A 115,343-nucleotide genomic window follows, 5' to 3' on the forward strand; every position below is an offset into this window, starting at 1 on the left:
TCGAAGACAACAGCCTCGTTCCCCTGGATATGGATCGCTTGCGCACCGTTGTCTGCGAAGCTTGTGAAGGCCTGAAAGACGTCAACGCCGAAGCCATCCTCAGCGAGGCTTTGAAGAACCTGTACGACGGCGTTTCCGAAAACGATATCAACACCGCGCTGGTAATTACCGCACGCACTCTGGTTGAGAAAGAGCCAAACTACACCTTCGCCACTGCCAGCCTGCTGCTGGACAAGCTGCGCTCCGAAGCTCTGCGTTTCCTCGACATCGCCGAGCGCGCAACCCAGCACGAGATGGAAAATCTCTACGCCTCCACCCTGCCCGCTTACGTGGAAAAAGGTATTGAGCTTGAGCTGCTGGACCCGACCCTGGCCACCTTCGACCTGGAAAAACTCGGTCAGGCCTTAAAAGGCGAACGCGATCACCAGTTCACCTACCTGGGTCTGCAGACCCTGTACGACCGCTATTTCCTGCACAGCAACGATATTCGTTTCGAGCTGCCGCAGATCTTCTTTATGCGCGTCGCTATGGGCCTCAGCATTAACGAAGAAAACAAAAACGAGCGCGCGGTAGAGTTCTACAACCTGTTGAGCTCTTTCGACTACATGAGCTCCACCCCAACGCTGTTCAACGCCGGCACCCTGCGCCCGCAGCTATCCTCCTGCTACCTGACCACGGTACCGGACGACCTGCACGGTATTTACGGCGCCATCCGTGACAACGCCATGCTGTCCAAGTGGGCCGGCGGTCTCGGCAACGACTGGACGCCGGTGCGCTCCCTGGGTTCCTACATCAAGGGCACCAACGGCAAGTCCCAGGGTGTTGTACCCTTCCTGAAAGTGGCTAACGACACCGCCGTAGCGGTAAACCAGGGCGGCAAGCGCAAGGGCGCTGTGTGTGCCTACCTGGAAACCTGGCACTTGGATATCGAGGAATTCCTCGAGCTGCGCAAGAACACCGGTGACGACCGTCGCCGCACCCACGATATGAACACCGCCAACTGGGTCCCCGACCTGTTTATGAAGCGCGTGTTCGAAGACAAAGAGTGGACCCTCTTCTCCCCGGCGGATTGCCCGGACCTGCACGACCTGTTCGGCAGTGCATTCGAAGAGCGCTACAACCACTACGAGCAACTGGCTGCCGAAGGCAAGCTGCGACTGTTCAAAAAGATCCGCGCCCTCGACCTGTGGCGCAAGATGCTGGGTATGCTGTTCGAAACCGGCCACCCCTGGATCACCTTTAAAGACAGCTGCAACCTGCGCAGCCCGCAGCAGCACGCCGGTGTGGTACACAGCTCCAACCTGTGCACCGAAATTACCCTTAACACCAAGGCAGACGACGAGATTGCCGTATGTAACTTGGGCTCCGTCAACCTGGCCCAGCACATCGGTGAAAACGGTGAGCTCGACCGCGCCAAGCTGGCAAGCACCGTAAAAACTGCTGTACGTATGCTCGATAACGTTATCGACATCAACTACTACGCGGTTGAAAGTGCACGCCAGTCCAACATGCGTCACCGCCCGGTGGGCATGGGCCTGATGGGCTTCCAGGACGCGCTGTACAAAGCCGGTATTGCCTACGCCAGCGACGAAGCTGTGGCCTTTGCCGATAACACGATGGAAGCCATCAGCTTCGAAGCCATCTCTGCTTCCAGCGACCTGGCAGCCGAACGCGGCAAGTACCAGACCTACGAAGGCTCACTGTGGAGCAAGGGTGTTCTGCCACTGGATTCCATCCAGATCCTGGCTGAGCAGCGCGGGCAACAATTTATCGAACAGGACACCAGCTCCACTCTGGACTGGGACGGCCTGCGCGAGAAAGTAAAAAACCAAGGTATGCGCAACTCCAACGTGATGGCGATCGCTCCCACCGCGACCATTGCCAATATCACCGGAGTTTCCCAGTCGATCGAACCGACTTACCAAAACCTGTATGTGAAATCGAACCTGTCCGGCGAATTCACCGTAGTAAACCCCTACCTGGTACACGACCTGAAAGATCGCGGCCTGTGGGATCAGGTCATGGTTAACGACCTGAAATACTACGAAGGTTCCGTACAGAAAATCGATCGCGTACCGGAAGACCTGAAAGCGAAATACCGCACCGCGTTTGAAGTGGAACCGCGCTGGATTGTGGACGCCGCCAGCCGTCGCCAGAAGTGGATCGACCAGGCCCAGTCCCTGAACCTGTATATCGCCGGCGCCGATGGTAAGAAACTGGACCTGACCTATCGCATGGCCTGGTTCCGCGGCCTGAAGACCACTTACTACCTGCGCGCCCTGGCTGCCACTACCACAGAGAAATCCACTGTGAACAGCGGCACCCTGAACGCGGTAAGCGCACACGGCGCAAGCAACGGTATGGCTGCGGCAGCGCCCGCAGAACAGGCTGCACCGGCTCCTGCAGCAGTGCCCCAGGCCTGCTCCCTGGACGATCCAGACTGCGAAGCCTGTCAGTAAAAATTTGGCCCCGTCAGGGGCCTGTACCCACTCTCGGGGGAGAGCGTCGTAACCGCACGTGCGGGCATGACCATGCGCAACGACCCCGGCTCGCCTGGCTGCCAAAAGCCGGGAAGAATTTTCGGGCCGGGGATCGTCTGCGTCTTTTTCCCAAGTGCGTTTTTAAGTAACTCGCACAGATATGTGCTGAGCACAGAGACAACGCAAAAAAAACTTTGCCATAAACCTCACCAACGTGCGGAGAAAACCCGAAATAATATTTGGGAAAAAAGCAAAGTAATAATTGATCTGGCACAAAAATTTTGTGCCCCCGCGGGTTGAAAATACCTGCAGTGAATGACCACTGCCGGAGAATTCCGGATACCATCCCTGGCCTTGCTCTGCGAACAAAGCGCCAGGAAGAATACAGAAATGATTATCGAATTTTCGATAGCGAGACCGATTAAAAGGGCCAACTATGCTGAGCTGGGACGATTTCGAAACTAAGCCCCAACAATCCGAAAAAGCTACGGAAGCGCAGGTAGCGCCGAAAACCCAGGCGAAATCCGTGCAAGAACCCAGCGCTTCCTACACTGCCGAAGCCGCAGCTCCGGCAGCCAGCGCTGCGCCCCGCAATGGCTCCGCTGCCGTTGAAGCCGCCCGCGCAGCCGTTGCCAGCCTGGACCCGGCGCCCGGACTGGAAGAGCTGGAAATGGGCGCGGCCCGTATCCAGGTAGATGAAAAACGCATTATCAATTGCCGCGCCGACCTCAACCAGTTGGTGCCCTTTAAATACGACTGGGCCTGGCAAAAATACCTGGACGGCTGCGCCAACCACTGGATGCCCCAGGAAATCAACATGAACAAAGACGTGTCCATGTGGAAAGATCCCAATGGTCTGACCGAAGACGAGCGTCGTATCGTGGAATACTCCCTGGGTTATTTCTCCACCGCGGATTCCCTGGTTGCCAACAACCTGGTATTAGCCATCTACCGCCATATCACCAACCCGGAGTGCCGCCAGTACCTGCTGCGCCAATCCTTTGAAGAAGCGATCCACACCCACGCCTACCAGTACTGTGTAGAATCCCTGGGTATGGATGAAGGCGAAGTCTTCAATATGTACCGCGAAGTGCCCGCCGTTGCCAAAAAGGCGGCCTGGAGCCTGTCCCACACCCAGGCGATCGGTGACCCCAACTTCAAAACCGGCACTGTAGAATCCGACCAGGAATTGCTGCGCAACCTGATCGCCTTCTATGCCGTTACCGAGGGTATCTTCTTCTACTGTGGTTTCAGCCAGATCCTATCCATGGGCCGCCGCAATAAAATGACCGGTGTTGCCGAGCAGTTCCAGTACATCCTGCGCGACGAGTCCATGCACCTGAACTTCGGCATCGACGTGATCAACCAGATCAAACTGGAAAACCCGCACCTGTGGACGGCGGAATTCCAGCAGGAAGTGACCCAGATGATTCTCGAAGGTATGGAACTCGAAGTAGCCTACGCCCGCGATACCATGCCCCGCGGCGTACTCGGCATGAACGCGAAAATGATGGAAGAATACCTCCAATTCATCGCCAACCGTCGCCTCAGCCAGCTGGGCCTGAAAGAGCAGTTCCCAGGCGCACAGAACCCATTCCCGTGGATGTCTGAGATTATGGACCTGCGCAAAGAGAAAAACTTCTTTGAAACCCGCGTTATCGAATATCAGACCGGCGGCGCGCTGCAGTGGTAAGTGGCTTCCGGCTAGTGAATTACTACAAAAGGAAAAAGTAGTTGCTCACAGGAAGAGAAGTATTGAAAACGGGCTTTTAGCCCGTTTTTTTTATTGGGAGCACCTCGATTTATTCTTTATGCCAATCATAGATTTAAGTTCCAAAGAATCTCTCTCGGCTCTCTGAGATGCGAAGCATTACATTAAACCATTTGGACAGCACCTTGTATTCGCGGATAATACCTCGCCTTGAGCGGGGGAACTATTACACTCCCTATTAGAGCAGGCCTTCGAATATCCACCTGCCCACTAACCAGCTACTGTGAAACTATATGACGACTCCCGACCTGAATGAAATAATTAACCTAAGCTGTGAAGACCGCTATGAGTATTTCCTGAGCACGACCGGTGAGGAGCGGGAAATCTGGATATTAGTCGATAACCAAGACTGCTTTCTCAAAATCCATACAGATGAAGACGGCGGCTTTGAATATTTACCGGTATGGCCCAGTCCCGAATTTGCTAATACCTATGCCGAGAGTGAAGCCGGACTTACTCCCAAAAGTATTCCTCTACCGCAGTTTTTAAAGAAATGGCTTCCCGGATTGAGAAAAGATAATATTGAAATCGGCGTATTTCCTGCGCCAGATAAAAGTGTATGGATCACCGGCACAGAGGAGCTGGAAAGCGATCTGCGTGATGAGCTGGATAACTTCTAATCTCACCGACAAAATTCTATGATTCTACAACAACCTGCTTGCACAAAATAAAGAGAACATTAATAGCATCAAAATTAAATGTTTACTCGCAATAAAAATTTCACATCAGGGTGGGATTTTTGTTGCGTACTTCTAGCGACATTTACCCTCAGCATAGCCTCTTTAGTAGGTTCCCCGAATTGGATAGTTATTTTCTGGATTGCGAATAAATTCGATCCCCATCAACAGGGTCTGCAAATCTGGCCTTGCGAAAGGCGCATTGGAGATATCTACAATCTGCAGTCTGCCAGCTTCATTGATCACAAAAATTCCCGGCTCCGCGAAAGGCTTGTCAGTTTCCTGGGGTGATCTGGGGTTGGAAATATAGAGCCCCAATTGTTGCATTTGCGAAATAGACAAGTTAACCCCAATTGGAAAATCCGGATTGATCTCTCTCATATGTTGTAAAGCTTTATCTGCACTATCTGCGGATACGGCAACCACAAATACCCCTTCCTCATGATATCTCAGTAATAGCGCATTCAATGCCCGCAAATATTTCGTACATAAAGGGCAGTGCTTTCCCCTATAGACCACCACCATTTGCCAGGGAAAACCACCTGCAGGCTTGCCCAATTGCATTTGCCCTCCTCCCAGTTTTGCTACATCCAGAACCGGGAAATCACCACCCGCTGCCAGTTTGAAATTGCCCATAGTGCCGCCCCTTGAGACTATAGCTTGAATCTACAAGAAGTAATGTGACCGCCAAGACTTAAACGTTCGTACCATAAGTATAGGGGAGCCAATGAAATCATTTATCAGCACTTTATTCTTTTTCATATTGCTAGCTAGTCTGACTGGATGTTATTCCGACTTTCATAAGAGTGAACCTAGTATTAGGCGCGCCCTATAAAAACAAAGCCCGCTACTAAGAGCGGGCTTCATCCTGTGAGTATGTATCAGGGAGAGGCTTAGCGCTTTTCCCGGATACATTTTTAATGGCTTAAAAGACCTAGAGAGCTTACTGTGTGCAGGCAGCGATACGGCCAGCACTATTCTTACCAGGACCACAGTTCAGGCCATTGGGAATACCAGTATAATCTGGAGACATAATGCCGCCATTGCGCTCTGCATCGTGGTCAGTATAGATACTCGCCAGATTATAGGAACGCGCAGTACCCTTGTGATCGTTGTCGCAGGAGAAGATGGCACTACCGTAAGCAATACCTAGGAAGGTTTTATATTCCTTCAGGTTCGAGTAGAGATTACGCTTGCCTGAGCCCGAGCAATTCATCTGTGAAGCCAGGTTGATGTAGCCATCATCTTCACCGCCCAGTAGCAAAGAGCTTGCACTTTCAATACCGGGGAAGCCCGCATAGCCGCCAATGGTATAAACCGGGGCTGCCAGATTGGTACCCACATAGTTACGCACGGCGTAAACATCGTTGGTTTGCAGGTAGCGCACAGCGGCACACTCTCGACCGAGAAACAAGTCATTGATCAAGCTTTCAATCCAACTACCGTTACACAGGCGATCGACTCCCTCTGTACCAGTAATCGCGCCCCCTGTAGTGAAAATTGCGGCAATACCTGTGATGGCCTTATCGAAGTCCACATTTACCGCATAGCGGTCATCCAGTCCGGCAACGTTGCGTGTCTTGGTCTCGGTTTTGCACTTTTTCCAAAACCACTTACCAGTGCAAACCTGATTGCTCTCGGTAATGGTATTACTGTCGAATTGATTGTAGGCGCGATTGTAGTAGGGAGATCCGGGTACAGCGTTGCCGGCCAGATACATCATCTGAGTTGCACCCTGGCTGTGGGCAATTACCCAAAAAGTATCATCGGCTTTACATTGATTTTCGTGTTGATAGCCGTCGCCCTTGCCGCTGCGAATCTCAATCATCTGCCGGGCAATTTCCCCAGCAGTACCATCATGCCAGTAGGGCATTTCGCCCTCATCGGTGGAGTTATAACCGACCACTCCGTAGTTACCGCCATTGATACGTAACTGATTGATAAAGTCACTGCCGCGATACTTATCGAAGTAGGCCTCGCTCCAGTAGTCCAATGCCGGCTGTTCCAGCTGCCCCTTGGAATTAGTGCGCTGTTTAACATGCCCTTCTGTACCGTGACCATGAACCAGGATGTAACAGTTATCTGCCGCTGCCGAAACGGAAGCAAACAGTCCGGCCAGTACAAGTGAAAGACTTGCACCCAATCGTTTACAAAGAGTCATCGTTGTTTCCTTATATTTATTTCCCAGCTCTAGATCACATTTTCTGAAAAATTATTTTTATTGGCTGGAGTCATTTTTGGACAGAGAAAGTTATCCGGGGATGCTCAATGGATATAGGACTTAGGGCGCCAAACGGGAACCGGGAGCGACAGGCTTGCAGACTTGCTAGTCATATTAAATGTATCAAACAAACTAATCGTTTCACTCGAAACCATTTTGCTCTAACGGGATGGCTAATTCTTGAACCCAGTACAAAGAACATTAACTTAATAAAGCGACTTTTTAAGAGTTATTCATCTTTGCTGATCAAACAGCACATAAATCATTGGCGATTACTTTCGGGTGAAACAGGAGAAAAAGTAGATTGAGGCCATCTTAGATAGGCGAGTCAGTTAATACCATAAAGTCCAATAAGAATAGTCTCTAGTTGCCGCCCACAATTCCTCTACCTCCGGTGCCTAGTTAACAAGGAAAGTCTTGGCAAAGTTAAGCGGAACGCTACCACCCTTGGAGTCCCTTCAGCGAATAAGCGAGGTATAAATAAGCCACTCAGGGATTTTTATAAAACGCTATCTACATCAGAATTACGATGGATTCACCAGTGGCTGATACCTTAAACAGGACAGGGGGGGAAGAAAAAAATACTCTATTTAAATACCAGTTTAAGCCATGAAGTTAAATGACAAAAAATACAGAAGAAAGCTCTTACTTCATAGACCAATAAAAAGCCCAGCAATAATGCTGGGCTTATATTTACAATTACTTTCAGTTAGAGGCTTAATTGGCACTCTTAGAATGATAAATCATCGCCTGCCAAACATTCTGCTGTCCCCCACCATAATTTTCGAAAGTAGGATTCTTGATATAACTCCAGGCCACCTTGCCACTACCTAGATACATTGGCTCATCCAGGCCTCCCCAGCCATGATTAGGCAGCTGAATTGGTCCTTCAAGGATATTGAGATTCGCATCAATTTCCATCACGTAGAAAGCTTTAGGGACCAGCATACGCATTGAGCCCCGGCTGGCGTATATACGCTGATAACTAAGGTTATCGGAAATGCACTGGAACTTGGCATAACCCAGTAAATAACGTCCATTTCTCAGATCAACCAATTGTGGATCACTGATCTGACAATCGGGATCTTCAACCAACCATTTAAAACTCTGTCCACTAATGCTGCCGTTGCCATCAACTTTGGCAATTCCAATGCGTGTAAGGGAAGAAGTATCCAAAGCATCGCCTGAATATAAACCCTGGCGGGAAATCGATGGATATTTATCACTGTCGGAATTCCAGGAATTATAACCCATGTAGGAGAAGAAGCAGTTTGTAGCATCGTAGTCTGCACAGTCTTCATCAAACGGACCGGTGCCATTAGGATCTACTCCGACCTCATCCCAGAGAAACCGCTCCATATCGGCATCTTCAATGTACTTGGGAGCAACAATAACTGATAAATTTGTTTTGTCGTCTATGGGGACAACAGTATGCCCGCCCCCATTGGAAACCATCGCTGATGTAGAGGGAACAAAATGGTTAAAATAACCTTCAAAGGAATCATTCCACTCCATTTTAATAGCTATGGTACCTAACTGGCCGTGGGTACTTTTAATTGAGTTATTCCAATCACTGGTACAGAGGGCTCCAAAACTTTCATTTTCTGGATTGTAAAAAGCACGGATGTTGACCACATGTCCGTTTCCACAAGCCCAGTCCCATCCGCGATTATCTGAACCACTCATGTTCAGAGACCAGTCATTTCTATTGATCACTGTAAGGCCTGCTGAATAATGAGACCCACCTCCCCCATCAAATACACGGCCAGAAGCAGAAAAGGCATAACTGGAGCGCCCTTGGCTATCGCTATCTACATAAATCAGCTCTTCAGAACCAACATGGGAACCACCGTGGATTTTACTTACCACATAAGTATCTGGCGTTTCATGTAGAAGCTTGCTGTCCCACTCCATCAGCCATATCTGATCATTATATTTCTTTTCTTTATCGGTACCCTCCACCTTATCGAGGTTATCCTCCATTTTCATAAAGGTTGTACCGTATTTTTCTACAAGATCATCCTGAACATCGTAGTTTTCATGTGCTCTGTATCCAGTGTTACACAAGACAGCTACTCGGGAGCAATCCCTACTTGTGGCGATACCATGGGATTCATAGCACTGTTTTAATAGGGTTGCATTTCCAGTCTGATCGAAGCTGGCAGTTTGCGGGTTGTATTTCAATTCGTAGACGGAGCCGTAGGTTGTGTCATTGGTATCAGTACCCTCAGCAAGGGTAGTAGAAACAAACATCCGCGGAGTCTCGGTATCTGTTGCACAGGTTGCGACATAACTGCGGATAGGAATATCAATATCTTCCTTATTGCCCTCACCATCGGTACGAGCAATATAGTGAGCCATTTGATAAACCTCTCTGGCATTATTCAAAGCCTCAGGCAGAGTCACATCCACAGAGGACAGGGTGGCAAAGCCCAATTCCGTGACTTCAACATCCCCCACCATAACGGAAGTCCCCACGTTACCAGAGATCGGGGTATTACCCTGCCCTGTATCCTGGCCACTGCCTTGACCACTACCAGTATCTCCCGAAGATTCCTCGCCATCCGAAGATGAGCCTCCCCCACCACTACAAGAAGCCAAAATCACCGTCAAAGAAAGTGCCAAGAGCTTTTTATTAAAAATTATTGCCATGAAACCTACTCACTCAATAAGTCGCTTTAAGATAAATACAATTGAAGAGTTTTACTGCAATTGAGCTATCCCAGATAAGAACAGCGGCGACCTTATTAGTTCTGCAATCGATTGTCTGTGAACTAACCGAAACAGAAACTATGAACTACATCAAGAAAAGCCATTTGAGACACAGGAAGGATCACACTAATAAACAATACAAGTACAAAAATACGTTACCTATTCGCTAAAAATGACATAAAAAATCAACAAAACACCCATCGGCAAAAAATAATAAGTACAAAGCCGAGATTAAACAAAATATGAAATAAAAAATATAAAGAATGAAAATATATTTCCCTTGCCGGCTTAGAATTAAGTCATATAATTCGTTAAGGTTAGAAAACATCCAATAACAGCAATTTTTAACAAAAATTGTCACCCTTTAATCAATTAGAGCCTAAAAGCAAAGTATGCATATATAATAAAGCGTCTATCCATCATATAAGTAGTGCCTTTACCAATAACCCTCAACAAAAGGATACTGTAAAATGAAGTGGTTTTTCCTGTTCTTTTCATTGCTATTATCTAGCCTTTGTCTGGCAGCTCCGGAAATCAGGGGAACTCCCCAGGATTTGCGAGGACTGCTCCACCCAGCGGAGAATATCGTTACCATCCATGGCAGCGCGGAAGAAACTGCATATTCAGATAGGGCAATTGTCAGCTTGATTGTGACAACAGAAGAAGAGCTACTTTCAGATGCGATTTCCGCTAACCACAAGCTTCGCTCCAAATTACATCAGAGCCTGACAGAGGCTGGTATCAAGGGGAAAAATATTAAAAGCTCAAAGTTCTCATCCTCACCTCAATATGGCTGGATGGGCAAGAAGCCCAAGGGTTATAAAGTTGTTAACCGAATAACCATTTCAATCAACGAGGAAAGTCAACTTCATAGCATTGCGCAGCTCTCAGACCAGAATAAAGAGGTCGAAATAGCAAACACCGCATTTGAACATTCAGAAAAGCGTTTATTTAACAAAAAGGTTAAATCCAAGGCGTTGCAAGATATTCTGGAACAGAAGGCGGATTATGAAAAGGCTCTTGGTGTCGAACTCACACCGATTGGTATTCGTGGTGAGAACATACACTACCGAGCTACTGAGGGCGCCATGGCAGTAGAGGAGGTAGTGGTCACCGCTGCACGTATCTCCAGCGTTAGCGTTGAGACCGATTTTTATGATTCTACCCAGGATAAATCATTTGATGAAGTCGTCTATGAGGCGGAACTCTCCGTAGACTTTCGTGTTCGCCCTCAGCAGTAGTTAATCTTAGCTCCAGCATTATTGCTTTTCTGATTTTCGGAGCCCATTCTTTAAGCTACTTAAGCAGTGGGCTCCATCTACCTGACCTAACTGGCTAGCCGACAGACAAGGATAATATCTGGCTGATCTCGTTTAAGCTGCGATTCGATTGCCCCTGCCAGGTTTCAATGGCGGCTTGCAGTGCCGCCCAGTCTTTTTTTGAAGAGGGGGACTTATCTACCACCCCCTCTCTTACTAGAGCACGGATAGTATCGCTGGCAAAAACTAGTGTATCCACTCCCATTCGACGTAGAAAAACCTGGGCTGTTTTGCCTCCCAGCCGATCACCACCCTTGCGTAAATATTGGAGATTCTCTACATAGTTACCCGTATTCCAGCCCGCAAAATACTCTCCCAAACTTCCATTTTCATTGGATAAATGCCAGAAGAAATCTGCGTTCCGCGGGATTGAGCGGGTTTTGGGCCAATGCTTAATCATGCCTTCCTGGCGCATCAAATCATCCAGAGCTTCCTCAGAGAGATATCGACAAAAGGACAGGTCGAAGTCATAAAAAAAATGCTCGATACCAGGCCATTTTTTCTCTACCACTTTCCAGCTAAAACCCGCCTGAAATACAGCCCGAGAAGCCGCTGACAGCCATTGATTGTTGGGTATTGCTGAGATTTCTTTAGCAGGTTTAGGCTTTGTGAGTCTGGCAGCAAGACCTTTCTTGCCACCAAAACGGTCAATGACGGGGGCCTCAATATCGAGAAAATTTCGCATTTATGCTATATATCCATTAATAGATAGAGAATACCGCATGAGTGTAAACCTTACGGTGAACACTCTTGATGGAATCACAGCGCGCCAGGCTATCAAAGGAAACGATTCATAACCTCCACTCATTCCTTAAATGGCCGTTAATCAGAAAGGAGGTTCTGGCATTCGGTTTGATCTGCGCAAGGATAAAAGTGATCCCCCAACATCCGTAAATAACAATCTCAAAATCAACAATCTCAGGTAAGTCCATCTAGTATGTGCATCGTATCCTGAGCACCGAGGGATTGCTTTCTGATAGATTCACCTTCAGATGACGTTAGAGCCTTGCTCTGAGAACGGCCAGAGGGCTTGACAACATTCACCACTCGCGCCATCGCTTGGTAGAGGTAACCCGCATTAAAAGCCAAGCCATCAATAGATTTCCAGTTCTCATTCAGCAGCTGGATAACTTTCTTCTCCAGGCGGAAAAATCCAGACTCCCCGACGGCAACTTTATATTCTACTTTTCTCACATCTACCTCTTGTACTACATCGTTATCCGACCACGCCGTTCGTAATGTGTAACCGTTAATAGCCCTATCAGACTCAAAGGGGCGAAGTTTAAAACACATACCACCCACTCTAAATCAATGAGCAATGGCCACGGATCAACCTGTGAACTCAACCCGGTAATATCAACCAGCTCATGCCGGCAATAATTAGTGATGCCACGACACTGAGTACCGCTCCCTCCCGAACCATATCTTGCATCCGTACTTTTCCAGTTCCATAGGCAATGGCATTCGGGGCTGTAGCAACAGGAAGCATAAAGGCACAACTGGCGCTCATCGCAGCGGGTATCATCAGTACCATAGGTTCAAAGCCCGCTGAGGTCGCCGCAACGGCGAGAATAGGCATCAGTAAAGTCGCCGTAGCTGTGTTGCTGGTGATTTCTGTAAGAAAAGTGACTCCCAGGCATAAAATCACCAACATTAGCCATAGTGGCATGGCTGTGAGGAAGGATAATCCATTGCCAAGCATGTCACTCAAACCGGAAGTTGAAAACCCTTTGGCCAGGGCTATACCGCCGGCAAATAACAACAACATGCCCCAGGGAATGGTTTCCGCTGTCTGCCAGTCCAGCAACCGCCCCCCCTTGCCGTTGGGTACAAGAAACATTGCCACCACTGCAGCGAGGGCTACCGTACTGTCTCCCGCCGCTCCTATGCCGAGCCAATCACTCCAGCCACCAAACGGTGCGTTGCGGGTTACCCAGAAGAAAATAGCAATGGCGAACACCAGCAAAGTACGTTTTTCCTCTGCTCGCCACTCCCCCACTTGGGGCGGTTCAATTTTATTCTTCAAGTGAACATTGCGGGTAAGCCAAAAGGCCATTATCGGCAGGGTCACCAAGGCAACCGGTACCCCGATTTTCATCCATCCTAGAAAGCTAAACTCCCTACCGGTTACTTCTTCATATATCCCTATAAAAATAACATTGGGCGGTGTTCCGAGAGGCGTCCCTACCCCCCCAAGGCTCGCGCCATAAGCAATTCCCAACACTAAGGCAACGGTGAGTCTCTGATTATCGATTCGAGAGAGAATTGCCAAGGCAATGGGCAACATCATCAGGGTTGTGGCGGTATTGGAAATCCACATGCTGAGGAAGCCAGCGGCCAGCATAAAACCGAGAACCAAACGCCTACCGCTGGATGCCCCAAATATGCGCAGCATATACAAGGCCAGACGTTCGTGAGCGCCACTCTTTTCGAGGGCTTTCGACAGGATAAAAGCGCCCATCAAAAGCAGAATTACATGGCTGCCCAGGGACGCCGCAACGGTCTTGTGATCCGCTACACCAAACAACGGTAGAAGTACAAATGGCACCAGGGAGGTAGCGGGAATAGGAAGAGCCTCTGTTATCCACCAGGTCACAGTGAGCAGTGTGATCGCAGCAGTTACAGCGGGAAGATATTGCATCCCGGTTAAGGTCAGAAAAATGTAAAACGCTACAGCCAATAATGGCCCCAAAACGATAAATTGTTGTCGCGCAATCGACATACCAGCCCCCAATCTCCCCCCTAACCAGAGGGGGTTAACGTTCTTATTGATTTATTCCCCAGGCAAATTTGATTGGCAGAGGTACCACTCAGTATCTGGGATCTGCACAAAATACAAGAAATCGAAAGGCTTTCGCAGCCTTGAGCTGAAAAAAAGAGTCAGCACAGAGGGAACGTTTTTACTCTAGTTGGCTTAGCAGGCATCGCTAAGTGATGAAACGGTTGTCACCAAAAGATTAAGTTTTCTTTTTTGCAGTAAGGATAAACGAGCCCGCTCCCATCGAGAGAGAAACCTTCTTCCCGCCCAATTGGTACATATGTACAATGTGCGTCAATCACGACTTTACAACATATAGCGCCCGGTATTACCCAAGCGCATGTCACCTGATTTAATTGAGGTACCCCTTGAAGCCAATCGCTCTCACCGCCCTAATCGCATTAGTAAGTACCGGCGTTTACGCAGAAGAAAAGCCCTTTTACCTAAAAGCCTCACTGGGCTATATGAAATTTGATAGCGAAGACTCCACTGCGGTAAAAGAGGATCTCAACTCAACCGGCTACGCGTTTACTTTTGGTTATCGAGTGAACGACTATCTTGCCTTTGAAGGTGGCATGGCGAACCTCGGTGACATCCGCAAAGAGCATGAACTGAGCGTTCGCGGCCTCGAGTGGTACTATAGCGATGATGAAATCCTTGTAGAAAACTTCGATTACCAAAGCAAGCGAGAAACTAAATACAAATCCTATAGCCTGGGATTAGCCCTTTCCACACAAGTCCAACAGAACCTGAATGCCGGCATTCGTTTTGGCGTCCACCAATGGTGTGCAAATGACAGTGGCCGAGAGGAGCATTTCGGTAGCCGCAACTGGTATAACCAAGATGGAGAACTCTTGAATACAGAGCCCTACGATAATTCTTATAGCTGGAGTAATAACAAGGGCAGCGGCAGCAACCCATACTACGGTGCTGAAGTAAACTGGACGAGCGGTGACTGGGGTATCAATCTTGAGCACACCATCTACGAGATTCAAGACGAGAAGGCCAACCTGTCTTCAGTGGGTGTGACTTATAGTTTCTAGTGAATTCCTAGTAGGCTTCTGATTGAAGCCTTTAAGCTCAGGCCTTGTGCGGCGGGCACTCACTAACCGCCTGCACTAGGCCCGCCAAAACCTCCGCATAAAAATTAATCACCCCAATCACAATCTCCCCTGCTCCACCCTGTACATCTCATTTATATCCGGCAAACTATCGGCCTCAAAAATAACACTAAAGGGCAGAAGGGATTCATGAGCACGATACCGAATACCGTAGCAGTACTGGACAAACTGCGTTGGAATGCCCATCTATGCAAGCACAGCCACTTCCGTGCCTCTATGAAAGGGCGCAACATGCACGTACTCTGCGGTGTGCCGATCGTAGTGGTGAACCTATTTCTCGGCTCTCTGTTCTTTTCCCTCATCAATGCCGAACTCCCCGACTGGACCAAATGGAGCGGCGCCGCCCTCGCACTATTGGCCGCTTTGCTCGGGGGTGTACAAACTTTCTTCAACTTCAAGAAAAATTATGAAGGGCACCGCCAGGTGGGCAATGAATACCTGGCCATTGCCAGGGAATGTGAGCGGCTGATCGCCCTCTACTTCGACCGTATTCTCGACTTGGAGCACCTCTCCAATAAAATCTCCGAGCTGAATACCCGCTACAGCGAGATCAATCAGCGTGCTGAAGAATTTATTGTCTCCGACAAGGTCTACCGCCAGGCCATGCAGACACAAAGTCAAAAGGCCCGCAAGGAACCCTCTTTAGTGGAGCTTATGCGAAATTCACACAATACCTCTCTCGAGGAAGCTAAAATAAGCTCACAGGCAACAACGGTAGGGATTAACCAATAGCCTCTCAAAAGTTAGTAGTCATTTTCAGCAGCGGTAATCATGCAGAAAGAGCACAGCGATCATCTCCCAAGTAAACACAGTTTTTCCCTTTGCTACCTGACCACCGATATTCGCACCCCTAGCAATATCGGTGGACTCTTCCGCATTGCTGATGCTCTGGGAGTAGAGAAAATTTACCTCGCTGGAACCAGCTTGTTACCCCCAAACTCCAAAATCCGTAAGGTATCGCGCTCAACAGAGCAGCATGTTCCCTATCAATACGAAAGAAATGCCCTAGAAATCGTCCTGAATTTGAAGAAGGAGGGATACCGGATAATCTGTCTGGAGATCACATCTAACAGCGTTGAGCTAAGCCAGGTTCCCATCGTTGAAGGCGATAAAGTCTGCTTGGTTCTAGGCTCAGAGAAAGATGGAATTGCCCCGGATCTGCTAAAGGTCGCCGATGCAATCGTGCATATTGCTATGCAGGGGGTTAACTCTTCAATGAATGTCGTCTCCGCCTGTGCCATTGCCACTTATGAGCTCACAAAGAAAATTAGTTTAAGCCAAGCGGAATAAATAGTAGAGCCGGTAGAGACTGCTCGAACCGAAAGGTCAAAATTTTATTCAGATCATAATTTTGGATAGTAAAATCAATCGGGTACTTTCACCGTCATATTCTTTTTATGCACATAATCCGGGTCTCCACCAAGCCGCTTATTACAGTTCAAGTTGTTAATCGCCTGAATATCTGCGTGGCTTAAATTGAAATCATTCAATAAAAAATAGCTGCGGATTTCATCGAGCGTTTCCGCAATGGGTAAGACAATACGATGTTGTTGAATATTCCAACGCAGAATCACCTGGGCAGGCGTTACAGAATATTTCTCTGCAATTTGTAAAATAACCGGGTCTTGCATCGGTTTTTCACTTTCAACAACACTATTCCAAATAAAACCGGAGCCCAAAGGGGAGTAACAACAGATAGCGATCCTGTGAAATTGGCAATAATCCACCAATGGCTGCTGGGTGAAATAAGGGTGTAACTCTATTTGATTACAAACCGGGTGAATCTCGGCGAAGGACGCAATCTGCTCAATGTCTGACTTGCGAAAATTTGATAGCCCCAAAGCCCGAACCTTTTTCTGCTGGTACAACGCCTCCATCGCCTCCCAGGTTTCCCGCGTATAGGCCGGGGCCGGCCAATGAATCAGATATAAATCCAAGTGCTCGAGTTGTAAACGCTCCAGACTTCGGGCAAAGGCATCGTGAGTTTTCTTGCCTCCTTGCTCGGTATCCCAGACCTTACTGGTAATAAACAATTCCTCTCTGGGGATACCCGACTCCTTAATAGCCCTCCCGAGAGCACGCTCATTGCCATAGACTGAGGCGGTATCGAAGTGTCTATAGCCAATGGCCATAGCTTTTAGGAGAACGTCTGTGACATATCCATCGTCCTGTTGCCAACTACCTATCGCAGCCATCCCCATTCCGATCTGGGGAATCTCCACGCCATTGTCTAATTCGATAAAGTACATAATCGATCCCTTGCCAAATACCGCAACTGTCAATCACAGTAATGAACAGTGGCTTCTGCTCTAGTACCACCCGGCGTTGAATGTAGGCGATACAGGTTTAGTCACGAAGAATATTTTCAATAGGATAGGAAATTACAAAAAATTCTTAGAAAAAGAATACACCGTACCCGAGTTACCATGTTGTGTACGCGTCGATTGAGATCATACAGAGATTTATGCACGGCGATTCTCAAGAGTAGAGTATTCTTTGATTCCAATCCTGTAGTAAAAGCTGAGCATACTTTCGCTAAAAATGTAGGGAATCCCAGCCATTATTTTTTCTCAGGTATTTAATTTTTGTGCTATTTGGGCGGTAGAGACCCGGCGAATTCCACTCCCCGATTTACCCACTGATCAAGGTCCTGCTCCACCGCGTCCTCTTCCACATAGACCATACCTTTCAGGGGCCGCCCGGTGAAATCCATGGGTCGGGTATAACGCTCTGCTAGAGCATCCTGGTAATTATCCGGCCCTACCCGCACCATCAGCTCTTCACCGACCACACCACAAGCCATATTGCCATTTAACATAAATGCCAGACCGCCAAACATCTGTTTTTCAGAAAGGCCCTGACTTCCCTGTAACAAATTGCGCACTTTTTCTGCCAACGTTTCGTTGTACGCCATGACAATCTCCTTAAGCACTTTGCAAGGTGGGAAAAAAGAATTTCGGGTACTACTGGGATCTGCGCCAGTGGAAACGCGACAGGCGAAAGATCAATCGAAGGGGGTTTGTGAGTGCCTTTCCATGCCAAATAATCCGCATAGAGGCTAAGTAAAATATTGGTAATCGATACAGATAACTGCACCATAGCGAGAAAAGTTATTTCGAATAATCGTTTAAGTGTAGCAGGAAATATCAATACTGCTTTCTTAGAAAAAGTATGACGCCAGATATCAGTGTCGATAAAAGCTTAACGAAGTTTTTAACGTCAAAGATGCCGCTATTCAACACCTGGCAATGAAAATAGGCGCGCGAGAGAAGGGTTTATAGAGTGAAATCGGCAACTGGCGCAGACGGAATCCTTCTGCCACATAAATCCCTTTGCAACCAGAAAAATAATTGGCACCCCAACAGAATATCGGGGTGCCATAGAGAAGTGGATTTAGTCGACAAATACGCGCGCGTTGCGGAACAGGCGCATCCAGCCGGAGTCCTCTGTCCACTCGTCCGGGTGCCAGCTGTTGCTGACTGCACGGGCTACACGTTCAGGGTGCGGCATCATAATAGTGACACGGCCATCCTCGGAACACAGAGAGGTAATACCATTTACCGAGCCATTGGGGTTGGCCGGGTAAGTTTCGGTAATTTCTCCTTTGTTATTCAGGAAGCGCATTGCGATGGTGCCGGAAGCTTCGCACTTCTCCAGTGCCTGCTGGTCGGCAAATTCCACACGACCTTCACCGTGGGCAACGGCAACCGGCATATAAGTGCCCGCCATACCTTTGAACAGTACGGAAGGGGAATCCTCGACACCCACCAGGGCAAAACGCGCTTCATACTGCTCAGACAGGTTGCGCACAAAGCGTGGCCAGTGGTCGGCACCGGGAATCAACTCTTTAATCACCGAGAACATCTGGCAGCCGTTACACACCCCCAGACCGAAGGTGTCTTTGCGGTTGAAGAAGCCTTCAAACTGATCGCGGGCACGTTCGTTGAACAGAATAGTCTTGGCCCACCCCTCACCGGCGCCGAGGACGTCACCGTAAGAGAAGCCACCACAGCCCACCAGGCCTTTGAACTCATCCAATGCCACACGACCGGAAAGGATATCGCTCATATGTACGTCGATAGCGTTAAAGCCAGCGCGGTGGAAGGAGTGCGCCATCTCCACCTGACTATTAACACCCTGCTCGCGCAGCACAGCCACTTTCGGGCGAATACCTTTGGCGATATAGGGAGCACTGATATCTTCGTTGATATCGAAGGTGAGATTCACCGACAGACCCGGATCTTCCTGGGCAATCGTGGCAAATTCCTGCTCGGCACACTCGGCGTTATCGCGTAGGGACTGGATGCGGAAACTGGTTTCCGACCAGATTTGCTGCAGTTCAGCACGGGAGCGTTTGAATATTTCAACACCGTTATTAGTGATGCACAGGTGTTCGTTGTTGTTCAGGTAGCCGATTTGATGGGCCGGCACACCGACAGCGGCAAAGCGCTGTACCAACATTTCCGCTTCACAGGCGGGAACCTGCAGCACCGCACCCAACTCTTCGCTGAACAGGGCGGCAATAGGGTCATCGCCCAATTCGTAGACTTCCACGTCCATACCCACGCGAGCGGCAAAGCCCATTTCCGCGAGGGTAGTGAAAAGACCACCATCGGCGCGGTCGTGGTAGGCCATGATCAGGTCTTCATTCAAAGCCTGCTGCACCACTTCGAAGAAGCCTTTCAGTTTCTTGGCATCGTCCAAGTCGGCTGGCTTATCACCCAGCGCGTTGTAGACCTGCGCCAGACAGGAACCCCCTAGGCGGTTTTTGCCGGCACCCAGATCAATCAGCAGCAGCTCGCTCTCACCTTTATCGGTGCGCAACTGTGGGGTAACGGTTTTGCGCACATCGGTAACGGGGGTAAAAGCGGAAATGACCAAAGACAACGGTGCCGTAACCGCTTTCTGCTCGCCCTCTTCTTCCCAGGCGGTGCGCATAGACATAGAGTCCTTGCCCACTGGAATGGTAATACCCAGCTCAGGGCACAGCTCCATACCTACCGCCTCTACGGTGCGATAGAGTTTTTCTTCTTCACCCGGGTGGCCCGCGGCACACATCCAGTTGGCAGAGAGTTTGATATCGGAGAGTTGTTTCACCGGGGTACAGGCGATATTGGTAATTGCCTCGCCCACCGCCAGGCGACCGGAAGCCGGGGCATCCAGCAGAGCCACCGGGGTGCGCTCACCCATGGACATGGCCTCACCGGCGTAGCTGTCATAGGCAACGGTAGTCACGGCGCAGTCCGCCACCGGCACCTGCCAGGGACCAACCATCTGATCGCGGGATACCTGGCCGGTTACAGTGCGGTCACCGATGGTGATCAGAAAACTCTTGCTGGCCACCGTGGGCAGGCGCAGTACGCGCTCGGCAGCTTCGTTCAGGTCGATATCCGCAGTGGAAAACGCCACGGCTTCAACCTGACGCGTTTCCGCCTCGCGATGCATACGCGGCGGTTTGCCGAACAGCACAGACATCGGTAGATCCACCGGCTTGGACTCGAACTTAGTGTCGTTCAACAGCAGGTGCTTGTCTTCGGTGGCCTCACCGACAACGGCGAAAGGCGCGCGCTCGCGTTCACAAATTTGTTCGAAACGCTGCAGGTCTTCCGGCATGACAGCCAGTACATAGCGTTCCTGGGATTCGTTACACCAAATTTCCAGCGGGCTCATGCCCGGCTCATCGCAGGGCACATTGCGCAACTCGAAGTTACCGCCGGTGCCGCCGTCCTTCACCAATTCGGGGAAAGCATTGGACAGACCGCCCGCGCCCACATCGTGGATAAAAGCGATGGGGTTTTTCTCACCCAGCTGCCAGCACTGGTCGATCACTTCCTGGCAGCGGCGCTCGATTTCCGGGTTCTGTCGCTGTACAGAAGCAAAATCCAGATCCTCGGAGCTGGAACCGCTGGCCATACTGGAAGCTGCGCCACCGCCGAGACCGATCAGCATGGCCGGGCCACCCAGCACGATCAGCTTGGCGCCAGGAGAAAATTCGGGTTTCTCGATATGCTCTTCGCGAATATTGCCGTAGCCGCCGGCCAGCATAATCGGCTTGTGATAGCCGCGGCGCTCGCCATCGAAGTTTTCTTCAAAGGTACGGAAGTAACCGCAAATATTCGGGCGGCCAAATTCGTTGTTAAATGCAGCACCACCGATGGGGCCCTCGATCATAATATCCAGGGCGGTAACGATACGCTCAGGCTTGCCGTAGTTGAATTCCCAGGGCTGTTCCCAACCGGGGATCTGCAGGTTAGAGACGGTAAAACCAGTCAGACCCACTTTCGGCTTGGAACCGCGTCCCACTGCACCTTCGTCGCGAATTTCGCCACCAGCGCCAGTTCCGGCACCAGAGAAAGGGGCAATCGCCGTGGGGTGGTTGTGGGTCTCCACCTTCATCAGCATATGGATAGCCTCGTTACTGAAGCCATATTCCTTGCTTTCCGGGTCGGGGTAAAAACGCCCGGCTACATTACCCGCCACAACCGCGGCGTTGTCAGCATAGGCGGACAGTACATTGTCTCCACCTTTCTGATAAGTGTTCTTGATCATGCCGAACAGGGAGTGCGGCATTTCTTCACCGTCAATCGTCCAAGAGGCATTAAAAATCTTATGGCGACAGTGCTCAGAGTTCGCCTGGGCGAACATCATTAGCTCCACATCTGTGGGATTGCGGTCCAATTCCTGGAAGCTGGTGAGCAGGTAATCGATTTCATCTTCGGCCAGGGCCAGGCCCAGTGTCACATTGGCAACTTCCAGTGCCTCGCGGCCGCCTTCGAGGATATCCACACCACGCAACGGGCGAGGCTCCTCTTCAACAAATAACTGCTCAGCCTGTTCGAGCTCGGCAAAGGCTACCTCAACCATGCGATCGTGCAGCTGAGAGGCCAGCGCCTGGCGCTCGGCTTCGCTCAACTCGACACCACTCAGGTAGTAGGCGACACCGCGCTCAAGCCGGTGTATCTGGGTGAGGCCAGCGTTGTGGGCAATATCGGTGGCCTTTGAGGACCAGGGAGAGATAGTGCCCGGGCGCGGAACCACCAGGATTAGCTCACCTTTCGGCTGGTGCTTCTCTTCAGTGGGGCCGTACTGGAGTAGCCGCTCAAGCAGCGCCATCTCCTTGTTATCCAATGCATCGCTGTCGGCAAAATGTACGAACTCGGCGTAGAGATCGTCGATAGTCGGTTGCAGCGCGCGCAGTTGGTTGAGTAGTTTTTTATGGCGAAATTTCGACAGTGCGGGAGCACCACGCAGAACTAACATTGCGGGAGATAGCCTCTTGTCTAAATGAGAAAGATTGCGCGAAAGAAGGATCGCACAAGGCCCCGGAAATTTGAGAGGCGCAATTGTACCCGAAGCGCCGCAACTCCAACACACCTACCCATCACTTGAGTACACATGAACTAATTAGCAATCAATGTGTTCAAAAGGCGAACAAAATCAATCGTGAATTCGCGGATTTCGCAAGACGCCAAAAATTTCCTACAAAAGTCTCAGCGGCATTTCAAGCGCCCATGTCACAGTGCCCAAAAGCCAAATTGGGCAGATTGTCGTCAAATATTGTAAAATTGGCGGACTGTGCCAGCATTGGCGAGAAAAGCCCTGGCGGAGGTGCCCGTACCAGGCCTTAGGCATAACAGCGATAAAACCAACGGACGAGCTAGAGGGGACAGCCTATGATGATGAGAAGCCGAGTGCTGCGCTATGTCCGCCGTGTATGCAAAGGTCTCGCATTATCTTGCTGCGCCTCTTTACTGGTCGCCAGCAAGGCACCAAATACTCTGGAACGAATTAAAGCTTCCGGCGAACTGGTTGTCCTTTCACAAAACGGTCCCACTACCTATTACGAAGATGCCTCCGGCAACCCCACCGGCTTTGAGTACGGCATGCTACACGCTTTTGCCGAGGAGCTGGGAGTCAAACTGGTCATTCGCGATGTGCACAGTCTGGATGACCTGTTCGCACGCCTACGCGACCCCGAAGAAGGTGCTCACTTCGCCGCCGCGGGGCTCACCGTCACCCCGGAACGCCGCGAACTGGTACGCTTCTCCCCCTCTTATTTTGAAGTCCGCCAACAGATCATCTATCGCCTTGGGGAAAAACGCCCGCGCAGAACCAGTGATCTGGAAGGCGAAACCATTGCGGTTATCGCCGGCAGCGCTCACGCCGAAGAATTAAAAAAGCTCTCCCATCGCTACCCCAATTTGAGTTGGGAGGAAGTCTCCGATGTAGATGCCATGGAATTGGTGGAGATGGTGCATCAGGGCCAATATAACTATGCGGTGGTAGACTCCAATGCCTACGCCGTGCATCGCGGGCTCTACCCCAATACTGCGGTGGCTTTTAACCTCAGTCAGTTCCAACCGGTTTCCTGGGCTTTCCCCAAGAGCGACGACGACAGCCTCTACCAGAGCGCGCGGCTGTTTATGCTGCGTGCCAACACTAACGGCATGATTGCGCAACTGCGTGAGGAGTTTTTTGGCCATATCAGCGACCTGAATGCGGGCGGCGCCCAGGCATTCGCCAAGCGCAGCCGCGAACGACTGCCCAAGTGGCGCGGGGTCATGCAAAAGGTGGCCGACCAATACGAGCTGGATTGGCATTTACTGGCGGCACTTAGCTACCAGGAATCCCACTGGAATCCCCGCGCTCGCTCACGCACCGGAGTGCGCGGCCTGATGATGCTCACCTTGAGTACCGCCAGAGAGCTGGGTGTAAACCGCCTCAATCCCGAAGAAAGTATCGAGGGTGGCGCCCGCTATATTGTACAGATCCGCAATAAGCTGCCGGAGCGTATCCGCGAGCCAGACAGAACCTGGATGGCCCTGGCCGCCTATAACGTAGGATACGGCCACCTGGAAGACGCCCGTGTACTCACCGAACGCATGGGCGGCAATCCGGATCTGTGGCCAGATGTTCGCGACCACCTGCCACTACTCGCCAAGCGTCAGTACTACAAGTCCAGTAAACACGGCTACGCGCGCGGCTGGGAACCGGTGACCTATGTGCAAAATATCCGCCACTACCAGACTCTGCTGAACTGGAGCAGCCGCATCGAAGAGCAGCGCCTAGCAGCCAACGATGAAAACGGCGCCGCCCTTACAGAGAAAAGTACCGTAGAAGCCGAGGGCAGTGCCGCCCCCGCACTCTAGCTTCAGCCCCAAAATACCGCTTCAGCTAGCTCTTGAGATTACGCTGGTATTACCGATTCATTCTCAACATCTTGTATTCATTGGCTTAAATTGGCCCAAATCAAGAGGCGCTTGAGTGATGGGAGAAAAAGACACGACCAAAGAAATTGAGGCGTTTATCGATTACCTAGTGCAGGCAGGGGTCCACTGTCGAGTAGATAAGCTGGAAAGCGTCTATCACAAGGATATTCAGGTCTTTATGCTTGATGATTCAGACCAGTTGACTGTGGCCGACAAGGCCGCTTTTATCGATAGGTTTAAGCGCAAGCGGAATGCCGGTGAATTACCGCTCAATGACTGGACAAAAGTTCACCATATCGCCACTAACAATAACAGCGCCCTGGTGATTTTTTCCCGAAGGAATAACTTATCGGGCCTGGAAAGAAAATTAAGGCTGGCTATCGACTTAATTTATGAAGATGGGCGCTGGCAGGTCATACGGGAAATCATTTTTCTGGAGCCACCCTCCCCTGATTCAGCCCGTCAAAATTAATACGCAGATCTCTTACTCTTAACCTATAAAAAACCACTGCTCGGCAGACTATTTTTCGCCCTTATTTAGTAAAGACCTTCAATCCTCTACTTGAGATGGCGCACAGTCTCGGGGTAAAAACTGCAAGTCATCGGGCTCATCAATATCGTTCAGGATTTCCAGGCGTCGGCAAGACATGCCGCACTCCTGTAAGCGCTCCAGAGTTTGCCGGGCAACGACTTCGGTACTCCAGCTAATATCTTCAAACAACCTAAAATGCACCTGTTTAAGCCCCAACAGAGTGTAGCCACCATCTTTTGCCGGATGTATAACCGCATCGGCACTCGTTAAAGCCACAGCCGCCTCACGGAGACGCTCAGCAGTTAACCCCGGGCAGTCTGTGCCCAGTAAAAAAAGACCCTGGCTCGCTATATGATGATGAGTGTTAGCAGCCCGCCACAAACGCTGACCAAGATTGCCTTGCGACTGATTATAAAAAGTTACCCCATCGGGTAAAGCAAATGCTTGCCAAAAAGGATGATCGCAATCTGGTGCAACATGCAACTCTACCGGCCCGAGCTCAGCCATTACAGCCTCCTGCAAAGTTTGCTGTAACAGCTTTTCCGCTAGAGAGGCTGCACCTTGTTCCCCTAGAGCTGGGATCAAGCGGGTTTTTGCATAGCCAGGTAGGGGCGCCTTGGCCATCACTACCAGGCGTAAAAAGGGAAAAGAAGCATTACTCATAGCGTTTTGCCAAGCACTCCGCAGAGACGCCGCGCCAATAATCGAAGCGCAAGCGCCACATCAATAACACCGTGCGCCAAATACCGAATTTTTGCCACCGGCGCCCGGAGGTGGTGGCTCTCTGGCGTAGACAGTGCGGCCGGGCCGTTTTCAACAACTGACGGCTCAGCTCGATGTCTTCCATCAAGGGCTGCGATGCATAGCCCCCTACATTATTGAAGAGGTCACGGCGGACAAAAATCGCCTGATCGCCTGTAGCGATACCGCTCAAGCGGGAGCGCCAATTAATCATGGTAGAAATCAGGGGAAACCAGGCGCTGTCGCCGATGATACGAATATTAAAGCGGCCCCATTGCGCTCCCCGAACCGAAGCAGAGGCAATCGCACTCAGGGCGCCTTGAGGCAGGCGTGTATCCGCATGCAAAAATAACAACCAATTACCGCGGGCAACCGAAGCACCTGCATTCATTTGAAGGGCACGCCCGCGCTGGGAATGAATCACCCTCAATCCGGCAGCGCTAGCCATTTCTGCACTACCGTCACAACTGCCGCCATCGACCAGAATGATTTCACAGCTGCTATAGGCGATCAGCTCTTTCAATTGCGTTACCAACTTTGGTAACTGCTCCCGCTCATTTAACAGGGGCACAATAACACTGTATTGCACTGTCTTGCCTCAACTCTGCCTCGCCCTTTCTCACGTTCAACTTACCCCCGCCTCCAGCGGTGGAACTTTTCCAGCCATCGAAGCAGGTTCTTGGGTGCATGAGCACGCTTCCAATTTCCAGCTACATATTTATTCGCTTCAGCCATAGTGGGGTAGATATGAATTGTGGATAAAATCTTGTTCAACCCAAATCCCTGTTTCATCGCAAATACAAACTCGGCAATTAGCTCCGCCGCATTTTCGCCGACGATACAAACCCCCAGGATTTTATCTCTACCCGGTGCCGTTAAAACCTTAACAAACCCGGTTGCGGCACCATCGACAATCGCGCGATCCAAATCATCGATCCCATAGTGGGTTACCTCATAGGCCACCCCTTGCGCAATTGCCTGGTGCTCAGTGAGCCCAACACTGGCCACTTGTGGGTCAATAAAAATTGCGCTGGGTATCAAGCTATAATCCACCGCAAATTTTTTTATATCTCCAAAAAGCCCATTGACCGCGGCATACCAAGCTTGATGGGCAGCGGTATGAGTAAACTGATAGGGCCCGGCGAGATCCCCTGCAGCGAGAATATGAGGGTATCGGGTGCGCAGGTAGTCATCCACTTGGCATTTACCGTTCTGCACAATACCCAATTCCTCCAGACCTAGCCCCTCGGTTCTGGGGTGTCTACCTAGAGCCAGAATAACCTCATCAAATGTCACCTGTATTTCACCTTGGGCATTTCGCAAGGTGACCGCCCCTCCCTGCCCGCTTTGATTTCCGGCAAATGCAGTAGCCTCGTGCGCGGTAAGCAATCGCACCCCCTCCGATTCCAGCGCTTGGGTTACAGCAGCGGAGACTTCGTGATCCTCAAGAGGTAACAGGCGCTCGGCGCGTTCAATTAGGGTGACTTTGGAACCCAGCCGTGTAAATGCCTGGGCCAGCTCACAACCAATTGCTCCACCCCCAAGTAACAATAATTGAGAGGGCACCTTGTCTAGCTGAGCGAATCTGTCCCAAAGAGTTTCACTGGTCAGATAATTGACCGCTTCCAATCCTGGAAAGCGCGGTACTGCGGGCTCAGCTCCTGTAGCGAGGATGATTGCGCGTGCGGTAAGAGTCTGTTCTGTGCCATTTTCTCTAGAAATATTTACAGTCCAGGGATCGACAAGGCGCCCACGCCCGCGAACAACTTCCACCCCCAGGTCGTTGTAGCGCTCTACACTGTCGTGAGGTTCTATCTGTTGAATCGAATTGCGCACATGCGCCATGACTGCGGGAAAATCAATTTCGGGCTCAGGCAAAACCACACCGAACCTCTTCGCCACGCGGGCAGAGTGCGCAACCCTGGCACATTGAATCAGTGCCTTACTGGGTACACAGCCGGTATTCAGGCAGTCTCCCCCCATATTTCCCGATTCCACCAGGGTAACTCTGGCTTTTACCGCCGCAGAGATATATGCACTGACTAGCCCTGCAGCCCCTGCACCGATCACAATAATATTACGGTCAAATTTTTTGGGTTTACTCATTGCAGTTATTCACTAAGCCGCGCGGCGCCGTTTAAGCCAGCAGAGAAAGTATTTAGCCAGGAGAGGGAAAATACCCAGCAAGGCAAAAGACAACAGCAATTGTGGGGAGGCGATATCCTTTAAATTTTCAATACGCGCAAGCTGAGTGCCCGCATTTACATAGACAATTGTACCAGCCAGCATACCCAACTGGCTGACCCAATAAAATGTCCATACACGCAAGTGTGTCAGGCCCATTAATAGATTGATCAGAAAAAAGGGGAAAATAGGCACCAATCGCAGGGCAAACAAGTAAAAAGCCCCCTCCCGGTCAACGCCATTATTCACCACCTGCAAACGTGTTGAGAAGCGCTCCTGAACATAATCACGAAATAAATAGCGAGCCATAAGAAAAGCCAATGTCGCACCAATACTGGAGGCAAAGGACACGATCAGCGTCCCCCATAGCAAACCAAAAATGGCACCGGCCGCAATCGTAAGAATCGCTGCGCCTGGCAGTGAGAGCCCTGTTATCAGGATATAAAAAAACAGAAAAAGAAAACTGATAAGTATTGGCGAGGTGGTTTTCCACTGCTGAAACTGCTCCCCACCTTCTTTTAGTCGTTCCAGACTTAACCATTGATTTAGGTCAAACCAATAAAAGGCGGCGATTAAAAGAACAACAAGCAACAGCAACGCAATTCTTTTCCTCATAACGGCCTAATCCTATATTCTCACGATTCCGTTATAGCGCCCCACCGCAACTACTCCCTTGCCCTGCCGTACAGCCATAGCAGTGGTCCGCTACTGCAATCGCTCCCCCTTGTAAGTCCCGGTTAAGTAAATCGCGCAAATGTGGCCGACCCGGTATAGGAATATTGAGTTGCTGATTAAAGTCACAATCGAATAGATTCCCCTGCCAGTCCACACTCACCATAGTGCGACACATAACACCATCGAGATTTGCATCGCTATAATTATCCCGCAGCAGAGCCATATAATTTTTAAACTGCCCCTTGGAAATCAGCATGGAGCCAAAGCGTTTTATCGGCATATTGGCGAGTGCAAATAAATGATTGAACTCAATATTAAACTGCTTTCTCAGCTCCCGGCGATAGTCTGCCTCCAGGGCACTTTGCTCTGGGGGTAAGAATGCCCCCTGGGGGTTGTACACTAAATTTAACCGCAACCCACTTCCCTGTTTGCCATAACCAAGTTCATTGAGCATTCGCAGCCCGGCAATACTCTTGTCAAAAACGCCTTTGCCGCGCTGTTTATCGACATTGTCCATGGAATAACAGGGAAGAGAGGCAATTACTTCCACATGGTTTCGAGCGAGAAATTCTGCAGTATCTTCCTGGCCGGGCTCGAACAACACGGTGAGATTACAGCGATCAATGACTTGCACCCCCAATGCCCTTGCGGCATTGACCAGATCTCGAAACCCCCGATGTAATTCCGGAGCACCGCCGGTGATATCCAGAATTCGAATATTACGCTTTTCAATCACCTCCAGCAGCAACGCCAGGTTTTCTTCTGACATCATCTCTGTACGATTGGGGCCCGCATTGACATGACAGTGCACACAGGACTGATTACAGCGATAACCAATGTTGAGTTGTAGGGTTTCAATGCTACTGCGGCGTATTGCTGGGAAATCGGATACTTCCAGTAAGGGCAGTGTTTCATGCATAGGTCTCAGTGCTCCACTTCTTCAAGCACTGGATTAGACGGTTCGAGCAGTGGTTTTATTACCGTAAGCTGATCTTCCGACATTGCTTCCACAGGGGTGACTAAACCACTGGCCAAGGCTGTATGGGCGATGGAGTCGGGTTTCTCCGATCCCAGTAAACGAATTGCCTCTGCCGCCACCTGTTGGGCGCGCACAGCATTTTGCTGCAGATTGGCGATCGCCACTTCTGCCGTCACAGCTTCCTCTCGGGGATGCCAACAATCGTAATCGGTGGCCATGGCCAGAGTGGCATAGGCAATCTGTGCCTCTCGTGCCAGTTTAGCTTCCGGCATATTAGTCATCCCAATGACCGATGCACCCATACTGCGATACCAGTGGGATTCCGCTCGCGTAGAGAATTGCGGACCTTCAATACACAGGTAACTGCCACCCCGGTGTAATTGCACTTCTTTTCCAACCTGAGTGGATACAAAGGCCCTCGCTAGACAATCCGCCACTGCGGAACAGACTGGGTCTGCCATAGAGACATGGGCAACCGCACCACTACCAAAAAAGGTACTGTCGCGTTTGCGCGTCATGTCGATAAACTGGTCAGGAATCAACATATCCAGCGGCCTGACCTTCTCTTGTAGAGAGCCAACTGCAGAGAGAGACAGGAGATAACGTACACCCAGCTGGCGCAGCCCATGGATATTTGCTCTATAGGGCACTTCGGAGGGGATCAGTCTATGACCGCGTCCGTGTCGGGAGAGAAAGGCAACCGGGGTGCCCATCAGCTTGCCGCATACAATAGGGGCCGAAGTAGGGCCAAATGGAGTCTTCACCTGAACCTCCTGTACCTCCGTCAGCCCTCGCATTTCATATAGACCACTCCCCCCAATTACACCGACCAGTGCCCTAGCCATATTCTCTCCTGGATAGTTAGTTTTTTCGCAGTATAGGAGTGGGGACAGGTCGTGTATATCGCCAGCTTGAGGACAAAATACCCTGGAAAGGCAAACTAAAGGCCGAATTACCCACTGCCTACCAAGGCACACGCCCTGAAAGTTTTTACTGTACACAAACCGATCGACAACCTATATTTACCCAGGTAATAATATTTTACCCCGGTAAATTTATAGGAGACTCTCATGGCGTCTGAATACTTAGCCATTGACCGACAACAGGTGATTGCGCAGGGCACACTGGAGACAGTTGTGCGACAAGTTAAATCTCTAGAGTCACAACTGGAGCCAATGGTCTTTTCAGCCGACAACTGCAAAAGAGTTGAGATTGATTGGCAAGGCGACTTTGAAACGGTGCTGGCCAGATTAAAACCCGACACAGCGCCCAGCAATACAAAGCGGGGACGCCCAAAGCTGGGAGTCATCTCCAAGGAGGTCACATTACTGCCACGCCATTGGGAGTGGCTTAAACAACAGCCGGGTGGAGCCTCCGTTACCCTGCGCAAACTGGTGGAGCAGGCACAAAAGCAAGTCTCTATCGAAGAGCGTATTTCAACTCAACAACAGCAACTGGATAGATTTATGCTGCAGGTTGTAGGTGATGCTCCAGGATTTGAAGACGCCAGTCGCGCCCTCTATCGAAATAGTAAAGTGAGCTTTGAAAAAGCCGTCAGCGGCTGGCCCGACAAAATCAAACACTTTGTCTTGGTCAAGTTTAACAATATCGCAGAGATGCATAAGGGAAATCAGTAAAAGGGATATTGCATGAACCAACAACAAGACAATATTTTTCTCAGTGGTGCGCTTTTACCGGTTTTCTTTAAAACTGCAGCACCTATCATTTTTATAATGCTGGTAAATGGCTCTTTTACCCTGCTGGACGCTTACTTCCTGGGAGAATATGTAGGCCCCGATGCACTAGCTGCTGTCACCCTGACATTTCCGATGTTTATGTTGTTGGTCGCACTTTCTTCCTTAATCTCAGGAGGTTATTCCAGTGTTCAGGCCAGGCTCCTGGGTGCGGGGAAAACGGATAAAGCAAGGCAGGCATTTTCTCAGGCAATTACCTTGGCACTACTAGTTTGTGGTCTTCTTATGGTGTTGTTTACTCTTGGAGGTAAACAACTGACACTATTGGTGGCCAATGGATCCCAGCCTTTGGCAGAAATGGGCTACACCTATTTAACGATTCTTGTTTTTCTATCTCCCGCCCTATTCATTGGCGGCGTTAACTCTGACACCTTGCGCTGCGAAGGGAAACTACCCCTGATGGCTAGTGTTTCGCTAAGCTCCATTCTTCTCAATATCATCTTCAATTATATTTTTATTGCCCACTTGCAAATGGGAGTAGCCGGCTCCGCTTACGGAACAGCATTGGCTCAATCAATAGCCCTTGCGATAGTGGCCGGATATCGTCATAGCGGAAAAACAGTAATTGATACACAGGTCATTCGATTTTCCAGCAAGAAACATTACTGGAGGGAGTTTCTATCCCTAGGTTTGCCATCCAGTCTGAGCTATATCGGCGTATCCCTCACCTCCATGGCAGTTATATTCAGCCTGCAGGCGTGGGGAGGAGAACACTATGACTCAACCGTTAGCGCCTATGGCATTACTACCCGGATTATGACTTTTATTTTTCTCCCCCTACTCGGCTTGAGCCAAGCCTTTCAGACGGTGGTTGGCAATAATGCCGGCGCGAAAATCTGGTCACGTATGGACAGCAGCATCAATATCGCCCTAACAGTGGCATTCAGCTACTGCTTGCTGCTTCAACTTGCCGTTATTATTTTTAAGGATGCCTTGGGAGCGTTGTTTGTCAGCGACCCACAAATTGTTGCAGAAGTAGCGCGCATTTTGCCGATGATGACTCTGGTTTATTTCCTGGCAGGACCACTAATGATGGTCAATATCTTCTTTCAAGCAATTGGCGATGCTAAGCGCGCGACCATACTCGGACTGGCAAAAACGTATATTTTTCTACTGCCCTTGATATTAATTCTACCCCTGGCTTTTGGTGAGGTGGGCATCTGGTATGCAGGGCCTATAGCAGAATTACTATTACTCACATTAACGGCATTTATTTTATATCAGCGCAGCCGCGCGCACGGCCATAAATATGGCCTGTACAGCACCTAGCAACATTGAAGAGATTAGTGCTATAGACAAAAAGGGGGAGTCATCGACTCCCCTTTTTTCAGCCATCTTAACCGCGACAGGCTTACTCTACATGACTGGCCTTGCAAAGGATCTTGGCAGTGTCAGGCGCCTGCCATCATACAAATAGGAAAGCATATCCAGATCACCCGCGCTGGGATACCAGCTGGCGTTATTCACCTGATTGGGAGTGATTTTACAACCACCTGTCCTGGTATTTTCCCTGACCCCCAGTGCTCGTGCCTGATCGTCATACATCATGATAGATTGAGCATCGAACGCGGAGCCATGTGTCATAAAGCGGGCCATAGTCTGGCTGCGGGTTTGCAATTGCAAAGTGTCTAGCGTGCTCTGTACCGCTAGGGGCGCATCCGAACGCATATGCTCATGGGCCAAACCCAGGGTATGACCAATTTCATGTGGCAGCGAGGCAATAGCTGCTCGATTACCTCTCCAATCAACACCACAATACTGGTCTGTTTTATTGGTGTAACCCACCGTCGCACTGCTATGGTTATCCCTGATAGTAATCACCCCCTGTCCGGCGGCCCCCACCTGAAGAAACTTGATTGCCGCAAACCGAAACGCCCGATATATACATAACTCCCAGCGAGACATGGCCTTTTTAACCGCAGTCACATAGCCGGCATCCAGATTACGAGGCATATAATATTTAACTATTCCGTTAGGCCAGACACCACCAACATCTTCATTTCTATCCAAAGAAAAACCACTAAAAACCAACTTATAAGAAACATTTCGAATATTTTTATCTATTGATAATCCCATGCTGCGGACCTCCACCATTATCAGGTTATTATTTGAAACCAAGCAGGACTATTAAATGCTTTATTTAACTTATAACTGGACCCAGAAAAAATCCGATATACAAACTTAATCTCAGCCTGAAATTTATACCCCAACAAATTCCTAACACCTAGGAAAAAACTTAATAATCCTCCAAAATTCCCAACAACCACTAAACAGTGAGATAGCTTCTCAAACAGCAATAAATATCATTCAATATTAACTTTTAAAGAAGTTTATAAAAACGCACACTAAACCGGCAAAGCAACCAAAAATAAGACCAGTAAAATAGAAATAAGGGAAAGCAAGGTGTGTGCGCAGAAAAAGGGATAGAAGAGAAGAGAAGAGAAGAGAAGAGAAGAGAAGAGAAGAGAAAAATAAGCTGCACAATAAAAAATCGCAATTAAATGACAATTTATAGGAAATCCTGGCCGGATATAAATGAAAACAACCAGCCTTAAAAAACAAAAAGGCCACCCAGAGGGTGGCCTTTTTCAAGAGCTAACCAGCTAGTAACAACTTACCAGCCAGTAACTTCTTTCAGAGCGTCGCCAATCTGAGCCAGGGAGCGCACGGTTTTAACACCAGCGTCTTCCAAAGCAGCGAACTTCTCGTCAGCAGTGCCTTTACCACCGGAGATGATCGCGCCAGCGTGGCCCATACGCTTGCCGGGAGGAGCCGTTACACCAGCGATGTAGGAAACGACCGGCTTGGTAACATTTTCCTTGATGTAAGCAGCCGCTTCTTCTTCAGCAGTACCGCCGATCTCACCGATCATCACGATCGCTTCGGTCTGCGGGTCGTTCTGGAACATTTCCAGAATATCGATGAAGTTGGAGCCCGGAATGGGGTCGCCACCGATGCCCACACAGGTGGACTGGCCGAAACCGTAGTCGGTAGTTTGCTTAACCGCTTCATAAGTCAGGGTACCGGAACGGGAAACGATGCCCACTTTGCCCGGCTTGTGGATATGACCCGGCATAATACCGATCTTGCATTCACCCGGAGTGATCACACCCGGGCAGTTCGGGCCAATCAGGCGTACACCCAGCTCGTCGCACTTCACTTTAGCGTCGAGCATATCCAGAGTCGGGATACCTTCGGTAATACAAACGATCAGCTTGATACCAGCGTTGGCCGCTTCCAGGATGGAATCCTTACAGAAAGGCGCAGGTACGTAGATTACGGAAGCTTCAGCACCGGTCTCTTCTACCGCTTCTTTCACGGTGTTGAATACCGGCAGGCCCAGGTGAGTCTGGCCGCCTTTACCCGGAGTGACACCACCAACCATCTTGGTGCCGTAGGCAATCGCTTGCTCAGAGTGGAAAGTACCCTGGGAGCCGGTGAAGCCCTGACAGATAACTTTGGTGTCTTTGTTAATCAGTACTGACATGATTATTTACCCTCCGCAGCTTTAACCACTTGCTCAGCAGCATCGGTCAGGCTGGTAGCCGCGATAATGTTCAGGCCGCTGTCGCTCAGAACTTTAGCGCCCAGGTCTGCGTTGTTACCTTCCAGACGCACAACAACCGGTACTTTAACGCCTACTTCTTTTACTGCGCCCACAACGCCTTCGGCGATCATGTCACAGCGAACGATACCACCGAAGATGTTGATCAATACGGCTTTAACATTCTCGTCAGACAGGATGATCTTAAACGCTTCAACAACACGCTCTTTGGTCGCGCCGCCGCCAACGTCCAGGAAGTTAGCCGGCTTACCGCCGTGCAGGTTGACGATGTCCATGGTACCCATGGCCAGACCAGCGCCGTTTACCATGCAGCCGATATTGCCATCCAGCGCTACGTAGTTCAGATCGAACTTGGCAGCGTGCGCTTCACGCGCGTCATCCTGAGAAGGATCGTGCATTTCGCGCAGGTCAGCGTGGCGGTACAGGGCGTTGCTGTCGATAACCACTTTGGCGTCCAGGCAGTGCAGGTTGCCTTCGGTGGTGATTACCAGCGGGTTGATTTCCAGCAGGGCCAGATCTTTTTCCTCGAACATTTTCGCCAGGCCGAGGAAAATCTTGGTGAACTGCTTAACCTGGGTCGGGTTCAGACCCAGTTTGAAAGCCAGTTCGCGCGCTTGGTAAGGCTGAGCGCCTACCAGCGGGTCGATGGTGGCCTTGAGGATTTTTTCCGGAGTCTCTTCCGCTACTTTCTCGATCTCAACGCCGCCTTCGGTGGAGGCCATGAAAACGATACGACGGGTGGAGCGGTCAACAACGGCACCGAGGTACAGTTCTTGATCGATATCGGTGCAGCTTTCAACCAGGATACGGGAAACCGGCTGACCATTTTCGTCTGTTTGATAAGTTACCAGACGCTCACCCAGCCACTTTTTGGCAAACTCTTCAATTTCTGCCTTGGAATCTACCAGCTTTACACCGCCAGCCTTACCGCGGCCACCAGCGTGTACCTGGGCTTTTACTACCCACTTATCACCGCCAATTTCGTCAGCCGCTGCTACTGCCGCTGCCGGGGTTTCCGCTGCAATGCCTTTGGAAACCGGCAATCCGTATGCCGCAAACAGTTGTTTGCCCTGATACTCATGCAAGTTCATAGTCAATACCAATTCACATGTGAAATGTGTTTATTAATTGCAGATTACTCTGCACCTGAGACACAGAATTCAAAATTTCCGTCGTTGCAAATTTTGAATTCTGCAAATGAAACCGGGGCAGCTAATTAATAAATAATTAGTGCCCCGACATCGAAAAAACTTCTTACTTACGCTTCTTGCGATTTACGGTATGAATCGCATGGCCGTTTACACCCAGCGCCGCTTCCTTCACGGTCTCCGACAGGGTTGGGTGCGCAAATACGGTCATACCGATATCTTCGGCGCTGGAGCCGAATTCCATCGCGATCGCGACCTGCTGAACCAGGTCTGCCGCAGACGGGCCAACAATGTGAGCGCCCAGTACGCGGTCAGTTTCCGCGTGAGCAATGATTTTCACAAAGCCCTGGGTATCGTTGGCAGCCATGGCGCGACCGTTGATCGCAAACGGGAAGCTGCCTACGTTGTAGGGCTCGCCGTCGGCTTTTACCTGCTCCTCGGTGCGGCCAACCGCAGCGATTTCAGGGTGGGTGTAGATCACATTGGGGATCACATCGTAGTTCATCATCGGCTTCTGGCCGGCGATGCGCTCGGCGACTACAACACCTTCTTCAGAGGCCTTGTGCGCCAGCATCGGGCCGCGCACCACGTCACCGATTGCCCATACGCCCGGTGCAGAAGTCATGCACAGGTCGTTGACGTAGATAAATCCACGCTCATCCATCTTCACACCGGCATCTTCGGAAAGCAGACCTTCGGTGTAAGGGCGACGGCCCACACAGACGATCAGTTTGTCGAAAGTTTCCTGGTGCTCCTTACCATCTTTGTCCTGGTAAGTGACAACTACTTCGTCGCCCTTCACTTCAGAACCGGTTACACGGCAGGAAAGGCGGATATCCAGGCCCTGCTTCTTAAGAATCTTCTGAGATTCTTTGGCAACCTGCTGATCCATCACCGCCAGGAACTTGTCCAAGGCTTCCAGAACTACAACCTCGGAACCCAGGCGGTTCCATACGGAGCCCAGCTCCAGACCGATAACACCGGCACCGATCACGCCCAGACGTTTGGGTACTTCGGTGAATTCCAACGCACCGGTAGAATCGACAATAATTTTGTCATCTACCGGAGCTGGCGGAATATTTACCGGTACGGAACCGGAAGCCAGGATCACATTTTCGGCTTCGTAAACGGTGGTGTTGCCCTCGTCATCTGTCACTTCCACTTTCTTGTTGGCAAGCAGTTTGCCGGTGCCGAAAATGGAGGTCACCTTGTTGGCGGTGAACAGGCCAGCCACACCGCCGGTCAGTTTGTTGACGATCTCGCCCTTGCGCTCGATCATCTTGCTCACATCCATCTTGACCTTGCCGACTTCAATGCCGTGCACGTCGAGCGCGTCTTTGGCCTCGTGGTACTTCCAGGAGCTGTCCAGCAGAGCCTTAGAGGGAATACAACCTACGTTCAGGCAGGTACCGCCGTTTACGTATTTGCCTTCCTTGTTTTTCCACTTTTCGATACAAGCGGTTTTCAGGCCCAGCTGAGCGGCACGGATGGCAGCGACATAACCACCAGGACCAGAGCCAATTACGATTACGTCAAATTTTTCCGACATGATCAGTTCCAGATATTTCTAATGCAGTGTGATCGAGGGGGCCCACAGGCCCCTGAACTTATTTCTTAAACTTCGAGCAGGATGCGCGCTGGGTCTTCGATCATTTCCTTGATCGCTACCAGGAAGCCAACCGCTTCTTTACCGTCGATCAGACGGTGGTCGTAGGACAGAGCCAGGTACATCATCGGCAGGATTTCCACCTTGCCATCTACCGCCATCGGGCGCTCCTGAATCTTGTGCATACCCAGGATTGCGGTTTGCGGCGGATTCAGGATCGGGGTGGACAGCAGGGAACCGAATACACCGCCGTTGGTGATGGTGAAGGTACCGCCAGTCATTTCTTCGATAGACAGCTTGCCATCGCGGGCACGAATACCCAGATCGCGGATATTGTTTTCCATATCCGCCAGACCCATGTTCTCGGCGTTGCGCAGAATCGGTACAACCAATCCCTTCGGAGAGGAAACTGCTACACCGATATCCTGGTAGCCGTGGTAAACGATATCGTTACCATCGATAGAGGCGTTCACCGCCGGGTAGCGTTTCAGCGCTTCTACCGCTGCTTTTACGAAGAAGCCCATAAAGCCCAGGCGGGTGCCGTTGTGGGTCTTTTCGAACAGGTCTTTGTAGTTCTTGCGCAGGTCCATGACCGGCTTCATGTTCACCTCGTTAAAGGTGGTGAGCATGGCGGTGGACTGGGATGCGTCCAGCAGGCGCTCAGCAATACGCTTGCGCATACGGGTCATCGGTACACGCTTCTCTACGCGCTCACCCGGAGCCACAACCACTTCGGCAACAGCTGCAGGGGCGGTAGCCGCAGGCGCAGTACCGGCTTTCATCACGTCTTCTTTGAGAACGCGGCCGCCCTTGCCAGTGCCTTCAACACCGGCCAGGTCAACGCCCTTCTCCGCCGCCATTTTCTTGGCAGACGGCATGGCGATTTTGTCTCCGGTAGCGGGCGCTATAGCTTCAGCGGCAGGCGCTTCGGCTTTTTCTTCCGCCGGGGCGGCAGCAGAACCGGCGCCCTCTTCAAATTTGGCGATCACCTCATTGGAGAGAACGGTGTCGCCCTCGTCCTTGATGATTTCGGAAAGAGCGCCGTCTGCCGGCGCAACCACTTCCAGTACCACTTTGTCAGTTTCGATATCCACGATCAGTTCATCGCGGGACACGGCTTCGCCGGGTTTCTTGTGCCAGGTGGCGACAGTACCGTCCTGAACGGATTCCGGGAAAGTTGGCGCTTTAATCTCGATCGTCATTTTTCCTGTTTCCTGAGATTGACTCTGCTTTATTTACTGCCGCCCGTTACTTGACGGTCAGCGCCTCGTTGATGAACTTATTCTGTTCTTCCAAATGCGTGGACATGTAGCCCGCCGCAGGTGCCGCCGATGGCGCGCGGCCAACGTATTCCAGTTCCAGCTTCGGATGGGTTTCCGACAGCAGGCGACGCAGGTGATGCTGGCTGGAGTACCAGGCGCCCTGGTTCATGGGTTCCTCTTGACACCAGGCGACACTCTTTATGTTTTTAAATGCGGACACCGCTTCCACAAACTCTTCGTCCGGGAAGGGGTACAGCTGCTCGATACGCACAAACGCCACATCTTCCTGTTCGCGCTCCATACGCGCCTCCAGCAGGTGGTAGTACACCTTGCCGGAGCACAGGATCAGGCGCTTGACCTTGGCCGGGTCCACACCCTGGTCCTGAATCACATTCTGGAAGCGGCCTTCGGCCAGCTCTTCCAGGCTGGAAGTCGCCAGCTTGTGACGCAGAATCCATTTCGGGCTCATGATAACCAGCGGGCGGCGCATTGGGCGCACCGCTTGGCGGCGCAGCAGGTGGAAAATCTGCGCCGGCGTGGTGGCGTTACACACCTGGATATTGTGCTCGGCACACAGCTGCATAAAGCGCTCGAGACGCGCGGAGGAGTGCTCCGGGCCCTGGCCTTCGTAACCGTGCGGCAACAACATCACCAGGCCGCACATACGGCCCCACTTGTGCTCACCGGAAGTGATGAACTGATCGATTACCACCTGGGCGCCGTTGGCGAAGTCACCGAACTGAGCCTCCCAAACCACCAGGGACTTGGGCGTGGTCGTCGCGTAGCCGTATTCGAAAGCCAGTACGGCTTCCTCGGACAGCAGCGAGTCGTAGATATAGAACGGCGGCTGGTCTTCGTACATGTGCTGCAAAGGCACATAGCTCTGGCCGTCTTTCTGGCTGTGAATCACCGCGTGGCGGTGGGAGAAGGTTCCGCGACCCACATCCTCACCGGTGAAGCGGATCATAAAACCCTCTTCCAGCAGGGTGCCATAGGCCAGGGTTTCCGCCATACCCCAGTTCAGCGGCAGAGCGCCACCGGCCATCTTGCGACGGTCGTCATAAATTTTGGAAACCTGACGCTGCATCACTACGCCATCGGGCACAGTGGTCATACGATTGGCCACATCCTGCAGTTTCGGCAACGGATAACCGGTATCCGCAGGCACCTGCCAGTCGTGGCCCAGGTAGGGGCTCCAATCCACAAACATGGAGGAATCCGGCTGTTTGACCAGACCGGTTGCCACGTCTTCGCCCGCATCCAGTTTGTCGCGATAGTCGTTGGCCAGCTTGTCCGCGGCAGCCTTGTCGAGGATGCCCTCTTTCACCAGCTTCTCGGAGTAGAGCGTGCGAGTAGTCTTGTGCTTGCGGATGGTCTGATACATCAGCGGCTGAGTACCAGAGGGGTCATCGGTCTCGTTGTGGCCGCGACGACGGTAACACATCAAGTCGATAACGATGTCTTTCTTAAATTCGTAGCGGTAGTCCACCGCCAGCAGCGCGGCCAGCACAACCATTTCCGGATCGTCGCCGTTTACGTGCAGTACCGGCGCATCGATCATCTTGGCAGGATCGGTGGAGTACTCGGTGGAGCGGGCGTCTTCGCGCTTACTGGTGGTAAAGCCCACCTGGTTGTTCAATACGATGTGTACAGTACCGCCGGTGTAGTAACCGCGGGTCTGGGACATCTGCAGGGTTTCCTGCACAACACCCTGGCCGGCAAAAGCCGCATCGCCGTGGATGTTGATCGGCATTACCTTCTCACCGGTCGCGTCTTTACGGCGATCCTGACGGGCGCGCACGGAACCTACCACTACCGGTGCACTGATTTCCAGGTGCGACGGGTTAAAGGCCAGCGCCAGGTGCACTTCACCACCGGGGGTCATTACGTTGGAAGAGAAGCCCTGGTGGTATTTCACATCACCGGAGGTATCCAGGGTTTTCTTGCCCTCGAACTCTTCAAACAGGTCCGATGGGTTTTTGCCGAGGATATTCACCAGGGTATTCAGGCGGCCACGGTGGGCCATACCGATCACGATTTCCTTCACCCCGTAGGTACCGGAGCGGCGGATCAGGGCGTCCATCATCGGGATCAGGCTCTCACCACCCTCCACACCGAAGCGCTTGGTGCCCGGGTATTTGGAGTCCAGGTGGCGCTCCAGGCCCTCTGCTGCAGACAGGCGCTGCAGGATCTCAACCTGGATATCGGTGCCGAAGTTGGCCTTGGACTGGCTACGCTCCAGGCGTTGCTGGAACCACTGCTGCTCTTCCAGGTTGGAGAGGTGCATGATTTCCGCACCCAAATTACCGCAGTAGGTGCGCTCCAGACCCTCTACGATCTCGCGCAGAGTGGCCTCTTCTTTGCCCAGAAACAGGCTGCCGGTATTGAAGGTGGTATCGAAGTCGCCTTCAGTCAGACCGTGGTAGCTCAGCTGCAGGTCGGGTACCTGCTCGCGAGCCATCAGGCCAAGCGGATCAAGGGTAGCTTTCTTGTGACCGCGATGGCGATAGGAATCGATCAGTTGCAGAACTTTAATCTGCTTGCGCTCGTATTCGATATTGACGGAACCGGAGCCCGGCGCCACGACAGGGCGCGCGCGGTGTTTGCTGAGCAGCTCGAAGTGCTGGCGCACTGCGGCGTGGGAGACATCACTGCTGCCTTCAACGCGGGGGAGACTGTCGAAGTAGTTGCGCCACTCCTCTGGTACACCGTTGGGGTCATGCAGATAGGTCTCGTAAAGCTCCTCCACATAGGCGGCATTGCCCCCGGAGATATGGGAGCTACGCCACAGCTGCTCCATGGTACTTTCGTGCATTTTGATGCCTACCTCGATTGCAGTGGACTCTCATCGCTCTAGCCACTGCGCTTTCCTTCACTCACAAAAGGGGAGGCGCATAAAGCCACCTCCCCTTTTTAATTTAATACCGGCCGGAGCCGGTTTTCTTCACTCGATAGGCGCCTTACCTGGCACCGGGCCCACCCGAGGCGGGCCCTGATGAAGGCCATCTAGCGACCTTCAACAATCCCTATACAGCGCGTGTCAGCAGCATATTGCGAATATGGCCAATAGCGCGGGTCGGGTTCAAACCCTTCGGACAGACGTTGACACAGTTCTGAATACCGTGGCAACGGAACACACTGAAGGGGTCGTCCAGCTTGGACAGACGCTCATCAGTGGCCAGGTCGCGGCTATCCGCCAGGAAGCGGTACGCCTGTAGCAGGCCGGCCGGACCGATAAATTTATCCGGGTTCCACCAGAAAGAAGGACAGGCAGTGGAGCAGCAGGCACACAGGATACACTCGTACAGGCCGTCGAGCTTTTCACGATCCTCAGGGGATTGCAGGCGCTCGATCGCCGGTGCCGGAGTGTCATTCTGCAGGTACGGCTCGATCTTCTTGTACTGCTCATAGAACTGTTCCATATCCACAACCAGGTCGCGGATCACCGGCAGACCCGGCAGCGGACGCAGAATCAGTTTACCCTTGGGGGCAGCTTCAGACAGTGGCGTAGTGCACGCCAGGCCGTTGCGGCCGGAAATATTCATACCGTCGGAACCACAAACGCCTTCGCGGCAGGAGCGACGGAAGGACAGGGTTGGGTCCTGAGCCTTGAGCAACTCCAGCACGTCCAACACCATCAGGTCCTTGCCCTGGGTGTCGAGCTGGTAGTCCTGCATGTAAGGCGCTTTGTCAGTTTCCGGGTTGTAACGGTAAATGCTTACTTTCAACATACTCTATTCCGCTCCCGAATCAGTAGGTCCGAGCTTTCGGTTCAAAGGCTTCCATGGTGGTCGGCGCGAAGTTTACCGCACGCTTGCCCACACGCTTCTCAGTTGGGAAGTACATGGAATGACACAGCCAGTTTTCGTCATCGCGCTCCTGGAAGTCTTCGCGGGCATGGGCGCCGCGGCTCTCAGTGCGAGTCTCCGCGGCAATCGCGGTTGCCTCGGCAACTTCCAGCAGGTTTTGCAGTTCCAGCGCTTCAATACGGGCGGTATTGAATGCACGGCTTCTGTCGTCCAGACGCACGTTCTCGATACGCTCGCGCAGGTCTGCCAGCTTCTTCACACCTTCGGCCATGTAGTCGCCACGACGGAATACGCCGAAGTGATTCTGCATCACGCCCTGCAGTTCTTTGCGCAGGTCTGCCGCTTTTTCGCCGGTTTCATTGCTCTCCAGGCGGTTCAGGCGCGCCATCGCTGCTTCCAAATCGGACTCGGAAGCTTCGCGGTGTTCGATACCCTCACGCAAGGCCTTCTCGATAAACAGGCCGGAAGCGCGACCAAATACCACCAGGTCCAGCAGTGAGTTACCGCCAAGGCGGTTGGCACCGTGTACAGATACACAGGCAACTTCACCACAGGCATAGAAGCCGTCGATGATCTGGTCGTTGCCGGCGGCGTCCTGGGTCAGAGCCTGGCCGTGAACGTTGGTTGGGATACCGCCCATCATGTAGTGACAGGTGGGAACCACCGGGATCGGCGCCTTAACCGGGTCGACGTGTGCAAAGGTCTTGGATAGCTCACAGATACCAGGCAGGCGACTGTTGAGCAGCTCTTCGCCCAGGTGATCGAGCTTCAGGAATACGTGATCGCCTTCCGGACCACAGCCGCGACCGTCGAGAATCTCAAGGACCATAGAGCGAGCTACAACGTCACGGGATGCGAGATCCTTAGCGTTGGGTGCGTAGCGCTCCATAAAACGCTCGCCATCTTTGTTGATCAGGTAACCACCCTCACCGCGACAACCTTCGGTCACGAGTACACCGGCACCATAAATACCAGTTGGGTGGAACTGCCACATCTCGATGTCCTGCACTGGCATACCCGCGCGCAGAGCCATGCCCACACCGTCACCGGTGTTGATGTGCGCGTTGGTGGTGGAGGCAAAGATACGGCCCGCACCGCCAGTGGCGAATACGGTCGCCTTGGACTTGATGAATACCACTTCGCCATCTTCGATACACATGGCGATGACACCTACAACGGCACCGTCCTGGTTCTTTACCAGATCAATGGCAAACCATTCGTTCAGGAATTCGGTTTGGTGCTTTACGTTGTTCTGGTACAGGGTGTGCAGCAGCGCATGGCCGGTACGGTCAGCTGCGGCACAGGTGCGAGCGGCCTGGCCACCGCGACCAAAATCTTTGGACTGACCACCGAAAGGGCGCTGATAAATACGACCTTCCTCAGTGCGGGAGAAAGGCAGACCCATGTGCTCCAGTTCGAATACGGCCTCGGGGCCTACGGAACACATGTATTCGATCGCTTCCTGGTCGCCGATATAGTCAGAACCTTTAACGGTGTCATACATGTGCCAGCGCCAATCATCATTGGGGTCGGAGCTGGCAATTGCACAGGTAATACCGCCCTGGGCAGATACCGTGTGAGAACGGGTTGGGAATACTTTGGTGATTACCGCAGTCTTATAGCCGGACTGGGCCATCTGCAGGGCCGCGCGCATGCCAGCGCCGCCGCCACCAATCACAATCCCATCAAAAGAAATAGTACGCATGTTCGCCATTGCTTATACACCCCAAAGAATTTCAATGCCCCAAACCGTGTAAAGCACGGCAACCGCAGCCAGGATCGCTTCTACGAACAGGCGCAGAACAGTGGCCTTACCGCCCATCATCCGGTTGGTGATGTAATCGGTAACCACGGACCAGAGGCCAATCCAGGCATGAATAACGGTGGACAGCAGGGCGACCAAGCTGAATACACGCATCCAGCGCTGGGCGAACAATTCAGACCAGGTCTGGTAGCTGAAGTCTTTAGTGAAAAAGATAAAGCCCACTATAAAGAGGACGTACGCGAGCAGTATCACTGCGGTAACGCGCTGGTAGAGCCAGTCGAAAGTGCCGCTACGGCCGAAGCTAGTTACTGTTCTTACCACAACCATACTCCCACTAAAAGAATAAGGATTACACTCACCACCAGCACGGCAATAGCACTGCGGCGACCGCCCTCGAGACTCTCACCCATCCCCATATCCATAAACAGGTGACGTACACCCGCCAACAGATGATAAGTAAGAGCTGCCAGAGAGGCCCACAAAATGAGCTTGGCTGGAATACTGTTAAATGCCGCCGCCATATTGGCAAAACCTTGCTCGGATTCCAGGCTGGCATCGAGCATGTAGAGCAACAGCGCCACAACGGCGAAGAGCACCACACCGGATACACGATGCAAGAAGGAAACCAAAGCGGCAGCGGGAAGCTTTATAGTGGAAATGTCTAAATTGACAGGTCTGTTTTTGTTCACAGGAAAAACACCTTGTTGCCCTGAACGACCGGGCGCCCGTTAGCTTTTCAAATTGGGAGGGACGAGCTGCTTGCTGATCACTTTGCACTCGACCTGATGAAGCCTTGTACAAAGTAGCCGTACCATGGCGCAAGCCGCGCGGATTATAGGCATTCAACAGTCAAAACACAACGAACGCCTGGAAATACGCCGCCTCGGCGGGCCTCGTAGACACAGGATTTAACCCAGCGGGATTTCCGCAGATTTTTATGTCCACCACCAGGCAAAAGCTCTATCAGTCCACGCTGTCGCCGAATATCCTGTTGCTGGCAGACTGATCGTCCACGCCTTTTGGTTTGACAATTTGCTGCGCGGCACTTAAGTTTGGCCCCGCTCAAAAGGCCGCCAGCACCTGAAAATATTGGGAAAAGGCCGCCATAAGAACAGTTTTTTAGGAGTCCGCAATGTCCGATAAAAAAGCGCAACTCACGGTCGACGGTATCGACGGCGCTATTGAAATGCCCGTACGCTCCGGCACCCTCGGCCCCGATGTTGTCGACGTCGGCAACCTGACCGGCAAAGGCTTATTCACTTACGACCCGGGCTTCGTATCCACTGCCTCCTGTGAATCCAAAATCACCTTTATCGATGGCGCCAAGGGCCAACTGCTGCACCGCGGCTACCCCATCGAACAACTGGCAGAAAAGTCCGACTACCTTGAGACCTGCTACCTGCTGATGAACGGTGAGCTACCTAACGATCAGCAAAAGAAAGATTATGTGGACACCATCATGTCCCACACCATGGTGCACGAGTCCCTGGTGAACTTCTTTAAAGGTTTCCGTTACGATGCTCACCCGATGGCGATGCTGTGTGGCGTAGTTGGCGCCCTCGCCTCCTTCTACCACGACTCTTTGGATATCACTAATCCAGAGCACCGCGAGATCTCCGCGCGCCTCCTGATCGCTAAGATGCCGACTCTAGCCGCTATGTGCTACAAGCACTCCAAAGGCCAACCCTTCATGTACCCGGACAATAGCCGCAGCTACTCCGAGAACTTCCTGCACATGATGTTCGGCAATCCCTGCGAGCCCAGCAAGATCGACCCGATTGTCGCCAAGGCAATGGATATTATCTTCCTATTGCACGCTGACCACGAACAAAACGCCTCCACCTCTACCGTTCGCCTGGCGGGCTCCTCCGGCGCCAACCCCTTCGCCTGCATCGCCTCCGGCATTGCCGCCCTGTGGGGACCAGCGCACGGTGGTGCCAACGAAGCAGTACTGAATATGCTGGAGGAAATCGGTGACGAGAGCCGTATTGACGAGTTTGTGAAGCGCGCCAAAGACAAGAACGACCCCTTCCGCCTGATGGGCTTCGGACACCGCGTCTACAAGAATTTCGACCCGCGCTCCCGCGTAATGCAGGGCATTTGTGACGAAGTCCTGGGTGCCATGGGTGCTGAGAACGATCCGCTGCTGAAGATTGCTAAGCGCCTGGAAAAAATTGCCCTCGAAGATGAGTACTTCGTCGAGAAGAAACTCTACCCGAACGTCGACTTCTACTCTGGCATTATCATGAAAGCGATCGGTATTCCGACCGATATGTTTACCGTGATTTTCGCCACCGGCCGCACCTCCGGCTGGATCGCGCACTGGAATGAAATGATTTCCAACCCGTACAAGATTGGCCGTCCGCGCCAGCTTTATACCGGCTACACCCAGCGCGATTACATACCGCTGGAACAGCGCTGATAGAGCCAAAAATAAAAAACCCGGCAATGCCGGGTTTTTTATTGCCTGAAATAAACAGCCACAACCAGATTAATACCCAACAAATTTAAGATAGCGCAACAATCAACACCACGGTCGGTTGTGACAGGCATCACAATTTTAAAATAATCATCCCGTTGCAACTCCCGCCATACAGTAAAAACCCTGTCATGCAATGTAAAATCCGCGCCTCTCGGACCGGGTGAATTTGCACTGTAGTTCCCATACCACAGCAGCCACCTACCCGCGGTTTTCCTTACTCGCACAATTCACAAAATTAAAACTATTAAGGGCACAGCATATGCTTAGCTTCATCTCCGGCATGTTCCGAGGTAGCAAGTCTTCCGACAGCGTCGACCTGGAAGAAAAATATACTCGCAGCAACTATGCCAGCGCCAAGGGCAGCCGAACCATTTCTTACGATCCAACTCTGATCAAGGCCTTAGAAGATGACCATCTAACCCTGATTGGCATTTTCCAGCGCATGTGGTCTGAAGGTTACGAAAAACAAAACTATCGTCAACTGTCTCAACTGCTCACTCAATTCAAGTCCGGCTTCCAAGCACACCTGATCAAGGAAAATGTGCGATTTTATGTCTACTTGGAGCAGGCGCTCGCCGGTGATGCACATACCCTTCAGGTCGTTAAAGATTTCCGCACTGATATGAATGAAATCGCCAATGCCGTAGTGCAATTTTGTAAGCGCTACAACCATGAAGCCTTCACCCCAGAAATGGTTCGCGACTTCAAAATGGATTACCAAAAAATTGGTGAGGCATTGACCCGCCGCACCGCACTGGAAGAAAAAGAACTTTACGTTCTCTACCAGCCATCATAAATATTTATTTTAAATAGAGAGGCCAAATTCGTTACTCGACTTTTATAGGAATTGGACGCAAGCCAATGAGTGAGTAACAACTTATCAGGCAAATACTCTGTAAAAATATCTGCGACCCACAGGGACGGGGCGCATATTTTTTCAGCCTCCCCAAAACCTACACCCCATGGCTAATCAAACTTACCCACCTAGTAGGTATTGACAGTAGGCCGCCTAATAAAAACCGTTTTCTCAATATAAAAAATAAGGCAGCCAAAAACGGTCCGGCTACTTTTGCACAAAAACAACACACTCAAAAAATCGAGCGATAACAATAAGTTAACAATACTTTCCAGCCTGACCTCCCATAACTCCCCCTTATCTGCCGTCATTTTTATTCAACACTAGACGTTTATTTAATTTTGTTTAAACATATAGAAACTAGAATTTTAAAAAAACTTACAACGGTGGAATATTGGTCTAGAAAATTCTGAAAGCTTTATGGCTTAAAAAAAGAATGACAAACAGGCCAGTAATAAAAGCCGGGGGATTCGGGGGAAATATGACTGAACTAAAAAGTTCAGCTGCTCGTCAATGTTCGCCAGATGGTGCCCGCACCAGCGATAGCGGCTATCCAATTTATGTGATTGTAGGCACTGGGCCGGTCGGGGTTCGCTGCGCACAAAAGCTGCTTGAATTCTGTGACGAAGCGCAAATTGTCATCTATGGCGCCGAAACAGAATCACCTTACAATCGAGTAAAGCTATCCCAGTACCTCTCCCGTCATGTAGAGCGAGAGGAGCTCGATAATCCTATTCTCGGTAAGAGCGATCATCGGCTCGCAGAATATATCGACCGAAAAATCGTATCCATCGATCGCGTCAAAAAAACGGTAACGGATGCCGCCGGTAATATTCAACCCTATACCAAGCTGATCCTGGCCACGGGCTCCAATCCAAAGATTCCCGCAATCCCCGGCGCGGATCTACCCAGCGTTTACCCATTCCGCAGCCTGCGCAACACCAATGACCTGATTGCCCTGCGAGAGCAGCATGCAGATATTTGTGTAATCGGTGCCGGCGCCCTGGGCCTGGAAGCGGCAACCGCACTAAAAACACCCAAAAATACTGTCACGTTACAGTCTCGCGGAAAATTACTGGGCGGCCTACTGGGCGACGAAGGCGAGGAATTTTTGAAATCCTCCCTTGCCGCCCTTGGTGTGCAAGTAAAAGTTGACTCAAACTTGAAATCCATTGAGCTGCAAGGGGAAAAATCCAGCCTTCAGTTCGCTGACAACGAGAGCCTCAGTGTCGATGCGATTGTCCTCTGCACTGGCATTCAGCCAGAAGTCTCCCTCGCACAACAGGCCGGGCTCGAAATTGACAGAGGAGTTGTTGTCAACGAATGGATGCAGACCTCCGACCCGGATGTCTATGCAATTGGGGAGTGCGCCGAGTTTGACCATAAAGTTTACCAGCTGGTTCGTCCTGGCTATGAGCAAGCGGAAAGCTGCTGCTCGCATATTCGCCGCGACCATGGCGGCGAGATTTTAGAGCGCCCCTATTCCGGTAGCTATACCGATATTCAACTCAAAATTGCACACATTCCCTGTGCCATTATGGGGGATGTTGCTTCCGACAACCTTCAGCAGCAGGAAGATTTACAGAGCCACGTTTTCCGTAACCGCTTTAAGGGAATCTATCGTCGACTATTTGTTAAAGGTGGGCGCATTCTCGGCGCTATTTATATCGGTAGTTGGGATGAAGCAAACAGCCTGCGCCAAGCTGTAGCGCAGGAAGAGAAAGTCAGCGCACGTGCGCTGAAACAGTTTGCCAGCGAAGGTCGTCTTTTCGGGCAACAAACCTCAAACAGCATTAAGAATTTTCCCGACAGTTACCTAGTTTGTCAGTGTAACTCCATCAGCAAGGGCGAACTGTGCAAGGCTATCTCTGAAGGGAAGCGCACTTTAAACGAATTGCAACAGGCCACTACCGCAGGGTCTGTCTGTGGCAGCTGTCGCCCCTTAATGGCTGAGCTACTTGATGCACCTGTGCCCAACTTGGTCATGCGCCATGCCAAGGGCATATTAATAACGTCGATCATTTCGCTTCTCTTAATCACCTTGTCATTCCTAATGCCACCGCCGCCGGTATCCGATACTGTGCAGAGCGGCCAGATTTGGGAAAAACTCTGGTATGACAACTTCTGGAAGCAAGTAACCGGCTACACCATTCTCGCGCTATGCCTGTTTACCGCGGCACTGAGTGTACGTAAACGCTGGAAAAAACTTTCTTTCGGGCATGTGGATCACTGGCGCTACGCTCACAGTCTCACCGGAGTGATCGCCGTCGTAGCTCTCGCTATACACACCGGTTTCCGCATGGGGCAAAACCTTAACCTAGCACTCATGCTGGTCTTTCTTGGCGTTACCGCTACCGGTTCCCTGGTCGGTATCTTTATGGCCCGAAACCATCACTGGACCGACCTTAGGCTGCGTGAACACCGCAAATGGTGGTCATACGTTCACTACGCCCTGCTTTGGGCACTGCCGGTACTCCTTGCCTATCACATTCTTGCGGTTTATTACTTCTAAATGAAATCTTATCAATTCAAATTTTGGCATTACGGCCTGCTGTTGACCCTGGTAGTGGGTGCTTACGCTTCGTATAACCTGACTGCAGATGACAAGTCCCTGTTTATCACTGGTGAACCCACTCATGGCCACCATCAGATAGAACTCGCTTGCACCTCCTGCCATACCGATGGCTTTGCCGGTGAGGAATCTATTCAGCAGTCCTGCCTAAACTGCCACGCAGAGGAACTGGAACTGGCCGATGATTCCCATCCCCGCAAAAAATTCCTCGACCCCCGTAATGCTCAGTTGCTGGAGACCCTGGATGCGCGCCAATGCATCAGTTGTCATACCGAGCACAAGCAGCAAATTACTCGCGAGATGGGTGTCAGCCTGGCTGGGGATTTCTGCTTTCACTGCCACAGCGAAATTGCCGAAGAGCGCAGTAGTCACGAAGGTATGGGATTCGATACTTGCGCCAGCGCCGGCTGCCACAACTACCACGATAACAGCAGCCTCTATGAAGACTTCCTAATTGCCCATGTGGGGCAACCGGATCTCCTTAAAGATGCAACATTACCGGCGCGTACGGCCATGCAATCTTGGTTACAGGAGCATCCGAATACCAAGACATTACAGTTGCAGCAGGCAGATATCCACGAAGAATCAGCGACTACAGAAATTGCCTCAGCCTGGGCACAGAGCCCCCACGCACAGGCCGACGTGAACTGCAGTAGTTGTCACGCCGACGGGCAGATGCAATTCACGAGTACTGAAGTGGTAGAGCAGTGCGCAAGCTGTCATAGCGAGCAGCGGGAATCTTTTACCCAGGGAAAACACGGCATGCGACTGTCTTCCAAACTACCTCAGGAGTTTGTCCAGCAGGCAGGTGCCATGACGCCGAAACAAGCTTGGATACCCATGCAACCTGACGCCTCTGGGGAGTTGAGCTGTACCAGCTGTCACGGCCCGCACGATGTCGATTTGCAGTTTGCCGCAGTGGAAGCCTGCCTCGGCTGCCACAACGATGAACACAGCCTGGCTTTCAAAGAGTCACCGCACTTCAACATTTGGCAGGCCGACTCAGACAAGGGCGTCAGCTGTGCCAGCTGCCACTTGCCACGGGAAACCCACGGTGAGCAGGTAGTGGTCAATCACAATCAGAATCACAACCTCCGCCCCAATGAAAAAATGTTACCTGTCTGCCTGAACTGCCATGGGGCGGAGTTTTCTCTGGCAGCTCTGGCGGACAAAGAGCTGATCACAAAGAATTTCAAGCACAAACCCGCGGACAAACACGAGACGTTTGACCTGATCCGCGACCGCATTGCGAGAATTTCCAACAGCAATAATAAGCAAACCAAATCCCAATAGGAGGGGAACACTATGCGTATTGCCGCTTGTTTTATCGCCGGACTGGCCCTGCTCACTGGCTGTGAAAAAAACCAGGGCGTAGCACCTGAGCGAATGGCGGATGCCATCTTCGCCGTTATTGAGGCGGACAGGGCCAACTACACCAATAAGGTGGTAAACCGTTTGCAAAACGAGGAAAAAGTCCTGAAAGCGGATGAGCACTGGCAGGATAAGAAACTGCTACCGCTGCCCGCTCAAATGATGCGTATGAGCGCTGAGCGAGTGGCAGAAAAGGGTTCTGGTTTCAGCTACGCACTGCTATCTCTGTGGCCGGTAAACAAACAAAATAAGCCACGCACCGAAATGGAAAAGCAAGGCCTGCAGTATGTCATCGACAATCCTGGTAAAAATTTCTACGGCCGTGAGACACTGGGCGATACCGAATACTTCACTGCGGTTTATGCCGATGTAGGCGTTTCCCCGGCTTGTGTCAGCTGCCACAATGACCACTCTGACAGCCCGCGCGATAATTTCGAACTCGGCGAAACCATGGGCGGTGTGGTTATCCGCATTCCGCTCTAATCCATCACTTGAGATCGCTTAGCTGATCTGAACCCCGGCACTAGTTGTCGGGGTTTTCTCACTGCCCTCCCAAGCTCCCAGCCCAATAAGTCTCAATTTCTTCTCCTCAAGAATTTTCAATACTCTAGATATCAATTTCGTGCGAAATCAGCAGGAAAATATCTTAAATGAGAGGGCAAAGAGATATGTGGGGAACATGGAAGGAAAAATTGAAAAGTACAATTAATTAGCGGCCGAATTCATTTCGACCGCTCCCTCTTTAACATGACTGGCTCTACTCCCGCTGCAACCTCGCTGAAATCATTTCAGACCAGTGGTCACCCGCTGTGGGCCTATTTCCGGGTAAGTCCAGTCTCCATTACGGACCGCTTCTTCTTAACGCCTTGCTCCGCAAAGCTCACCTAGGCACTTATATACTAGGCTCGCAGTAGAGTAGATCCAAGTGAACTCGCCGGCATAAAAATAATTTGAAAACGGAGTTAAAGCAGCCGAACAAAGATGGGGTAATCCGCCGAATTATTTTAATGGCGCAATCAGGCCCTCCAGACCTTCAATCTTGATCTCCAAAGTCAGAGCCATCAGCTGCCCTAATTTGCCCTCAGGAAAACCCTCTTTGGCAAACCAAAGCAGATACTCTTCAGGCAGATCGATCAGCAATTTACCCGCATATTTACCGAAGGGCATTGGGGTTCGTGCAATATCCATTAACTGCTGCTTTTCAAACATCACAAGTTCCTTCAAATCTCTTATTTTGTACTATACCCGGCTAACAACTTAGATATTTGTTGCTGACTTAGCCCCACCCTACACTGGCTGCGAAATAATTCGGTCAGCTTTGCCGAATTTCTATACCTCAAGCATCACTGAAAGAGGTGACTATGCGTATCAAAGCCATTAAATATCTCTGCCTCACCGCAGTGCTGGCTGCGGGCCTCGTTGGCCAGGGCTGCGCCAATATGAGTGATACCGACCGCCGCATAGGAACCGGCATCGGAGTTGGTGCCGTAACCGGCGCCCTGATCAGTGGTGGCCGGCCCGGTGGTACCGCGGCAGGTGCAGTCATCGGCGCAGGTGCTGGTTACCTCTATGATAGGGATAGAAAACGCAGAGACTACTATCGCTATCGCGGCCGCTACTATCGCTATTAATTCTTAGTGGAGAAAAGGCAGGCTTAGAATAGTTGCCTGATTTATCCCTCGGTATGGCTAACCATACCGAGGGATATCAACAAAGAAGAAGAAAAGAAATTCCAGCTATCAATAATTGACCGGGAGGTAACCGCTAACCTCTCAGCCTATGGAGTAGCCTCTCTCAAGACAAACCAAGCTAAAGCAGCTTGGTCTTGGTTTTCCCACAGCGCGCACAGCAGTATTCGGTAACGAGCTTTCCCTGCTTTACATCAAATTTACGCTCGCTGACTACTTTCCATTTGTGGAAGCCTTCCCGGCAAAGAGTGCTGCCCTTATGCTTTTGCCAAGTGGTTTTTCTTTTAAAAGGAATCACATCTCCCATATCAGGCAGCCTCCCCCGCCGCATGCCCAGAAGCCCAGGCCCACTGAAAATTAAAGCCTCCCAACCAGCCGGTTACATCGAGTACTTCACCGACAAAATAAAGTCCCGGCTGGGTTTTACACTCCATAGTGCGTGAAGAAATCTGATCGGTATCCACGCCACCGAGAGTCACTTCCGCAGTACGATAGCCTTCGGTGCCAGCGGGAACCAGTGTCCAGGTTTGCAGCTTGACCCCGAGTTCCTGCAGCTCTACTTCAGAAAACTGCTTGAGGGGGCGGCTGTCGATATGCTGCCGCTGCAAGAAAAACTGCACCAGCTTCTTAGTCCAAAGCTCGGCCAATACGCTGTGCAAGTAAGCCTCCGGGCTCTCACGGCGGCGCTGTTGTAGCCAATCCGCCAAATCACGATCCGGGGCCAGATCAAAAGTTACTTTTTCGCCCTCGCGCCAGTGGCTGGATATTTGTAACACGGCTGGTCCACTCAAGCCTCGGTGAGTAAACAGCATCTGCTCGTGAAAGCTGCCCTCACCACAGGATGCCATTACGGCCAGGGCACTACCGGGCAAACTATCTTGCCGTTCCAACTGGCGCTTATGCTGGGTAAACGGCACCAGGGCCGCACGGGTGGGAATGATATTGAGTCCAAACTGACGGGCGATTTCGTAGCCAAAGCCTGTGGCTCCCATGGTGGGAATCGACAGCCCACCCGTAGCTACCACCAAAGATTCACAGCGCACCGTCCCCAAACTGGTTTCCACCCGATAACCACCCTGCCCCGACTCTATTGTGGAGATGGCACAGCGGGTACGGATCTGAGCTTTCGCTGCCCGGCATTCCGCCAGTAAAAGATCGAGAATATCCTTGGACTTGTTATCGCAAAATAACTGGCCCAGGGTTTTCTCGTGGTAGGGGACCCCATGCTTTTCCACCAATGCAATGAAATCCCATTGGCTATAACGCGCCAGGGCAGACTTACAAAAGTGGGGATTGCGACTGTAGAAATTTTCCGCACTGGTATAGAGGTTGGTAAAGTTACAGCGGCCACCGCCGGACATCAGGATCTTCTTGCCAACCTTATTGGCATGGTCCAGTACCAGCACGCTGCGGCCGCGCTGGCCGGCTGTGGCCGCGCACATCAAACCCGCCGCCCCGGCGCCGATGATCAATACATCAACACACTCGGGCAGCTGGCTATTGGATACATCACTCATATGTTAGGGCTGCGCAATCACCCTTATATCAGGTACGAGGAAGGGTCACGCCACGCTGTCCCTGGTACTTACCACCGCGATCTGCGTAGGACACATCGCAAACTTCATCGGACTCAAAGAACAGCATCTGCGCAATACCTTCATTGGCGTAGATCTTCGCCGGCAGGTTTGTGGTATTTGAAAACTCAAGGGTCACATGCCCTTCCCACTCCGGCTCCAGCGGCGTTACATTGACGATAATGCCGCAACGTGCATAGGTGGACTTACCCAGGCAGATGGTCAGCACCGAACGCGGGATACGGAAATACTCCACAGTGCGCGCCAGGGCGAAGGAGTTCGGCGGGATAATACAGTACTCCCCTTCCACATCGACAAAGCTGTTCTCATCGAAGGTCTTGGGGTCCACCGTGGCCGAGTGCACATTGGTGAAGATCTTAAACTCACCGGCACAGCGCACATCGTAACCGTAACTAGACGTACCGTAGGAGATGAGTCGCTCGCCATCATTGCCATGGCGCACCTGGCCCGGCTCAAAAGGCTCAATCATGCCATGCTGCTCTGCCATGCGGCGAATCCACTTATCGGACTTGATACTCACTCCGTCCCCCTGAAAACAATAGATAGATGCTCGATAAAGAGGCGGAATCATAGCGGGTTTGTGCTGTGCAAAAAAGTGCCAATCGACGCCTTTCGACCTTGTCGCCAACCAGCAACTACTGTATAAATTCACAGGTAACTGTATACACATACAGTTACCTAGCTAGATCCTATTGAAGACCGAGACAAGAGTACGGGGTGGCAATGTGAATAGGGCTAAAAATTTCTTACAAAACAATCACTTGGAGAGCCAAACCAGTCCCTCAATGCGACTGCGACACTTTAGAGGAATGGAAGTCTCCCGGGCTGCCAATGAACCCCAGGGCCCAGGCGCAGCCACCGGTTTTGCTAGCTTAGACGCCCTACTCAAAGACCACGGCTGGCCGCGCGGGGCTACTACTGAATTACTTGTCGGCCAGTCAAGCGCCAATGAGCTGAGATTGCTGCTGCCCATACTGGCTGAGCTGACGCAAAAGGGGGAGATGGTGATTCTAATCAAACCTCCGTTTTCCCCCTGTGCTACAGAACTTGCCCAGCACGGCATCCAGCTGGAGCACCTACTACTAGTACACCCCCGCGACAAGAGAGACTGCCTCTGGGCCATAGAGCAATCTCTACAATCCGGTGGCTGCAGCGCGGTTTTGAGCTGGCAGGGCAATCAGTTAATGAGTTATCGAGAGCTGCAACGCTTACAGCAATCCGCCGAAGAAAGCGGCTGCCTGCACTTCCAGTTTCGCCCGCAAAGTGAATCTGCCAACCCTTCACCCGCCAGCCTACGTTTGCAGCTCAAATCTGACAGGCAGTTGGTTCTCAAATTCCTAAAGCAGCTAGGGAGTACCCGTGGTCAGAACCTCAATTTTGCCAGGCGTGCGAGACTGGTCCTCCGCGACCAACCACTGCACTAATCAGGTTATCCAGGTAATACGATGCTCTGGCTCTGTATGCAGTTCCCCAAACTCCCCCTGGAGGTGCTTACTCGCGCGCAGGCAGAGAACTCGCCCCCGCAAGTCGTCGTTGAAACACAGTTGGTCGTCGAGCATAACCTGGCCGCAGCCCAGTATGGTATTGTGAACGGGCTTAGCATCGCAACCGCATGCGGTCTCTGCGCTGATCTACAGCTATTAAAACGCGATACCCAACGAGAACAGTTACAGTTACAGCGACTGGCCCAATGGGGCTACAGTTTTTCGCCGGTCGTCTCACTTCAACCGGCGAAGCCCGTGTGCAATGGGGAAAACACAGCAGCTCACCTTTATCTGGAGTTGAGCGGCTGCTTGAAGGCTAACGGTGGCCTCAAAGCATTGATAGAACGGCTCCGTAGTGAGCTTGAGCTGATGGGGATTGATAGCATAATGGGGCTCAGCCACAGCCCCAGTGCCGCACATCTGCTGAGCCAATTAGCAGAGCACCGCCAGTGGCTTTTACAGACATGTATCCCGCCCAGCCCCCAACAGTGGAAACAGTGGATAAGTTTGGCTCCGAGCAAATTACTCGACTGTGATAATAAAACCATTTCCAAACTCTACGCTTGCGGCCTAAAAAGAGTCCGCCAACTACTCGCCATCCCTTTGTCAGAGGTGGACTCTCGCTTTGGGCGCTCATTTGTCGACTACCTGGCCCGCCTCAATGGCAGCCGCCGGGACTCAGTTTGTCACTATCAACCGACAGCACAATTTAACAGCGAATTATTTTTCCCCAACCCGCTGAATAGCAGCGAACAACTGCTTTTCCCTGTCGGGCGATTACTGCGAGAACTCTATTCACAACTGCAACGACGGCAACTCTACACCCAGAAATTGCACTGGCAACTGGACTTTGGACAGGGTAATACCAATAAATTAAGTATTGAAATATCAACTCTACAGTTAGAGCTCCAGCGCTTAATAGCCCTAACCAAGCTGCGACTGGAAAATTTGCCCTTAAAGCATCCCGTACAGTCGATAAGCTTAAACTGCAACCAACTGGTGCCACTAAAGGAAGAGTTAGCGGGCAATGATTTATTTGGAAGTGACAACCAAGCCCATCGCAGCCAACAACTTTTAGACAAGTTAAAAGGCCGCCTTGGCCGCCAGGCTATCTCAGGAGTTGCCCTTAAAGAGGGCTAGCCGTCAGAGCAGGCTTGGTAAATCGCGGACACCTGTTCATTGAGGGTAATTCTAAGGACTAACCAATTAAGTCTATTAAAGCGCCTAATGGAAACTGGCTGCTAACTCGCCCACGCAAGTTAGAAATCAGTGAGTACAAATATTACAGGGGAGGAACGCTTTCATGGCTACTGGTAGCAGCATGAGTGCCACGAACGTGAATACTCCATTGCAAAACCAGGGTGGGGCGAGCTTTAGCGATTTTTCAGGGTCTTGCATCTGCGGAATAGTTTTTACTTTCAATGTATAGTTACGAAAACCCTCAATAAGTTTGGATTTAAGGGGCACCTCTATAAATTCACCAACCTCCGGTAAAATAACCCAAAAGCTCTCTGGCAAAGAAAGGTTACCGTCTGATGCAGTCAAGGTTTTTCGATCTTGATGAACGCCATCGCAAGCTAAATGAAGATGGCCTGATTGCTCTGTGTAAACCGATTGATAGGAAAGACTTTGGGGTTGCCCTGAAGGCCGCCTTATAAACTTGCAGAAAAAATCGCGAACTATTCGGCCACCCTTTTTGATAAAGCGGAAACTTGGCGACCAAGGGAAGTGCACTTGGAATCTGCACACAACCTGCTTCAGAAGGAAAATCAGAGAAGCACTGAGACAATCAGAGCCCCCTAAAGCTTAGAAAGCAATTCAACAACCTCCCCCGAACGAATATCCACTAGCAATTCGCCATGGTAATAGCGCGCAGAGTACTTATAGATTTTCAAATAATCCTCCTCAGCCTGCCTACCCTGTTTTAATAATTGGAAATTGGCTTTCTTAAAAGGGGTATATAATTTTACGTTGGTAGCAATATCCTCACCTAGAAAATCCCACACCTTCAAAATGATCTCTCTATCGGGAGCAGAGTCAGGCAATTTCAATGCCACCCAACTCGGCCCAAACCAGGATATATGCTCTTTGGCATCCTCATACAAGATATTAGCATTCTCAAAAGAGTGTTTATTTACAGTCGAAAAAGTTCCCTCGTAATAAGCTACAACAAGGGGGCGACTAGTTCCTACAACCCACATGCCACCGACTATACATAAGAGCTGTAAAAAACCTACCACCGCCAAATCCCGGCGCAAGCTTGCTTTAGCCTTGTTGAATACGAGCAGTGTCAACAGTGGACCTACGACCAAATCCACACCGGCAATTAATTTTATGCCCTGCCAACCGCCATCTACTTCAAATAAAAAGCTTGGATACCAAACCCAGCGAATAAAAGCACCGAGGATAATAAATAATAAGAAGCTAATAGCGAGGTGTATAGAGAATGCTTGTAAACGGTCTTTCACTGAATCAAAAATAAAAGATAGAACAAAAAACGAAGAAAAAAGGGCGCAGAATCACGCCCTTTAAGAATTTCAGACTTTAACCCTGACAGGTTCCTGGCAGAAGTTGCTGCGGGTATGGGTTGGTGGCACCAGGACCACATTTCCATTTGAAAATTTGCTTGCCGCCGTCTGTGGTGCCATCAATTGCAGTGGAGTCATCAGAGTAAGGAACCAAATCAATTTGATTTTTAGTAGCTTCCAGCCCCCCCAAAGTGGTCTCATCAGCAATAATAGTGATTACACCACTTCCATTAACACTTCCACTTTTCACATATTTTGTGGGCTTAAATTTACAAACTTTAGGCAGAATCGCAGAAACATCCGCATCTAGTGAGTTTTGAATGACATCAGATACTGCGGTACGACAAGAGGAGGCTGCCAGCATTACTTCAGTGCCCTTGGCCCGTGCAGTGTAATCCTGGTAAGCAGGCAGCGCCACTGCCGCCAAAATACCGATGATCGCTACCACGATCATCAATTCGATAAGAGTAAAACCCTGTTGTTTTTTCATTGTAACCGTCTCCATACAGACTTTTAATTAAGTGAATCCCGTGAGGAAGTCACGAACTAAGATACAAACTTTGTGCCAGGTTTGGCAATCTTTTTGATCAGGCCAACTCGGCCTTCCTACTTTCCTCAAACTAACCCAAAACTTTCAGGCCTCTTCTGACAATTTCCCTTCCAGACTGACAAAAAATGTCAGCGACTCCCATTTTTGTCACCCCGACACCTTCACCCAATCCAGTCTTTTTCAGCGGTCTCCATCAAGCCCGGCTAAGTCACTTAATATCTCTCCTGTCTGGTATGATTCACTCCAATTAAACCGGTCTATCCAGAATACCTGGAGATCGAGCATTGATTAGTTCAACACAGCGATATAACCAATGAGCACCATTTCTCTTAGTGGCTTGGCGAAACGCTTGGTAGCAGACCAAGTGATTGACGAAAGCACTGCTATATCTGCCATTAAAGCTGCCCGTAGGGAGCAACAAACTTTTGCCCAGCACGCAGTAGAAGCTAAACTGGTCAAAGCCCGAGAGCTCGCCGTTATCGCCTCCCAAGCTTTTGGTTCCCCGCTATTTGAGCTGAGTTGTTACAATTTTGACCTAATCCCCAGAGATATTGTTGATGACAAGTTAATCAGCAAGCACTTTGCACTGCCTCTCTACAAACGCGGTAATCGCCTATTTGTTGCTGTAGCAGATCCAACCAATCTGGCAGCCCTTGACGAAATCAATTTTAATACGGGGCTCAGCACTGATGCCGTGTTGGTAGAAGCCGACAAGCTGGCGAAAGCCATCGAGAGTTACCTCTCCGATAGTGGAGATATGAGTGCCGGCCTGGAGGGAATCGATGACGAAGAGCTCGATACCCTGAATGTCGGTGGTGATGATAGCGAGCGCGGTGATGACAATGATCCCGGGGCCGATGAGGCACCAGTGGTGCGCTTTGTGAACAAAGTACTGCTCGACGCTATTCGCACCGGCGCCTCGGACATCCACTTCGAGCCCTATGAGAAAACTTATAGGGTGCGCTTCCGTACTGATGGTGTGTTGCATGAGATCTCCAAGCCACCCATCCAGCTTGCAACACGGCTTTCCGCCCGACTAAAAGTAATGTCCAGGATGGATATCTCTGAGAAACGAGTCCCTCAGGATGGCCGTATTAAGATGAAGCTCTCAAAAACCAAGGCGATTGATTTTCGTGTCAACAGCCTCCCCACCCTATGGGGTGAGAAAATTGTACTGCGGATTCTGGACCCCTCTTCTGCCAAGCTAGGTATTGATGCACTTGGCTATGAAGATGAACAGAAAAAAATCTATATGGATGCCCTAGCCCAGCCTCAGGGAATGATCCTTGTTACCGGCCCCACTGGCTCCGGTAAAACCGTTTCCCTCTATACCGGCCTGAATATCCTCAATACACCAGAGCGCAATATCTCCACCGCGGAAGATCCAGTAGAAATCAACCTAGAGGGCATCAACCAGGTCAACGTGTCCAATAAAGTGGGGCTCAACTTTGCCGAGGCACTGCGCTCCTTCCTCAGGCAAGACCCTGATATTGTAATGGTGGGGGAGATTCGAGACCTGGAAACGGCTGAGATCGCCATCAAGGCCGCTCAAACTGGACATTTGGTACTCTCTACACTGCATACAAACTCAGCCGCAGAGACTCTCACACGCTTAATGAATATGGGCGTCCCAACCTTTAATATCGCCACTTCAGTGAGCGTAATTATTGCCCAGCGCCTGGCAAGACGACTATGTAGTGAGTGCAAAAAGCCCGCAAATCTTCCCAGCGAAGTACTGAAAGCCGAAGGTTTTGATAACGTAACCATTCCCCAAACTGAGTGGACCATTTACCAGCCCACTGGTTGTGAGCACTGTTCTAATGGTTATAAGGGCCGCGTGGGTGTGTATGAAGTGGTTCGCATTACCGATAGTATCTCAAGAATTATAATGGAGGGAGGCAACTCAATCCAAATTGCCGATAAAGCCCGCGAGGAGGGTTTTAATAATCTAAGAACCTCCGCCCTACGCAAAGTAGTGATGGGAATTACCAGCCTGGAGGAAGCGAACCGGGTAACCAAAGATTAACGCTCGGCACACTTGGTTCAGTACCCTTAAGGGGGCTGAGTTTCAGAGTTATAGGGTTACAATAGCTTGACGGCACTAACAGATAATCGGCCGTTGTAAGCAGAGACAGATCAGGAAAGTACTTATGGCCAATGCCACCGCAGTCCCGTACATCTACAAAGGAGTGGATAGTAAGGGGGCCAAGGTTCAAGGGGAAATCAATGGCACCAGTCCGGCACTGGTAAAGGCCCAGCTACGCAAGCAGGGAATCATTGCCAACCGTGTGCAAAAAAAACCTAAGCCCCTATTTGGTAGCGGTAAGAAAAGGGTAAAACCTGCAGACATCGCCCTGTTTACCCGGCAGATGGCCACCATGATGAAAGCGGGCGTGCCCTTAGTTCAAAGCTTTGACATTGTTGCCGATGGTTTGGATAACCAAGGGGTAAGGGAGCTTATTTTTAAAGTCAGGGATGATGTTGCCTCAGGCACTGCTTTTGCCGATGCATTACGCAAGCACCCTCTCTACTTTGATGATCTCTTTTGTAACTTAGTTGCCTCAGGAGAGCAATCCGGTGCTCTGGAAACCATGCTGGATAGGATTGCCACCTATAAAGAAAAAACAGAGTCTCTTAAGGCCAAAATTAAAAAGGCCATGACCTACCCCATTGCGGTTATCGTGGTTGCCATTGTTGTTACTTCGATCTTATTAATTAAAGTCGTTCCACAATTTGCAGAAACTTTTTCCGGTTTCGGTGCAGAGCTACCCGCCTTCACCCAGCTGGTAGTCGGAATGTCTGAGTGGATGCAAGCGAACTGGTTTATTGCATTAATCGTAATCATTATCACGATAGGAGGGACACTTGAAGCTAAAAAGCGCAATAAAGGTGTCGCAGAGTTTTTTGACAAGCTTATACTAAAGATCCCTATATTGGGGCAAATTACCTACAATTCAATTTCTGCTCGATTTGCCCGAACACTTTCAACCACTTTCGCAGCCGGCGTTCCATTAATAGATGCTTTAAAGTCAGTTGCAGGAGCCACAGGGAACAGCGTTTACAAGGAAGCAACGTTAAAAATCAGAGATGCCGTTGCTACGGGTATTCCTCTCAATGCAGCCCTGCGCTCTTCTGGATTGTTTCCGACCATGCTGGTACAGATGACCGCAATTGGTGAAGAGTCTGGCGCACTAGATGAAATGCTAAGTAAGTCCGCTGATTTTTATGAAGAAGCTGTCGACAATATGGTGGATAACCTCACCACCTTATTAGAACCAATGATTATGGCCGTACTCGGTATTTTGGTGGGCGGCTTAATGATTGCTATGTACCTCCCCATCTTCCAACTGGGCCAAGTCGTATAAAAAATAATGCCAGAATATTTATTTTTATATCCAGCGCTGCTAATAGGCAGCACTTTTATTTTAGGCCTGGTGATAGGCAGCTTCCTCAATGTAGTTATCCTGCGCCTGCCAGTAATGATGGAGCGGGAATACAAGCGGGATTTTTATAGCTACTTCAATACAAAGTTAGATCCTGCAGCGCAGGAAGAACTGGAGAAGCCGTTTAACCTGATACTGCCCAACTCTCACTGCCCTAAATGCAAAACCGAAATTAAGCCCTGGCAAAATATTCCTGTAATCAGTTATCTCCTTTTACGCGGCAAGTGCGGCTCTTGCGGTACACCTATTTCCAAACGCTATCCTTTAGTTGAGCTGGCCACTGGTATTCTCACCGCGGTAGTGGTTTGGCAGTTGGGCTTCACCTGGCAGGCACTGGCCGGCTGTGTCTTTACCTGGGCTTTGGTGGCGCTTACTGGTATCGACTTCGATAAGCAATTATTACCAGACAGTATCACGCTGCCACTGCTTTGGGGTGGGCTATTTATTAATCTGTGGGATATTTTTGCTCCACTGCAAGATGCCGTTATTGGGGCCATCGCCGGTTATCTTTCTTTATGGCTGGTATTTCATATCTTTAAGCTGGTTACCGGCAAAGAGGGGATGGGAGCTGGGGATTTCAAGATACTCGCAGCAATCGGGGCCTGGTTTGGCTGGCAGATGCTGCCGCTGGTGATTCTGCTCTCTGCCGCTGTTGGCGCTATTGCCGGTATATCCTGGAGTCTGGCAGTTGGACGGGATCGCAATCTGCCGATTGCCTTTGGCCCTTACTTGGCCGGTGCCGGTTGGATTGCCATGCTGTGGGGTGAGCAGATTGTCGGTTGGTATCTGAGTTTTTCCGGTCTGTAGCCAACCAGAGCTATCTGACTGTTTTCCGATCCAAATACCCTTTATAGAGCAAGTGAATTACCATTAACCCGGCTACTAAATGGCCGGGTTTCTTGTTTTTGGCCCCAAGTTATTTTCCAGGGAGACAATCCATTGTTCCGAGTAGGCTTAACTGGTGGTATCGGCAGTGGCAAGTCAGCCGCCGCTGAATACTTCCGTGAACTGGGTATTCATGTGGTGGATGCGGACTGGGCGGCCCGGGTGGTCGTACAACCAGGTAGGCCTGCGTTAGAGCAGATTGCGCAGCATTTCGGAGCGAATGTCTTACTTGAAAGTGGTGAGCTGGACCGGGCGCGGCTACGTGCCTTAGTATTTGATAATTCTGAGGAGCGGACCTGGTTAGAGGGGCTACTACACCCACTAATTCGCGAGGAGATAATCACCTCCCTGGAACAAAGCACTAGTCCCTACGCGATACTCGAGTCACCACTACTCATCGAGTCCGGCCAGCATCAGTTGGTAGATAGAATCTGCGTGGTGGACCTGCCGGAAAGTTTGCAATTGGAGAGGGCCAGCGCCAGGGATGTCAATCACCCGGAACAGATCCGCAAAATCATGGCGGCACAACTCAGCAGGCAGGAACGCCTGGCCAAAGCCGATGATGTGCTGGACAATACCGCGGGCTTGGTGGAATTGCGCAGCCAAATAGAAGCCCTACATCAGAAGTATTTGCAATTGGCGAAGCCTTAGCTCGACTCTATGCTTAAAAAGTAGCCTGCTCAGACACTAACTATCACATCGAAAAAGTTGTACCCAAACCCACTATGTCCAAACCCAAAGAAGCCCCAACGCTAAATTGCCCCACCTGTAAAAAGCCTATCGAGTGGAGTGATAAATTTCCTTTTAAGCCTTTTTGCAGTGAGCGCTGCAAGCTAATCGACTTGGGCGAGTGGGCTAGCGAGGGGCACAAGATACCGGGTGAGCCTATCTACGATGATGTTTTGAGTGAAGACCTGGACCCGAGCAAGCAGCGCCATTAAGTCCAGATCTATGATTGCAGCCTATGCACAAGACTCTGCCAAGACTTTACATAGGCGTGCTTGATTTAAGCTTCTGCAGCCTCGATGGCCTCAATAATCGCCTGGTTGGCATCTGGGAACTGATAATTTTTTAGCTCCTGTACCGCCACCCAGGCAGTCTCCTGCCCTTCGCGTCCCTTGGCCTCACCGGTAAATGCCGTTACCTGCCAGGTATCGAGAAGTACGGTTTTTTCTTCATAGTCATGCTGAATTTTCAGCAGGGGTTGTAGCTGTTGCACCTCAATCGCAACCTCCTCATGCAACTCACGGGTGAGAGCCTGCTCCACGCTTTCCCCTGTCTCCACCTTGCCACCAGGGAATTCCCAGCGCCCGCCCATGTGCAAGTGATCGGGGCGGCGGGCAATTAAAATTTTGCCGTCGCTGCGACGAACAACACCAACAGCGACATGAATCACACGGCTCACAACAATTCCTCAGGTGCGGTATTCGGCGTTAATCGTGACATACTCATGAGAGAAGTCACAGGTCCAAATGTGCTCACTGATGTTACCGCGGCCCAGTTCTATACGAATGGTAAACTCAGGTTGGGAAAACACCTGTTCGCCCTGTTCTTCCCGGTAGTCCGCAGAGCGGCCTCCGGCCTCCACGACTTGTACTGCGTCTAGATAAATATTGACCTTGCCGGTATCCAAGCCATTCGGCAGTGCATTACCAATTGCCATCACCAAGCGACCCCAGTTAGGATCTGAAGCGTAGAGTGCAGTCTTTACCAGGGGAGAGTTACCCACCTCGAAGGCGACTCTAAGAGCCTCGTCACTACTCTCTGCCCCTTCCACCTGCACAGTGACAAATTTAGTGGCTCCTTCTCCGTCCCTAACCACCTCCTTGGCCAGCTCAATATGCACCTGAGTGATGGCTTGCATCAATTCGCTGTAACCCTCGTCAGCGGGAGTATTGATAGGCTTGCCCGTCGCGCCACTGGCAATCAGCACACAGGCATCATTGGTTGAGGTATCACCATCCACGCTGACACGGTTAAAGGAGGCATTCACGGCCTCCTTTACCATTTGATCCAGCAATGGCTGCGCGATACTGGCATCGGTGGCGACATAGGCGAGCATGGTCGCCATATTTGGCTGGATCATGCCGGAACCCTTGGCGATCCCCACGACCGTAATTTCTTCACCGCCAATTTTCAGGAGGCGCTTGGCAGTTTTCGGGCGAGTATCCGTGGTCATAATGGCTTTTGCCGCTCGTCCCCATCCGCTTTCGATAAGCTCAGTCGCGGCTGTGGGTATGGCATCCAGTAATCGCTGCAAAGGTAGATGCTCGCCAATAACACCGGTACTAAAAGGCAATACCTGCTCTGCACAAACATTCACCGCTTCGGCCACCGCTGCGCAGCAGGCCCTGGCGTCGCTTAGACCGCGCGCGCCAGTAGCCGCGTTGGCATTACCGGCATTCACCAGCAGGGCGCGAATATTTCCCTGTGCGATATGCTCTTTGGCTACCAATACCGGTGCAGCGCAAAAGCTGTTCTGGGTAAAGGTGGCCGAGACCGATGCGCCTTCGGCAACCGCTATTAACAACAGGTCATCACGAGACCAATTTTTGATCTTGGCAGGCACACTGGCAAGGCGAATCCCTTTTACGGGAGGAAGTAGTGATTCAGGCATAACAGTTCGACTTAAGCACCGGGTTCGGCTGTCTTTATATAAAGGCTAGCCATAGGTAGAAAAGCGTCATTATTAAAGTCTGGCCTCGCGGAGGCAAGGATTATCCGCACTTGATGCGGACTGTCCGCACAAAACCGCAGAATATTTTTTGTCAGAATAAAAAATACCCCGCATTAAGCGGGGCATTCTGTGAGATCTACTCCGATCAGAGAGTTATCAGCTCTGGGTAGAGGAGGCCAGCTTACCGTGGCATTGCTTGTACTTCTTGCCGGAACCACAGGGGCATGGGTCATTACGGCCAACCTTTGGCCCGCGGCGCTCTGGAGCAGGGGCCGCCTGCTGCTGAGGCTCACTCTCTGGCAGAGCCGAGGCCTCGGCGTGCTGAAGCTCCAGCTGCTGCTTGCGCTGTTCTTCCAGGCGGCGCTGCTCCAGTTCGTCCATTTGCTCGCGTGTCATAGGCTCCACATGAGCGAGAATGCGCACCACTTCATGCTTGAGGTTTTCCAACATGCTCTGGAACAGATGGAAAGACTCGCGCTTGAACTCCTGCTTGGGGTTCTTGTTTGCGTAGGCGCGCAAACCAATACCCGCACGCAGGTGGTCCATGCTGGAGAGGTGTTCCTTCCACAGCTGGTCCAGCACCTGCAGCATGATCTGACGTTCCACGGTGGGCATCAGGTTCGCGTCGCCGGAGGATTCGCTGATGCGCTCCACTTTGGCGGCATAAGCAGCTTGCGCTTCGGCAACAACCTTCTCGCGCAGAGTCTCCTCGTGCAGGTTTCGGTCTTCATCCAGCCATTTTTGAATAGGCAGCACAATACCTAACTCGCCGGCAAGCTGTTGCTCCAAAGCCGGGATATCCCACTGTTCCTCAACACTCTGTGGCGGGACTGAGGCCGAGATAATTTCATTCACAACATCTTCGCGAATAGCGTTGATGGTATCGCTGATCGTATCGGCCTCAAGCAGCTCATTGCGCTGACTATAAATCACCTGACGCTGATCGTTGGCCACATCATCGTATTCCAACAACTGTTTGCGGATATCGAAGTTGCGCCCTTCTACACGGCGCTGAGCTTTTTCAATCGCATTGGAGACCATACGGTGCTCAATGGCCTCACCGCGCTCCATACCCAACATTTGCATAAAATTCTTCACCCGGTCAGAGGCGAAGATACGCATCAGGTTATCTTCTAAGGACAGATAGAAACGAGTTACACCCGGGTCGCCCTGGCGCCCGGCACGGCCACGCAGCTGATTATCGATACGGCGGGATTCGTGGCGCTCGGTGCCGATAATGTGTAAGCCGCCAGCTTCGATCACTTGCTCGTGGCGCTTCTTCCACTCCTCTTTCACCTTGGCGACTTCGGCCTCGCTTAAAGCGCTACCTTTTTCCTGGGCGAGAGCTTCCGCTTCGGCTTCCCAGTTACCACCCAGTACAATGTCAGTACCACGACCGGCCATATTGGTGGCGATGGTGACAGTGCCGGGGCGACCAGCCTGGGCAATGATATGCGCTTCGCGTTCATGGTACTTGGCGTTTAGTACCTGGTGCTGGATACCTGCCTTCTGCAGCATGTGCGACATTTCTTCAGACGTCTCGATAGAAGCAGTGCCCACGAGGATCGGCGCCTGCTTTTCACGGCAGAACTTAATGTCCTCGATAATGGCTTCCATCTTCTCTTCTTTACTCAGGTAGACCAGGTCGTTGAGATCCTCCCGCTGAATATCCTTATTGGTGGGGATCACTACCACATCCAGACCATAAATCTGCTGGAATTCAAACGCCTCGGTATCGGCTGTACCGGTCATGCCGGAGAGTTTCGGATAGAAACGGAACAAGTTCTGGAAAGTAGTGGAAGCCAGCGTCTGGCTCTCACTCTGGATCTGAACATTTTCCTTAGCTTCCAAAGCCTGATGTAAACCTTCTGAGAGGCGACGGCCAGGCATGGTGCGGCCGGTGTGCTCATCGATCAGCACGACCTGGCCATTTTGCACGATATAGTCCACATCCCGGTTAAATAGCACCTGGGCGCGCAGCGCAGCGTGTACATGGTGCAACAAACCCAGGTTACCGGGTGCATAGAGGGACTGATCTTCCTTCATCAGGCCACTGCGGGAGAGCAGGTCTTCCACCAGTTGATGCCCTTGTTCCGTCAACTCCACCTGGCGGGTTTTCTCATCTACGGTGTAGTGGCCCTCACCGCCTTCCTCAGCACGTTCCAGCTGCGGAATCAGCTTGTTCATGGCCAGATACAAGTGAGAGGAGTCTTCCGCCGCACCGGAAATAATGAGCGGAGTACGCGCCTCATCAATCAGGATGGAGTCCACCTCATCCACGATGGCGAAGTTTTGCGGGCGCTGGGTGCGATCTTCCTTGCGCAATACCATATTGTCACGCAGGTAGTCGAAACCGAATTCATTGTTTGTGCCGTAGGTTATGTCAGCCTGATAGGCGGCCTTCTTATCGTCCGGATGCTGCTGGGAAACAATCACTCCCACCGTCAAACCGAGGAATTCATAAACAGGGCGCATCCAGTTGGCATCTCGCGATGCCAGGTAATCGTTGACCGTCACAATATGTACACCCTTACCTTCCAGGGCGTTCAAATAGGCCGGCAATGTCGCCACCAGGGTTTTACCTTCACCGGTACGCATTTCTGCGATGCGGCCTTCGTGCAGCGTCATACCCCCAATTAGCTGCACATCGAAGTGGCGCATACCCAGTGCACGCCGGCCTGCCTCACGCACTGCGGCGAAGGCTTCAGGCAGCAGCTGGTCAAGAGTTTCCCCGTCCGCAATACGCTTTTTAAACTCTTCTGTTTTGGCGCGAAGAGCTGCATCGTCCAGCTTCTGGAAATCCTCTTCCAGTGCGTTGACTTTCTCCACGATGCGTCGCATGCGCTTCAGCTCGCGGTCATTTTTTGTACCGAAGACCGATTTAATCAGTTTGCCAATCATTATCTAGAAACCACTTATCTTATGTGCGCTGTCGGCGCTAATGCTGGGCAGATATTGCACCGACACTCCTTTATGCGAGGGGTGCAAGTAAACAGGAAGGCGCAAGCGCTGGCAACTCCTATGCCAAGCTGCCTGCATTTACGCGTAAGGGAAGAATAGTTGTTATCTGCCTGTGCGGCGGATATAGCTGGCCGGGTCGACCGTGCGGTTATTCTTGAAGATCTCAAAGTGCACATGGGGACCGGTGGAGCGACCACTGGAGCCCATCTGGGCAATCACCTGGCCTTTTTTAACCACATCGCCGAGACCAACATTGAGCTCACTATTGTGGCCGTAGCGGGTGGAATAACCATTACCGTGATTAATTTCCACCAGCTGCCCGTAACCGTGACGCTCATCGGCCCAGGTAACAACACCTGCGGCAACAGAAACTACGTCTGAACCCATCTTGCCAGCAAAGTCCACGCCTTTATGCCAAGTGCGACGTCCGGTGAAGGGATCGGTGCGATAACCGTAACGGGAGGACATCCAACCTTTTGAGATCGGGCGCCCGGCAATAAACTGCTCATCTTCAAGTTGCAGATTCGCCATCAGGGATTCGAGGGTATTCAACTGCATCTGGCGATCATCCACCTTGTGGGACAATTCACCAATCACTTCGAGAAATTCAGGAGGCTGGTAAGGTAGCTCTGAAGCCCCGGCTATACCGGGATCTTCCGGACCCCCTACCGCCGGGGCAGCGCTAAACTCGAATTCCCCCTCGTCGAGGTTCGCCGCCGCAGTAAGACGCTCGCCCACGGCATCCAGGCGAGTTAGACGAGCCTGCAACTCAGCCAGCTTTACCGTGAGTGCAGCGAGTTGCTCATGGGCCTCACGATCGGCCTCATCAATTTCCTGCTGCTGCTTACGCAGAGCACGCTCCCATGCCTTGGCCGTGCGCGCATCGAATAAATCGGTTTTGGTCACAGGCAGATTCACACCCAAGAAAAAAGCGCCAACCGGAAGACCCAAGAGGCACAGACTCAGTAGTGCCTTGCTCAGTCCACCAAAGTTGAAGCTGCGGGTTGCGCCACGCTCATTGACCAGAATTACTTTCATAACAAGCAGGAGAAATTCAATATTTTGTAATTTTGTTGTCTCTATAAGTGAGACGAGAATCCAGTGCAGTACCTCACACTAAAGGAGTGGCAGACCTAAACATCTGGAGGAAAGCAAGGTTACCAGAATCCTACCAACCTTCTCTGGTGATTCAGTCACGTAAAAAAGCCGGCAGTATAATGCCGGCTTCTTGCAGAGGTTAAACAGCCAGTATCGGCTTGATGTAGGAGATTGGAGCCTCTTGCTCCCCCTCGAAAGTTACCATTTCCCAGGCGTCTTTTTGAGCCATCAGATGACGCAGAGACTTATTGTTCAGAGAATGGCCAGATTTAAAGGCTTTAAATTCACCAATCAAACTCGTGCCAAGCAGGTAAAGGTCACCGATGGCATCGAGAATCTTGTGTTTCACAAATTCGTCTTCGTAACGTAACCCACCTTCATTCAGAATACGATACTGGTCGATCACGATAGCGTTATCTACGGAGCCGCCTTGAACCAAGCCTTTAGAACGCAGGTATTCAATTTCGTGCATAAACCCGAAAGTGCGCGCGCGACTCACCTCTTTCACGAAAGAGGTACTGGAGAAGTCCACGGAAGAGGTCAGATTGCGCCCCTGAAATACCGGGTGGTCAAAATCAATCGTAAAGGAGACTTTGAAACCATTGAACGGCAGGAAGCTGGCAACTTTGTCACCCTCTTCTACTGTAATCGGCTTCTTGATACGCAGGAATTTTTTCGGTGCAGACTGTTCCTGGATGCCAGCAGACTGGATCAGGAATACAAAGGGGCCGGCGCTGCCGTCCATGATCGGTACTTCCTGGGCGGACAGCTCGACAATCGCATTGTCGATACCAAGACCAGCCATTGCCGAGAGCAAGTGCTCAACGGTAGCGATACGGACATCGTCCTTCACTAATGTTGTGGAAAGCAGGGTGTCGCCCACATTCTCTGCCCGGGCTTCAATTTCGACCACCGGGTCCAAGTCCGTTCTACGGAACACGATGCCGGTATCTACAGGAGCCGGCTTAAGGGTCAGAACGACCTTTTTGCCAGTGTGCAGACCTACGCCGGTGGCGCGAATAGCATTTTTAAGCGTGCGCTGTTTGATCATGAAACTATCTTTTCCCAGTCGGTGGTCTACGCATAACGCGCAGCAAGCCGCCGATATTAGCACAATTGCGACGCCAATACCAATTGTGGGCGCGTGGTCAACTCAACACACCGCCACCGTCCTTCCAAGGATAGTTTAAGTAAAGATTGGAGCGCCACATCTCAGTCGCTTATACAGCATTCTAAGACTACACGCGCCGGGATCACTGTAAAAAATTGTTAATTATACTCACCAGTCACTTTGCTTGGCTCCCTATGACTGTAGCAAAATGCTCGAAGACAACTTCAAGACCAAAGCAAATCCTTTAATATCGCAGAGCTCAACCAGCTAAAGCCAATCAAGATACTGCAATAAGCCGCACCGCAGAGGCGACACCCAACCTTAAGTTGGGTGGACATGAGCGGTGTACTGCCTCTGCGGCGGCTACACTCAGTCTGCCTGACGTCGTAAGAATGCCGGAATATCAAGGTATTCCATATCGGCATCTGCCGGATTCAGAGACGGAGCGGGACGCTTGGGACGTTCGACATCTACCCTCGGACGAGGGTCGGCAACGCTCTCGCGAGAAACCAGTCCCGCAGCGCCGTGACTATCACGCATATCTCGCATATCGCGAGTGTCACGAACATCGCGGGATTCACGCACTTCAGGACGACGCGTGTTATCCACAACCTTGGCGGGGCGAACAGCAGGGGTTCCCTCACCCAGGCCAGCTGCTACAACAGTCACCCGCATCTCATCACCCAGTTTGTCATCCACTGCGGTTCCAATGACCACGGTGGCTTCATCAGAGGCAATTTCCTGTACGATCTCACCAACTTCGGAGTATTCGCCGAGAGTCAGTTCCTGGCAACCAGCCTCTTCACTGCCGGTAATAATATTGACCAGAATACCGCGGGCACCAGCAAGATTAACGTTATCCAACAGCGGGCTGCGTACGGCCTTTTCCGCCGCTTCACGGGCACGATTCTCGCCAATAGCAGAACCGGAGCCCATCATCGCCATACCCATTTCAGACATCACCGTGCGCACATCGGCAAAGTCCACGTTCATGATACCGGGACGGATCATCAGATCGGCAATGCCTTGTACCGCTCCGAGCAGCACATTGTCAGCTTCTTTATAAGCAGACTTCATGGTGATCTTACTGCCCAGGACCTCCAAAAGGCGGTCGTTGGGGATAGTAATCAGAGAGTCGACTTTATCGCGCAGCTCAAGAATTCCCTCTTCGGCTACCACGGTGCGCTTGCGACCTTCAATTTTGAATGGACGGGTAACAACAGCTACGGTGAGGATGCCAAGCTCTTTGGCTATCTCGGCCACAATCGGCGCACCACCCGTGCCAGTACCACCACCCATACCAGCAGTGATGAAAACCATATCAGCACCGTTCAAGACTTCAGCGATACGATCGCGGTCCTCCAGAGCGGACTGTCGGCCAATATCAGGGTTAGCCCCAGCACCCAGGCCGCGGGTAATAGTGTTACCAAGCTGCAGGATTGTTTGCGCTTCGATATCTTTGAGCGCCTGAGCGTCGGTGTTTGCGCAGATAAAGTCTACGCCCTCCACGTCGCTGGCAATCATATGCTTCACAGCATTGCCACCGCCGCCGCCGACTCCTATTACCTTGATGACAGGTTTATCCTGTACGCTATCAACTAGCTCGAACATCGCTGTTCCCCTTTCTTGCTCATGTCGAATTTTACAGCCACGCCTAAAAAAAATCCCTTATGGGATGGCTAATTCTGGTTGCATGCTATTACAAATTTCCACGAAACCAGTGCTTTACTTTGTCCCACCACTGATTATCGTTGCGCGCGGGCTGGGTTTTCCTTTCGGTAACCTCTTCCTGCTGCATCGCATACATCAATAATCCAACTCCGGTGGAATAAATTGGATTGCTCACAATATCGATCAATCCAGAAATTCCCTGGGGTACTGCGAGACGCACTGGCATATGAAAAATTTCCTCAGCCAGTTCAACCGCACCCTCCATTTTTGAAGAGCCCCCAGTTAAAACCACTCCCGCCGCGCACAGATCCTCAAAACCACTGCGGCGCAGTTCCGCCTGCACCAGGGTAAATAGCTCGTCGTAACGGGGCTCTACTACTTCAGCCAGGGCCTGACGAGATAAATCCCTAGGCTCCCTATCCCCCACACTCGGTACTTTTATGGTTTCACCTTCCCGCGCCAGTTTTGCCAAAGCGCAGGCATATTTTATTTTTAAATCTTCGGCGTGCGGTGTCGGCGTACGCAAAGCCATTGCAATATCGTTAGTCACCTGATCCCCAGCGATAGGAATCACTCCAGTGTGACGAATTGAGCCGCCGGTAAATACCGCGATATCGGTGGTGCCCCCACCGATATCCACCATACATACCCCGAGCTCTTTCTCATCTTCAGTCAGTACCGCGTAACTGGAAGCCAGCTGTTCAAGAATGACATCTTCCACTTCGAGGCCGCAGCGACGGATACACTTCTCAATATTTTGTGCAGCATTGACTGCACCGCTAACCAAATGCACCTTCGCTTCGAGGCGCACGCCGGACATTCCCAGTGGCTCCTTTACACCCTCCTGGCTGTCAATCAGGTACTCTTGCGGCAGCGTATGTAAAATTTTCTGATCTGCAGGTATAGCAACTGCACGAGCCGCATCGATCACCCGGTCCAAATCCTGCTGAGTTACTTCACGATCTTTAATTGCCACAATACCGTGAGAGTTGAGGCTTCGAATGTGGCTGCCCGCAATACCGGCATAAACAGAGTGAATTTCACACCCTGCCATTAATTCAGCTTCTTCTATGGCACGCTGAATAGATTGCACAGTGGATTCAATATTTACCACCACACCTTTCTTCATTCCGGTGGAGCGATGAGAACCAATACCAACAATATTGAGATCCCCATTGGCAGATACCTCACCCACGATGGCAACTACTTTAGAGGTGCCGATATCCAGCCCAACAATCATGCGCTGATCGGATACTTGTGTCATTTTTGTTCCAACCTCGCTGGGCTATGTCCCGGCTTTTCATTAATTATCAACCGAACCACCGCCTTCGCTTTTAAACTTTATTTTCAACTGCGGCTACTGCCGCTTCCCTGTTTACTCTTGCTCGTTCTTCCATTGAACCGCTACCGCGTTGCCGTAACGGGTATCTACTTCGGCTACTTTTTGTAAATAAGGTTCGAGTAATCCGCGACTCAAAGTGAGAAAGCGGTTAACTCTCTCCAACAGTGCCTCATGACCGAGTTTTAATTCAATTCCCGACATTAACTCCAGATGCCAGCCACTCAGGTCATCAAATGACAACCGCTTCACTTCCATATCTCGCGTGGTCAAAAGTCCCGCAAGCGCTTGGTACTGGGACATAATCTGCCCCACCAACTCTTCATCTCCAGCGAGTTCAGGTAGCGTACCCACCTGCATTTGCGCCGGTCGCGGAAGCAGTGCACCACTGGCAACCAGCAAACGATCACGCCCCCAGATTGCAAGTGGCTGTGCCTCGCTGACTTCAACAACCACACCTTTAGGCCAACGGCGACTTATGGAGACCCTGGTAATCCACGGCTGCTCCACCAATGCGGTTCGCATCGCGCGGATATCAACAGAAAAAAAACCTGCTTGCAAATACGGCAGTAAAATTTCTTTTATCTGTTCTTCAGTTACAGCATTAAAAGATCCGCGGACCTCCACTTGCTCCAACGCATCAACCCTGCTGAGTTGAAACGCCGGCAGGCGCTGCCACATCCAATGTCCACCTGTAGCCACCCCAACAGACAAGAACAAAAAAACAATCAAAAGTAACCAGGGGCGCCAGTGGATTCTGCTCTCTTCCCTTTGCCCGAGGGGGCGGGCCCCACGAACCTGGGCCTGTTTGACTCTCGCATTTTTATCCTGTGTAGATCTCACTTACACTCAAGCCTCTAGGCCTTTCTCGCCCAGGCGCCACTCTGCCAGCCTTTGTGAGAGAGCTCCAACATTGCCTGCTCCCTGAGTCAAAACTACATCACCTGGCTCCAGAAGATCTGCCAAAATCGGGGGAACCTGATCAACCGTCTCGACAAAAATTGGATCGACTTGGCCCCTATTCCGTAGGCTGCGAGCCAAAGTTCGCCCATCGGCACCGGCTATCGGCGTCTCGCCGGCACTGTACACATCCAGCAAAATTAATTTGTCCACTTCAGACAGAACCTGAACGAAATCCTCAAACAGATCGCGAGTTCGTGTATAGCGATGAGGCTGATAAACCATCACCAAGCGCCGCTCGGGCCAGCCATCGCGCACAGTCTTGATGGTCGCCGCCACCTCCCGAGGATGGTGGCCATAATCGTCCACCAACATCACTTTTTCTGCGTTACTGTCGTCACTAATTGAGAAATTCCCATAAATTTGGAAACGACGACCCACGCCCTGAAAACCTTGCAAGCCTTTTTGAATCGCTTCATCGCCAATGCCTTCATCGGTGGCGACGGCAATTGCTGCGGTAGCGTTTAGTACATTGTGAATACCTGGAGTGTTTACCGAGACTTCGAGTAGATCACCCGCTGGACGCTGAACTTTAAAGTGACTGCGTAAAGGCTCTTGCTTCACCTCGACAATGCGAAAATCATTGCCCTCGGCAAACCCATAAGTCAGCACTGGACGGGAAAACTTTGGTATCACTTCCTGCACATTGGCATCATCACCACAAACAACGGCGAGGCCATAAAAAGGCAGGTTGTGGACAAAATCAATAAAGATTTGTTTAACTTTTTCGAAGTCCCCGCCGTAGGTCTCCATATGATCGGCATCAATATTCGTGATCACCGTCACCATCGGTTGCAGATGAATGAAAGACGCATCACTCTCATCCGCCTCAGCAATCAAATAACGGCTTTCTCCCAGTGCAGCATTAGCGCCAGCCGAATTGACCAATCCACCGATTACAAAAGTGGGATCTTTTTTATCTGCGGCAAAAATTGAAGCAATCAGGCTAGTGGTTGTGGTCTTACCATGTGTGCCAGCGACTGCGATGCCATAACGGTAACGCATCAGCTCCCCAAGCATTTCTGCACGACGCACCACCGGGATACGATTTTCATGGGCAGCAACCAACTCGGGGTTATCGCCATGCACCGCGGAGGAATTCACAACCACATCCACACCGCGAATATTTTCGGCACTATGTCCAATTTGAACTTTCACGCCGAGCTTTTGCAGTCGATCTGTAACCGTTGATTCGCGCAGATCGGAACCAGAAACCTCATAGCCCTGATTCTGTAGTACTTCGGCAATGCCACTCATGCCCGCTCCGCCAACACCAATAAAGTGGATGCGACGAATGCGACGCATTGTTGGTACAGCGTAACTTTTTTCCATCTTGGCACGCTCAGAAGCCATACTTTCTAACCTTGATCCACTCGTATTCTATTTGTTATCTGGCCTGGGCCAGCTGCTCAACGCAGGCACCTATCACCTGCTCGGTTGCATCAACCTTTGCCACACTGCGCGCAGCTTTCGCCATATTCAGTAGCGCTTGCGGGTCGGAGAGCAGCTTTTGCAGTAGCTCCGACAGGTTCTGCGCATCCATATCACTCTGCTGGACGACTACAGCACCACCAGCATTCTGTAACCACTCACCATTGCGTGTTTGGTGATCATCAATTGCAAAGGGAAAAGGCACCATAATTGCACCCACCCCGGCGGCGGCAATTTCCGAAACAGTCAACGCACCGGAGCGGCAAATAATCAAATCCGCAGCACTATAAGCGTCAGCCATATTTACGATAAAAGGCACTACCTCGGCCTCTACCCCGGCAGCCTTATACGCTTCACGAGCCAACGCTATATGGCGTTCCCCCGCCTGATGGACCACTTTCGGTCGCAGAGGAAGTGGCAATAAAGCGATGGCTTTAGGTACCAGCTCATTAATTGCCACTGCGCCAAGACTGCCACCGAGCACCAACAAGCGCAGAGGTGTTTCACTACCAATACGCAACTGGGGCTCCGAAAGGTTCGCAATTTCGGTACGCACGGGATTTCCAACCTGCTTGGCGCCGGGCAAGCTACTGGGAAAAGCTTCCAACACCTGACTGGCGATACGTGCAAGCAGGCGATTCGTGGTGCCGGCAACCGCATTCTGTTCGTGAATAATCAGTGGAATTCCACTGAGCCGCGCTGCCACACCACCGGGGCCTGTGGCAAAACCACCAAAACCAAGTACCGCATCCGGCGCTACTGCTTTCACTACAGCACGGGCCTGAGCCACCGCGTGTAAAATCTGCAAAGGCGCTTTGAACAGGGCCAATTTACCTTTTCCGCGAACCCCCTCCACGCTAATACAGTGCAGAGGAATTTTGGCCTCGGGAATTAAGCGCGCCTCAATACCGCGCTGAGTACCGAGCCACTCGACACTAGCACCGTGTTCCTGCAAAGCCTGTGCCACTGCCAATGCCGGGAATACATGGCCACCAGTGCCACCGGCCATAAGGAGAAACTTCTTACCGGCGAAAATTTTTTCTTTATGGGATATCAAAGTACCTCCCCACTGCCAACACCGGCACGGCGCCGGGTGAATATTGGCAACTGCGCAAATAAGCCGGAGGATTCCTCTCTTCCTTGTATTTCGCCTCGCAACTCAGCGCGAATTCTCAGGGCCAATCCCAGTAGGGCACAGCAAATAATTAAACTACTTCCGCCAGAGCTAACAAACGGCAGGGTCAACCCCTTGGTAGGCAGCAAACCTGAAGCCACTCCCATATTTACAAATGCCTGCCCAGCAATCTGTACCGCCATACCAAACGCCAGCAGAGCCGCAAAAAATTTCTGTTGTGCCAAGGCCTCACGCACCAAGCGCAATAGTGAGCAAGTCAGGAGCACAAAAAGCCCAACAACAACTAGGCCACCAAACATGCCCCACTCTTCGGCAAGAATGGCAAAAATAAAGTCGGTATGTGCCTCCGGTAGGTAAAACAGTTTTTGCACACTGTTACCTAGACCTACTCCAAACCATTCACCGCGACCAAATGCGATCAGTGATTGAGTCAACTGATAGCCACTGGCAAACTGATCCCCCCAGGGATCTAAAAACGTCAATAAGCGCTGCAAGCGATAGGGGCTCATCAACGCCATCAGTGCTAAACCGCAGGCCGCAGCCGCCACCAGTAAGAAAGTGTGCGGCAAACGCGCACCTCCCAGAAACACCATTGCCAGCACCGTGCCGGATATGACTACCACTGAGCCGAAGTCCGGTTGCAATAACAGTAAAAAAGCAACCACAGCGAGAATGACCACCGGCACCATAAAGCTGCTCCAGTGATGCAATTGCTTGTTACGCCGGGTTAAAAAGCTGGCAAAAAATACCAGCATACAAAACTTGGCCACCTCTGCAGGCTGGATGGTGATCCCCGCAAACACTAACCAGCGACGACTGCCATTCACCTCTCGACCAATTCCCGGCACCAACACCACCACCAGTAACAGGCAGGAAAACAGCAGTAATGGCCAGGATAGTCTCGACCAAATAGCCAGGGGAATTTGGCTCACCAACAGTGCTGCCATTGCACCAATCAACAAAAATGCCAAGTGGCGTTTCAGGAAATACCAGGGATTTCCATAAATATCTGTAGCGAATGCGATTGAGGCCGAAGCCACCATCACAACCCCGATGCTTAGCAGCGCCAAAACACTAAATGGCAAAAGAGCATCGAGAAAATCACGTTTGGTATTCAGGGAGGGCAAGTCACTCATTGCTCCTCCCCTAAGCTCTCACACTTAATCGATACGATCTTGCGAAAGTCTTCACCGCGCTCTTCAAAGTTGCGATACATATCAAAGCTGGCGCAGGCCGGGGACAGTAATACATAGTCCCCGCTATGGGCTAATGTACGGGCCTTATTGACGGCATCTGCCATAGAGTCAGCTCTGAACGTTGGACATTGTTCAGCAAACACGCGGGCAATTTTGTCTCCATCGACACCGATTGAAACCATTGCGCGCAGGGTGCTCGCACTTTTCTTCAAAGAGGAAAAGTCGGCACCTTTACCATCCCCACCAGCAATTAAAACTATCTTACGGGTTGAGGTAGCCAACCCATCCAGCGCAGCCTGTGTCGCACCGACATTGGTGCCCTTGGAATCATTGACATAGGTAACGCCCTGGAAATCCACCACGCGCTCACAGCGGTGAGCCAATCCAGGGAAACTACGCAGTACCGAGAGCATTGCATCCATCGGCAGCCCTAAGACATTACCCATCGCCAAAGCAGCCAGGGCGTTGGCAGTATTATGTTTTCCCACCATCGCCAGCTCATCCACCGGCAATAAATTCACGCTGCCCTGGGCCAGCCATTCACGCCCCTCATGCATGCGCACACCAAACTGCTTGAGATCGGGCTGATCCAAGCCGAAAGTCCACTCTCGCCTCTCTCTCGACAGAGGTCCCTGACTTAGAGGGTCTTCACGATTGACCACGAAGACTTCCGCACCGCGATAAATCCGCTGTTTCGCCCGGTGGTACTCCAGCATACTGGGGTAGCGGTCCATATGGTCCGCGCTCATATTCAAAACGGTGGCTACTGTCGGAGCGAGGGAGTAAGTAGTCTCCAGCTGGAAACTGGAAAGCTCCAACACAAACAGTTCCGGCAGTGGATCATCCAATAAATCAAGCACCGGAAAGCCGATATTGCCGCCCACTCTCACAGAAATACCGGCGGCTTCAGCCATTTTGCCAAGTAGTGTGGTGACCGTACTTTTGCCGTTGGAGCCGGTAATCGCCGCAAGTTTCGCTTTAGACTGCTTGCGCTGTAGAGCCTGGGCAAACAACTCGATATCCCCCACCACGGGAATACCCTCAGCAATCGCCTGCTGCAGCAGCGGCTCCGCCAAAGGCACACCTGGACTGGCAATAATCAAACTGGCCGCAAGCAGAGTGTTCGCTCGCAGGGGCCCGGTTTCCACAGTAACCTGGGGAAATTCCCTCTGAAAATCCGCAAGCCCCGGTGGGTTATCACGGCTATCCAACACTACCGGGGTATTACCGTGACGCAGCAGGTAGCGCACCACCGATTGTCCGGTAGCACCCAGTCCAATTACCACTTTATGCTGCGATGAGGTCGCGATCAGACTCATTGTTTTTTATCGGAGTTTCAGTGTTGCCAGTCCAGCCAAAACCAGAATTACAGTAATAATCCAAAAGCGCACAATTACGCGCGGCTCGGGCCAACCTTTTAATTCAAAATGGTGGTGCAAGGGGGCCATGCGGAAAATACGCTTGCCGGTTAGCTTGAAGGACGCCACCTGCAAGATTACCGAGACAGTCTCCATCACGAATACGCCGCCCATAATAAACAGCACAATTTCGTGACGGGTGATCACCGCGATAATGCCCAGTGCCGCCCCCAGAGCCAGAGCACCCACATCCCCCATAAATACCTGGGCTGGATAGGTGTTAAACCATAGGAAACCAAGGCCGGCGCCACACAAAGCGGCACAAAATACAGCGAGCTCCCCCGCACCAGCGATTGCAGGAATATGCAGATAATCCGCAAATTCGGCGTGCCCGGACAAATAAGCGATAATGCCCAGCGCTCCACCTACCATCACCGTGGGCATAATTGCCAGACCATCAAGGCCATCGGTCAGGTTTACCGCATTACTGGAGCCCACCACCACGAAATAGGTCAGCAGAATAAAAGTGACCGGTCCCAGGTTAATAGCGACATCCTTAAAGAAAGGCACGAAGAACTGGGTTTCCGCCGGGCTGGTCGCGCTCATAAATAAATAAATGGCCGCTCCCAAACCGGCAATGGACTGCCAAAAATATTTCCAACGCGCAATGAGACCGCGGGGATTTTTGTGAACAACTTTTTTATAGTCATCAACAAAACCTACCGCGCCGAAGACAAAAGTCACCAGTAAAGTGACCCACACGTAGCGATTACCAAGATCCGACCACAGTAGCGCCGAGGCAAAAATCGAAGCGAGAATCAGGGTGCCGCCCATTGTGGGCGTTCCGGATTTACTTAGATGGGTTTCCGGGCCGTCGTCGCGAATCGCCTGTCCTACCTGCAAACGGTTCAACCAGTTGATCATACGCGGCCCAACGAGCAGGGAGATTCCCAGTGCAGTTAGGGCCGCAAGAATTGCGCGAACGGTTAAATAGTTGAACACCGAGAAGGTGCTCACATGTTGTTGTAATAATTCCGCCAGCCAAAGCAGCATTACGACTCCCCTCTGCTGTTGCCAAGCAGGGCCTGAGCGACCAATTCCATACGGGCACTACGAGAACCCTTCACCAAAACAGTGGTGTTGTTATCTAATTCATGGGCCAGGGCCGCAATCAACGGCTCCCGCTCCCGATAATTTTGCAGAGGCGCATTATGCCCCTGGCTAAATGCCAAACTGGCAGCAGTGCCCAATGGCCCCAGGGTAAATAGCGCATCGATACCTCGCTCCCGCGCCAGATCCCCAACACCTCGGTGCATATCCTCGGCATCTGGGCCCAGCTCGGCCATATCCCCCAATACCAGGATTCGCTTACCCGATCGCTGTGCCAATAGCTCAATAGCCGCCCCCACAGAACCCGGGTTCGCGTTGTAGCTATCGTCGATAATTGTGGCTCCACCAATGCCGCGTTCCTCCTGCAAGCGACCATCGACAACTCGCAGGCTGGAAAGTCCCTGAACAATTTCTGTTGCCGATATTCCCGCGGCAAAAGCACAGGCTGCTGCAACCAGGGCATTGTGCACATTGTGCTCACCCAAAAGTTGAAGTTGCAGTGGATGAGCAAGCCCTTCGATCACCAAATCAAATCCAGCACAACCACTCTCGTCCAGCGCAATATTTTCCGCATAGATCGCACACTGGCTGGCAAGGCCTACTTCTAGAGTGCGCACACCTTCGGGCATACGTCCGCGCCAATAGTCTGCGTAATTGTCATCGGCATTGATAATTGCTGTACCGCCAATATCCAAGCTGATATAGATTTGTCCTTTGGCCTTGGCAATCGCATCAATAGAGCCAAATCCCTCGACGTGTGCAGGCATGACATTGTTGACGGCACTAATTTGTGGTTTACCGATACTGCATAGATAAGCAATATCGTCCGGCCCATTAGCACCCATTTCCAGAATCAGTACATCGTGCGCTTTATCGAGGCCAAAAAGTGTTATCGGCAGGCCATACTGGTTATTCAGGTTGCCCTTAGTTACACAGGGAGTATGACGCTGGCAAAATATCGCCGACAGCATTTCCTTGACCGTGGTTTTGCCGCAGGAACCAGTAATCGCAATCACAGGCCCACTGAACCGCTCACGGCACAGGAGACCAATTTGCCCGAGTGCCACGGTGGTATCATCAACCCGCCACTGAGGCAGGCTGCAACCTGGCACCTCCCGATCAACAACTAAGCCAAGTGCTTGGCCATCCAATTCGCCGACAAAATCATGGGCATCGAAATTGTCACCCACCAATGCAACAAACAGCGCATGGGCGTTTAATTTGCGTGTGTCTGTACACACCTCGGAAAACTCCACCGAGCCATTGACCAACTCGCCACCGAAGCGTTCTTGTAATTGTTTTAGACTCAGTGCCCCGATCACTGGGCTTCCCCCTTTATTCCTTCAGCCTTAAGGGGCTTACCCATACGCCGGTACAGCGCGGCAGCTGCCTGCTCGCGGTCGCAAAAATGAATTTTTTCACTGCCAATGATCTGGTAATCCTCATGGCCCTTTCCGGCAATCAGCACTATGTCTCCGGGTTGTGCGGCCGCTACAGCCTGGCCAATTGCTTTGGCTCTATCGATTTCCACTTCGACATTACTGGCAGCGCCTTCAAGGATGTCATCGATGATTTTTTGCGGCTCTTCACTGCGCGGATTATCGCTGGTGACAATGGCGCGGTCGGCCATTTCCGAAGCGATACGTCCCATTGAGGCGCGCTTGCCGGTATCGCGATCGCCACCACAGCCAAACACACACCACAATTTGCCACGGCAATAAGGGCGTGCAGCGGCGAGCGCCGCGCGCAGGGCATCGGGAGTGTGGGCATAATCGACTAGTACACCCACCTCATCCGCATTCTCAACCTGCACCCGCTCCATGCGACCGGGCACTGCTTGGATGGAGGGGAAAGCAGCAAGAATTTCCTCAAACGGCATGCCCGCCGAAGCAGCGGCAGCGACTACCGCAAGAGCGTTGTAAATATTGAAATCGCCAATCAGCGATGCATTGAGCTCACCGCTGCCCCACGGGGAGCTGAGCTGAACAGAAAAGCCTTTTTCGTGACGGCGCAAATCTGTCGCATGCAGGTCGCCCGCCTGCAGGCCGTAGGTCAATACACGCAGCCCGCGTAGCCTGCAGCGCTCCGCCAGTTGCGCTCCGAATGGATCGTCCAGATTAATAATGCCGCGCTTTAATTTTGGCAGGCCAAATAATTTTTCTTTGGCAGCCCCGTAGGCCGCCATGTTGCCGTGATAATCCAGATGATCACGGGATAGATTGGTAAAAATCGCGGTATCAAAAATAAGACCGTGCACCCGTCCTTGTGACAGGGCATGGGAAGAAACTTCCATCGCCGCAGCACCCACTCCACGCTGGTAAAAATCGGCAAAGTCTTCCTGTAAACGGACGGGATCGGGAGTGGTAAGGCCTGTCTCTTGAAGCTCGATCGCACCCTGGTTCCAGATGCCATTACCAATAGTGCCGATCAGGGCGGCACTGCCGAAATGCCGTGCCAATAACTGAGAAGTGAGATAGGCACAAGTGGTTTTACCATTGGTGCCGGTAACGCCCACCAAGTGCATTTTTCCGCTGGGATTGCCGTGAAAGCGTGCGGCGATTTCCCCCACGCGCTTGGCGAGACCAGGCACAGTCACCACCAGGATATCCCTGTGGGTTTTGCACTCCAGCTTGTCCCCATCTGCCAACACTACAGCGGCGCCCGCTTCTATTGCGGCATCAATATATTCCCGCCCATCCACAACAGAGCCACGCAATGCCATAAACGCATCGCCAGCTTTCACCTTACGGCTATCCAGAGCCACACCACTTACAGGCACATCGGGAATACCCGCATATCCGGGCACCAATTCCTGTAGGGAAATAAAAGAATGTTCGCGCTGAGTCACGATTTTGAACCCCTTTCGCTTAACTGCGCGGCCAGTTGCCGTTCCGCCGGCTCCTTAAGCTCTGGCGGCACCTGCAACAGGCGCATAGCCCCAGACATCACAGCACCAAATACCGGCGCTGCCACTTCACCGCCGTAGTATTTGGCGTGACTGGGATCGTCTATTACTACCACCGCAGCGAGGCGTGGCTTGTCTGCGGGAATAAAGCCCGCAAATACCGAGCGGTAGCGATTATCGGCATAACCCTCGCTGCCAACCTTGTGCACGGTGCCAGTCTTGCCGGCCACACGATAGCCCTCAACAGCTGCCCGGCGGCCAGTACCGCGGCTAATCACTGTCTCCAGCATCGCGGTTACATCTTTGGCGAGAGGACCTTCGACTACCCGCTGTGCATCCGTGTCGGGCTTATCGCCCGATAAAATCAAGGAAACCGGGCGCTTGAGTCCCCCATTGGCCAACACACTGTAGGCCTGGGCCAGCTGCACCCCATTTACAGTTAAACCGTAGCCGAAGGCAAAATTGGCCCGCTCGATTGGGTGCCAGCGACTGCGGCTGGGCAGGATCCCCGGTGTCTCTCCAGGAAAACCACTACCAACTGCCTCCCCAAGGCCCAGGCGGTAAAAGAGTTCCCGCAGCGTATTTGGTTCCAAATCCAGGGCAATTTTTGTAATACCCACCTGGCTGGACTTGGTAATGATGGTGGTTAGATCCAATTTTCCGTAGTTGACTGGATCGACCAGGGTTTTGCCGGGCACACGGATGTAACCCGGGCTGGTATCTATCTGGGTACTCGGCTTGTAGCGACCACTCTCCAAAGCCGCCAATACTGTTAGGGGCTTTACCGTGGAACCCGGCTCGAACTGGTCTATCAAAGCGCGGTTGCGCATAGCCGCAGCTTTGACCCCTTTGCGGTTATTGGGGTTAAAAGAAGGTTGATTGGCCATGGCGAGGACATCCCCACTGTGGGTATCCAGAATGACCATAAAACCGGAGGCCGCGCCGTTTTCTGCTACCGCGCGCTTTAACTCACGGTAGGCGAGATATTGCAGGCGCATATCAATCGACAGGCGCAACTCCTGGCCGGGCTGAGCCTCGCGCTGGATAGCCAGTTCCTGCACGGTGCGGCCTTTCAAGTCCTTGACCACCTGCTGAGCTCCGGGCACACCAGACAACCAGCTGTCGTAGGCAAGTTCAATGCCCTCCTGGCCGCGGTCATCGATATTGGTAAAGCCCAGCAACTGCGCAACCACTTCTCCGGCGGGGTAAAAACGGCGATATTCTTTTTTGCTGTAGACACCAGCCAAATCGAGGGACAGGACCCGTTCCGCCTGCTCTGGGGTCAGGTGGCGGCGCAGGTACATAAATTCCTTATTGCGATACTTTTCCAGGCGTGCAGCCAACTTACCCGCTTTTATCTCCAGCGTCTTTGCGAGTTGGCTTATCTCTTCAGAGCTGCTCTCACGCAGCAATTTGGGATTGGCCCAAAGACTGTGCACCGGGGTGCTAACCGCTAACAACTCACCGTTTCGATCAACAATCGAACCTCGGTATGCAGCAATCTCTTCAGTGCGAATGGTGCGCGCACGACCCTGGTCCTGTAGGAATCGGTAACCCCGTTCCGCAGCGGGCACGACCTGTAGGCGGGCTAAATGCGACACCAACACCAGGGCGAGCAGGCACAACAGAGCCGCCACCAGCACAAAGCGCCAGCGAGCGATTCCCGGTTGAACTTGCTTTTTCTTAACTGCGCCCATAATTTTCCAATTGGCGTTATATTGTCATCCTGAGGGCAAACCTCTTAGCGAGGTTGTTTGACCACCACCCCCAATAGCGCACCTGTATACAATTTCTTATGATTATTTCGTAGCGCCCTATTGCTTATGGCGCACACGGCTTTCGCACAAAAAATACAAACAAAACGCACAAAAGAGCCAATGGTGCATCTTCGTCCTGGCCCTACTCCGCAGGGACCAGTACCTGCTCCGAGGGACTGGGCATGTGCATTTTTAATTCTTCCCGAGCCACTTTTTCCACACGGCTATAAGCGGACCAGGCCCCCCGTTCCAGTAACAGGCGCTCCTGCTCATAGCGCAATTCATCACGCGTCTTCTGTGCCCGGCCCAGCTCGGCAGTCAACTCCCGGCTGCGCTGGGTTGAATACACCACCGCCAGAGCCGAGATGATTGCCCCCACCCAGAGCACAGCAATGCCAAGAAGGGACCTAATGGGCACCGGATCAACTCTCACCCAATTTTTCGGCAACCCGCATTACCGCACTGCGCGAACGTAGGTTTTCATCTACTTCAACAGTGTTGGCTTTGATCGCTTTACCCAGTGAACGCAAGGGTTTAGCGATCTGGCTATCCATCACCGGAAGTCCGCGAGGCAATTTTGGCCCGCGTTCTTTTTCGCGGATAAAGCGCTTGACCATTCGGTCTTCCAGAGAGTGAAAGCTGATAATCACCAGCCGGCCTCCCGGCGCCAGCAACTGTAGAGATTTTTCCAGTGCACTCTGCAAGTCATCCAGCTCGCCATTTACATGGATACGGATAGCCTGGAAAACCCGGGTCGCCGGGTGCTTACCCTTTTCCCAAGCCGGGTTGGCCGCCTTGACCACCTCAGCAAAATCCAGGGTGCGCTCGAAGGGTTTGTCGGCACGGCGGCGAACGATGGCAGCGGCCATTCGCCGCGCGAAGCGCTCTTCACCATACTCTTTGAATACCCGAGCCATCTCGTCCTCAGCTTCGCTATTCACCCACTGTGCGGCACTGATACCCCGGCTGGTGTCCATGCGCATATCCAGTGGCCCGTCCTGCATAAAGCTAAAGCCGCGCTCAGCCTGATCCAACTGGGGCGATGAAACCCCCAAGTCCAGCAGGATTCCGTTAACACTTCCCGCCCTCTCGCCAACGGCGAGATCCATATCGGCAAAAGAGCCGTGCCAAATAGAAAACCGCGGCTCATCGGCAAAGCGCTGCTGCGCATAGTCAATCGCCTGGGGATCTTTATCCACAGCCAACAACTGCCCTTTGGGGCCCAACTGTTCGAGGATCGCGGCACTGTGTCCGCCGCGGCCAAAGGTTCCATCCACATAGAAACCTTCCGGGTCAGTCACCAAAGCGTCCACGGCTTCGCGCAACAACACACTGCGATGCAATTCTTGAGACACCCGGCGTACTCCTTATAAAGAAAGGGAAGCCATTTCCTCGGGCATTCCCTCCTCATCTTCACTGTCATCGAGCCAGGACATCCAGCGTTCCTCGCTCCAAAGTTCTAATTTCTTGCCCTGCCCCACGAGCATCAGTTTTTTCTCCAGCCCCGCATATTCGCGCAGGGTGGGGGGAATCAATACGCGGCCATTGCCATCCACCTGCAGTTCACAGGCATATCCGATCAAAAGCCGCTGGGCCCGCCGTGCCACCTTGTTGAAGCTGGGCAAGGCCTCCACTTTTGGCAAAATTTGCTGCCACTGTGGCGCAGGGTAAACCAGCAGACAGCGCTCTTCAGTGTGGGCTGTGACCACCAGGCAACCGGCGCACTCCTCCAGCAAGCGGTCGCGGACCCTCGCCGGTATCGCCAGACGCCCCTTGACGTCCATATTGATTGCATGGCTGCCCAAATACACTTTGTGAATTCACTCGCTCTGCTGTGCGCTTGTCGCGTTAGGCCCCTTTCCAACGGGCCAATAGCGGGAAAAATTCAAACTTACGCCGCGCTGTGTAAATACCCACTTACAGGCGACGAATAAACCACAAAGTTCCACGAATTTCCACTTTTCCCCACTCTCGACACTATAAAACTGGTCGACACAAAGTCAAGGAAATCGACCGCAAAGTCCGCACAAACCCTAGTAATTTCGGGGTCTGCAGGCCAGATGGGAGTAATGGCACAAAAATCACTGTCACAAAGCAACAAAATAGTGCGAGCACTCACTCACAAAATAATCGACCATATTAAACTAGCCGCCATCACACCAGTAAGCGCGCCAAGGTCAAAAGTTGAGGCGAATCCGTTCTATTTGCCGCCAAGGGAGTTACATGGAGCTAGAGAGAGCAAAATAAAAAGCCCGGCGGATGCCGGGCTTTAGAATTGTGTGAGCTGGCCTGTAAGCCGGGTTCTGTCGAGGACAACCATTCATCTGGGATGCCTGTCACCAGACACCTCAAGCGACCTACCCGCCCTCAGTGCGGGTCACACCTATAGAGGGCCTATTTGGTCTTGCTCCGAACGGGGTTTACCGTGCCGCGGACTGTTACCAGCCGCGCGGTGCGCTCTTACCGCACCCTTTCACCCTTACCTGTACTTCCCCAGACCGAAATCGAGGGAAGCCATCGGCGGTCTACTCTCTGCTGTACTTTCCGTAGGCTCGCGCCCCCCAGGCGTTACCTGGCGTTCCACCCTATGGAGCCCGGACTTTCCTCCATCGCACAAGGCGACAGCGATTGCCCGGCCAGCTCGCGGCGAAGAGTAATGAGGCGACAGCCGGAATGCAACAGGCATTTTCCCTCAGCAGTAAAAGACCGCGCCTTATTTTTGCTGCAGACTCCAGTTATATAGGGCCTTTTTGTTCACACCGGTGATCTCCGCTGCAATAGCCGCGGCCTTTTTTGGCGGCAACTCGGCCAGCAACAGTGTCATCACCCGCTGCGTCTCCCCATCCAGCTCAGTGTCGCGACGACGCTCGGCCCCGCGTACCAGTAAAACAATTTCTCCGCGCTGCTGATTGCTGTCAGAGCGCACCCAGTCCACCAGTTCTCCCAGAGGCATCAGCTGAAAAGTTTCGAAGGCCTTGCTCACCTCTCGGGCAATGACTGCCTCGCGCTCAGCACCAAAGATCTCCGCCATAGCCTGCAGTGTATCGGCGACCCGGTGGGGTGCCTCATAGAAAACCAGGGTGCGACTATCATCCGCCAACTCCTGTAGTGCGCGCTCGCGCGGGCCGGCTTTGGCAGGCAGAAAACCCTCAAAACTGAACCTGTCACTGGGCAAGCCAGCGGCACTCAATGCCGCGACAAAAGCACAGGCACCGGGAATCGGCACTACACGAATGCCCCGCTCGCGCGCTTCGCGCACCAGACGGTAACCAGGGTCGGAAATCAGCGGTGTGCCCGCATCGGAGATCAACGCCACCGTCTGCCCCTGTTCGAGGCGCTCCAATATCTGGCCGGTGCGCTTGTCATCGGAATGATCGTGATACGCCATCAGGGGCGTTTCGATATTGAAATGGGAAAAGAGTCTCTGACTGTGACGTGTGTCCTCTGCCGCAACCAGATCGGCACATTGTAGAACTTCAATCGCTCGCGGTACCATATCGGCCAAATTACCGATGGGCGTAGCAACAATGTAAAGCAGCGCCTGATCCGGCCCCATAGCTGTTCACTCCAAATATAAATATTGCGGGAGAAGAATATGTCCGCCTCTTCCCGGCGCACCTCTACTGTGATCACCAGCGTGGCTGCCGCCGCTCTGACATTGGCCCTGGCCGCCTGCCAGACTCCGGCCTCACGCCCTGGGGGCTACCAGCCTACCTATCCGGCGAGCCAACAGGTCAGCCACAGCGATGCCGTGCGCCTTCTGCGCCGTGCAGATACTCTGCCGACACCCGCCAGGGATCAACAGCGCCTGCAGGCGGCGGCTATTCTATACGAGCTGGGCGACAAAGAGACGGCCAAAGAAGCGGTAACCAAAATAAATCCCCAGCAGCTCGATAACACCCTCTTTGCCAGCTACGCCCAGGTATATGGCCACCTGCTGGTCGATAGCGACGATTTCTTCGAAGCTTTAGATCTGGCAACCTCGGCGCGTCTCGATGGCGTCTGGCCACAACTGTCCCAGGACACCGCCCTACCACTGCGCGACTTGCGCGCCGATCTGTGGGGACTTTTGGGAGATTTAGATAGCGCCATTTCTGAGCGTCGCGAGATTTCCTACCTGGCCAAATCTGATGAGAGTATCACCGAGAACAATAACGGCTTTTGGCAGCTTCTCACCCAACTGCCCTCCAGTGAACTGCAACAACGCGCCAATAACAGCAGCGACACCCAAATGCGCGGCTGGTACCAGCTCGCTCTGCTAGGTCGTGACACCCAGGCCGACATCAGCACTCAACTTACTGCCCTTCGCCGCTGGCGCGAGCGCTGGCCGGCACACAGCGCCAACACTCACCCACCCCAGGCATTGCAACTACTGGAGCGCCTGGCGGCCCAGCGCGCAGACAGCATCGCCCTACTACTACCCGTCAGTGGCTCACTCGGAAGCGCCGGTCGCGCAATTCGCGACGGTTTTATGGCCGCCCACTACACCGCCCTGAAGGCCGGTGCGGCAACACCCCGTGTCATGGTGTACGACACTGGTACCGAGCAACCTTTCGAAGAGGTTTATCAAAGTGCGGTGGATGCAGGAGCCCAATTCATCATCGGACCGCTCGATAAAAGCAAGGTCGCCAACTTGCTGGCCACCGAAAAACTGCCCGTCCCCACTTTGGCCCTAAACTACGGCGATCAGGGCCGACTCACCAGCGATCTGGTCCAGTTCGGCCTAGCAGTTGAAGACGAAGCTCGCCAGATAGCCCGTCACGCCTACCGCCAGGGACACCGCCAGGCGATGGTCTTGAGTGCCGATAGCAGCTGGGGGCAGCGCGGTGCCGAAACTTTTGTGGAGGAATGGCAGCAGCTCGGCGGCTCTGTGAGCATTAATAAAACCTTCACTAACAACAGCAAATTTTCCAATCTAGTCAGTGATGCCCTGCTGATCCCCGACAGTAACGCGCGCAAGAAGACATTGCAGGGGCGCCTGTCCGCTCCGTTGGAGTTCACCCCGCGCAGGCGCGGTGATGTCGATATGGTCTTTGTTACCGCCCTGCCGCAACAGGCCCGGCAGCTCAACCCTATGTTGACTTACTACTATGCCGGCGATCTCCCGGTTTACGCCACGTCCCATGTATTTGCCGGCCAAGCCAATCCAAATCGCGATCGCGATCTCAACGGTGTGCGCTTTACCGCACTGCCCTGGCTATTTGAAGACAATGAAACCAAGCGGGATATTGAGGAGCAGGCGGCTCCAACACCGGCTTTCGCCCGCCTTTACGCCCTGGGTGCCGATGCTTTCCGCCTCTACCCGCGCCTACCCATGTTGCGCCAGTTCCCTGAGCAAAAAATGCACGGCCTCACTGGCGCTCTGAGCCTGAGCGCGGATGGCCGCATAGTGCGTGAGCAGATGTGGGCGCAAATCGAAAAAGGCGTACCGGTGCTAGTAACCACCATGGAACCCCTGCAACCAACCCGGCAATCCAGCCTGCAGCTGGAAAATAGTGAAACTTTTTAAAGGCTCTTCAGGAAGTATCGGTGCCCGCATGGAAGACGCCGCGGCTCGTTATTTACAGCGTGCCGGGCTTTCCTTGATCGAGCGAAATTACCGCGGTCGTCACGGAGAGATAGACCTTATCGCCCGTGAAAGCGATACTGTAGTGTTTGTGGAGGTGCGTTTCCGCCGCAACAATCGTTTCGGCGGAGCCGGAGCCAGTGTGGATATCCGCAAGCAACAGAAGCTGCTCGCCACCGCCCACGGCTATTTGCAACAACACAAACTGGACTGTCCCTGCCGCTTCGATGTCCTTGCCATAGAGGGCGATGCGCAAAACATTCAGTGGATTAAAAACGCCTTCGAAGCTTGAGGCAAAACCGAGATTTACCTTGCCAAGTTATGGCGAAACCCAATTCGCCAGTATTAAGGACACAATGGAACAGCGAGTCGTAACCCTTTTTCACCACAGCCTGGAAGCCACCATGAACGCCGGCGAGATACTGGCGCCCCTGATTGCGGAAGCCAGTGAGATGGTGGTGCACACACTGCTGGCAGAGAGCAAGGTGCTGCTCTGCGGCAATGGGGTCAGCGGCGCCCTGGCACAGAGTTTCTGCTCGCAGCTAACCGGGGGATTCCAGCGCGAGCGCCCGGGCCTGCCAGCCATGGCACTCAACAGTGACGGTGTCTCCATGGGTACCGTTGCGCAAAATCACGGCAGTGCCGATACCTTTGCCCACCCGGTGCGCGCCCTGGGGCAACCCGGTGACCTTTTGGTGATTATCAGCAGCGATGGTCGTGACTCCAATCTTGTGCAAGCCATGCGCGCTGCGCGGGACCGCGATATGGGCATACTGGCGCTGACCGGCGGCGACGGCGGCGATTGCGCAGCCCTGCTCGACACACACGATATTGAACTGCGCGTGCCCTCTGATGTCGCAGCTGAGGTACACCAGGTACACCTTCTGACTATTTTCTGCCTGTGTGATCTAATCGACAGCAGCCTTTTTGGTGGCTACGAGGACTGAACCATGAAAAATAACCAGCTTTCCTTGGGAAAACGCCTTCTCTCTGCCCTTGCCGCAACCGCACTGCTCGGTGGCTGCAGCACTGTTATGGAGGCCACCCACGATGGCCCTATCGAACAGGACCCCGGCAAGCGCTCACTGGGTACCTATATCGATGACGAGAGAATCGAAACCATAGTAACGGTCAATATCAATAAAGCGCACCCGGACCTGAAGACCTCGAATATCGATGTGACCTCCTTCAATGGGGTGGTGCTACTCACAGGACAGGTACCCGATCAGGAACTGCGCCTGCTCGCCGGGCGCACTGCGAGCCAGGTACAAAATGTTCGCCAGGTTTACAATGAAACCCAGGTTCGCGGCAAAGTTACCTTTCTCGCCACTACCAGCGATGCCTGGTTGACCACTAAAGTAAAAACCAACTTGCTCGCCCACAAAGAAATTGATGGTGCGCGTATCAAGGTAGTGACGGAAAACGGTGTCGTTTACCTGATGGGCCTGCTCACACCGGCCGAAGCCGAGCGCGCCGCTGATCTCACCCGCTCTATTGGCGGGGTTCAGAAAGTGGTGAAAGCGGTGGAATATATCAACTAACGGCATATTCACTGCGTGGTACTGCAGCTAGGCCTGAATAAAAACCCTGTGGTACCAAACACGACAAAACAAGCACCATAAAAAAACGGAGGCAAAAGCCTCCGTTTTTTATTTCTAACTATCGCGCGGAACTTATACCCGCTCAATCGCTACCGCTGTAGCCTCACCGCCACCGATGCAAAGGCTCGCCACCCCTTTTTTCACATCGCGCTTTTCCATTGCCGCCAGCAGGGTGGTCAGGATGCGGGCTCCACTGGCCCCCAGGGGATGCCCCAGTGCGCAGGCGCCACCATTCACATTGACCTTCTCCCAGGGCAGATCCAGCTCGCGCATGGCCGCCAAGGTCACTACGGCGAAGGCCTCATTGATTTCAAACAGGTCCACATCGCTGACAGACCAACCGGAGTTTTCCATCAGCTTGTGCATGGCGCCCACCGGAGCGATGGTGAACCACTCGGGCTCGCGGGCAAACTGAGCCTGAGCCTTGATCACCGCCAATACCTTGAGACCGCGTTTCTCCGCTTCGCTCTTGCGCATCAGCACTAGAGCGGCGGCGCCGTCGGAGATAGAGCTGGAGTTGGCTGCGGTGACAGTGCCATCCTTGCGGAAGGCCGGCTTCAGCTGGGGAATCTTATCTGGGCGGGCGTTGCCGGGGGCTTCATCCGTATCGACCTGTGCCTCGCCCTTACGGGAAGCGATGGTCACCGGGGCGATCTCGCGAGTGAAGCTGCCACTCTCGATGGCTGCCTGGGCCCGAGCGAGGGATTCCAGTGCGAAAGCATCCTGCTCTTCACGGGTAAAACCGTATTTTTCGGCCGTGCTCTCGGCAAAGGTCCCCATCAACTTGCCATCTGCCGCATTTTCCAGGCCATCGAGGAACATGGAGTCTTTGACCTCACCGTGACCCAGGCGCATGCCGGAGCGAGCCTTGGGCAGCAGGTAGGGGGCATTACTCATGCTCTCCATACCGCCGGCAACGATGATTTTCCCCTCACCCAGAAGCAGTGCATCGCGAGCCATCATCACGGTCTTCATACCGGAACCGCAGACCTTGTTGACCGTGGTGGTGGGCGTGCCCTCAGGAATACCCGCCGCCAGGGAGGCCTGGCGTGCTGGCGCCTGCCCAACACCGGCCGGAAGCACACAGCCCATCAGCACTTCATCGACATCGGCAGGAGATACACCGGCGTCTTCCAGGGCCGCGCGAATGGCCGCGGCGCCCAGCTGCGGCGCGCTCAACGCCGACAGGCTCCCCTGCATGGCACCCATTGGGGTACGCGCCATTCCAACGATCACTACCGGATCTGAGGTTACATCGCTCATTCTGTCTGCTCCCAGTTCAGCGCCGCCATCCCTGTCGTGGCGGCAATTGTTTTTAATGTCGCGGCATTATAGCCGAAGCCATACCCCGCTTCGCCAGAACCCCACGGCAATACGTCTCGATCGCCACAGAGAGCATGTTACTATCGACGCCAATCACAAGAAAAAGTGGCGAGGGAATTATGGAGATTTCAAGTATCGTCGTTCTGGTTGTGTTGGCCGCACTATTGTTCTACGCAATCGGCATCTACAACCGGCTGGTATCCCTAAAAAATCGCAACGAAAATGCCTTCGCGCAGATTGAGGTGCAGCTAAAGCGCCGCCACGATCTGATCCCCAACCTGGTAGAAACCGCTAGGGGCTACTTAAAACATGAAAGGGACACCCTGGAAGCGGTGGTCAGTGCCCGCAACACCGCCATCAACAACCTGAAAGCCGCCGCGGCCAGCCCTTCCAATACCAGCGCCATCGATAACCTCGGCCGTGCTGAAAGTGCCCTGAACAGCGCTCTGGGACGTTTCAATGCAGTCATGGAGGCTTATCCTGACCTCAAGGCCAACCAGAATATGATGCAACTCAACGAGGAGCTGAGCAGCACCGAGAATAAGGTTGCCTTTGCCCGCCAGGCTTTTAACGACGCAGTCACCAATTACAACATCTACAAACAGAGCTTTCCCCCCGTTCTGCTGGCAGCTCTCTTTGGCCACCGCACCGACGGCCACTTACTAGAGTTTGCCGACAGCGAAGCCATTCAGGCGGCACCACGAATCGAGTTTTAAACGATGAACTTCTTCGAGTACCAGGATAAGGCCAGGCGCAACAGCGGCTTGTTGGTCGGACTCTTCGCGTTGGCGTTAATTCTGCTGGTTGGATTGACCACCTTGGTGGCTGCCGCTGCGGTTTCATATTCCCGCGGCCAGTTTTTTTCCCCACTGGAGATCGAACAGCTACTCGGTTGGCAGACCGTGGGCTACATAGCCCTAACCATTGTGGCTATCGTGGTCCTCGGCAGCCTGTATAAGCTGCACCAGCTGGCCGCCGGCGGTAAAGCGGTAGCGGAGTCACTGGGTGGGCGCAAACTCAATATCGCTCCGCAGGGCCCTGCCGAACAGCGCGCCCTGAATGTGGTGGAGGAAATGGCTATCGCCTCCGGTACCCCGGTGCCGGATGTTTATCTGATTGAAGATCCAGCGATCAATGCTTTCGCCGCCGGCTACAAATCCAGTGATGCGGTGATCGGCCTCACCCGGGGCTGTATTGAAAAGCTCAACCGAGACGAACTACAAGGCGTGGTCGCCCACGAGTTCAGCCATATTCTCAATGGCGACACCCGCCTGAACATCCGCATCGTCGGCCTGTTAAATGGCATCCTAATTATTGGCCTATTGGGGCACTGGCTGGTGCGCGGCATCTACCCTAGCAGTAGTGAAAACCGCGGCCGTATCCCCCTCTTTGTTTTGGGCCTAGCTCTGATGGTCGTGGGTTACGCAGGGACATTACTCGGCAACCTGATCAAATCCGCTGTGAGCCGCCAAAGGGAATATCTTGCAGATGCCTCTGCGGTCCAATTCACCCGCAACAATGCAGGCATTGCCAACGCCCTCAAGAAAATTGGCGGCTACAGTGCCGGCTCAAACCTTAGCAGTGGCAGAGCGGCAGAATTCAGCCATATGTTTTTTGCCAGCGGCCTAAAGCGCTCATTTTTCAACTTATTCGCCAGCCATCCTCCCCTGGCCGAACGCATAGCACGGCTAGAGCCCAACTGGAATGGCCACTACCCCAGCGACAGCAGCTCCAGTGCGCAGTCTCAACTTAGAAAAGCAAACCCTGCATCAGTAGCATTGGCAGGTGTCGTCGAATCCACACCCTTTCAAGTCGCCCTGGAAGCGGTGGACAACAGCATTGCCAGCCCCAGTGAGCAACAAGTGCAATACGGTCGCCAGCTACTGGAATCCATCCCCCCCGCTATCCAGCAAGCCGCTCACGATCCCTTTGTCGCACGCGCTTTGGTTTACCACCTGTTGTTGCACAAGGAAGAGAGCGAGCGGCAAGCCCAGGTGGTGCTGCTGAAGAAAATCGCCCACCCCGCGGTAGTGAGGGAACTACAGAAGCTGGCGCCGCAACTAAAAGCCCTGCCCGACAATGCGCGCCTGCCGCTAATAGATCTCTGCGTGCCCGCGCTCAAAGCACTGGTCCCACAGCAGTATCAGATATTTAAGAGAAACCTGATTAAGTTGTTACGCAGTGATGGAAAGATTGAAATTTGGGAGTGGGCCCTATACCGGGTATTGATGCATGCTTTGGAAGAGACTCCCGATCGTCAGCGTCTTTCCAACAAGAAAGGGGCCAGTAAAGATGCCGCACGTTTCCTAATTGCAGCCATTGCCCATGCGGGCAATAGCGAGTACCTACCGGCAAAGCGCGCCTACGAGCAGGGTCTCAAGTTTTTACAGCTGGAGGTAACTCCGCTACCTAGCCGCAAAGATATCGATCTGCAGCACCTGGATAAAGCGATCGCGATCGCCAGTCAAATAAAGCCTTTGCAGAAGCCCTCTCTGCTAAAAGCCATGGTACATACCCTGAACCACAATGGCGTTATCATGGCGGAAGAGATCGAATTGCTGCGAGCGGTAGCAGACAGTTTGGACTGTCCCATGCCGCCCCTAGTACCTCAGGTGACTAGCCAGTAAATTTCTATAATTACCCGCCTCAATGAATATGGTGCTGATAAATTGGGCCAATGCCCACACTCCACAAAATAACGGAGGCAATCAGCACCGTGACCATCATTACCAGAGCCACGGTTAAGACCGCACAGGCGTAGAGAAAAGCTCGCTCTTTATTCATGTTCATCAATATTGGAATACCAGCAAACACGAGGTAGATGGAATACATACCCGCAATTCCCACCGCAGCCATGGTCAACCATGGGTGTGGGAAAAGCACAACGATACTGGCAAGAAATATGGGCGTAGTGATAAAAACAGCGAGTGCGGTACCCTCATAGTGTCTGGTGGGCTCATCCCCTTCAACACCATAAGATCTGGCCATCCAATTAATAAATTCGCCCAAACAATAGACCCCGACCAAGAGAGCGAAATAGGTAACGATGGATAAAACTGCCGCGCTCTCTGGGGTCAGTTTTGCCATATGCCCGCCTATCTCAAATCCCACCCGAGTCACACCGAAATAACCGGCGACCGTAGGTATCAGCGCTAGAAATGGCACATGGGTCAAGAAGACCTGAAAAAATGAGTGGCGATCCGCCCGTATAGCTTTCCACTCTTTCTCTGGGTTGGTCAGAATACCAATAGTGTGACTGAGTAACCGCACGCTTATTCTCCCTTCAATACCCTGCTTTGCAGTATCGGGGGTCGGCGCGAAATTAACCAATTCGAATAAGAAATTAAGCGCCACTTTCACATTAGATTGACTTATATCAAAATCGGTCAGGGCGAGATTTTTTGACTCATGACTTAGTTGAGAAGCGAACTAGAGCTTTCTAACGGCAAGTAGCTTCCAAATATCCTTCTAACTAAGAAGAATAAGCTTAACCACTACTTACCACTTAAATATTATTTGGAATTATGTGTATTCAACGTTAATTGTCACTCACCAACCCTGCATCCAAAACAGATAAGCAAACTGATACTCACTGAAAGTATCTGCAATTCGCATAAGGCAATTTATAAAACTAGCCCTAAACCAATTTAGATTAAGGAATTATTTTGGATAATTGACAAAAAGATATACCAAGAAATTCTCACGCCGACGCCTGAGTCGGATGGGGAGAGTTGACTGCTCTCAATAAGTACTGAGGATATAATGTACTGCGGATATACCTTATAAAATCAAGCGGTCAATCTATACTCATACACTTACGAGAGCAAAGTGTACTTTTTCTCTGTTTATTAGCAAGAAAATTTCCACACAAAGTAATAAGGTATCAGTCGGCACAGCATAAAGCATGTGCCGACTGATCATTCAGAAGTTCTACTAAGCAGTAGCGCTCTTAGGTCCCAGGAAAAACCACAAAATCAAACCAATCACAGGCAAGAACAGGACAAGCAGTATCCAGATCAGCTTTGTCCCCGTACCACTCCCAGATTGTACGATATTTAAAATTGCCCATATATCGGCAACCAGAATCAAAAAACCTAATATGCCACCTACTTGAATATCCATACTTGCTTCCTTCTTTAAAAATCTCTCATTAACTGATCATTGAATGGGAGGCTCACGCTTCGTTATAAGGTGTGCAACCAACGAAACCACAAATAGCAACGCAAATACCACAAAAAGCACCTTAGCTAGATCAAGAGCATCACCGGCAAGGCCAGAAAGGCCGAAAAACCCAGCGACAACTGACAATGCTAAAAAGATGTTTGCCCAAAGGAGCATTGGCGACCTCTATCCTCTTCTAAATCAAACAATGAACTTGTGTGAGTAACGCCTCACTCAAAGCTCGAAAAAAACTGAGCCTTCTTGAGTTTCAACGAGAAGAACCAATAAGTCCCTCCTACCACACTTGATACGTTGCAACCTCCATGCCAGCAAAATACTTATAGTTATCGCTAAATTTCCCACTATTTTTGTAGCAATTACAAATCTGCTCCTACTTATTGGATAATTTTTACAGAAACCCTCAAGCAAAATTGGCTACCAGCAGCGATCTGAGCGCAACACCGCGGCACTACTGCATTTTTTAAGTTGGCACACTCTTTGAATGACTCTTATTGGAAACCTAGAAAATCGATGCTTCACAGAACAATTTTCTACGTACTAATCGCAATACATCTACTGAGAAAGAGGACTTACAAGATGAACAAGTTAATTCTGATTTTTTCGATCATGTTCACCGCTTTTACCCTAACCGCATGTGACATCGATGAGGGTGGCGCAGAGGAATTTGGCGAGTCTGTTGATCAAACAGCAGAGGATATTGGCAACAGTATCGAGGATGCCTGTGAAGATGTGAAAGAAGGCGTAAAAAGCAAAGATACAGATTGCTGATCCAATAACCAGAGTGGCGCTCGCCGGCTGATTTTCTGCCGGCGCCCCCTCAAGTTATTCTGGGCAAATGACTCTTTAGACTAACCCCTCTACTTTATGAACAGTGTTTATACCCAATCTTCTACAAGCGCTTTAAAACAACCACTGAGCATAAATCCACATATTTGAGCGCCCTCCAAAAACAAGCTTTTGGAAATTTCGAGCGCCATGGTTGTGATTTGCAAATTCGTCCCAAATAAGAGATACCCTTTGAGATAACGATTTTTTGTGAAAACTGGTTGCTTGAAGTTCCGCAATCACCGCAAACTAGGTTATCTATTTAATCCCTACTAAGAGGAGGCGGGATCTTGCAACGGGTATTATTGGTAGATGACGACGAAAACTTTACGAGCGCAGTCTCCCCGCTAATTGAAAATATGGGGTTTACAGTAGATGTAGCCGACAACGTGAGTGAAGCTCGCAGCCACCTCGCCCGTAATCGCTATCACACATTACTGCTTGACCTGATGCTTCCAGAAGGCAGCGGATTTGATGTACTGGATTCTCTCGCCCTGGACCGAACACCCGACCAAATCGCGTTTGTCACAGGTCATAGTGCCATCAGATCCATGGTTGACCACCTCGCCGGCCCCAATATGACTTACCTGGTCAAGCCAATCGAGCTCAAACAGTTACAAGAGCTACTACTACGGAAAAAGCCGACAGCGCCTGCCACTTATAAACGACATTTCGGGGTTTTGGTCGGAGAATCCCCAGCCATGCGTTCACTTTACGACATGATCGAAAAAGTTGCGCAAACACAAGCCAACGTGTTGATCCAGGGAGAGAGTGGTACCGGTAAAGAGCTCGTCGCCCAAGCGATTCACAATGCCTCTGCGGCTCAAGGTCCACTCGTAGCAGCCAACTGTGGAGCCATATCTACAGAGCTTATCGGTAGCGAACTGTTTGGTCACGAAAAAGGCGCATTTACGGGTGCAGTAGCACGAAAACCCGGGCTATTTGAACGCGCCAATGACGGCACCCTCTTTCTGGATGAGGTAACTGAGATGCCGATCGATCAGCAGCCGAATCTCCTGAGGGTACTGGAAACGGGCAAGGTAACCAGACTTGGGGGCACCACAGAGCTGGAAGTATCCTGCCGAGTAGTATCCGCCACCAATCGCAGCAATGAAAACATTGCCGATGGCGGCCATCTGCGAGAAGATATCTACTTCCGCCTGGCAGTTTTTCCTCTGCAACTCCCCCCCTTGCGAGATAGAAAAGAAGATATCCCACTACTGGCACAGTCATTTATTGATCAGATGAATGAAGAATACGGGACCAGCTACACCCTCGATAACCATGTTCTAGATACGCTACTCAGTTATGACTGGCCGGGTAATGTACGTGAGTTGCGCCACGCACTGCACCGCGCATTTATTTTATCTGATCGCAATCAAAACACTCTCACACTACCACCGCAACTCGGATCCCCTTTCGGGCGTTCAAACACAACGACAACAGATATAGAAGAAAGCCAGGCCCCTGGCTCTCCCGCCAAGCTAGAGGCGGGAAACACTATTGAAGCAATGGAAAAACAATTAATTGCAAATACTTTGGAAGCAGTTGATGGCAACAAAAAGCAGGCTGCTGAACTACTCGGTATTAGCTTAAAAACCCTGTACAACCGCCTTAATCAGTACAAGCAGGATGGACAATGAGCGAAAACAATATTCATCACAAGCTTCGCAACCTGATGAACAATATTGCCATGAATGCAGAGCTGGCAAAATTGCAGTTAAGCCAGCAAGCCCCTATTGAAAAGATTCTGGCAACCCTTGAAAAGGTTACTGAAGGCTGTAAAGGCTGTGCCGAAGTACTGGACAGCGAGTCGCATAACAATGGATAAAAAACCTTCAAAGTTGCGCTACTTCTGGACGGCCCTTATCGTGGGCCTCTGCTTCTTATTTGTAGCTAATAGCTACCATACTTACCTCAATCTCAATGAACTCGGGGAAAATGCAGCTCGCTCGGGGAAAACCAAAAGCATCTTACAGTTGGCAAGTGATACTTACTTTGCTGTGCATACCGCCGAACTGCGATTAAGAGAGTTCAAGCAAAACGAGAGTTCCTCAAGCCTTGAACAGTATGAGAATGCGGTTGCGCGTGCCTCCAAACTCGTCACTAAGTTACGTAACAAAGAAACCGAAATTCCAGAGCAAGCAATTCGTTTTGAAGAACTTGAGCGGTTGATAAACCGCCACTACAGCGCTATTGGTGCTGGGGTTACCCAGCTTACTCCTGGCAGAAGCACTGTTGAAAACTCCAATTCTCAAGCCAATCAAGAGGCATTCGAGCTAAACACCGCCCAGGATACACGTGAAGCCAGAAGCTTGGCCCAGACAATGGAAGCCAGCCACGATAGCCTGGAGATGCTTTCTGAACTCATCGCCACTATTGAAGAGGAAGAGTTTAAACATATCCAGTCGCTCATGGATGATTCCGCGCTGCGACGCCAGGAAGTTACCCGCGCGGTCCTATTCGCAAATTGCCTGGGAATCGGTTTGATTCTGGTGATTGCCATGCTTACCAGCCGATCCATGCGACAGCAAAGTGAATATGCAAAGCAACTCGAACAACGGGTGGCCGAACGAACCCAGGAACTGGAGTTGTATTCACAGGAGTTAACCCGCAGTAACCGTGAGCTGCAAAATTTTGCCTTTGTAGCCTCTCACGACCTACAGGAACCTTTGCGCAAGATACGTGCGTTTGGCGACCGACTCACTGATCGATACAGCGAAAAACTCGGCGATGGGAAGGATTATGTCATGCGTATGCAAAGTGCAGCAAAGCGTATGTCTAAATTAATTGAGGATCTCCTCGCCTTCTCACGCACCTCCACAAGGACAACCCCCTTTGAAGCCGTCGACCTCAATCTGGTCGTCGAAGAGGTGCTCGATGATCTACAAATTAAACGGGAGGAGACTAACGCACAAATTGAGGTTCAACCTCTACCAGTGATCCAAGCTGACCCGATGCAGATGGCACAACTATTTCTTAATTTGATCGGGAATGCGCTTAAATTTATAAAACCTGATAACACACCGATCATTCGGATTGAATGCGAAAAAGCAGAAATTCCTCACGTAGACTGTACCGTACCGGGTTACCGCATTACTGTGAGTGACAATGGTATTGGCTTTGACGAACAATATATTGAAAAAGTTTTTGCAGCGTTTCAACGATTACATGGACGTAACGAATACGAAGGAACAGGCATTGGCCTTGCAATTTGCAGGAGAATAATGGAACGTCACTGCGGAGAAATTGACGCAAGTAGTACACCCGGAGTAGGAACAACTTTCGAATTATTGATACCGGAAACGCCCCCTGTACAAGTAGAATATAATGATTCTGAACCACGCTTACTCGACACGAGTTCACAGCCGTATCAGAGCATTAAACTTTGAGAGAATGATTTATGCAGGCAGCCAAATCCATCAACATTGTCCTCGCGGATGATGACAAGGACGATCAGTTACTCACCCGTGAGGCGCTCGAAGAAAGCCTCGTTCAAAGCGAACTCTCTATCGTAAATGACGGCGTCGAGCTACTGTCATTTCTGAAACGAGAGGGCGAATACGAACACCTTTCCAGTGAATCTCTGCCGGATCTTATTCTGCTTGATTTAAATATGCCTCGAATGGATGGTCGCCAAGCGCTTGCAGCCATAAAAGCGGACCCGGATTTTCGGCGTATCCCTGTGGTGATTCTCACAACCTCTAAAGCCGAAGAAGATATGTTCAAATCTTATGATCTTGGCGCAGCCTCCTATTTATCAAAGCCGGTCACCTTTGAGGGGTTAGTAGAATTGATGCGATCCTTGGGGCGCTACTGGGTTGAGTTCGTCGAGTTTCCTGGGAAGCAACGGAGTTATCAATAACGTCCTTTCCCACAGGGAAATCGGAAAATCTATAAGTAAGGCAGATTATTGAGATGAGTGTCACCAGGTTACTGCTGGTAGAAGATGACGAAGACGATTTTATTATTGCACGGGATCTTCTTCTGGATATCAATCCCGATGGCTACCAAATTGTGTGGGCCCGCTCTGCAGAAGAGGCCCGCAAAAATTTTGGTTCCAGTAACTTCGATGTATGCTTGCTCGACTACTCCCTGGGGGCATTTACCGGCCTGCAGATCCTGGGGGAGGCCCAGCGACAGGGATTCGACGCCCCAATTATTATGCTCACCGGCCATGACGATAGCGCCCTTGATGCAGAAGCGCTATCAGCCGGTGCGGTCGACTATCTGGTAAAGTCCCAGCTCACCCCGGCCCGATTGAGCCGGGCTATCCGCTATGCTGTAGCACGCCGGGATATGGAACGGGAGCGCTTAGAGCGATTAAAAGCGGAGGCCGAGAATAAATCCAAAAGTGAATTCCTGGCCCATCTGAGCCACGAATTGCGAACACCCCTAACCTCAATCCTGGGCTATACCGACCTTCTGCTACAGAATCATCCTGAGCAGCCACAGCTAGATCATCTGAGTATTATCAAGCGCAATGGTTACCATCTGCTGAGCTTATTGAACGATGTGCTCGATTTGTCAAAAATAGAAGCTGGCCGACTGGAAGTACAATTTAGCGAGTTGGCGTTGCCCAGCTTTCTCACAGAACTCTATCAATTAATCGCCATCAAAGCGGAAGATAAAGGCATTCACTTCCGTATAGAAGCCCTCACCGAACTCCCTTCACAAATCATTACCGATGCAACACGACTGAGACAAATTCTGTTAAATTTCCTGAGTAATGCCGTAAAATTCACAGATGAAGGAGAGGTACGCCTCGATATTTTCGCAACCCGATTAGAGGAAAGTTGCCGTTTAAGCTTTCGCGTAATCGATACGGGGATCGGTATATCTCCAAGCGAGCAGAAAAAACTTTTCACTCCATTTGTCCAGGCCAAAGGTGATAGTTATCGTTCAGAACTGGGTTCAGGCCTGGGGCTTGCTATCAGTCAACAGTTAGCCCACCTACTGGGAGGTGAAATAACCTTGCAAAGTGAGATTGGGGCCGGCAGCTGTTTCACCCTCACACTAGAGTGCAAACACCCCACAGAATATCACTACCAAACCTGGGATCTTCAACAGCCAACAGCATCCATTCACTTTGAGTCACCCAGTTTATCCGGCCAGGTTTTGGTCGTCGATGACCTTAGAGAAATTCGCGAATTGGTCGCCCACTTATTGGAAGGCGCCGGCTGCAACGTTCAACAGGCAGCGAATGGCCGTGAAGCAATAAACCTTTTACAGATGGCTCGCGATAATAACAAGCCATTCGATTTGGTCGTGATGGATGTTCAGATGCCAGTGATGGATGGCCTCACCGCCACCCAAGAGTTACGAGAACTGGGATTTGAAATACCCGTTATTGCGCTCACCGCACAAACAATGCTTGGCGAACGCCAGCGCTGTCTGGATGCAGGTTGTAGTGAACACCTGGGTAAACCTGTACAGCCAGACCAATTATTTGACCTTCTTGCGAAGCACCTCCCGGATTCGACAGTCGACAAAAAGCTGATTCTTATTGAAGACGATGAGGATGCACGCAGTGCAACCCAGCAACTGCTCTCGGCATTGGGCTGGGAAGCGAAAGCTTGTGGTGATGGAGAATCTGCGCTGCAGCTCTTTGAGACTTACCAGCCAAGTCTCATTTTAATGGACATAAACCTCCCAGATATGGATGGTTTCACACTGGCCAAAAAAATACGTGACATGGCCTACACCGGTAGGCTCTTGGCCGCTACGGGTGAAAGCCCGAGTTCAGACAAACTCGCCGAATCTGGGTTTGACGGTGTCCTCAGCAAACCCTATGACCTCAATAAGCTCGCCCAACTATAATGGCCAACACTTTTTGCGATCCTTTTCCCATTTGTTCTTTTAGCGGAACCGGAAACAGATTTTCGTGAAAAATTTTTAAGCATGCCAAAATTGGGGCGGCCATAAGCGCCCCTCCAACACCCCAAATCCAAGTCCAGAAGACCACGGCCATAAAGACGGAGATTGGGGAGAGTTTCAATCTTTGCCCAACAATTGAGGGGGTAATCAAATGCCCTTCAAAAGTCGTAATCACCATAAAGGCCGCTGGCGCCAGGAGCCCTGCCCATAGCGTTTCATAGGACACCAGCCCAACGATTGTTAACAGGCAAACCGTTATTAGAGGACCGACATAGGGAGCAAAATTCAAAAGCCCTGCCAGACAACCCCATAGCAGGGGGTTTGGAAAATTCAATACCCACAATACGAATGATGTAATAATCGCCTGCGCTAGATTGACTAACGCGATCGTATTTAAATAGGTTGATATTTGCCGTCTAATCTGAGTGGCAATACTCATCAAATGCCGGCGACCTTGAAAGTCACGACCAAACTGACCAATATGCCGGGCAATACTGCCACGACTGGAAAGCAGAAAAAAAGTTAGGACAATAATGATCAATGCTTGACTGGACAGGGTTGGAATATCGTCGGTAACAACACTTTTCAGCCAGCTTTCTTTTTCAACCGATACTGTTACATGGCTTTGATCTTCCGACTTACCCAGCTTTGCCACTTCATCCCCCGCTTTACGCAAATCCAGCAAGGGTTTTTGTACGATATTGAGTTTTTCGCGAACTTCAGCTGTTTTTTGTGGCCACCGCTCTATCCAATCACTGGCTGGTTCAGCCAATAGACGCCCCGCAAGAAATATCATAAACACAGCAATAAGAACCAAAATACCTGCAGAGATAGGGTTAGGTATCCCTTTTTGCGATGTCCAACGGACAATAGGGGACAGCAGAAGAGAACTCATCCACGCTAAGGTGAATGGCAAAAGGACTGTTCGCCCCAGGTAAAGGGCTGCTATGATCGCCAGAGCAGTTAATATAACGATGCAGGTGGTAAGAACTTTGAACTGTCGACCGCCTCCAGTTTCAGCGCAAATATTGGGAGATCCTATAGATTCTCGATTAATACTATCTTGTTCATTCACTCAGATATCCATCCTCGTTGAACCACCTATATACAGGTCCCCAACATATAATCTCTCATCAAGGTCTACTGATCTTCCCTCAAAACTGTCACCCTATATAAACTTCTTATGACTTGTTTCTTCAAGAAGCAGCTGACTTGTCTTCGTTAAACTCATCCCAAAGCTGAAAACCATAATCCACCAGGATGCTGTAACTCAATCCAGAAAATAGGGCTTTCAACCTTTCCTTTCCCAGGCCAGTAAATGTCCGCTCTGAAGCGAATCCTGCTGTACAGATTGCTGCTAAGCTAATCGGCTTCACCACAATTTTTTCTGAACAAGCTTTTAACCCAAGCAAAGCTTTCTTAGAGCTAATCAAGCCATGTTTCTCAGTTAGCATCGCTGCCTGAACAGCTGCTTTTTCATTTTTCAACAGAAGGTCCAGCATCAGAAACCTCGCTTTCAAAAACATTTAGATCAATAGATATCAGCCGCAATAAACGTCTGCTTTGGCGCCACAACATCACTATTGCCAGTAATTGCATACCAAGAATCACCGGTAAGCCCCAGGCCCAATGGCCCAGTAATTGCCATATGGCATAGGCTGCACTGAGAGAAAGGGCAAACCAGCTGAGTGCAATGACTGAACCGAGACTGACAAGGGTCACCAAGGAAAGGGAAACGGCTACTAGGCTCAGTCTCCACTGGGCTCCAATTAATGCCAAACGCCCTCTGAGTACTTGTTCCAATGCTGACAACAGCGTCTGAGCCGTTACGCTCAGACGCTGCCAGTCCGACACCTCAACAGAGTCCTCTACTCCAGAGCTGCATTGCTGTTTGTTTTCAAAGCCCGTCATAATTTAACGACGACGAATCAGTGCGCTAACGATCGCGCCAGTAGCAAACGCTATACCTGCGGCCGCCCACGGATTTTTCTTCGCAAACCCCTCTACATCTGAACGTGCCTGACCTGCCGTCTGCTTGAGCTGATCCCGTTTTTGCGCGAGGGAGTCAGAGGAGCTTGCTGCGGTTTCCCGAATTCTTTCCTCGGCTGCCGCCGCTCTATCAGAGAGGCTGTCCACAGCTGAGTGAGCTCGCTCTCTGGCCATTTCAGACAAAAGAGCTTCATCCCGGGCAACATCTTTACCATTCACACTTTTATTCGCACTTTTTGAATTAGCTGCTGTAGCCATGTGTATCACCTATTTTGCTAAGTTCACTCAGGATACTGCAGGTAGTATGCCAACTCCCTCTTTGTCATCCAAAGCCCTCTACAGGCTCTCTATAACCACTGTAGAGGCGCATCATTTAACAAAATCAAATTTCAGCTTAGAAATTTTTCATTTTTTACAAACAAAAAATGAAAACTTTGAAAATCTTACACAGATGAGTCATTGACCATTAGCATTCAATTTACTTGCTAGCCTCAAGCATTAATTTTCCAGATCGCTCCTCAAAAAATAAAATTGCTTAAAGCCCAATAACCACGCGGATTTCAAAGCATTCAAAAACAAACCTCTCCCATCTCAGAAAAAGTTGGCACACCGGTTGCAACCATCTCATCAAGCTTCACAGCTTAGAACCAAAAAATACTTTTTCCGGTTTAGCCCCACAGGGAACACACCGACAAGTAGTGCAAATATTTTCATCTGAGGATTACTGTTATGAACTATGGAAAACTATTAGCTGCAATCACATTGACTACTGGACTTGCCGGACAAGCCGTTGCACAAGAAAGCTTTGACCGTAGCAAGTCAGAATTCTATGTAGGTGGTGGTTACGGCCAGTATTCCATTAAATGGGATGACGAAGAAACCGATTTTGATGAAGATGCTGAAGTAGTCAAAATTTATGGCGGGATGAAAATCAATGAATATCTCGGTGCTGAAATTGGTTACCTAAATTTTGATGAAGCGAATGATTTTGATAATAACGCAGAGATTGATGGCTTCACTTTTGCCGGGATTTTATCCGCACCTCTTCACGAGCGAGTATCCGTGTATCTAAAAGGGGGTTGGTTTACCTGGGAAGCTGAAGTGAAATCCGACCTACCCGTTATCGGCCGGGTTTCTAAAGACTTGGACGGGGGCGATTGGTTCTACGGAGCTGGGGTAAAAGTAGGAGTAATGGAAAATCTTGATCTGCGCCTAGAGTATGAACGCTTTGATCTGGATGATGATATTGAACCCAAAATTGATATTGCATCCGCCTCATTGCAGTTCGCCTTTTAATATCGGAAAACCATTTCATCTTGGTGGGGGTACATGGATGTACCTCCACCCGTGAAAACCTAATCCATCACAGAAGGAGAAAGACATGAAGTCACCAAAACTATTCGGTAGCCTGATATTAGTCGCAGCAATTTCTGGCTGTGCCACAGGAACCATGCCCAGCAACGAGATTGCAGAAGCGAAAGTTTATATCTCCACTGCTGAATCGGATAAAAGTGAAAAATTTGCTGCTCAACACCTTGCGACGGCGAAAGAACATCTGGGAAATGCGCAGAGTGCAGCCGACAAACATCAATTTGATCAGGCCCGCATGTTCGCAGAGAAGGCTACTGCAGATGCCAGGCTAGCCAGCGCCCAGGCGCGCTCTGAGACCACTAAGCTGAAGCTCCGTGAGCTAAATGCCACGCTCTTGCAGCTTAAACGTGAAATTGATCAGGGATCTTGATCTAAGCCATACATGCAAATATCACTGCTATTTGCCATTCAACAGATAGGATTTGACCATGAATAAGTCGTTAATCTCTCTTGGCCTCGCCACTGTAGTAGTAAGCGGCTGTGCCAGCACAGATATTCCAAAACCACTAGCCGAAGTTGAACATCAATACCAGGTCATGAGTAGTAATGATATGGCCAATCGTCATGCGGCAGCACCACTTAGGGCTGCGGGTAAGAGTGTAAGTGAGGCCAAGTCAGCATGGAAAGAAGGCGATGAAACCAGCATGACGCATCAGGTCTACCTAGCCGAAAGAATGCTAGGCGCAGTAAAGCATGAAATTGATATTGCCAATATGGAATCTCAATTCAAGAACGCAGACATGATACGTGCCAGCCTGGTGCTGCAGAGTAAAAACTCTGAACTCGCTCAAAAAAACCAGGAATTAAATGAGCTTAAAAAAGAGCTCGAAAAAATGGGCAGCAAGCAAAACTCTAAAGACAATGTTCTCACCCTTGGCGATGTACTCTTTGCCTTTGATGACCACAAATTACAGCCGGGCGCCAAACCCACAGTGAGAAAAGTGGCTGACTTTTTAACCACACATGACAACACCAGAGTTGTTATTGAGGGCTATACCGACTCTCTTGGCAGTGAAGAATATAACGTCGGCTTATCTATTAAGCGTGCACAGTCAATCCAAAAAGCTCTTGTCAATGCTGGCATTACCAGCGAACGTATTACCGTAAAGGGCTATGGTGAATCCAATCCAGTGGCCAGTAACAAATCTGCTGCCGGACGGCAACACAACCGTCGTGTAGAAGTCGTACTACTAAGCGAGAATGAGACTTATGAATCCCCAACAGTTGCCCGCGTGAACTAATCCTCTCCGCTACCATCCCCAAGGTAGCTTCGAAGGCCCCATCCTTCGACCCTTTTGCCACGGACCGCCAATATCCGTGGCTTTTTTATTCCCCCCCACAAACACATAAACATTCGTTATATTTTTCATATTTAATTTTGGGTCAGTCAGAAAGTCCTGATTTCATGGGGACCAGACTAGAAAACACTGAATTGGTAAGTTTTCTGAAATAAAGAGAGAAATTTGGGAAAAATGGGCTAAGAAAACTGAAAGAATGCTAGAAGGGTTGAGTAAAAAATAACAGCCAAGAGAGAAATAACCCAAGAGTAAACATGTTACTCAAGCAGATAATTCCCCCCATACTTGTAATTTCTTAAGCCTTCCTCGAAGTAAATCAGAGGTAATCAAAAAAGGAGGCAAAATGCCTCCTTTTTTTAGTGAATTTATTTCACTACCCGCAAAGCGGGTTTTTTTACCGACTTTTTACCCAGGCTGGTAGGCGGTGTCGGCTCTGGAGGCTCTGGAGTCTCCTCAGGCTCGAATACCATACCCTGCCCGTTTTCACGGGCATAGATACCGATAACCGCCCCTACGGGAACCTGTATATCGGTGGGTACGCCACCAAAGCGCGCATTGAACCTGATGGCATAGTTATCCATGGTCAGGCCAACCACAGCACTCTCCGAGACATTCAGCACTATCTGTCCGTCATCATTAACATGCTGCTGGGGCACTAAGACACCAGACAGGTGGGTATCCACCAAAATATAGGGAGTGCACCGGTTATCGGTTATCCACTCATAGAATGCCCGTAAAATATAGGGGCGATTGGATGTCATAGCCGGCTTACTCACAGAAGTGTCCTCAACGCATTTCCCGTTCGTACTCGGTCAGGCTCTGCTGGAAAGCCTCGCGAGCGAACAGGCGATCCATATAATCCAGCAGTGGTTTAACCTGCTTGGTTTTGGGTAGGCTGATTTCAAATTGCTCAAGGCGCCACAACAGCGGTGCCATGCAGCAATCTACCAGGGAGAACTCTTCGTTAAAGAAGTACGGCAGATCGGTAAACATTGGCGCAATGCCCACGAAACTATCGCGCAGCTCTTTACGGGCGGAAGCTGCATCCTTGCCACCAGCCAGGATTTTATCCACTAGCGGGCACCAATCGCGCTCGATACGGTGCATAATCTGACGGCTTTGGGCACGAGCAACCGGATAAACCGGCAGCAGTGGCGGATGCGGGAATCGCTCGTCCAGGTACTCCATCATCACCTTGGTTTCGAACAATACTAATTCGCGATCCACCAAAGTCGGTAACGAATTGTAGGGGTTGAGGTCTGCGAGCTCGGCTGGTTTATCGTCGGGATCAACATCAATGATATCGACGGAAACTCCCTTTTCTGCAAGCACAATGCGCACACGGTGGCTGTAGTGGCTGCGACCATCGGAAAAGAAGGTCATTGAGGAGCGCTTGTTGGTAGGCACACCCATGTTCAATCTACCTCAAACTAGTCGGTCGGCGGGGCCAACCTTTTATTCAAAATATAAAAGGGCGGCAGAGTAACTCCACCACCCATTAGAGAGAAATCTGTAAACCTTAGTGGTGTACGTCTTTCCAGTACTCTCGATTTAGCAGCCAGGCGAAGATAAAGAATACAAAAATAAACGCCAGCACATAGAAACCAATGTGTTTGCGCTTTTCTGCAACAGGTTCAGCCATGTACTCCATAAAGTTAACCAGATCATACATCGCCTGATCGAATTCTTCCGGGTTCATGGAGCCTTTAACTTTACCCACCTTCAAGCTGCCACAATCCGCATCCATAATAGGGTTACCCAGATCATCGCGCACGATCTTGCCATGCTCGCGTTTAGGACCGGGGGCGCACTCCTGCAAACCTTGCAGCTCCATCAAAACATGGGGCATGGCGACACTGGGGAATACCAGGTTGTTCACTCCGGTAGCCCGGTTGTCATCCTTGTAGAAACTGCGGAGATAAGTGTAGAGCCATTCCGGAGAGCGAGCGCGGGCCACCAGCGTCAGGTCTGGCGGCGTGGCACCGAACCATACCTTGGAGTTATCCGGACGCATGGCAATTTCCATCAGGTTACCGATCTTATCATTGCCCAGCACCAGGTTCTGCATCATCAACTCTTTGGGAATGTCCAGATCAGTGGCAACGCGTTCCCAACGGGAAAAGTTGGCGCTGTGACAGCCCATACAATAGTTGACGAAGTACTTGGCTCCGCTCTGCAGGGACGGTTTGTCCTGCAGGTCGATGTTGATGTGGTCCAGCTCAACACTGGACTCAGCACCTACCGCTTTGATCGGGATAAAGGTCAACAGACCCACAACCACGATACCGATAAACAAGATACCAAAGGTCTTGCCGCCAGACGGACTGGTAACACGCTCGGGTTCTGGATACACCTCATCACGGCTGGAAATCCAGGGCAGTGCTGCAAAGAAAGCCGCCAGCAGAAGAGTAACCACGCCCACGAAGGTGTTTATAAAGCCAACTTTTTCCTCTGAATCTTCACCGCCAAAGTTAAAGTTTTCAAAGGCCATCCACAGGAACAGCACTCCAAACACAATACTTACGATCCAGGAGCCCATACCTTTGCGCGCCTTTGGATTGGTCCAAATGGGCATGGTCAGGAAGAAGGCGAAGTAGAATAAGGTACATACCTGAGCCAGGAAGTTACGTCCCGGTGTCGGGGATTGAACTCCCAAATAGCCGAGGATGATAAATACCGCGGCGAACACCAGCAGCAACGCCTTGGGCAACCAACCTTTGTAGCGGATGGAGCGCACAGGGCTCTTATCCAGCCAGGGCAGTACAAACAGAACCGCAATAGCCGCACCCATTGCAACGGTTCCCAGGAATTTAGCCGGCAGTGGGCCAATATCCATGGTTACTGCGCGCAGTACGGCGTAGAAGGGTGTGAAATACCAGACCGGTGCAATATGCGGCGGCGTCTTCAGCGGGTTCGCCTCTTCGAAGTTAGCGTGCTCCAGGAAGAAGCCGCCCATCTCTGGGAAGAAGAACACCACGGTGGCGAAGATAAACAGGAATACTGCGATACCTACCAGGTCGTGTACAGAGTAGTAGGGATGGAAAGGCACGCCGTCTTTGGGGATACCATTCTCGTCCTTATTTTTCTTGATCTCGATTCCGTCTGGGTTATTGGAGCCCACTTCATGCAGCGCAAGAATGTGCAGTACGACCAATAGTACCAGTACCAGAGGCAGGGCAATGACGTGCAGAGAGAAGAAGCGAGTCAGGGTAATACCGGAAATCAGGTAATCACCGCGAATCCACTCAACCAGCGTCTCACCGATGCCGGGAATGGCGCCAAACAGGGAAACAATCACCTGGGCTCCCCAGTAGGACATCTGTCCCCATGGCAGTACATAGCCCATAAAGGCTTCCGCCATCAGCACCAGGTAGATACACATACCGAAGATCCACACCAGCTCACGCGGCGGCTTATAGGAGCCGTATAGTAAGCCGCGGAACATATGCAGATAGACCACTACGAAGAAGGCAGAGGCACCTGTCGAGTGGAGATATCGAATCAGCCAGCCCCACTCCACATCGCGCATGATGTATTCAACAGAGGCAAAAGCGCCCTCAGCGGAGGGGGTGAAACTCATTACCAGCCAAATACCAGTCAACAGCTGGTTGACGAGTACGAGCAGGGAGAATACGCCGAAAAAATACCAGAGGTTAAAGTTTTTGGGCGCATAGTATTTGCCCATGTGCTTATCCCAGGCCTGGTAGATCGGCAGACGCTGATCTACCCAGTCACCGAAATCTGCTAGCCATTTCATGCAGCGCCCTCCTGGTCTACACCAATCACGATTACGTCGTCGCTCTCATAGGAATAAGGCGGAACCTCCAGGTTGGTAGGCGCCGGAACGCCGGCATATACCCGGCCAGCCATATCGTATTTGGAACCGTGACAGGGACAGAAGAAACCACCCATCCATTTGCTGCCACCCAAATCGGCAGCGCCAACTTCAGGGCGGTACATAGGCGCACAACCCAGATGGGTACATAAACCAACCAGAACCAACAGTTTTGGCTTAATAGAACGATTTTCCGGGTTTACATAAGCCGGTTGAACGGACTCCTCGGAATTGGGATCCCGCAACAGCGGCTCCACTTTTTCCAAGTCGCGCAGAATCTCGTCGGTACGACGGACCACGTATACCGGCTTACCCCGCCACTCAACAGTGACCATCTGGCCCGGCTCAAGTTTGCTAATGTTGTACTTAACCGGAGCGCCCGCAGCTTTCGCCTTGGCACTCGGATTCCAGGAAGCGACGAAGGGCACGGCCACCCCAACCGCACCCGCACCACCAACTACAGAGGTAGCTGCGGTTAAGAAACGGCGCCGTCCTACATTTACACCGTCATCACTCATGACGTAGTTCTCCCATCACAGCGATCCCGGACAGACCGGAATTGCGCTGGCCCAAACCCAAAAAGTCTTGAAAGAAGTCCCGCTCCGGCAGATTGCCCGCGCGAATAAACCCCACAAATCAAGCGGATACAAATCCGCGCAATGTTAAAGAAAATGCCATTTTGATACAAGGCAAAGACCTGGGGAACGTCTGGAATTGCGCGGTGAAATTGCGAGAAATTGAACAATTCCCGAATGGAAATTCAAAACCACAACTACCGGATAGAAAAAAGCCCGGCAGTTGCCGGGCCAAAAAGAAAGCTTAACGCTTGGAGAATTGTGGCTTCTTACGCGCTTTGCGCAGACCCACTTTCTTACGCTCAACTTCACGGGCGTCGCGGGTAACAAAACCAGCGGCGCGCAGCGGTTGACGCAGCTCCTCATCGTACTGCATCAGGGCGCGGGTCAGGCCGTGACGGATAGCACCCGCCTGACCAAAGGAACCACCACCTTTTACAGTTGCAATGA

At 51.4% G+C, this 115,343-nt stretch carries 104 protein-coding genes and 1 other RNA gene (2 of these 105 cut by a window edge); 40 read left to right on the forward strand and 65 right to left on the reverse strand.

What is annotated here, in order from left to right:
- The 3 genes from LC073_RS06940 to LC073_RS06950 all read left to right on the forward strand — a co-directional run.
- Window positions 1–2,459, forward strand: the 3' portion of a protein-coding gene (locus tag LC073_RS06940; protein WP_226645412.1) for a ribonucleoside-diphosphate reductase subunit alpha. 481 nt of this gene lie to the left of the window's left edge; only the last 2,459 of its 2,940 coding nucleotides appear in the window; its start codon lies beyond the left edge, outside the window; the stop codon is at window positions 2,457–2,459.
- Window positions 2,460–2,916: 457 nt separating this feature from the next.
- On the forward strand, window positions 2,917–4,173 hold the full coding sequence (locus LC073_RS06945; protein WP_226645414.1) for a ribonucleotide-diphosphate reductase subunit beta: 1,257 nt from the start codon (window positions 2,917–2,919) through the stop codon (window positions 4,171–4,173).
- 311 nt (window positions 4,174–4,484) lie between these two features.
- Window positions 4,485–4,871 (forward strand): DUF2750 domain-containing protein, encoded by a 387-nt coding sequence (locus LC073_RS06950; RefSeq protein ID WP_226645416.1) that lies wholly within the window; start codon window positions 4,485–4,487, stop codon window positions 4,869–4,871.
- Between the two features lie 162 nt (window positions 4,872–5,033).
- On the opposite strand, the gene LC073_RS06955 is transcribed toward LC073_RS06950, so the two are convergent.
- The 3 genes from LC073_RS06955 to LC073_RS06965 all read right to left on the reverse strand — a co-directional run bounded on the left by LC073_RS06955 (window position 5,034) and on the right by LC073_RS06965 (window position 9,801).
- A complete protein-coding gene (locus LC073_RS06955; RefSeq protein ID WP_226645419.1) occupies window positions 5,034–5,564 on the reverse strand; it encodes a redoxin domain-containing protein in 531 nt (176 codons plus the stop codon).
- Between the two features lie 307 nt (window positions 5,565–5,871).
- The gene (locus tag LC073_RS06960; RefSeq protein ID WP_226645420.1) at window positions 5,872–7,089 is read right to left on the reverse strand and encodes a hypothetical protein; all 1,218 of its coding nucleotides are present in this window, start codon (window positions 7,087–7,089) and stop codon (window positions 5,872–5,874) included.
- Window positions 7,090–7,866: 777 nt separating this feature from the next.
- Window positions 7,867–9,801, reverse strand: coding sequence for a hypothetical protein (locus tag LC073_RS06965; protein ID WP_226645421.1), 1,935 nt, complete (start codon window positions 9,799–9,801; stop codon window positions 7,867–7,869).
- A 530-nt stretch (window positions 9,802–10,331) separates the two neighbouring features.
- Here LC073_RS06965 and LC073_RS06970 point away from each other — a divergent pair.
- Window positions 10,332–11,102, forward strand: a complete 771-nt coding sequence (locus LC073_RS06970; protein ID WP_226645422.1) for an SIMPL domain-containing protein — start codon at window positions 10,332–10,334, stop codon at window positions 11,100–11,102.
- A 94-nt stretch (window positions 11,103–11,196) separates the two neighbouring features.
- Here LC073_RS06970 and LC073_RS06975 read toward each other — a convergent pair whose 3' ends face one another.
- The 3 genes from LC073_RS06975 to LC073_RS06985 all read right to left on the reverse strand — a co-directional run bounded on the left by LC073_RS06975 (window position 11,197) and on the right by LC073_RS06985 (window position 13,902).
- Window positions 11,197–11,865: a DNA-3-methyladenine glycosylase I gene (locus tag LC073_RS06975; RefSeq protein ID WP_226645423.1), complete on the reverse strand. Its 669-nt coding sequence runs from the start codon at window positions 11,863–11,865 to the stop codon at window positions 11,197–11,199.
- 233 nt (window positions 11,866–12,098) lie between these two features.
- Window positions 12,099–12,473 carry a hypothetical protein gene (locus tag LC073_RS06980; RefSeq protein WP_226645424.1) on the reverse strand — a complete coding sequence of 125 codons (375 nt, stop codon included), beginning with the start codon at window positions 12,471–12,473 and terminating at the stop codon, window positions 12,099–12,101.
- 49 nt (window positions 12,474–12,522) lie between these two features.
- Window positions 12,523–13,902: an SLC13 family permease gene (locus tag LC073_RS06985; RefSeq protein WP_226645426.1), complete on the reverse strand. Its 1,380-nt coding sequence runs from the start codon at window positions 13,900–13,902 to the stop codon at window positions 12,523–12,525.
- Window positions 13,903–14,306: 404 nt separating this feature from the next.
- Here LC073_RS06985 and LC073_RS06990 point away from each other — a divergent pair, with 404 nt between their 5' ends.
- The 3 genes from LC073_RS06990 to LC073_RS07000 all read left to right on the forward strand — a co-directional run bounded on the left by LC073_RS06990 (window position 14,307) and on the right by LC073_RS07000 (window position 16,349).
- Entirely contained in the window at window positions 14,307–14,981 is a 675-nt protein-coding gene (locus tag LC073_RS06990) for an outer membrane beta-barrel protein (protein ID WP_226645429.1), read from the forward strand.
- Window positions 14,982–15,188: 207 nt separating this feature from the next.
- Window positions 15,189–15,791: an SLATT domain-containing protein gene (locus LC073_RS06995; RefSeq protein ID WP_226645431.1), complete on the forward strand. Its 603-nt coding sequence runs from the start codon at window positions 15,189–15,191 to the stop codon at window positions 15,789–15,791.
- A 39-nt stretch (window positions 15,792–15,830) separates the two neighbouring features.
- Window positions 15,831–16,349 (forward strand): TrmH family RNA methyltransferase, encoded by a 519-nt coding sequence (locus LC073_RS07000; protein ID WP_226645433.1) that lies wholly within the window; start codon window positions 15,831–15,833, stop codon window positions 16,347–16,349.
- Between the two features lie 74 nt (window positions 16,350–16,423).
- On the opposite strand, the gene LC073_RS07005 is transcribed toward LC073_RS07000, so the two are convergent.
- From LC073_RS07005 to purL, 3 genes are all read right to left on the reverse strand, one after another.
- Window positions 16,424–17,308 (reverse strand): aldo/keto reductase, encoded by an 885-nt coding sequence (locus tag LC073_RS07005; protein WP_226645436.1) that lies wholly within the window; start codon window positions 17,306–17,308, stop codon window positions 16,424–16,426.
- A 341-nt stretch (window positions 17,309–17,649) separates the two neighbouring features.
- Entirely contained in the window at window positions 17,650–17,973 is a 324-nt protein-coding gene (locus tag LC073_RS07010) for a TfoX/Sxy family protein (protein WP_226645438.1), read from the reverse strand.
- Window positions 17,974–18,452: 479 nt separating this feature from the next.
- Entirely contained in the window at window positions 18,453–22,319 is a 3,867-nt protein-coding gene (gene purL, locus LC073_RS07015; protein ID WP_226645440.1) for a phosphoribosylformylglycinamidine synthase, read from the reverse strand.
- 413 nt (window positions 22,320–22,732) lie between these two features.
- Here purL and mltF point away from each other — a divergent pair, with 413 nt between their 5' ends.
- Together mltF and LC073_RS07025 are read left to right on the forward strand one after the other, a co-directional pair.
- Window positions 22,733–24,208: a membrane-bound lytic murein transglycosylase MltF gene (mltF, locus tag LC073_RS07020; protein ID WP_226645442.1), complete on the forward strand. Its 1,476-nt coding sequence runs from the start codon at window positions 22,733–22,735 to the stop codon at window positions 24,206–24,208.
- Between the two features lie 115 nt (window positions 24,209–24,323).
- Entirely contained in the window at window positions 24,324–24,740 is a 417-nt protein-coding gene (locus LC073_RS07025; protein WP_226645444.1) for a hypothetical protein, read from the forward strand.
- Window positions 24,741–24,818: 78 nt separating this feature from the next.
- Here the strand turns inward: LC073_RS07025 and LC073_RS07030 are convergent, their stop codons facing one another.
- Genes LC073_RS07030 through mtnP form a run of 6 tightly spaced genes read right to left on the reverse strand, consistent with a single transcriptional unit; the run spans window position 24,819 to window position 30,224 of the window.
- Entirely contained in the window at window positions 24,819–25,463 is a 645-nt protein-coding gene (locus LC073_RS07030; protein ID WP_226645446.1) for a TIGR04282 family arsenosugar biosynthesis glycosyltransferase, read from the reverse strand.
- On the reverse strand, window positions 25,456–26,130 hold the full coding sequence (locus LC073_RS07035; protein ID WP_226645448.1) for a TIGR04283 family arsenosugar biosynthesis glycosyltransferase: 675 nt from the start codon (window positions 26,128–26,130) through the stop codon (window positions 25,456–25,458). The genes LC073_RS07030 and LC073_RS07035 overlap by 8 nt, the downstream gene beginning before the upstream one ends.
- A gap of 41 nt (window positions 26,131–26,171) precedes the next feature.
- Window positions 26,172–27,647 (reverse strand): dihydrolipoyl dehydrogenase family protein, encoded by a 1,476-nt coding sequence (locus LC073_RS07040; protein ID WP_226645450.1) that lies wholly within the window; start codon window positions 27,645–27,647, stop codon window positions 26,172–26,174.
- A 12-nt stretch (window positions 27,648–27,659) separates the two neighbouring features.
- The gene (locus LC073_RS07045) at window positions 27,660–28,340 is read right to left on the reverse strand and encodes a TVP38/TMEM64 family protein (protein WP_226645452.1); all 681 of its coding nucleotides are present in this window, start codon (window positions 28,338–28,340) and stop codon (window positions 27,660–27,662) included.
- A gap of 31 nt (window positions 28,341–28,371) precedes the next feature.
- Complete coding sequence (gene arsS, locus LC073_RS07050; RefSeq protein WP_226645454.1) at window positions 28,372–29,319, reverse strand: arsenosugar biosynthesis radical SAM (seleno)protein ArsS; 948 nt, start codon at window positions 29,317–29,319, stop codon at window positions 28,372–28,374.
- A 5-nt stretch (window positions 29,320–29,324) separates the two neighbouring features.
- Window positions 29,325–30,224, reverse strand: a complete 900-nt coding sequence (mtnP, locus tag LC073_RS07055) for an S-methyl-5'-thioadenosine phosphorylase (RefSeq protein ID WP_226645456.1) — start codon at window positions 30,222–30,224, stop codon at window positions 29,325–29,327.
- 225 nt (window positions 30,225–30,449) lie between these two features.
- Here mtnP and LC073_RS07060 point away from each other — a divergent pair, with 225 nt between their 5' ends.
- Both LC073_RS07060 and LC073_RS07065 read left to right on the forward strand, forming a co-directional pair.
- Entirely contained in the window at window positions 30,450–31,016 is a 567-nt protein-coding gene (locus tag LC073_RS07060; protein WP_226645461.1) for a DUF2239 family protein, read from the forward strand.
- 12 nt (window positions 31,017–31,028) lie between these two features.
- Entirely contained in the window at window positions 31,029–32,402 is a 1,374-nt protein-coding gene (locus tag LC073_RS07065; protein ID WP_226645465.1) for an MATE family efflux transporter, read from the forward strand.
- Between the two features lie 87 nt (window positions 32,403–32,489).
- Here the strand turns inward: LC073_RS07065 and LC073_RS07070 are convergent, their stop codons facing one another.
- The 10 genes from LC073_RS07070 to sdhC all read right to left on the reverse strand — a co-directional run bounded on the left by LC073_RS07070 (window position 32,490) and on the right by sdhC (window position 44,977).
- The gene (locus LC073_RS07070; RefSeq protein WP_226645467.1) at window positions 32,490–33,209 is read right to left on the reverse strand and encodes a M12 family metallopeptidase; all 720 of its coding nucleotides are present in this window, start codon (window positions 33,207–33,209) and stop codon (window positions 32,490–32,492) included.
- A 538-nt stretch (window positions 33,210–33,747) separates the two neighbouring features.
- The gene (gene sucD / locus LC073_RS07075; RefSeq protein ID WP_226645469.1) at window positions 33,748–34,620 is read right to left on the reverse strand and encodes a succinate--CoA ligase subunit alpha; all 873 of its coding nucleotides are present in this window, start codon (window positions 34,618–34,620) and stop codon (window positions 33,748–33,750) included.
- Window positions 34,621–34,622: 2 nt separating this feature from the next.
- Window positions 34,623–35,789, reverse strand: coding sequence for an ADP-forming succinate--CoA ligase subunit beta (gene sucC, locus LC073_RS07080; protein WP_152454465.1), 1,167 nt, complete (start codon window positions 35,787–35,789; stop codon window positions 34,623–34,625).
- Window positions 35,790–35,952: 163 nt separating this feature from the next.
- Complete coding sequence (gene lpdA / locus LC073_RS07085) at window positions 35,953–37,395, reverse strand: dihydrolipoyl dehydrogenase (RefSeq protein ID WP_226645471.1); 1,443 nt, start codon at window positions 37,393–37,395, stop codon at window positions 35,953–35,955.
- A gap of 65 nt (window positions 37,396–37,460) precedes the next feature.
- On the reverse strand, window positions 37,461–38,654 hold the full coding sequence (odhB, locus tag LC073_RS07090; protein WP_226645474.1) for a 2-oxoglutarate dehydrogenase complex dihydrolipoyllysine-residue succinyltransferase: 1,194 nt from the start codon (window positions 38,652–38,654) through the stop codon (window positions 37,461–37,463).
- Between the two features lie 46 nt (window positions 38,655–38,700).
- Window positions 38,701–41,529, reverse strand: a complete 2,829-nt coding sequence (locus LC073_RS07095) for a 2-oxoglutarate dehydrogenase E1 component (protein ID WP_226645476.1) — start codon at window positions 41,527–41,529, stop codon at window positions 38,701–38,703.
- A 211-nt stretch (window positions 41,530–41,740) separates the two neighbouring features.
- Window positions 41,741–42,445 (reverse strand): succinate dehydrogenase iron-sulfur subunit, encoded by a 705-nt coding sequence (locus tag LC073_RS07100; RefSeq protein ID WP_226645478.1) that lies wholly within the window; start codon window positions 42,443–42,445, stop codon window positions 41,741–41,743.
- A 19-nt stretch (window positions 42,446–42,464) separates the two neighbouring features.
- Complete coding sequence (gene sdhA / locus LC073_RS07105) at window positions 42,465–44,237, reverse strand: succinate dehydrogenase flavoprotein subunit (RefSeq protein ID WP_226645480.1); 1,773 nt, start codon at window positions 44,235–44,237, stop codon at window positions 42,465–42,467.
- Between the two features lie 3 nt (window positions 44,238–44,240).
- On the reverse strand, window positions 44,241–44,609 hold the full coding sequence (sdhD, locus tag LC073_RS07110; RefSeq protein ID WP_226645482.1) for a succinate dehydrogenase, hydrophobic membrane anchor protein: 369 nt from the start codon (window positions 44,607–44,609) through the stop codon (window positions 44,241–44,243).
- A complete protein-coding gene (gene sdhC / locus LC073_RS07115) occupies window positions 44,603–44,977 on the reverse strand; it encodes a succinate dehydrogenase, cytochrome b556 subunit (RefSeq protein ID WP_226645485.1) in 375 nt (124 codons plus the stop codon). The genes sdhD and sdhC overlap by 7 nt, the downstream gene beginning before the upstream one ends.
- A 443-nt stretch (window positions 44,978–45,420) precedes the next feature.
- Between sdhC and gltA the strand changes: the two genes are divergently transcribed.
- The 5 genes from gltA (at window position 45,421) to LC073_RS07140 (ending at window position 52,052) form a co-directional block, all read left to right on the forward strand.
- The gene (gene gltA, locus LC073_RS07120) at window positions 45,421–46,710 is read left to right on the forward strand and encodes a citrate synthase (RefSeq protein WP_226645488.1); all 1,290 of its coding nucleotides are present in this window, start codon (window positions 45,421–45,423) and stop codon (window positions 46,708–46,710) included.
- Between the two features lie 319 nt (window positions 46,711–47,029).
- Entirely contained in the window at window positions 47,030–47,566 is a 537-nt protein-coding gene (locus tag LC073_RS07125; RefSeq protein WP_226645489.1) for a hemerythrin domain-containing protein, read from the forward strand.
- A gap of 541 nt (window positions 47,567–48,107) precedes the next feature.
- Complete coding sequence (locus LC073_RS07130) at window positions 48,108–50,138, forward strand: FAD-dependent oxidoreductase (protein ID WP_226645490.1); 2,031 nt, start codon at window positions 48,108–48,110, stop codon at window positions 50,136–50,138.
- Window positions 50,139–51,491, forward strand: a complete 1,353-nt coding sequence (locus tag LC073_RS07135) for a cytochrome c3 family protein (RefSeq protein WP_226645491.1) — start codon at window positions 50,139–50,141, stop codon at window positions 51,489–51,491.
- 12 nt (window positions 51,492–51,503) lie between these two features.
- Complete coding sequence (locus LC073_RS07140; protein WP_226645492.1) at window positions 51,504–52,052, forward strand: DUF3365 domain-containing protein; 549 nt, start codon at window positions 51,504–51,506, stop codon at window positions 52,050–52,052.
- Between the two features lie 516 nt (window positions 52,053–52,568).
- On the opposite strand, the gene LC073_RS07145 is transcribed toward LC073_RS07140, so the two are convergent.
- Entirely contained in the window at window positions 52,569–52,778 is a 210-nt protein-coding gene (locus LC073_RS07145; protein ID WP_226645493.1) for a DUF3820 family protein, read from the reverse strand.
- Window positions 52,779–52,930: 152 nt separating this feature from the next.
- Between LC073_RS07145 and LC073_RS07150 the strand changes: the two genes are divergently transcribed.
- Window positions 52,931–53,200 (forward strand): hypothetical protein, encoded by a 270-nt coding sequence (locus LC073_RS07150; protein ID WP_226645496.1) that lies wholly within the window; start codon window positions 52,931–52,933, stop codon window positions 53,198–53,200.
- Between the two features lie 178 nt (window positions 53,201–53,378).
- Here LC073_RS07150 and LC073_RS07155 read toward each other — a convergent pair whose 3' ends face one another.
- Genes LC073_RS07155 through dcd form a run of 3 tightly spaced genes read right to left on the reverse strand, consistent with a single transcriptional unit; the run spans window position 53,379 to window position 55,372 of the window.
- Window positions 53,379–53,564 (reverse strand): hypothetical protein, encoded by a 186-nt coding sequence (locus LC073_RS07155; RefSeq protein WP_226645499.1) that lies wholly within the window; start codon window positions 53,562–53,564, stop codon window positions 53,379–53,381.
- Window position 53,565: 1 nt separating this feature from the next.
- Window positions 53,566–54,774, reverse strand: a complete 1,209-nt coding sequence (locus LC073_RS07160; RefSeq protein WP_226645502.1) for an NAD(P)/FAD-dependent oxidoreductase — start codon at window positions 54,772–54,774, stop codon at window positions 53,566–53,568.
- Between the two features lie 28 nt (window positions 54,775–54,802).
- Window positions 54,803–55,372, reverse strand: a complete 570-nt coding sequence (gene dcd, locus LC073_RS07165) for a dCTP deaminase (protein ID WP_152454498.1) — start codon at window positions 55,370–55,372, stop codon at window positions 54,803–54,805.
- Between the two features lie 289 nt (window positions 55,373–55,661).
- Between dcd and imuA the strand changes: the two genes are divergently transcribed.
- From imuA to LC073_RS21650, 3 genes are all read left to right on the forward strand, one after another.
- Window positions 55,662–56,276 (forward strand): translesion DNA synthesis-associated protein ImuA, encoded by a 615-nt coding sequence (imuA, locus tag LC073_RS07170; RefSeq protein ID WP_226645505.1) that lies wholly within the window; start codon window positions 55,662–55,664, stop codon window positions 56,274–56,276.
- A gap of 21 nt (window positions 56,277–56,297) precedes the next feature.
- Entirely contained in the window at window positions 56,298–57,476 is a 1,179-nt protein-coding gene (locus LC073_RS07175) for a Y-family DNA polymerase (protein WP_226645508.1), read from the forward strand.
- A gap of 395 nt (window positions 57,477–57,871) precedes the next feature.
- On the forward strand, window positions 57,872–57,994 hold the full coding sequence (locus LC073_RS21650) for a hypothetical protein (RefSeq protein WP_264190439.1): 123 nt from the start codon (window positions 57,872–57,874) through the stop codon (window positions 57,992–57,994).
- Window positions 57,995–58,135: 141 nt separating this feature from the next.
- Here LC073_RS21650 and LC073_RS07180 read toward each other — a convergent pair whose 3' ends face one another.
- Both LC073_RS07180 and LC073_RS21655 read right to left on the reverse strand, forming a co-directional pair.
- A complete protein-coding gene (locus tag LC073_RS07180) occupies window positions 58,136–58,804 on the reverse strand; it encodes a hypothetical protein (RefSeq protein ID WP_226645511.1) in 669 nt (222 codons plus the stop codon).
- A 76-nt stretch (window positions 58,805–58,880) separates the two neighbouring features.
- The gene (locus LC073_RS21655; protein WP_264190440.1) at window positions 58,881–59,354 is read right to left on the reverse strand and encodes a pilin; all 474 of its coding nucleotides are present in this window, start codon (window positions 59,352–59,354) and stop codon (window positions 58,881–58,883) included.
- Between the two features lie 373 nt (window positions 59,355–59,727).
- Between LC073_RS21655 and pilB the strand changes: the two genes are divergently transcribed.
- The 5 genes from pilB (at window position 59,728) to yacG (ending at window position 64,683) form a co-directional block, all read left to right on the forward strand.
- The gene (pilB, locus tag LC073_RS07195) at window positions 59,728–61,440 is read left to right on the forward strand and encodes a type IV-A pilus assembly ATPase PilB (protein ID WP_226645514.1); all 1,713 of its coding nucleotides are present in this window, start codon (window positions 59,728–59,730) and stop codon (window positions 61,438–61,440) included.
- A gap of 124 nt (window positions 61,441–61,564) precedes the next feature.
- On the forward strand, window positions 61,565–62,779 hold the full coding sequence (locus tag LC073_RS07200; protein WP_226645518.1) for a type II secretion system F family protein: 1,215 nt from the start codon (window positions 61,565–61,567) through the stop codon (window positions 62,777–62,779).
- A 6-nt stretch (window positions 62,780–62,785) separates the two neighbouring features.
- Window positions 62,786–63,664 (forward strand): prepilin peptidase, encoded by an 879-nt coding sequence (locus LC073_RS07205; protein WP_226645521.1) that lies wholly within the window; start codon window positions 62,786–62,788, stop codon window positions 63,662–63,664.
- A 132-nt stretch (window positions 63,665–63,796) separates the two neighbouring features.
- Window positions 63,797–64,393 (forward strand): dephospho-CoA kinase, encoded by a 597-nt coding sequence (coaE, locus tag LC073_RS07210; RefSeq protein ID WP_226645524.1) that lies wholly within the window; start codon window positions 63,797–63,799, stop codon window positions 64,391–64,393.
- A gap of 74 nt (window positions 64,394–64,467) precedes the next feature.
- On the forward strand, window positions 64,468–64,683 hold the full coding sequence (gene yacG, locus LC073_RS07215; protein ID WP_226645527.1) for a DNA gyrase inhibitor YacG: 216 nt from the start codon (window positions 64,468–64,470) through the stop codon (window positions 64,681–64,683).
- 65 nt (window positions 64,684–64,748) lie between these two features.
- Here the strand turns inward: yacG and mutT are convergent, their stop codons facing one another.
- The 21 genes from mutT to rsmI all read right to left on the reverse strand — a co-directional run bounded on the left by mutT (window position 64,749) and on the right by rsmI (window position 90,007).
- The gene (mutT, locus tag LC073_RS07220) at window positions 64,749–65,147 is read right to left on the reverse strand and encodes an 8-oxo-dGTP diphosphatase MutT (protein WP_226645529.1); all 399 of its coding nucleotides are present in this window, start codon (window positions 65,145–65,147) and stop codon (window positions 64,749–64,751) included.
- A gap of 9 nt (window positions 65,148–65,156) precedes the next feature.
- Window positions 65,157–66,359 carry a bifunctional glutamate N-acetyltransferase/amino-acid acetyltransferase ArgJ gene (argJ, locus tag LC073_RS07225; protein ID WP_226645532.1) on the reverse strand — a complete coding sequence of 401 codons (1,203 nt, stop codon included), beginning with the start codon at window positions 66,357–66,359 and terminating at the stop codon, window positions 65,157–65,159.
- A 216-nt stretch (window positions 66,360–66,575) separates the two neighbouring features.
- Window positions 66,576–69,320, reverse strand: a complete 2,745-nt coding sequence (gene secA, locus LC073_RS07230) for a preprotein translocase subunit SecA (RefSeq protein WP_226645536.1) — start codon at window positions 69,318–69,320, stop codon at window positions 66,576–66,578.
- Window positions 69,321–69,482: 162 nt separating this feature from the next.
- On the reverse strand, window positions 69,483–70,418 hold the full coding sequence (locus LC073_RS07235) for a M23 family metallopeptidase (protein WP_226645540.1): 936 nt from the start codon (window positions 70,416–70,418) through the stop codon (window positions 69,483–69,485).
- A 199-nt stretch (window positions 70,419–70,617) separates the two neighbouring features.
- Entirely contained in the window at window positions 70,618–71,529 is a 912-nt protein-coding gene (gene lpxC, locus LC073_RS07240) for a UDP-3-O-acyl-N-acetylglucosamine deacetylase (RefSeq protein ID WP_226645543.1), read from the reverse strand.
- Window positions 71,530–71,958: 429 nt separating this feature from the next.
- Window positions 71,959–73,200: a cell division protein FtsZ gene (gene ftsZ, locus LC073_RS07245; protein WP_226645546.1), complete on the reverse strand. Its 1,242-nt coding sequence runs from the start codon at window positions 73,198–73,200 to the stop codon at window positions 71,959–71,961.
- Between the two features lie 88 nt (window positions 73,201–73,288).
- Window positions 73,289–74,524 (reverse strand): cell division protein FtsA, encoded by a 1,236-nt coding sequence (ftsA, locus tag LC073_RS07250; RefSeq protein ID WP_226645548.1) that lies wholly within the window; start codon window positions 74,522–74,524, stop codon window positions 73,289–73,291.
- 111 nt (window positions 74,525–74,635) lie between these two features.
- Window positions 74,636–75,442, reverse strand: coding sequence for a cell division protein FtsQ/DivIB (locus LC073_RS07255; RefSeq protein WP_226645551.1), 807 nt, complete (start codon window positions 75,440–75,442; stop codon window positions 74,636–74,638).
- A gap of 6 nt (window positions 75,443–75,448) precedes the next feature.
- Entirely contained in the window at window positions 75,449–76,912 is a 1,464-nt protein-coding gene (gene murC / locus LC073_RS07260) for a UDP-N-acetylmuramate--L-alanine ligase (RefSeq protein WP_264190441.1), read from the reverse strand.
- A gap of 34 nt (window positions 76,913–76,946) precedes the next feature.
- Window positions 76,947–78,044, reverse strand: a complete 1,098-nt coding sequence (murG, locus tag LC073_RS07265) for an undecaprenyldiphospho-muramoylpentapeptide beta-N-acetylglucosaminyltransferase (RefSeq protein ID WP_226645828.1) — start codon at window positions 78,042–78,044, stop codon at window positions 76,947–76,949.
- A complete protein-coding gene (gene ftsW / locus LC073_RS07270) occupies window positions 78,044–79,261 on the reverse strand; it encodes a putative lipid II flippase FtsW (RefSeq protein ID WP_226645555.1) in 1,218 nt (405 codons plus the stop codon). Before ftsW ends, murG begins: the two co-directional genes overlap by 1 nt.
- Complete coding sequence (murD, locus tag LC073_RS07275) at window positions 79,258–80,640, reverse strand: UDP-N-acetylmuramoyl-L-alanine--D-glutamate ligase (protein WP_226645557.1); 1,383 nt, start codon at window positions 80,638–80,640, stop codon at window positions 79,258–79,260. Before murD ends, ftsW begins: the two co-directional genes overlap by 4 nt.
- A 6-nt stretch (window positions 80,641–80,646) precedes the next feature.
- Window positions 80,647–81,732, reverse strand: coding sequence for a phospho-N-acetylmuramoyl-pentapeptide-transferase (gene mraY, locus LC073_RS07280; protein ID WP_226645559.1), 1,086 nt, complete (start codon window positions 81,730–81,732; stop codon window positions 80,647–80,649).
- Window positions 81,732–83,111: a UDP-N-acetylmuramoyl-tripeptide--D-alanyl-D-alanine ligase gene (locus LC073_RS07285; protein WP_226645561.1), complete on the reverse strand. Its 1,380-nt coding sequence runs from the start codon at window positions 83,109–83,111 to the stop codon at window positions 81,732–81,734. The genes mraY and LC073_RS07285 overlap by 1 nt, the downstream gene beginning before the upstream one ends.
- Window positions 83,108–84,637: a UDP-N-acetylmuramoyl-L-alanyl-D-glutamate--2,6-diaminopimelate ligase gene (locus LC073_RS07290; protein ID WP_226645563.1), complete on the reverse strand. Its 1,530-nt coding sequence runs from the start codon at window positions 84,635–84,637 to the stop codon at window positions 83,108–83,110. Before LC073_RS07290 ends, LC073_RS07285 begins: the two co-directional genes overlap by 4 nt.
- Complete coding sequence (locus LC073_RS07295) at window positions 84,634–86,391, reverse strand: peptidoglycan D,D-transpeptidase FtsI family protein (RefSeq protein ID WP_226645565.1); 1,758 nt, start codon at window positions 86,389–86,391, stop codon at window positions 84,634–84,636. Before LC073_RS07295 ends, LC073_RS07290 begins: the two co-directional genes overlap by 4 nt.
- Window positions 86,392–86,593: 202 nt before the next feature.
- Window positions 86,594–86,869 carry a cell division protein FtsL gene (ftsL, locus tag LC073_RS07300; RefSeq protein WP_226645567.1) on the reverse strand — a complete coding sequence of 92 codons (276 nt, stop codon included), beginning with the start codon at window positions 86,867–86,869 and terminating at the stop codon, window positions 86,594–86,596.
- A gap of 4 nt (window positions 86,870–86,873) precedes the next feature.
- Window positions 86,874–87,806, reverse strand: a complete 933-nt coding sequence (rsmH, locus tag LC073_RS07305) for a 16S rRNA (cytosine(1402)-N(4))-methyltransferase RsmH (protein ID WP_226645570.1) — start codon at window positions 87,804–87,806, stop codon at window positions 86,874–86,876.
- A gap of 12 nt (window positions 87,807–87,818) precedes the next feature.
- The gene (mraZ, locus tag LC073_RS07310; RefSeq protein ID WP_226645573.1) at window positions 87,819–88,262 is read right to left on the reverse strand and encodes a division/cell wall cluster transcriptional repressor MraZ; all 444 of its coding nucleotides are present in this window, start codon (window positions 88,260–88,262) and stop codon (window positions 87,819–87,821) included.
- A gap of 465 nt (window positions 88,263–88,727) precedes the next feature.
- Window positions 88,728–89,095: RNase P RNA component class A (gene rnpB, locus LC073_RS07315), an RNA gene on the reverse strand.
- A 69-nt stretch (window positions 89,096–89,164) separates the two neighbouring features.
- Complete coding sequence (gene rsmI, locus LC073_RS07320; RefSeq protein ID WP_226645576.1) at window positions 89,165–90,007, reverse strand: 16S rRNA (cytidine(1402)-2'-O)-methyltransferase; 843 nt, start codon at window positions 90,005–90,007, stop codon at window positions 89,165–89,167.
- A 39-nt stretch (window positions 90,008–90,046) separates the two neighbouring features.
- On the opposite strand from rsmI, the gene LC073_RS07325 reads away from it, so the two are divergent.
- The 4 genes from LC073_RS07325 to LC073_RS07340 all read left to right on the forward strand — a co-directional run bounded on the left by LC073_RS07325 (window position 90,047) and on the right by LC073_RS07340 (window position 93,558).
- Window positions 90,047–91,960: a penicillin-binding protein activator gene (locus tag LC073_RS07325; protein WP_226645579.1), complete on the forward strand. Its 1,914-nt coding sequence runs from the start codon at window positions 90,047–90,049 to the stop codon at window positions 91,958–91,960.
- Window positions 91,947–92,309 carry a YraN family protein gene (locus tag LC073_RS07330; RefSeq protein WP_226645582.1) on the forward strand — a complete coding sequence of 121 codons (363 nt, stop codon included), beginning with the start codon at window positions 91,947–91,949 and terminating at the stop codon, window positions 92,307–92,309. The genes LC073_RS07325 and LC073_RS07330 overlap by 14 nt, the downstream gene beginning before the upstream one ends.
- A gap of 64 nt (window positions 92,310–92,373) precedes the next feature.
- The gene (locus tag LC073_RS07335) at window positions 92,374–92,964 is read left to right on the forward strand and encodes an SIS domain-containing protein (protein ID WP_226645585.1); all 591 of its coding nucleotides are present in this window, start codon (window positions 92,374–92,376) and stop codon (window positions 92,962–92,964) included.
- 3 nt (window positions 92,965–92,967) lie between these two features.
- On the forward strand, window positions 92,968–93,558 hold the full coding sequence (locus tag LC073_RS07340) for a BON domain-containing protein (protein WP_216646260.1): 591 nt from the start codon (window positions 92,968–92,970) through the stop codon (window positions 93,556–93,558).
- A gap of 132 nt (window positions 93,559–93,690) precedes the next feature.
- Here the strand turns inward: LC073_RS07340 and LC073_RS07345 are convergent, their stop codons facing one another.
- On the reverse strand, window positions 93,691–94,881 hold the full coding sequence (locus tag LC073_RS07345; RefSeq protein ID WP_226645588.1) for a thiolase family protein: 1,191 nt from the start codon (window positions 94,879–94,881) through the stop codon (window positions 93,691–93,693).
- Between the two features lie 179 nt (window positions 94,882–95,060).
- Here LC073_RS07345 and LC073_RS07350 point away from each other — a divergent pair, with 179 nt between their 5' ends.
- Both LC073_RS07350 and LC073_RS07355 read left to right on the forward strand, forming a co-directional pair.
- Window positions 95,061–95,657 (forward strand): LemA family protein, encoded by a 597-nt coding sequence (locus LC073_RS07350; protein WP_226645590.1) that lies wholly within the window; start codon window positions 95,061–95,063, stop codon window positions 95,655–95,657.
- A gap of 3 nt (window positions 95,658–95,660) precedes the next feature.
- Window positions 95,661–97,568 (forward strand): M48 family metallopeptidase, encoded by a 1,908-nt coding sequence (locus LC073_RS07355; protein WP_226645592.1) that lies wholly within the window; start codon window positions 95,661–95,663, stop codon window positions 97,566–97,568.
- A gap of 19 nt (window positions 97,569–97,587) precedes the next feature.
- Here LC073_RS07355 and LC073_RS07360 read toward each other — a convergent pair whose 3' ends face one another.
- The 3 genes from LC073_RS07360 to LC073_RS07370 all read right to left on the reverse strand — a co-directional run bounded on the left by LC073_RS07360 (window position 97,588) and on the right by LC073_RS07370 (window position 99,279).
- Window positions 97,588–98,211, reverse strand: coding sequence for a Yip1 family protein (locus LC073_RS07360; protein ID WP_226645594.1), 624 nt, complete (start codon window positions 98,209–98,211; stop codon window positions 97,588–97,590).
- A gap of 663 nt (window positions 98,212–98,874) precedes the next feature.
- The gene (locus LC073_RS07365; RefSeq protein WP_152454533.1) at window positions 98,875–99,063 is read right to left on the reverse strand and encodes a PLDc N-terminal domain-containing protein; all 189 of its coding nucleotides are present in this window, start codon (window positions 99,061–99,063) and stop codon (window positions 98,875–98,877) included.
- 36 nt (window positions 99,064–99,099) lie between these two features.
- Window positions 99,100–99,279 carry a DUF1328 family protein gene (locus LC073_RS07370; RefSeq protein WP_226645596.1) on the reverse strand — a complete coding sequence of 60 codons (180 nt, stop codon included), beginning with the start codon at window positions 99,277–99,279 and terminating at the stop codon, window positions 99,100–99,102.
- Window positions 99,280–99,699: 420 nt separating this feature from the next.
- Here LC073_RS07370 and LC073_RS07375 point away from each other — a divergent pair, with 420 nt between their 5' ends.
- The 6 genes from LC073_RS07375 (at window position 99,700) to LC073_RS07400 (ending at window position 105,768) form a co-directional block, all read left to right on the forward strand.
- Window positions 99,700–99,891 carry a hypothetical protein gene (locus LC073_RS07375; RefSeq protein ID WP_226645599.1) on the forward strand — a complete coding sequence of 64 codons (192 nt, stop codon included), beginning with the start codon at window positions 99,700–99,702 and terminating at the stop codon, window positions 99,889–99,891.
- A 347-nt stretch (window positions 99,892–100,238) separates the two neighbouring features.
- Entirely contained in the window at window positions 100,239–101,591 is a 1,353-nt protein-coding gene (locus tag LC073_RS07380; RefSeq protein ID WP_226645602.1) for a sigma-54-dependent transcriptional regulator, read from the forward strand.
- Window positions 101,588–101,779, forward strand: coding sequence for a hypothetical protein (locus LC073_RS07385; RefSeq protein WP_226645605.1), 192 nt, complete (start codon window positions 101,588–101,590; stop codon window positions 101,777–101,779). The genes LC073_RS07380 and LC073_RS07385 overlap by 4 nt, the downstream gene beginning before the upstream one ends.
- Window positions 101,772–103,340, forward strand: a complete 1,569-nt coding sequence (locus LC073_RS07390; protein WP_226645608.1) for a sensor histidine kinase — start codon at window positions 101,772–101,774, stop codon at window positions 103,338–103,340. The genes LC073_RS07385 and LC073_RS07390 overlap by 8 nt, the downstream gene beginning before the upstream one ends.
- A gap of 11 nt (window positions 103,341–103,351) precedes the next feature.
- On the forward strand, window positions 103,352–103,813 hold the full coding sequence (locus LC073_RS07395) for a response regulator (RefSeq protein WP_226645611.1): 462 nt from the start codon (window positions 103,352–103,354) through the stop codon (window positions 103,811–103,813).
- Between the two features lie 53 nt (window positions 103,814–103,866).
- Window positions 103,867–105,768, forward strand: a complete 1,902-nt coding sequence (locus tag LC073_RS07400; RefSeq protein WP_226645615.1) for a hybrid sensor histidine kinase/response regulator — start codon at window positions 103,867–103,869, stop codon at window positions 105,766–105,768.
- Here the strand turns inward: LC073_RS07400 and LC073_RS07405 are convergent.
- The 4 genes from LC073_RS07405 to LC073_RS07420 form a co-directional block, all read right to left on the reverse strand.
- The gene (locus tag LC073_RS07405; RefSeq protein ID WP_226645617.1) at window positions 105,746–106,900 is read right to left on the reverse strand and encodes an AI-2E family transporter; all 1,155 of its coding nucleotides are present in this window, start codon (window positions 106,898–106,900) and stop codon (window positions 105,746–105,748) included. The two genes, LC073_RS07400 and LC073_RS07405, sit on opposite strands and share 23 nt — an antisense overlap.
- A gap of 121 nt (window positions 106,901–107,021) precedes the next feature.
- The gene (locus tag LC073_RS07410; RefSeq protein WP_226645620.1) at window positions 107,022–107,312 is read right to left on the reverse strand and encodes a hypothetical protein; all 291 of its coding nucleotides are present in this window, start codon (window positions 107,310–107,312) and stop codon (window positions 107,022–107,024) included.
- Window positions 107,302–107,736 (reverse strand): hypothetical protein, encoded by a 435-nt coding sequence (locus LC073_RS07415; RefSeq protein WP_226645623.1) that lies wholly within the window; start codon window positions 107,734–107,736, stop codon window positions 107,302–107,304. The genes LC073_RS07410 and LC073_RS07415 overlap by 11 nt, the downstream gene beginning before the upstream one ends.
- A gap of 3 nt (window positions 107,737–107,739) precedes the next feature.
- Window positions 107,740–108,072 (reverse strand): DUF883 family protein, encoded by a 333-nt coding sequence (locus LC073_RS07420; protein ID WP_226645626.1) that lies wholly within the window; start codon window positions 108,070–108,072, stop codon window positions 107,740–107,742.
- Between the two features lie 471 nt (window positions 108,073–108,543).
- On the opposite strand from LC073_RS07420, the gene LC073_RS07425 reads away from it, so the two are divergent.
- The 3 genes from LC073_RS07425 (at window position 108,544) to LC073_RS07435 (ending at window position 110,426) form a co-directional block, all read left to right on the forward strand.
- The gene (locus tag LC073_RS07425; RefSeq protein WP_226645629.1) at window positions 108,544–109,110 is read left to right on the forward strand and encodes a porin family protein; all 567 of its coding nucleotides are present in this window, start codon (window positions 108,544–108,546) and stop codon (window positions 109,108–109,110) included.
- Between the two features lie 85 nt (window positions 109,111–109,195).
- Window positions 109,196–109,555, forward strand: a complete 360-nt coding sequence (locus tag LC073_RS07430; RefSeq protein WP_226645633.1) for a DUF4398 domain-containing protein — start codon at window positions 109,196–109,198, stop codon at window positions 109,553–109,555.
- Between the two features lie 58 nt (window positions 109,556–109,613).
- Window positions 109,614–110,426, forward strand: a complete 813-nt coding sequence (locus LC073_RS07435; RefSeq protein ID WP_226645636.1) for an OmpA family protein — start codon at window positions 109,614–109,616, stop codon at window positions 110,424–110,426.
- Window positions 110,427–110,848: 422 nt separating this feature from the next.
- Here LC073_RS07435 and LC073_RS07440 read toward each other — a convergent pair whose 3' ends face one another.
- From LC073_RS07440 to rpsI, 5 genes are all read right to left on the reverse strand, one after another.
- Entirely contained in the window at window positions 110,849–111,244 is a 396-nt protein-coding gene (locus tag LC073_RS07440; RefSeq protein ID WP_152456408.1) for a ClpXP protease specificity-enhancing factor, read from the reverse strand.
- 25 nt (window positions 111,245–111,269) lie between these two features.
- Window positions 111,270–111,896, reverse strand: a complete 627-nt coding sequence (locus tag LC073_RS07445) for a glutathione S-transferase N-terminal domain-containing protein (protein WP_226645638.1) — start codon at window positions 111,894–111,896, stop codon at window positions 111,270–111,272.
- 106 nt (window positions 111,897–112,002) lie between these two features.
- Entirely contained in the window at window positions 112,003–114,240 is a 2,238-nt protein-coding gene (locus tag LC073_RS07450; RefSeq protein ID WP_226645641.1) for a ubiquinol-cytochrome c reductase, read from the reverse strand.
- Window positions 114,237–114,836, reverse strand: coding sequence for a ubiquinol-cytochrome c reductase iron-sulfur subunit (petA, locus tag LC073_RS07455; RefSeq protein ID WP_226645644.1), 600 nt, complete (start codon window positions 114,834–114,836; stop codon window positions 114,237–114,239). The genes LC073_RS07450 and petA overlap by 4 nt, the downstream gene beginning before the upstream one ends.
- Window positions 114,837–115,137: 301 nt before the next feature.
- Window positions 115,138–115,343, reverse strand: partial view of a 30S ribosomal protein S9 gene (gene rpsI, locus LC073_RS07460; RefSeq protein ID WP_226645647.1) — the 3' portion only. The gene runs 187 nt beyond the window's last position; only the last 206 of its 393 coding nucleotides appear in the window; its start codon lies off the right edge, out of view; the stop codon is at window positions 115,138–115,140.

This window comes from Microbulbifer variabilis (genome assembly GCF_020524905.1).
Classification (GTDB): domain Bacteria; phylum Pseudomonadota; class Gammaproteobacteria; order Pseudomonadales; family Cellvibrionaceae; genus Microbulbifer; species Microbulbifer variabilis_A.

What these genes read in the sequence shown, in the direction of transcription:
- LC073_RS06945 (WP_226645414.1), top strand. Translation starts at nt 2,917, where the DNA reads ATGCTGAGCTGGGACGATTTCGAAACTAAGCCCCAACAATCCGAAAAA.
- LC073_RS06950 (WP_226645416.1), top strand. Translation starts at nt 4,485, where the DNA reads ATGACGACTCCCGACCTGAATGAAATAATTAACCTAAGCTGTGAAGAC.
- LC073_RS06955 (WP_226645419.1), bottom strand. Translation starts at nt 5,564, where the DNA reads ATGGGCAATTTCAAACTGGCAGCGGGTGGTGATTTCCCGGTTCTGGAT.
- LC073_RS06960 (WP_226645420.1), bottom strand. Translation starts at nt 7,089, where the DNA reads ATGACTCTTTGTAAACGATTGGGTGCAAGTCTTTCACTTGTACTGGCC.
- LC073_RS06965 (WP_226645421.1), bottom strand. Translation starts at nt 9,801, where the DNA reads ATGGCAATAATTTTTAATAAAAAGCTCTTGGCACTTTCTTTGACGGTG.
- LC073_RS06970 (WP_226645422.1), top strand. Translation starts at nt 10,332, where the DNA reads ATGAAGTGGTTTTTCCTGTTCTTTTCATTGCTATTATCTAGCCTTTGT.
- LC073_RS06975 (WP_226645423.1), bottom strand. Translation starts at nt 11,865, where the DNA reads ATGCGAAATTTTCTCGATATTGAGGCCCCCGTCATTGACCGTTTTGGT.
- LC073_RS06980 (WP_226645424.1), bottom strand. Translation starts at nt 12,473, where the DNA reads ATGTGTTTTAAACTTCGCCCCTTTGAGTCTGATAGGGCTATTAACGGT.
- LC073_RS06985 (WP_226645426.1), bottom strand. Translation starts at nt 13,902, where the DNA reads ATGTCGATTGCGCGACAACAATTTATCGTTTTGGGGCCATTATTGGCT.
- LC073_RS06995 (WP_226645431.1), top strand. Translation starts at nt 15,189, where the DNA reads ATGAGCACGATACCGAATACCGTAGCAGTACTGGACAAACTGCGTTGG.
- LC073_RS07000 (WP_226645433.1), top strand. Translation starts at nt 15,831, where the DNA reads ATGCAGAAAGAGCACAGCGATCATCTCCCAAGTAAACACAGTTTTTCC.
- LC073_RS07005 (WP_226645436.1), bottom strand. Translation starts at nt 17,308, where the DNA reads ATGTACTTTATCGAATTAGACAATGGCGTGGAGATTCCCCAGATCGGA.
- LC073_RS07010 (WP_226645438.1), bottom strand. Translation starts at nt 17,973, where the DNA reads ATGGCGTACAACGAAACGTTGGCAGAAAAAGTGCGCAATTTGTTACAG.
- purL (WP_226645440.1), bottom strand. Translation starts at nt 22,319, where the DNA reads ATGTTAGTTCTGCGTGGTGCTCCCGCACTGTCGAAATTTCGCCATAAA.
- mltF (WP_226645442.1), top strand. Translation starts at nt 22,733, where the DNA reads ATGATGATGAGAAGCCGAGTGCTGCGCTATGTCCGCCGTGTATGCAAA.
- LC073_RS07030 (WP_226645446.1), bottom strand. Translation starts at nt 25,463, where the DNA reads ATGAGTAATGCTTCTTTTCCCTTTTTACGCCTGGTAGTGATGGCCAAG.
- LC073_RS07040 (WP_226645450.1), bottom strand. Translation starts at nt 27,647, where the DNA reads ATGAGTAAACCCAAAAAATTTGACCGTAATATTATTGTGATCGGTGCA.
- LC073_RS07045 (WP_226645452.1), bottom strand. Translation starts at nt 28,340, where the DNA reads ATGAGGAAAAGAATTGCGTTGCTGTTGCTTGTTGTTCTTTTAATCGCC.
- arsS (WP_226645454.1), bottom strand. Translation starts at nt 29,319, where the DNA reads ATGCATGAAACACTGCCCTTACTGGAAGTATCCGATTTCCCAGCAATA.
- mtnP (WP_226645456.1), bottom strand. Translation starts at nt 30,224, where the DNA reads ATGGCTAGGGCACTGGTCGGTGTAATTGGGGGGAGTGGTCTATATGAA.
- LC073_RS07060 (WP_226645461.1), top strand. Translation starts at nt 30,450, where the DNA reads ATGGCGTCTGAATACTTAGCCATTGACCGACAACAGGTGATTGCGCAG.
- LC073_RS07065 (WP_226645465.1), top strand. Translation starts at nt 31,029, where the DNA reads ATGAACCAACAACAAGACAATATTTTTCTCAGTGGTGCGCTTTTACCG.
- LC073_RS07070 (WP_226645467.1), bottom strand. Translation starts at nt 33,209, where the DNA reads ATGGGATTATCAATAGATAAAAATATTCGAAATGTTTCTTATAAGTTG.
- sucD (WP_226645469.1), bottom strand. Translation starts at nt 34,620, where the DNA reads ATGTCAGTACTGATTAACAAAGACACCAAAGTTATCTGTCAGGGCTTC.
- sucC (WP_152454465.1), bottom strand. Translation starts at nt 35,789, where the DNA reads ATGAACTTGCATGAGTATCAGGGCAAACAACTGTTTGCGGCATACGGA.
- lpdA (WP_226645471.1), bottom strand. Translation starts at nt 37,395, where the DNA reads ATGTCGGAAAAATTTGACGTAATCGTAATTGGCTCTGGTCCTGGTGGT.
- odhB (WP_226645474.1), bottom strand. Translation starts at nt 38,654, where the DNA reads ATGACGATCGAGATTAAAGCGCCAACTTTCCCGGAATCCGTTCAGGAC.
- LC073_RS07095 (WP_226645476.1), bottom strand. Translation starts at nt 41,529, where the DNA reads ATGCACGAAAGTACCATGGAGCAGCTGTGGCGTAGCTCCCATATCTCC.
- LC073_RS07100 (WP_226645478.1), bottom strand. Translation starts at nt 42,445, where the DNA reads ATGTTGAAAGTAAGCATTTACCGTTACAACCCGGAAACTGACAAAGCG.
- sdhA (WP_226645480.1), bottom strand. Translation starts at nt 44,237, where the DNA reads ATGGCGAACATGCGTACTATTTCTTTTGATGGGATTGTGATTGGTGGC.
- gltA (WP_226645488.1), top strand. Translation starts at nt 45,421, where the DNA reads ATGTCCGATAAAAAAGCGCAACTCACGGTCGACGGTATCGACGGCGCT.
- LC073_RS07125 (WP_226645489.1), top strand. Translation starts at nt 47,030, where the DNA reads ATGCTTAGCTTCATCTCCGGCATGTTCCGAGGTAGCAAGTCTTCCGAC.
- LC073_RS07130 (WP_226645490.1), top strand. Translation starts at nt 48,108, where the DNA reads ATGACTGAACTAAAAAGTTCAGCTGCTCGTCAATGTTCGCCAGATGGT.
- LC073_RS07135 (WP_226645491.1), top strand. Translation starts at nt 50,139, where the DNA reads ATGAAATCTTATCAATTCAAATTTTGGCATTACGGCCTGCTGTTGACC.
- LC073_RS07140 (WP_226645492.1), top strand. Translation starts at nt 51,504, where the DNA reads ATGCGTATTGCCGCTTGTTTTATCGCCGGACTGGCCCTGCTCACTGGC.
- LC073_RS07145 (WP_226645493.1), bottom strand. Translation starts at nt 52,778, where the DNA reads ATGTTTGAAAAGCAGCAGTTAATGGATATTGCACGAACCCCAATGCCC.
- LC073_RS07150 (WP_226645496.1), top strand. Translation starts at nt 52,931, where the DNA reads ATGCGTATCAAAGCCATTAAATATCTCTGCCTCACCGCAGTGCTGGCT.
- LC073_RS07155 (WP_226645499.1), bottom strand. Translation starts at nt 53,564, where the DNA reads ATGGGAGATGTGATTCCTTTTAAAAGAAAAACCACTTGGCAAAAGCAT.
- LC073_RS07160 (WP_226645502.1), bottom strand. Translation starts at nt 54,774, where the DNA reads ATGAGTGATGTATCCAATAGCCAGCTGCCCGAGTGTGTTGATGTATTG.
- imuA (WP_226645505.1), top strand. Translation starts at nt 55,662, where the DNA reads ATGGAAGTCTCCCGGGCTGCCAATGAACCCCAGGGCCCAGGCGCAGCC.
- LC073_RS07175 (WP_226645508.1), top strand. Translation starts at nt 56,298, where the DNA reads ATGCTCTGGCTCTGTATGCAGTTCCCCAAACTCCCCCTGGAGGTGCTT.
- LC073_RS21650 (WP_264190439.1), top strand. Translation starts at nt 57,872, where the DNA reads ATGCAGTCAAGGTTTTTCGATCTTGATGAACGCCATCGCAAGCTAAAT.
- LC073_RS21655 (WP_264190440.1), bottom strand. Translation starts at nt 59,354, where the DNA reads ATGAAAAAACAACAGGGTTTTACTCTTATCGAATTGATGATCGTGGTA.
- pilB (WP_226645514.1), top strand. Translation starts at nt 59,728, where the DNA reads ATGAGCACCATTTCTCTTAGTGGCTTGGCGAAACGCTTGGTAGCAGAC.
- LC073_RS07200 (WP_226645518.1), top strand. Translation starts at nt 61,565, where the DNA reads ATGGCCAATGCCACCGCAGTCCCGTACATCTACAAAGGAGTGGATAGT.
- LC073_RS07205 (WP_226645521.1), top strand. Translation starts at nt 62,786, where the DNA reads ATGCCAGAATATTTATTTTTATATCCAGCGCTGCTAATAGGCAGCACT.
- yacG (WP_226645527.1), top strand. Translation starts at nt 64,468, where the DNA reads ATGTCCAAACCCAAAGAAGCCCCAACGCTAAATTGCCCCACCTGTAAA.
- argJ (WP_226645532.1), bottom strand. Translation starts at nt 66,359, where the DNA reads ATGCCTGAATCACTACTTCCTCCCGTAAAAGGGATTCGCCTTGCCAGT.
- secA (WP_226645536.1), bottom strand. Translation starts at nt 69,320, where the DNA reads ATGATTGGCAAACTGATTAAATCGGTCTTCGGTACAAAAAATGACCGC.
- LC073_RS07235 (WP_226645540.1), bottom strand. Translation starts at nt 70,418, where the DNA reads ATGAAAGTAATTCTGGTCAATGAGCGTGGCGCAACCCGCAGCTTCAAC.
- lpxC (WP_226645543.1), bottom strand. Translation starts at nt 71,529, where the DNA reads ATGATCAAACAGCGCACGCTTAAAAATGCTATTCGCGCCACCGGCGTA.
- ftsZ (WP_226645546.1), bottom strand. Translation starts at nt 73,200, where the DNA reads ATGTTCGAGCTAGTTGATAGCGTACAGGATAAACCTGTCATCAAGGTA.
- ftsA (WP_226645548.1), bottom strand. Translation starts at nt 74,524, where the DNA reads ATGACACAAGTATCCGATCAGCGCATGATTGTTGGGCTGGATATCGGC.
- murC (WP_264190441.1), bottom strand. Translation starts at nt 76,912, where the DNA reads ATGGCTTCTGAGCGTGCCAAGATGGAAAAAAGTTACGCTGTACCAACA.
- ftsW (WP_226645555.1), bottom strand. Translation starts at nt 79,261, where the DNA reads ATGAGTGACTTGCCCTCCCTGAATACCAAACGTGATTTTCTCGATGCT.
- murD (WP_226645557.1), bottom strand. Translation starts at nt 80,640, where the DNA reads ATGAGTCTGATCGCGACCTCATCGCAGCATAAAGTGGTAATTGGACTG.
- mraY (WP_226645559.1), bottom strand. Translation starts at nt 81,732, where the DNA reads ATGCTGCTTTGGCTGGCGGAATTATTACAACAACATGTGAGCACCTTC.
- LC073_RS07295 (WP_226645565.1), bottom strand. Translation starts at nt 86,391, where the DNA reads ATGGGCGCAGTTAAGAAAAAGCAAGTTCAACCGGGAATCGCTCGCTGG.
- rsmI (WP_226645576.1), bottom strand. Translation starts at nt 90,007, where the DNA reads ATGGGGCCGGATCAGGCGCTGCTTTACATTGTTGCTACGCCCATCGGT.
- LC073_RS07325 (WP_226645579.1), top strand. Translation starts at nt 90,047, where the DNA reads ATGTCCGCCTCTTCCCGGCGCACCTCTACTGTGATCACCAGCGTGGCT.
- LC073_RS07335 (WP_226645585.1), top strand. Translation starts at nt 92,374, where the DNA reads ATGGAACAGCGAGTCGTAACCCTTTTTCACCACAGCCTGGAAGCCACC.
- LC073_RS07340 (WP_216646260.1), top strand. Translation starts at nt 92,968, where the DNA reads ATGAAAAATAACCAGCTTTCCTTGGGAAAACGCCTTCTCTCTGCCCTT.
- LC073_RS07345 (WP_226645588.1), bottom strand. Translation starts at nt 94,881, where the DNA reads ATGAGCGATGTAACCTCAGATCCGGTAGTGATCGTTGGAATGGCGCGT.
- LC073_RS07350 (WP_226645590.1), top strand. Translation starts at nt 95,061, where the DNA reads ATGGAGATTTCAAGTATCGTCGTTCTGGTTGTGTTGGCCGCACTATTG.
- LC073_RS07355 (WP_226645592.1), top strand. Translation starts at nt 95,661, where the DNA reads ATGAACTTCTTCGAGTACCAGGATAAGGCCAGGCGCAACAGCGGCTTG.
- LC073_RS07365 (WP_152454533.1), bottom strand. Translation starts at nt 99,063, where the DNA reads ATGGATATTCAAGTAGGTGGCATATTAGGTTTTTTGATTCTGGTTGCC.
- LC073_RS07370 (WP_226645596.1), bottom strand. Translation starts at nt 99,279, where the DNA reads ATGCTCCTTTGGGCAAACATCTTTTTAGCATTGTCAGTTGTCGCTGGG.
- LC073_RS07375 (WP_226645599.1), top strand. Translation starts at nt 99,700, where the DNA reads ATGAACAAGTTAATTCTGATTTTTTCGATCATGTTCACCGCTTTTACC.
- LC073_RS07385 (WP_226645605.1), top strand. Translation starts at nt 101,588, where the DNA reads ATGAGCGAAAACAATATTCATCACAAGCTTCGCAACCTGATGAACAAT.
- LC073_RS07390 (WP_226645608.1), top strand. Translation starts at nt 101,772, where the DNA reads ATGGATAAAAAACCTTCAAAGTTGCGCTACTTCTGGACGGCCCTTATC.
- LC073_RS07395 (WP_226645611.1), top strand. Translation starts at nt 103,352, where the DNA reads ATGCAGGCAGCCAAATCCATCAACATTGTCCTCGCGGATGATGACAAG.
- LC073_RS07400 (WP_226645615.1), top strand. Translation starts at nt 103,867, where the DNA reads ATGAGTGTCACCAGGTTACTGCTGGTAGAAGATGACGAAGACGATTTT.
- LC073_RS07415 (WP_226645623.1), bottom strand. Translation starts at nt 107,736, where the DNA reads ATGACGGGCTTTGAAAACAAACAGCAATGCAGCTCTGGAGTAGAGGAC.
- LC073_RS07420 (WP_226645626.1), bottom strand. Translation starts at nt 108,072, where the DNA reads ATGGCTACAGCAGCTAATTCAAAAAGTGCGAATAAAAGTGTGAATGGT.
- LC073_RS07425 (WP_226645629.1), top strand. Translation starts at nt 108,544, where the DNA reads ATGAACTATGGAAAACTATTAGCTGCAATCACATTGACTACTGGACTT.
- LC073_RS07430 (WP_226645633.1), top strand. Translation starts at nt 109,196, where the DNA reads ATGAAGTCACCAAAACTATTCGGTAGCCTGATATTAGTCGCAGCAATT.
- LC073_RS07435 (WP_226645636.1), top strand. Translation starts at nt 109,614, where the DNA reads ATGAATAAGTCGTTAATCTCTCTTGGCCTCGCCACTGTAGTAGTAAGC.
- LC073_RS07440 (WP_152456408.1), bottom strand. Translation starts at nt 111,244, where the DNA reads ATGACATCCAATCGCCCCTATATTTTACGGGCATTCTATGAGTGGATA.
- LC073_RS07445 (WP_226645638.1), bottom strand. Translation starts at nt 111,896, where the DNA reads ATGGGTGTGCCTACCAACAAGCGCTCCTCAATGACCTTCTTTTCCGAT.
- LC073_RS07450 (WP_226645641.1), bottom strand. Translation starts at nt 114,240, where the DNA reads ATGAAATGGCTAGCAGATTTCGGTGACTGGGTAGATCAGCGTCTGCCG.
- petA (WP_226645644.1), bottom strand. Translation starts at nt 114,836, where the DNA reads ATGAGTGATGACGGTGTAAATGTAGGACGGCGCCGTTTCTTAACCGCA.